Genomic DNA, 109,712 nt, shown 5'->3' with positions numbered 1-109,712 from the left:
GACTCGGTGACGACGGTGCGCAGCCGCTCCGGCAGCGCCTGGATCGCCTGATGCAGGTAGCCCAGGCGTTCCCGCTTGAGCAGCAGGTCCTCCGGGCCCTCGGAGGTCTCCGGCACCATCTCCTCGGCCGCGCCGGTCGGGAAACCCTGCAGGCTGAGCAGGGCGGCCTTCTGCACGTCGTCCTCGACCGTGGCCAGTTCGGCCACGCCGATCCCGAGCATCTCGGCGACCTCGGCGTCGGACGGGGTCCGGCCCAGCGCCGCGGTCAGTTCCTGCCGGGCGGCGGCGGTCCGCCGGGCCCGGGCACGTACGGAACGGCTGGCCCAGTCCTGGCCGCGCAGTTCGTCCAGCAGCGCGCCGCGGATGCGTACCGCGGCGAACCGGTGGAAGGGGATTCCCCTCGTCACGTCGAACGACCGGGCGGCGGACAGCAGCGCGGCGAATCCGGCCGAGGACAGGTCATCGGAATGAACATGGCCCGGTACCCGGTTGAGCAGTTCCCGGACCAGATGGCCAACCATCGGCATGTTCTCGCGGATCAGGTCCTCGATGTCGCGCGCACTCGGCGCGTCGTGTGTCGTGCCGATGGTGGCGGGGAACTCGGTCGCGGCGGTCACGTGGTCCTCCTCGCTCATACGACCGGTTGGTGAAAACCGGCTGACGAGGAGAACTTTTGCGGCCGTCGGGTGCAGCGTCCGCGGAACTCGGTTGCTTTTGTGGTGTTTTTTCCGAGAAAAGCTCAGGTACTAGTGGAGCGCGGCCGCGCGGCGAGGTGTGACCACCCCGGTGAGCTCCGAGTGCACCCAGTTCATCCGTCGCACGGCGATGTCGGGATGGTCGCCGAACTCGGCGGCCACGTCGGCCGCGCAGCCATCGCTGCCGTGCATCAGGATCATCGCCGTGACGGCCTGCTCGACCGCTTGGCGGGTCGGGCGCTCGGACGGCTGCAGGGTGGAGACGAACAGGGCCTCCGCAGCCAGGTCCCGGACGATGCTGATCATGTCGTACTCCCCGATGAGCGACTTTCTGCTTTTACGCCTTCCACGCCGGAGATCCTTACCCGGGTCGGAGCCGTTTCAGGCCAACCTCATCTTCCCCGCGAACACGAAGACCCCCGGCCGCCACGCCGTACGGTTTTCGGACCAGGAATCGAAGGCCAGGGGATGCCTCCCGGAAAGTGCCTCCTGCATTCTCTTGCACCCTAACGCGGGCATCGGCCGCCCGGCGCGTGCTTTTTCGCCGGACGGCCGATGCCGTGATCGTTACGTAACCTGGGGTCAGGCGCAGGGGTCTCCCATTTCCGGGTTGCAGTCGAGCGGGCGCGACGGTGGCGTCGTCGTCGGCTCGGCCGTCGGAGTGGTCGTCGTGGTGGTATCGGTCGGAGTCGTGCTCGTACGGTTCGACGGCACCGGATCGATCACCGGATCGCCGTCGCCCCCGGTGTCGCCGCCGCCCCCGTTGATGGGGTCCTGGGTCGGAGGCGTCGTCGGGGGCGTCGTCGGAGGCGTCGTGGGGCCGGACGTCTTGCCGCCGCCGTACACCGGCAGGGTCGGCTTGATGTGCACGATGCCCTTGGGGTCGACCGAGATGCCGGGCACCGGGGTGCCCGAGCTCGACAGCGGCGTCGGCGAGAGCCGGACCGTGCCGTTGGACAGGTGCTCGACCTGCTGCGACGGCGCTCCCGGCTTCGGCGACACGAACGTCTCGCAGGTGTCGCCGTTGAGCTTGAACGCCAGCGGCGCCGCGTTGTTGAGCACGTAGTTGCCGGTGATCGGCATCGTCAGCGTCTTCTGCGGGCTGAGCGTCGCCGCCGAGGTCAGTGTGACCGCGTGCTGGTCCTGAGCCAGGTGCACGTTGTTGAGCACCCGCCCGGAAACCGTCTGGTCACCTGGCATCAGGAACCAGAGACTCCAGTCCTTGACCGCGGTGTCGGCCCGGTTGGCCACCGTCACCTGGGCGCTGAACCGGCCCTGGGCGTCGGAGTAGACCGCGTAGCTCACCACGCACTTGCCGCTGACCGGCACCACCGACGGCAGCGCGTTCGGCGAGGCGTTGCCCGGGTTGTCGCCGGCGACCAGACTCCACGCGTAGGTCCCGACGGTCAGCATCGCGACCGCGGCGGCGACGAAGAGCACCCGCCGGGTCTGCTGGTTACGGTAGCGACCGTTGCGCGAGTTGCCGGTGTCGCCCGAGTCGCCGCCCCCGCTGCGCGGCGGGCCGGACGGCGCCGCCGCGACCGGCGGCTGGTTGTCGAACGCCGGCCGCAGCGCCGGGTTGCCCTCGTCCGGCGGCGTGTTGAGCTCAGGCCCGCTGCGCAGGGCGGCGAAGCGGCTGTTGCGCGCCGCCGCACCGGCGAGCGGCCCGGACTGGTCTTCACCGGACGCGGCCGGCGCCGGCGCCACCTCGGGAATGCCGGCCGGCGCGGCAGGGGCGGCCGGGCGGCCGAACTGGTCGGTCCACGAGCGCGCCGAGGGCAGGATCGTGGTGTCCTCCCCCGACTCCGACGACCAGTCGGTGGCGTAACCGCGTGCCGGCGCCGGGGCGCCCGCCGCGATGCCGGCCAGCACGTGGGCCAGCTCAGCGCTCGACGGCCGGTCGGCCGGCCGCTTCTCCAGGCATCGTCCGACCAGCGCGGAGACCGAGGCGGGAAGGCCCTCGACCGGCGGCAGCGGGTCGGGCTCGACGTATTGGTGAGCCCGCAGCAGCGCGGTGGTGGTGCCGACGTCCCACGGCAGCTGACCGATCAGCGTGCGGTAGACCAGCAGGCCGACCGCGTAGACGTCGGTGGCCGGGCTGACCTGGCCGCCCTCGAGCCGCTCGGGCGCGAGGTAGGCCGGCGTGCCGAGCAGGCTGCCGTCGGGGTCTATGTCGTTCTCGCCGATCAGAGCCGAGATGCCGAAGTCGACGACCTTGGCCCCGGTCGGGGTGAGCATGACGTTGGCCGGGGTGACGTCACGGTGCACGATGCCGCGCGCGTGCGCGGCGGCGAGCGCCGCGGCCACCTCGGAGGTAATCCGGACCGCGGCCTGCCAGGGCAGGCGCCGGACCCGGGCCAGGACGGCGGCCAGCGACTCGCCGTCGATCAGTTCCATGACCACGTACGGCACGGGCTCACCGTCGACGGTGGTCGCCTCGCCGTAGTCGTAGACGTTCGTGATGTGCGGATGGCTCAGACGGGCGGCCGCCTGTGCCTCGGCACGGAGGCGGCGACGGAATGAAGGATCCGTGCTGGTCGAGGGAGGGAGAACCTTCACCGCGACCTGACGACCCAACACCTCGTCGAATCCCCGCCACACCACTGACATCCCGCCGGCACCGAGCCGCTCGACCAGTCGGTAACGACCGGCCAGCAGACTCGAACCGGGCAGGTCCGTCGTGCTCATGTGCCCCCACATGGCGCTTTCGAAGAAACGCCGAGCCGCACCGCCATGCCACTCGACGTCGGGGCGAGTCCGGCCCGCCATTGGACCGGAGCATTCCCCATCGACGGCGAGGATGTTAGCGGATGATCGGGCACTATCACGAGGCGTGAATGCGGGATCTACCAGCGGCTCGTTACACACCGTTCGGGTGACGCAGCCACGTGTGCGCGAATCTGGCAAGTCCCCGAAAGTCGGATGAGGGACGCATTGACCGGAGTATTTGCCCAACTAGGTCGGACATGAGCGGTAGGTCGGAAGTTTCGCCGACGCTGCATTTCGGCGGACAGCACATCCTCTTGATACATGCAGTCGCCAATCCGTCACCGATAGGCAGTAATGCCAGCCCGGGGTCGTTGATCGCGTCAACTGTCCACCTACGGCAAATGTTGAAGTCTTGACCTGTGCAAACCCCTCTGAACGGCGGGTCCGGTCACCTGAACAGCCCATTCGGTGTGCCAAAATTCGCGTACGGCGAGTCACCATCGTTTCGACGTGGCTATTCCGGCGCGAACCGGCCTTGATCAGCGGATCACCGGCGAATCAGGGCGGATGACGCGCTACCCAGCAAATCGCGGCCGGGCGACGCCATGGCACCGGGCGCCGGCGTCGACGGCAAGGCAAGAACCGGCATCGTGTCGGCCGGAACCGCACCGAGTTCGGCCAGCAATGCCAGCAGAGGTGAGATCTTCTCATAAAGAATGAGCACCACATCGCCCGGCTCGGCCAGCCGCAACGCCTCGACGACCGCATTCCGGCAGCCCTGCGCCCGCACCGCGCGCAGTTTCGGCCGCCGGGCCCGCATCTCCCTCTCGACCAGCGCCGACACCTCGTCCGGCGCCCGCCCGCGGGGATCCTCGTCGTCGTAGAGCACGGCCCGGGCCACGCCGTCGGCCATCACCTGGGCACACGCCGCCAGCAAGTCGTCGCGCCGATCGCCGGGCAACGTCACCGCGGCAACGCAGCGGTCCGGGCCCCACAGCCGGTGCAGGGTCCGCAGCGTGGCGGCGAGCGCGGCCGGGTTGTGGGCGTAGTCGACGAACAGCGACACGTCGCCCAGCCGCAGCAGCGTGGCGCGGCCCGGGTTGGCCACCGGCGGGTCGAACTCGGCCAGCCGCCGCACCACCTCCTCCTGCCCGGCCCCGAGGGCGCGGGCCGCCGCCACCGCGGCCAGTGCGTTCGCGGCCGCGTGCGGCGCCGCACCCCCGTACGCCCCGGGCAACTCGGCCACCCGCAGCAGCGGCGTCCGCCGGGCCCCGGTCGCCTGCACCAGCCACCCGTCCTGCAGCACGTACGCCGTACGCCCCTGCGCGAGATGCTCGGTGATCACCGGATGCCGCGCCTCCAGGCCGAACCAGACGATCCGCTTGCGATCGGCGCGCACCCGCGGCCGCTCGACCAGGTTGCGTACCCACGGGTCGTCGACGTTGAGCACCAGCGTCCCGCCGTCCCGCACCCGCTCGGCGACCAGCGCCTTGACGTGCGCGATGTCGTCGATCGTGTCGAGCCCGTCCTGACCGAGATGATCGGCGGTGATGTTGGTGATCACGCCGACGTCCGACCAGTCGTAGCCGAGCCCGCGCCGGAGCAGCCCGCCCCGGGCGGTCTCGAGCACCGCCATCTGCACCGCCGGGTCGCCAAGCACCATCTGGGCGGAGACCGGCCCGGTCGCGTCGGCCCGGAAGATCGTGCGCCCGCCGATGCTGACCCCGTCGGTGGTGGTCAGCCCGACCCGCATGCCGGTGTCGCCGAGCAGGTGGGCGGTCAGCCGGGCGACCGTGGTCTTGCCGTTGGTGCCGGTCACCGCGACGGTCGGGATGCGACCGTCGGAGCCGCCGGGAAACATCGCCCGCACGATCGCGTCGCCGACGTCGTGCGAGCGGCCCTGCACCGGCGCGAGATGCATGCGCAGCCCGGGCACCGCGTTCACCTCGATCACCCCGGCGGTGGTGTCCACGTCGTCGGCGACCGGCGGCAGCGGCTCGGCGATGTCCGGCAGCCGCAGGTCGATGCCCGCGATGTCGAGCCCGACCAGCGCGGTCACCCGCAGGCAGAGGTCGGCGACGTCGGGGTGCACCCGCTCGGTGACGTCCCGGCTGGTGCCGCCCGTGGAGAGGTTGGCGTTGCGGCGCAGCCAGACCACCTGGCCGGCCGGCGGCACCCAGGTCAGGTCGCGGTCCTGTCGCGCCAGCTCCCGGCGTACGGCGTCGTCGACCTCGATGCGGGTCAGCACCCGGGAGTGGCCCGGACCGCGCCGCGGATCGGCGTTCACGCGCTCGACCAGCGAGGCGACGGTGCTGCGCCCGTCACCGGTGACGTGGGCGGCGATCCGCTCGGCGGCCGCCACCACCTCGCCCGCCACCACGAGCACCCGGTAGTCACGGCCGGGCAGCTGACGCTCGACGATCACGTCCCCGCCCGCCTCCCGGAACGCCCTTTCGACGTCGGACGGCGTACCCAGGTCAAGCGTGACGTGGCGGCCCTGCCGGCCCGACCGGGGTTTGATCACCACCGGGCCGCCGATCTCCTCGAGCAGTCGCACCGCCTCCTCGGCGGTGACTGCGGCGCCGCCGTCGGGGATCGGTACGCCCGCCTCCGCGAGCAGCCGCCGGGTCACCTGCTTGTCGCCTGCGATGTCGACCGCGACGCCGCTGGTCCGATCGGTCATCGCGGCCCAGGCCAGCCGCCGCCGGTTGCCCCAGCCCAGGCGGATCAGGCTGAGGTCGCCGCTGCGCTCGACCGGTATGCCCCGGCGGCGGGCCGCCGAGATGATCGCGCGGGTGCTGGGCCCGGCCGCCTCCCGCTCGGCGAGCGCCGCCAGAGATCCGAGACCCGTCAATTCAACGGTGCCGTCCACGGTGCCGGTGACCAGATCGACCGCCATCTGCAGCAGGCGGCGCGGGACCCGCGAGTCGGGCGCCTCGTCGATCGGGCACTCGACGATCACGTCGTAGTAACCCGGCTCGCCGGTCGCGAGCGTGCGCCCGAAGCTGACGTCGCGGCCGATCAGCTGGGACAGCTCGATGCTGACGTGCTCGGTCACGTGCCCGAAGTAGGTTCCGTTGCGCAGCCGGCTGACGAAACCGCCCGGCGCCCCGGCCGCGCAGTGGTGATCGGCCAGTCCGGGCAGCGCCCGCAACAGCCGCTCGGTGAACCCGGGCAGGTCGGACGTCTCCCGGCCGGTCAGCTCGCCGAGCCCCAGCCGGGCGACCACCGCAGGCCGGGAGAGGTAGACGTTGGGCCCGCGCAGGCGGCGCAGGGTTTCGATCTTCATGCGGCTGGTCCCCGTTCTGCGACGGGCGCGTCGACGACCGGCCGGCGACCCGTGAGATGAAAGGTGTGCCCGGCGGGCAGCACGTGGATCCGGGCCCCGACGAGGGCGATCGGCCCCTGTTCGGGCACCCGGATGTCCTGCGCGGTACCGGCGTCGACCACCGTGACCGCGCCGCTGCCCAGCACCTCGAAGCAGTCTCCGTCGGTGAGGATCGCGGTGTCCTCGTCGATGCCGAGGCCGAGCTCGTGCGGATAGAGCGCGACGGCGCTGAGCAGCCGGTTCACCCGGCCGCGCTCGGCGAAGTGCTGGTCGATCAGCACGCCGGGGAGGAACTCGAGACCGGGCCCGGTGCGTACGCTCGACCGGCTCACCCCGCGCGCGTCACCCTCGACGATCATCGTGCCGCTCATCATGGCCGCGCCCGCGCTGGTGCCGGCGAGCACCACGGTTCCGGCCGCGACCAGCGACTGGAGGATCGAGTCGGTGGCCGTCCCGCCGATCACCGTGGTGATCCGCTCCTGGTCCCCGCCGGTGAAGAACACGCCGGTGGCCTCGCGCAGCACCGGTTCGACGCCCGGGGAGTTGGCGTCGGCCCGGGCGGCGATGCGCAGCGCCCGCACCCGGCCGGCGCCCAGGTGCGAGAACGCCTCCCGGTGCTCGGCCTCGGTGGCGTCCGGGGTCGAACTGGCCGTCGCGATCACCACGATCCGTGCGGCTGCCCCGCCTGCCAGCTCGACGAATCGACCCAGTAGGCCCGGCCCGGCCGCACCTCCGATGATCAGCAAACGGCTCGACACCACACCTCCCCAGCTAGGACTGAGGTTAATCGGAACAAATACGAAACATCCGCCTAATCCGCATAGTCGGCGGGCAGCAGGTGGGACACTTCGGCCGGGCCCCGGGCCAGTTTCTGCGCCCGCTCCTCGGCCTCCTCGTCACTTCCGGTCAGCCGTCCCTCGTGCTGGCGCAGGTGCTCCTCCCAGGTCGGCACCTGATAGACCTCGACGAACCGGTCGGGCGCCTCGCCGTCGCGGAACAGGCCCCAGCGGGTCGCGCCCGTACGCAACCGGGAACCCCGCACCGCCCGCATCGCCTCGGTGAACGCCTCGTGGTTCTCCGCCGCCACCCGATAGACCGCGGTGACCAGCACCGGGCCCTCGTCGAGATGCGGCTGCAGCATCAGATGCGGCTCGGCCCAGTAGATCGCCGGGCTCCGGTCGGCGCCGTCCCCGTCGTGCATCGGCAGCCAGATCACGGTGACCGTGCCGGCGAGCATGACCACCGCCGCGATCAGATAGGTGGTGCGCAGGCTGCTCCACTCGGTCACCTGCCCCCAGAGGAACGCTCCCAGCGCCTGACCGCCCGCGAACACCACCTGATAGAGCCCGAAGCCGCGTGCCCGCACCCAGTTGGGCAGGAACAGCTGGAGCGACGCGTTCATCCGGGACACCTGCGTCATCCAGGCCAGCCCGGCGGCTGTCAGCGCGCCTCCCACCGCGACCTGGTCGGGCACGAGCGCGATCACGATCAGAGCGGCGCCGTAGACCAACCCGGCCGCCACGACGAGCTGGTCCGCGCTGACCCACGCACGGATCCGGGGCATCAGGAGCGCACCGGCGATGGCACCCACACCGAGCGCCGCCAGCAGGATGCCGTAGCCGCTCGCCCCCATGTGCAGCTCCTGCTGGGCGACGAGCGGGAGCAGGCCCCAGATCACGCTGCCCGGCAGGACGAACAGCGTGACCCTGATCAGCAGGCCGCGGACGACCGGAGAGAAGCGGACATATCGCTCGCCGGCCCGGAGTGCCGGGCCGAACCGCTCGGCGTGCGCCGCCCCGGACTGCGGTGGCCGGCGCCAGGCCAGCAACGCGCCGGCGAAGACCGTGAACGAGACCGCGTTGAGCCCGAACACCGCGGCCGACCCGATGTGCGCCACCAGCAGGCCGGCCACCGCCGGGCCGGCCGAGCGGGCCAGGTTGGTGTTGACCGCTCCGAGCGCCGACGCAGACGGCAGTTCGTCGCGCGGCACGATCTCGGGGATCACCGCCTGCCAGGTCGGCAGTGTCACTGCCTGGCCGACGCCGAGCAGAAACGTGAAGGCCAGTAGGAGGGCGGGCGGCATCCGGTCGAGCGCGGTCAGCACGGTCAGCGCGGTGCCCGCTCCCAGCAGCATGATCTGCACCGTGAGCAGCAGGCGCCGCCGGTCGAAGGTGTCGGCGAGGGTGCCCGACGGCAGCGCGAGCAGCAGCACCGGCAGCATCGACGCGGTCTGCACCAGGCTCACCCAGCGGGCCGCGTCGCCCTGGTGGACGACCAGCCACTGCGCGCCGACGGTCTGCATCCAGGTGCCGACGTTGCTCGCGAGCACCGCGATCCAGAGCATCCGGAAGATCGGCGCCCGCAGCGGAGCCCACGGGCTCAGTTGAGGCGGCGGCGCGCTCCCGGACCCGGCCGGGGCGCCAACTCCCGATAGCTGGTCACCTCTTGACCGTCCTGGCATCGCACCTCCAAGTGCACCGGCTCCTCGTCAGGCCTGTGCACGAACTGCAGCGGCGGCCCACCCGGGTCGGCCAGATAGCGGTTGCCCCACTCGGTGACCGCGATCAGCACGGGATAGAGATCGAGCCCCTTCCCGGTCAGCCGATATTCGTGCCGCACCCGGGATCCGGGCTCACGATAGGGCTCGCGCCGCAGCAAGCCGTGACCGACCAGCGTATTCAGGCGGTTGGCCAGCACCTGCCGCGGGATCTGCGTGCGCAACCGCATGTCGTCGAACCGCCGGATGCCGTTGAACACCTCCCGCAGGACGACCACGGTCCACTTCTCCCCCAGGATCTCCATCGCGCGGCCGAGCGTGCAGTGCTCGACCGACCAGTCCAGGGCGCCGAAGTCAGTGGCATGCATGACAGCGAGGCTAAGTCTGATTGACAGACTCAGCAACCGGTGAAAGCCTCCGTCCATGACGCAGACTCAGGACGACGTGCGTACCCGCACCTTCACCTGGACCGACCCCGCGACCCACGCCGGCCTGGTCGGCGTCCGCTCCGGCCTGGAGATGCTGCAGGCGTTGAGCGCGGGCGAGATCCCGCCGCCCCCGATCATGAAGCTGATCGACATGGCCGAGTTCATCGCCGAGGAGGGCAGCGTCACCGTCCGCCTCGACCCGCAGGAGTTCCACTACAACCCGCTCGGCTCCATGCACGGCGGCGTCATCTCCACCCTGCTCGACACCGCCGCCGGCTGCTCCGTGCACAGCCTTCTGCCGGCCGGCGTCGGATATACGAGCCTCGACCTGAGCGTCAAGTTCCTGCGCCCGATCACCCTCGCCTCGGGCCGCCTCACCTGCACCGGCACCGTCCTGCAGCGCGGCCGCCGCACCGCCCTCGCCGAGGCCCGCCTGACCGACGCCCAGGGCCGCCTGGCAGCACACGCCACCTCCACCTGCATGATCTTCGACATCCCCGAAACCCGGTAACGGGGTCAGAGGGAGTCGAGGAACTCCTCGATCGCGGTGCCGATCAGGCCCAGCACGTCGGTGTAGTTGGTCAGCCGCCCCGGCACCCTGAGGTTGTGGTCGCCGTCGGGCACCGCCAGCACCGGTTTGCCCGTCGCGGCCGCCACCTCGGGCACCCAGAACTTGTCGCCCGTGCCGCCGATCAGCAGGGTCGGCGCGCTGCTCGCGGCGATCGCCTCGGAGATCGTCACCTCGGTGAGCAGGGGCGTCATCCAGATGGCCGCCAGCTGCCTCTCGGCCGCCAGCACCGCCGCGAACGAGCCCAGCGACTTCCCGATGAGCACCGGCCGCTCGCTCGGCGAGCGTTCCATCGCCGACACCACGTGGGCGCGGACGAACGGCTCGGCCTGCCCGCTGCGGACCAGGCCGTAGGGCAGGGTCCAGCTCACCGCCTCGACCGGCGCCCGCCGGTCGCGCAGCGCATGGTCGGCGAGGTCGAGGAGGGGTCCCTGGACGGTGTACATGCCACCCGGCACCAGAATTCCGGCGAGCATCGGGCCACCCTAGCGAAGTACCGCAGAGCAAGAGGCTACGGTAGCGTAGGTTACGCAACCGTAGGGAGTTGATCGTCGTGCCTTTGGACCAGACCGCTCTGCTGATCGAGCTCGAGCCGGTGGTGGCCACCAACCTCGACCGCCACCTGTCCTTGGCGAAGGAGTGGTTCCCCCACGAATACGTGCCGTGGAGCGAAGGCCGCACCTACGACGGCCTGCTCGGCGGCGAGGCCTGGCAGGACAGCGACTCCAAGCTGCCCGACGTCGCGCGCACCGCGCTGATCGTCAACCTGCTCACCGAGGACAACCTGCCCTCCTACCACCACGAGATCGCGACCCTGTTCGGCCGCGACGGCGCGTGGGGCACCTGGGTGCACCGGTGGACCGCCGAGGAGGGCCGGCACGGCATCGCGATCCGCGACTACCTGACCGTCACCCGCGCGGTCGACCCGGTCGAGCTGGAGCGAGCCCGCATGGACCACATGTCGGCCGGCTTCAGCAACGGCCACCCCGACTCGGCCATGCACTCGATCGCGTACGTCGCCTTCCAGGAGCTCGCCACCCGCATCTCGCACCGCAACACCGGCAAGGCGACCGAGGACCCGATCGCCGAGCAGCTGCTGGCCCGGGTCGCGGCCGACGAGAACCTGCACATGGTCTTCTACCGCAACCTGCTCGGCGCGGCCTTCGAACTCGACCCCGACTCGGCCATGCAAGCGGTCACCGACGTGGTGGTCGGCTTCGAGATGCCGGGTGCCAACATCGACGGCTTCGGCCGCAAGGCGCTGTCGATCGCGCTGGCCGGCATCTACGACCTCCGCCAGCACCGCGACGAGGTGCTCCAGCCGGTGCTCCGCCAGTGGAACGTGTTCGGCCGCACCGACCTCAGCGGCGAGGGCGAGAAGGCCCGCGAGCAGCTCGCCACCCACATGGACGAGCTGGAGTCGCAGGCCGCCCGCTTCGAGCAGCGCCGCGAGGCCCGCCGCCAGCGCCAAGAGGCCAAGAGGGTCTAAGACGCGCTGATCACCGGGTGCAGGTCGGCGGCCGGCGGCTCCCAGGCCGCCGGGTCGGCGTCGGCCTGGTCGCCCGACCGGATGTCCTTGACCGAGTCGGGCTCGCCGTCGGTGCCCGGGAACCAGACGTACGGAATTCCGCGCTGATCGGCAAACTTGATCTGCTTGCCGAACTTGGCCGCGGTCGGCGCCACCTCGGTCGGGATGCCCCGCTTGCGCAGCTGCCCGGCGATCCGGTCGCACTCGGCCCGCCGCTCGTCGGCCGGCAGCGCCACCACCACGCAGGTCGGCACCGGCCGGGAGGCGGTCAGCGCGTTCTGCCCGAAGAGCAGGCCGAGCAGCCGGGAGACGCCGATCGAGATGCCGACGCCGGGGAACCGCTGGTTGCCCGCCGACGCCAGGTTTTCGTAGCGGCCGCCCGAGGTGATCGAGCCGAACCGCTCGTAGCCCTCGAGCTGGGTCTCGTAGACCGTGCCGGTGTAGTAGTCGAGCCCGCGGGCGATCTTCAGCTCGGCGGTGACCAGGCCGGGAGCGTGTTCGCGGGCCGCCTCGACCACTTGCACCAGCTCGTCCAGGCCCTCGTCGAGCAGCGGGTCGGTCACCCCGAGCTTGCGGACGGCGTCGACGAACGAGGCGTCCTCGGAGGAGATCGCCGCGAGTTCGAGGCACGCGTCGGCCTGCGCCTGGGAGGCGCCGGCGGTCTCGATCAGCAACTCGGCGACACGCGCCGGGCCGATCTTGTCGAGCTTGTCGACCGTACGGAGAACCTGATCGGTGTCGGCCAGGCCGAGCCCCCGGTAGAAGCCCTCGCAGACCTTGCGGTTGTTGACCTGGATGCGGGCCCGTGGAATGGGCAGCGAGGCAAACGCGTCGCCGATGATCAGCGGCATCTCGGTGTCGAAGTGGAACGGCAGGGTGTCGCGGTTGACCACGTCGATGTCGGCCTGGATGAACTCGCGGTAGCGGCCCTCCTGCGGCCGCTCGCCCCGCCACACCTTCTGGATCTGGTAACGGCGGAACGGAAACTGCAGCTTGCCCGAGTTTTCCAGTACGTAGCGGGCGAACGGCACGGTCAGATCGAAGTGCAGGCCAAGTTGATCATCGCCGGTGGAAGCCGCCGCGGGGTCCTCCTGCAGGCGCCGCAGCAGGTAGACCTCTTTGGACGTCTCGCCCTTGCTGAGCAGCGTGTCGAGCGGCTCGACGGCGCGGGTCTCGATCGAGGCGAAGCCGTAGAGCTCGAAAGTCTTACGGATGCGGTCGAGGAAGAACTGCTCGACCTGGCGCTGCGCGGGCAGCCATTCGGGAAAGCCGGAAATCGGCACTGCTACTCCTAGAAGAAAGAAAGATCAGAGCCCACGGCCGGGCGCGGCGACCAGTTCCCGCAGGTACGGGTTCGAGGCGCGCTCACGGCCGATGGTGGTGGCCGGTCCGTGGCCGGGCAGGACGACGGTGTCGTCGGCCAGCGGCAGGATCTTGTCCCGCAGGCTGGTCAGCATCGTCTCGGTGCTGCCGCCCGGCAGGTCGGTGCGACCGATGGAGCCGGCGAAGAGCACGTCACCGGAGAGGCAGATCTGATCCGCGTCCCACTCGGACTGCGCGCCGGGCAGCCGGAACAGCACCGACCCGCCGGTATGGCCCGGTGCGTGGTCGACCGTGATCTCCAGCCCGGCCAGGGTCATCGTGGCGCCGTCGGTCAGCTCGGCCACGTCGTCGGGCTCCGTGTAGGTGAACCGGCCGCCGAACAGCTCGTTGACGCCGACACCCAGGCCCATGGCCGGGTCGGCCAGCATCTCGCGGTCGGCGGGGTGCACATAGGCCGTTATCCCGCGGGCGCCGCAGACCGGCGCGACCGAGAAGGTGTGGTCGAAGTGCCCGTGGGTCAGCAGGACCGCGGCCGGGAACAGCCGGTGCTGCTCGAGCACCTCGTCGAGCTGGTCGAGCACGCCCACGCCGGGGTCGATGATCAGGCACTGCTCGCCCGGGCCCGCGGCCACCACATAGCAGTTGGTGTCGAAGGCTTCGGCCGGAAAGCCGGTCACGAGCACTTGCCGTCTCCTCCTCGCGAGCACCTGGGGAACTCCAGCCTACTGGAGCGGTTGGATCACTCCCCTATTGGCCAATCGACAATGACGGCAAGCGATCTCTGAGCTCCCAGCAGAAACTCAGCCTGCTCCTATCCGAGGCGGACCTGCCACCGATATCGTGCGCCGATGGGAGGTCGATCGACGCCACGCCAACCTCGCCATCCGCTTTTCCAGTGAGTAGCCGTACACTCTTGCGGGCGTGTGGCGTACCGCACCTCTTGACATGGGTTTGAGGAAGGAAAGCGTTCCGTGGCTTCCAGCAAGGACCGGCAGCGCAAGCTGGCGCGGGCGAAGCTCGATCGGCAGATGGCGCGTCGGGCTGCTAATGAGCGCCGGCGTCGACGCCTCCTGGCCGGAGCCGGTGCGGTGGTCGCGGTTCTCCTGATCGCGGTGGGTGGCGCCTGGATCGGCGGCGCCTTCGACAGCAAGAAGACCGACACCACGGCTCAGGACATGTGCGCGTGGACGCCGCAGAGCGCATCGAGCAACACCTCCCTCAAGGAGGTCGGCACGCCCCCGACCAAGGGCATCCCGACCAGCGGCACCGAAGCGATGACGATCAACACCAACCAGGGTGAGCCGATCGTCGTCAGCCTCGACGTGACCGACGCCCCGTGCAGTTCCGAGAGCTTGAAATACCTCGCGGGCAAGAAGTTCTTCGACAACACCGACTGCCACGAGATCACCACCGACGGCGCGGTCCGCTGTGGCGATCCGTCCGGCACCGGTCAGGGCGGCCCGACCTACAGCATCTACAGCGAAAACCTGCCGTCCGTGCCGGACGGCTCGGCCGGCCCCTCGCCGGCCCCGAGCAGCGCCGCCGGGCAGGCCCCGCTCTATCCGAAGGGCACGGTCGCGCTGATCGGCGATCCGCCGGGCACCAACGGCAGCCAGTTCCTGATCTTCTTCAAGGACTTCAGCCCGGCCACACCGGAATACCCGATCGTCGGCACGGTCACCAGTGGCCTCGACACGGTCACCAAGATGTCGAAGATCCCGACCGTGGCCAACACGGCCGGCGACAAGGTCAAGCCCTCGAAGAAGATCACCATCAGCACTCTGACCGTCGCCGACCCCGGCGCGGCCCCGGCGGCGAGCGCCGACTCCTAGTTCCACCCGATCCCCGAATGACTGTCAACGCCGGATAACAGCAGCAGGAGGAACACCGTGTCGTCGATCAAAGACCGGCAGCGCGCGGCGGCGCGGGCCCGTCTCGAGAAGGAGATGGCCGAGCGCGCCGCGGCCGCCCGGAAGCGGAAGCAGCGCAATGCGATCCTCGGGTCGGCGATCGCGGTGGTGGTGGTCGTCGTCGCCGGAGCGCTGGTCGTCACCAGGCTCAACCACGACGACAAGAAGAAGGCCACCGCGTCCGGCAGCAAGACCCCGGCCGGCACGGTCTCCTGCACCTGGACGCCGGCCAGCGCCGGCGGCGGCAAGGTCAAGGACGTCGGCATCCCGCCGACGACCGCGCCCAACGTCGGCACCGAGGTCATGACGCTCAACACCAACCTCGGCAAGATCGAGGCGACCATCGACCTCGCCAAGGCGCCCTGCACCGGATCGAGCTTCGCCTACCTGGCGTCCAAGAAGTTCCTCGACGGCAGCAAGTGCCACCGCATGGTCAACGAGGCCAATTTCCAGGTGCTGCAGTGCGGCGACCCGTTCGCCAAGGGCAAGGGTTACCGCGAGAGCGACGGCAGCGGCGGTCCGAGTTACTCGATGGGCGAGGAAAACCTGCCCACCGACACCCAGAATCCCTACCCGGCCGGCTCGATCGCGATGGCCAACAGCGGCCAGCCCAACAGCACCGGCAGCCAGTTCTTCATCTGCACCGCCGACACCAAGATCCCGGCCAGCTACACGCTGCTCGGCAAGATCACCTCGGGTCTCGACGTCGCCCAGAAGGTGATCAAGGCGGGCGACGACGAAGCCTTCAAGGCCCAGGCCGGCGGCGGTCACCCGAAGCTGGAACTCGACATCACCTCGATGACGGTCACCAAGGCCTGACCCGCCACAACCGACTAAAAGGGCGGGTCCTCCTCACGGAGGGCCCGCCCTTGGCGTTCACCAGGGTCACTGCCGGGTGTCCGGCTCGCGCTTTCCTTGCGTACGCGGGAAGCAGCGCAAGTGGCGCACCCGGGCCGACCCCTCTCAGGCCCCCGAAGTGACCCGGTAGGCGTCGAAGACGCCGTCGACCTTGCGGACCGCGGCCACCAGGTGACCCAGGTGCTTGGGGTCGGCCATCTCGAACGTGAAGCGGCTGACCGCCACCCGGTCACGTGTCGTGGTGACCGTCGCCGACAGGATGTTGACCCGTTCCTCGGACAGCACCCGTGTGACGTCGGCCAGCAGCTTGTGCCGGTCGAGTGCCTCGACCTGGATGGCGACCAGGAACGTCGACGCGGACGTCGGCTTCCACGTCACCTCGACCCGGCGTTCCGCCTGATCGCGCAGGTCGTCGGCGTTGGCGCAGTCTTCGCGGTGCACGCTCACGCCGCCCGACCGGGTCACGAAGCCGAACACCGCGTCGCCCGGCACCGGGGTGCAGCAGCGGGCCAGCTTGACCCAGACGTCGCTGACGCCCTTGACCACGACACCCGGGTCCTGGGCGGTGCTGCGGTTGCGCGGCGGACGGGTCGCGACCGCGGTCTCCGCGATGTCCTCGACCGCGCCCTCCTCGCCGCCGAAGCCGGCGACCAGCTTCTGCACGACCGAGGGGGCCGAGACCGTGCTTTCGCCGATCGCGGCGTAGAGCGAGGCCACGTCGGCCAGGTGCAGGTCGCGGGCGATGGTCGTCAGGTTTTCGTTCGTCAGCATGCGCTGCAGGGGCAGACCCTGCTTGCGCATCGCCTTGACGATCGCCTCCTTGCCGACCTCGATCGCTTCCTCGCGGCGCTCCTTGTTGAAGTACTGCCGGATCTTGGTGCGGGCGCGGGGGCTCTTGACGAAGCCGAGCCAGTCCTGCGTCGGGCCGGCCGTCTGCGACTTCGACGTGAAGATCTCGATCACGTCGCCGTTGGACAGCGTCGACTCCAGCGGCACCAGCTTGCCGTTGACCCGGGCGCCGATGCACTTGTGCCCGACCTCGGTGTGCACCGCGTACGCGAAGTCGACCGGGGTCGAGCCCGTCGGCAGCGGGATCACGTCGCCCTTGGGCGTGAAGACGTAGACCTCCTGGCTCGACAGGTCGAATCGCAGCGCGTCGAGGAACTCCGACGGGTCGCTCGCCTCGCGCTGCCAGTCGAGCAACTGCCGCAGCCAGGTCATCTCGTCGATGTGAGCCGGCGGGCCGACGATCGTCGCGCCCTTCTGCTCCTTGTACTTCCAGTGGGCGGCGATGCCGAACTCGGCCGTGCGATGCATCGCGAACGTGCGGATCTGCATCTCGACCGGCTTGCCGGTCGGGCCGATGACCGTCGTGTGCAACGACTGGTACATGTTGAACTTCGGCATCGCGATGTAGTCCTTGAACCGGCCGGGCACCGGCTGCCAGTTCGCGTGGATGACGCCCAGCGCGGCGTAGCAGTCGCGGACCGTGTCGACCAGGATGCGCACGCCGACCAGATCGTAGATGTCGTTGAAGTCGCGACCCCGCACGATCATCTTCTGGTAGATCGAGTAGAGGTGCTTCGGCCGTCCGGTCGTCTCTGCCTTGATCTTGGCCGACTTCAGGTCGAGCGAGACCCGGTTGGTCACCTGGCGCAGCAGCGCCTCCCGCTGCGGCTGGTGCTCGCCGATCAGGCGGTTGATCTCCTCGAACCGCTTCGGGAACAGCGTGCCGAAGGCCAGGTCCTCGAGTTCCCACTTGATCGTGTTCATGCCCAGGCGGTGAGCCAGCGGGGCCAGGATCTCGAGCGTCTCCTTGGCCTTCTGCTCCTGCTTGGGCCGCGGGAGGAAGGTCAGCGTGCGCATGTTGTGCAGCCGGTCGGCCAGCTTGATCACCAGTACGCGCGGGTCCTTGGCCATCGCGACGACCATCTTGCGGATCGTCTCGGCCTTGGCGGCGTCGCCCAGCTTGACCCGGTCGAGCTTGGTCACGCCGTCGACGAGCAGCGACACCTCGGGACCGAAGTCGTTGCGCATCTGGTCGAGCGAGTAGTCGGTGTCCTCGATCGTGTCGTGCAGGAGCGCCGCCACCAGGGTGGTCGTGTCCATGCCGAGGTTGGCGAGGATCGTCGCGACGGCCAGCGGATGCGTGATGTAAGGGTCGCCGGACTTGCGGTATTGACCGGAGTGCCAGCGGGCGGCCACGTCGAACGCCTTCTGCAGGGCGCGCACGTCGGCCTTGGGATGGCTGGCCCGGTGGGTCGCGATCAGCGGCTCGAGAACCTCACTGACCTGCGTGCTCTGCCAGGGCGCGTTGAACCGGGCGAGCCGCGCGCGCACCCGGCGGCCGGTCGGCGCGGCGGCCAGCCCGCCGAACGCGCCGCTCGGCTCGTCGCCGGACGGCATCGGCTGCGTCGCCTCGACGTCGGCCGGCGGCACGGCCGGCCGCGGCCCGACGGTGGTCACCTCGGCGCTCGTACGGTCGGAGTCTTGCGCAGCGGGCGCTTCCGCCGCTGAGTCATCGGTCGGCTGCACCAGGTTGCCGGCCGGCCGCGCCGTGCCATTGGCCGCCTGCGCAGCCCCATTGGCCGGCCGCACCGTGCCGCTGGCCCCCTGCGCAGCCCCATTGGCCGGCCGCACCGTGCCGCTGGCCGCCTGCGCAGCCCCATTGGCCGGCCGCACCGTGCCGCTGGCCGCCTGGGCTGACCCATTGGCCGACCGCACGGTGTCGTTGAGCGGCTGCACCGGGTCACTGAGAAGCTGCACAGGGTTATCAGTCGGTGACACCCCGCTATTGGCGGACTCCGTCGGGTTATCAGTCGGCGACAGCGTGTCAGAGGTCGGCTGCTCCACGTCATCGGTGGACTGCAGCGTGCTATCGGCTGGCTGAGCCGGGTTGTCAGTTGGCGGCAGCGTGCCATTGGCCGGCTGCACCGCGTTATCGGTCGGCTGCACCGTGCCCTCCGAGATCGGACCCTCCGGAACCGGGACCGTGCCCTCCGCAAAGGGGGCGACGTCGCTGGACACCGGCCTCCTCACACCTTCGCCAGAGACCTCACCGGTCGTCGACGGCCGGAGAAGTCCGCTTCTCCCAGGGTTGCTCACCTATCTGGAAACGCCATCGTACCCGCCCCAGCTTCCCGCATGGCCCGGCCGAACCTTCGAAAGTGTCGGCCGCTCCCCAGCTCACACCGTCAGGAGGGCGTGCACTTCGCGCGGGGCCAGCCGCTCGCGGCCCTTGAGGAACGCCAGCTCCATCAGCACCGTGAAACCCGCCAGCGTGCCACCCGCCTGCTCGACGAGGTCGATGGCCGCACCCGCGGTGCCGCCGGTGGCCAGCACGTCGTCGACCACCAGCACCCGCTGACCGGCCACGAACGCGTCGCGGTGCACCTCGAGGGTGGCTTCGCCGTACTCCAGGGCGTAGGAGGCCGAATAGGCCGCCCGCGGCAGCTTGCCGGCCTTGCGCACCGGCACCACGCCGGTGCCGGTCGCGTAGGCGACCGCGGCGGCGACCACGAACCCGCGCGCCTCGACGCCGGCGACCACGTCGAAGGTGCCCGCACCGTAGTGCTCGACGATGCCGTCGACCACCCTCCGGAACGCCTTGCCGTCGGCGAACAGCGGCATCAGATCTTTGAACACGATGCCGGGCTGCGGGAAGTCGGGCACGTCGACCGTGCCGGCGGCGACGACCGCGGCCAGTTCGGGCCCGCCGTCGCCGGTCGCCCGGTGAGTCTCATCCGTCACGCGAGCAGCCTAGCGGCAACGCAACAGCCCGCCACCCAAGTGGTGGCGGGCTGCCGGTGGCGCAGCGGAGATCTCAGCGGCGTTTGCCGGTGCCCCCGGAGCGGTTGGTGGGGCCACCGGGACGGCCGCCCCGGTTGGTGTTGCGCTTGGCGGTCGGCCGGGCACCCGGCCGCGGGGCTCCGGCGGCCGCCGAGCTGCCGGACGAGGCCAGCGCCGGTACGTCGGAGTCGGTCGCGTTGGCGTCGCGGGCACGCTCGCCGCGCGGGGCGACGTCACTCGAACGGGCCGCACGCCGGGCCAGCACCCGGGCGTTGTGCGCCTTGATCCTCGGGTCGCCGTCCTTGAGCGCGGTCAGCGTCGGCGCCGCGAACATGATCGACGAGATGACCCCGAAGCCCATGCCGACGAAGAGCACCAGACCGAGGTCCTTCAGCGTGCCCGCACCGAGCAGGCCGGCGCCGATGAACAGCAGGCCGCCGACCGGCAGCAGCGCCACCAGGCCGGTATTGAGCGACCGCATCAGGGTCTGGTTGACCGCCAGGTTGGCCGCTTCGCTGTAGGTGCGGGTGCTTCCCGCGGTGATCCCGCGGGTGTTTTCCTGCACCTTGTCGAAGACGACCACCACGTCGTAGAGCGAATAACCGAGGATCGTCAGGAAGCCGATCACGGTCGACGGCGAGACCTCGAAGCCGACAAGCGAATAGACACCGGCCGTGAGGATGAGGTCGAGCACCAGCGATGACAGCGCCGCCACCGCCATCCGCCACTCGAACCGAATGACCAGATAGGCCGTCACCAGCACCAGGAACACGATCAGACCGATGATCGCCTGCCGGGTCACCTGACCGCCCCACGCCGCCGACACCTGGTTGTCACTGACCTTGTCGGCCGGCACCCCGAGGTCGGCCACCAGTTTGGTCTTGGCCTGCTCGGACTCGGCCGCGGTCATCGCCTCGGCGTTGATCGTCCACTGCTCGTTGCCGCCCGACCCGATTTTCTGGGCCGCCTGGACGTCATTGCCCGGGTCGACCGAGTGGATCGCGTCGGTGACCGCCTTCTGCGCGGCGTTCTGGTCCAGCGTCTGCGTCGCGGTCTTGGCCGGGATGCTGAACGAGGTGCCGCCGGCGAACTCGATGCCGAGGCTGAAACCCCGGATCGCGATGCTGCCGATCGCGATCGCCACGAGCACCGCGGCGACGATGAACCACGTCTTTCGCCGGCCGACGACGTTGACGTTCGCCTCGCCCGCGTAGAGGCGGGCGGCGAGACCGGAGCTGGCCATGTCAGGCCTCCTTGACATCGGTCTGGGCGCGACGCAGGACGCGGCCGAGGCCGCTGACCCGCGGCGAAAGGAACGCCTTGGTGTTCGCGAACATGGTCATGATCGGGTGCCGGAAAAGGAACACCACGAGCAGGTCGAGGATCGTGGCCAGCCCCAGCGCGAAGGCGAAGCCCTGCACGGCGCCGATGGAGACGATGTAGAGGACGACAGCCGCCAGGATCGTGATCGTGTTGGCCGAGATGATCGTGCGCCGCGCCCGGGCCCACGCCCGGGGCACCGCACTGCGTGGTGTACGGCCCTCGTGGATCTCGTCTTTCAGTCGTTCGAAGTAGATGACGAACGAGTCGGCGGCGACACCGAGCGACACGATGAAACCGGCGATGCCGGCCAGGCTCAGCGTGAAGCCGATCGAGCGGCCGAGCACGATCAGCGCACCGAACGTGAGCAGACCCGACAGGATCAGGCTCAGGAAGATGACCGAGCCGAGCAGGCGGTAGTAGAAGAACGCGTAGATCGCGACCAGGGCCATGCCGATCGCGGCCGCGAGCAGGCCGGCCTGCAACTGCTGGATGCCGAGCGTCGCGGACACCGTCTCGGCCGGCCCGGCGTCGAAGGTGACCGGGATCGCGCCGAACTTCAGCTTGTCGGCGAGGTCCTTGGCCGACGTCGCATTGAACTGCCCGGTGATCTGCGAGGTGCCGGTGAGCACGCCCTGGATCTGCGGGGCCGACACGATCGCCTTGTCGAGCACCACCGCGACCGCACAGTGGTCGACCTGGCCGTACATCGCGGTGGCCGCGGTGAAGCAGGGGTCGGTGCTGGTCGCGTTGAACGCGGTCTTGGTCAGCGCGGCCCACTTGGTCGAGCCCTCGCTCTTGAAGTCGAGCGAGACGACCCACTGCCCGGACTGCTGGTCGAAGGCCGGGCTGGCCTTGTCGATGTCGTTACCGATCACCGGCGCCTTGTCGAGCAGGATCTTGCCGCCGTTGTAGCAGGTGACGACCTCGGACTTGGCGTCGTCGATCGCACCGTTGGGCCGGTTGTCGAGCTGAGCGCAGCCGATCGTCGGCACGGCGAACTGCATCTGGGCGGAGAGGGCGGCGACCTCGTTGCCCTTCAGCGTGGCGAAGTTTTTGTAGGCCAGGCCGGCCTTGGGGTCGGTGCTCAGGTCGACCGGGGCCGCCAGCTTGGACGCGGCCGCCCACTCGGTGGCGCCGACCTTCTGCGCGACCTGCTCGCGGGTCACCGGGGCGTTGCCCGGAGCCGGCGCGCCGGTGGTCACCGGCGTCGGCGTGGCGGCGGGAGCACTCGCGTCGGCCGACGGAGCGCCGGCCGATGGCGGCGTGCTCGGCGCGGGCGCCTTGACGACCTCGCCACCGCCCTGGCCGCCGCTCGACGGCGACGAGTTGACCTGCGGCGCGGTCGCACCGGCCGGGGCGCTCGCACCGGCCGACGGCACAGTGCTCGGCGCGGCGCCCGAGGCGGGGGCACTCGGGGTCGCGGTCGAGGGGTGCAGCGCTTGGGTGGCGACGTCGCCGGTCGCGCCGATCACCAGGCGGAAGCGCATCTGCGCGGCCTGCGCGAGGTCCTTGAGCTGGTCCTTGGCCTCGCCGGCCAGGGAGACCACGATGTTGCTGTTCCCCTGGATGACGACCGAGGCCTCGGAGACGCCGAGGGCGTCGACCCGGTTCTGAATGATGTCCCGGGCCTGCTCCATGCTGTCCTTCGACGGCGCCTTGCCGCCCTGCACCGAGGCGACGTACGTCGCCTGCGTGCCACCGACCAGGTCGAGGCCGAGCTTGGGGTGCAGGCGCTCGGTGAAGCTGCCCTTGGCGCCGCTGCCGAAGAAGACGAACAGATAGAGGACGACGAAAATCAGGCCGAGCACGCCGAGTTGCCGTCCGGGATGCGGTTGTCCCTGTGGTGGTCGTGCCACGGCTTTCGGTCTCCCTGTGTGTTGCGGCCGATGGGGACGGCCTGGGTGTTACGCCGCTGCGGGCGGCCTATTTGTTGCCTTGCAGCCGCTGCGGGCGGCTTGGTACTTTGCCGGCCGCTTGTCCGCGGGCCGGGTGCCTTGCAGCCGCTGCGGGCGGCCTGGTGCCTTACCGGCCGCTTGTCGGGCGGCTTGGAGCGCGGAACCGTGCCCGGGCTGCGGCCGGACGAACCGGCCCGTCGGCGATCACGCCGCGGGCCGGTCCGGGAATGCTGTTGTCAGTCCTTTTTACGCGCGTCGCCGACCGGGCTGTCGACCGGCTCCTCGACCGCGGGCTTGGTGACGGGGTCAGCAGTCGGGTCGGCCAGGACGGACGGCTCGGATGCCGGCCGGGCGACGGGCGCGGGCGCGGCCTCGGCGACGGGCTCCTGCACGACCGGGTCCTCGACGACCGGCTCCTCGGCGACGGGCTCCTCGACGGCCGGCTCGGTGTCGGCGGTCTCCGGAAGCTGGCGCGCGATGGCGGCGCGGGCGAACTGCACCACCACGCCCGGAGCGATCTCGACCGTGGCGACGTCGCCGTCGATCTCCACGATCGTCGCGTGCAGGCCACCGATGGTGACGATCCGGTCACCGGCACCCAGCGCGTTCTGCATCTGCGCGGCCTCGCGGCGGCGCTTGGTCTGCGGGCGGATCATCAGGAAATAGACGACGCCGAAGATCAGCAGGAGGAAGATGATGGTCGTGAGACCGTTTCCCCCACCGGATGCGGCAGCTGCCTGATACACGAAAAAGCCTTCCGTAGGCCGCCGGCGCGGCTGGTCCGCGCGCGTCGGGGCGAATAAACATCCCGGTTGGAACGGCGGCGAGTCTAATCGGTCAACCTGGGAAGTCCGAATGCGGCACACATCACGTTCGCATTACGAGCGGATTTCATACGTCCCGCGCAAACAGGTCACCCTGAAACACCCCGGAACGGCCGTCGACCGGCGGGGTCTTGCCGAGATGAGTCCAACCGGCCTCGGTCGCGACGCGGCCCCGCGGGGTGCGGGCGAGCAGACCGGCCCGCACCAGGAACGGCTCGCAGACTTCCTCGACGGTGTCGGACTGTTCACCGACCGCCACCGCCAAGGTCGACAGACCGACCGGACCGCCCCGGAACGACTCGATCAGCGCACGCAGCACGGCCCGGTCGAGCCGGTCGAGGCCGAGAGCGTCCACGTCGTACACCTTGAGGGCCTCGCGGGCAGTCTCCTCGTTGACCACGCCGTCGGCCCGCACCTCGGCGTAGTCACGCACCCGGCGCAACAGCCGGTTGGCGATGCGGGGCGTGCCCCGCGAGCGGCCGGCGATCTCGGCCGCACCCTCGTCGGTGATCGGCACCCCGAGAATGCGCGCCGACCGGTGCAGCAGCGAGTCGAGGTCGGCCGGGGAATAGAAGTCGAGATGGGCGACGAAACCGAACCGGTCGCGCATCGGGCCGGAGAGCAGGCCGGCCCGGGTGGTGGCACCGACCAGCGTGAACGGCTCGACGTCGAGCGGGATCGCGGTCGCGCCCGGGCCCTTGCCGACGATCACGTCGACCCGGAAGTCTTCCATCGCGCTGTAAAGCAGTTCCTCGGCCGGCTTGGCGATCCGGTGGATCTCGTCGATGAACAGCACGTCACCCGGGCCGAGGCTGGTCAGGATCGCGGCCAGATCGCCCGACCGCTCGATCACCGGACCGCTCGTCGTGCGGATGGCCGTGCCCAGCTCGGCCGCCACGATGTTGGCCAGGGTCGTCTTGCCGAGGCCGGGCGGCCCCGAGAGCAGGATGTGATCGGGCGGGGTGCCCCGGCCCATCGCGCCCTTGAGCAGCAGCTCGAGCTGATCGCGCACGCGGTGCTGGGCGATGAAGTCGGCGAGCCGGCGCGGCCGGACACTGGCCTCGGCGTCGAGGTCCTCGTCGTCGGCGTCGGGCGAGACCAGGTCGCTCATCGCGTCTTGCCCAGCAGCCGGATCGCCTGGCGCAGCAGCACCGGCACCGGCGGGACCTCACCGTCGATCGACTCGGCGACCGCCGCCACCGCCTGCTCGGCCTGGACGGGCGTCCAGCCGAGCGCCAGCACACCCTGCCGCACCTGCTCCTGCCAGGCCCCGTTGAGAACGCCGGCCGGTCCGCCGTCGCCGAGCGGCATCGGGCCGATGCGGTCCCGCAGCTCGATCACCAGCTTTTCGGCGCCCTTCTTGCCGATGCCCGGCACCCGGATCAGGGTGGCCAGGTCGCTGCCGGCGATCGCCCGCCGCACGGTGTCGGGCTGGTGCACCGCGAGAATCGCCTGGGCCAGCCGCGGGCCGACCCCACTGGCGGTCTGCAACAGCTCGAACAGGTGCTTCTCGTCGTCGTCGGCGAAGCCGTAGAGAGTCAGCGAGTCTTCGCGCACGACCATGCTGGTGGCCAGCCGGGCCTCGGCGCCGGTGCGTAGCCCGGCCAGCGTGGCCGGCGCGCACTGCACCTGCAGGCCGACGCCGCCGACCTCGATGACGGCGCTGTCGGGGGCGATGGCGGCGACCAAGCCGCGCACGCTGGCGATCATCTGAGGGTTCCTCCCCGGCTGTTGCGGGCGGCCGCCGCTTTGCGCTGCGCGGCCACCGTCGCCGCCTGGATGCGGGCGCGGGTGCCGCCGCGCCAGATGTGGCAGATGGCGAGCGCCAGCGCGTCGGCCGCGTCGGCCGGGCGGGGCGGCGCATCGAGCTGGAGCAGCCGGGTGACCATGCTGGTGACCTGAGCCTTGCCGGCCGTTCCGGAGCCGGTCACGGCGGCCTTGACCTCGCTCGGCGTGTAGGTCTGCACGGGCAGGCCGAGCCGCGCCCCGGACAGGATCGCGATGCCGCTGGCCTGCGCGGTGCCCATCACCGTCCGCACGTTGTGCTGGGAAAACACCCGCTCGACGGCCACGCTCTCGGGCTTGTGCTCGGCGACCAGCTCGCCCAGCGAACGGTCGAGGTGGAGCAGCCGCAGGGCGATGTCGTCGTCCGGTTCGGTGTAGACCACGTAGTAGCCGACGAGCTTGCACGGACGGCCGGGAACGCCCTCGACGACCCCGACACCGCACCGGGTGAGCCCGGGGTCGATGCCGAGCACGCGCACCACGGACCTCCCCTGTTTCACGTACGTGTGTTCGACACCCTAATACGGCCCGGCCTTGCGCCCCGCACCGACACGCCTCGACGATGGGTGTGGGAGGTAGCGATGTACCTCATTGCCCCGATGGACGAGGAACCGCCACCGGCGTACATCAGCTTCGTAAGCACCCACCTGGGTGAGTTGCGCCGGGAGACCAGCCGCCTGGTCGGCGGCGACGCCGACGGCGCCCACCTCTACATGGATGTGCTCGCCGACCTGGCCGGCCACTGGCGCCGGCTCTGCCTGCTGACCCGGTTGGGGCGGCGGGACGCGCTCGAGCTCTATCTGCACCGCCGCTTGACGACCCGCACACGGCACTGGCGCGACGACCAGATCTACGAGGTCGACACCCGGGTGCTGCGCGCCCCGGTCTTCGTGCCGGCCGGTCCCGCGGCCAGCATGGCGCTGCGCAAGGCGGCGGTGCTGCCGGGTACGGCCCGGGGCGGGCTGTTGGCGCTGGCCGATGCCGAGATCGCCTGGGTCCAGGCCTACCGCAGGCAGTATTGGCGCCGGATCGGCCGCACGGCGGCCACCATCGTCATCGTCTTCGGCACCCTGATCCAGGTCATGTCCTGGATCTCCACGCCGTCCTGAAAGCACATCGACGGCGGACATTACGGAATCGCTATCGCGCCCGATACTCCGCTTCCAGCTCGGACAGCCGCACCGATCGCAGCGGCTCATACTCCGGCTTTTCGTCGGAGAGCGTCAGGATATGGACGATGGCGTCGTCGTGCACACGATCGGGCGTGCGCTCGACGATCCAGTACTCCGGAATGCCGCGCGCCGCATACCAGAGCGCCTTGCCGACGTATTCGCCGTTGACCGAGTTCTCCGAGACGATCTCGATCACCAGCCGGAAGGCCGATCCCGGCAAGTTGGAATAATCGGCTAAGTCGGGCGGGAGGTCGTTGACTACGCCAAGGTCGGGCAGACGGCTGTCACGCGGCATATCGCCTCGGATCCCCGTGTCCTGCAGAGCCTCCAAGCCGGCTTCGTAGAGCATGAACAACAGACGCCGAGCCATCACTTTGTGCCAGTAGGTCGAAGGCGTCATGACTACGAGGTTTCCCCCGTGCAGTTCATAGCGATATCCCTTGGGCAAGTAAACAAGATCGTCGACGTCGAGCGTCTCGATCGGCGGCAGACGAAGACCGTCCATAACGGCTAGCACCCCCTCACTCTACTGTGCACAAGACCAGTTGTCACTGGTCAGCTAGCGCCATGCTCCCACACAAACGAAAGACGAGGCGCCGAAGCGCCTCGTCCAGCATGTCATCGCGCGACGGTCACGCGTCAATAGCGGCCATGACCTCGTCGGAGACGTCGAAGTTGGCGAAGATGTTCTGGACGTCGTCGCAGTCTTCCAGCGCGTCGATCAGCTTGAAAACCTTGCGGGCCGCGTCCTCGTCGACCGGGACCGTCATGGTCGGGACCAGGGACGACTCGGCCGAGTCGTACTCGATGCCGGCGTCCTGCAGGGCCGTGCGGACCGGCACCAGGTCGGTCGGCTCGCTGACCACCTCGAACGAGTCGCCCAGGTCGTTGATCTCCTCGGCGCCGGCGTCGAGGACCGCCATCATGAGGTCGTCCTCGTTCGAGTCGGCCTTGGGGACGATCACCACGCCCTTGCGGTTGAACAGGTAGGACACGCTGCCGGCGTCGGCGAACGTGCCGCCGTTGCGGGTCAGGGCGGTGCGTACCTCGGTGGCCGCGCGGTTGCGGTTGTCGGTCAGGCACTCGATCAGCAGCGCGACGCCGTTGGGGCCATAACCCTCGTACATGATGGTCTGCCAGTCGGCGCCGCCGGCCTCCAGGCCGGAGCCGCGCTTGACCGCGTTGTTGATGTTGTCGTTGGGGACCGAGCTCTTCTTCGCCTTCTGGATGGCATCGAAGAGCGTCGGGTTGCCGGTCGGATCGCCGCCCCCGGTGCGCGCCGCCACTTCGATGTTCTTGATGAGCTTGGCGAACATCTTGCCGCGCTTGGCGTCGACGACGGCCTTCTTGTGCTTGGTCGTCGCCCACTTGGAGTGGCCGGACATGCAGAACCTCCGAATTTTACCGAGCGCGGACCATCTCGACGAAGTACCGGTGGACCCGAAGGTCGCCGGTCAATTCCGGGTGGAAGGCAGTGGCGAGCAGGTTCCCCTGCCGAACGGCGACAATCCTACCGGCGGCGGGCCCGCTGCTGACACGGCCCAACACGCGTACGCTCTCGCCCACTTCTTCGACCCACGGCGCGCGGATGAAAACCGCGTGAAGGGTGCTGCCTGAAATCGCGCCGCCTTCGACCTCGTCGATGGTCACGTCGGCCTCGAACGAGTCGATCTGCCGGCCGAACGCGTTGCGCCGCACGGTCATGTCGATGCCCTGGAACGACTCCTGGTCGGGCCGTCCGTCGAGCACGGTCGAGGCCAGCATGATCATGCCGGCGCAGGAGCCGTAGACCGGCATGCCGTCGGCGATCCGCTTGCGGATCGGGTCGAGCAGCCCGAACGACACCGCCAGGTTGCTGATCGCGGTCGACTCGCCGCCGGGGATCACCAGCGCATCGACGTCGGCGAGCTCCTCGGGCCGCCGGATCGGCCGGGCCAGCACGTCGCTCTCGGCCAGCGCGGACAGGTGTTCCCGCACGTCGCCCTGCAGGGCCAGCACTCCGATGTTCACCGGTCAACTCTAAGCTTCGCGGGTGTTCGCTCTGCGCCGGGTGCGCGACCATATCGACCTCCGCTTCGCGGAGCCGATCACGCTGGGTGAGCTGGCCGCGCTGGCGGGCATGTCGCGCTTTCATCTCGTACGCCGTTTCCGGGCGGCCTACGGCGAGACCCCGATCCGCTACCTGTCCCGCCGCCGCATCGAGCGGGCCGAGGATCTGCTGCGGTACGCCAACCTGACCGTCACCGAGATCTGCATGACCGTCGGCTATTCGTCGCTCGGCTCGTTCTCGTCGCGCTTCTCGGAACTGGTCGGCGAGAGCCCGCAGGCCTATCAGCGCCGCTACGCGAACGGCACGCCGCACATCCCCGGCTGTTATCTGTTCATGCGCGGGGTGACGGAGCAATCCACGAGAAGCGCCGACGGCCCGCCCGGGCCTACCTTGCCCTCATGATTGAGAACATCTCGCTGGTCACCGTCTACTGCCTCGACCAGGACAAGGCCCGCGACTTCTACGTCGAGAAGCTCGGTTTCGAGCCCCGCGTCGATACCCGGATGGGCGAATTCCGCTGGGTCACGATCGTGCACCCCAACCAGCCCGAGCTCGAGGTCACGCTGATGGTGCCGGGTCCCCCGCTGAGCCCCGAGGCGGCGGATTTCTACCGGGCGCAGCTCGAGGCGGGCCAGATGGGTGGCCTGGGACTGAAAGTGCCCGACTGCCGCAAGGCCTACGAGGAGCTCAGTGCCGCCGGCGTGACGTTCCTGCAGGAGCCGTCGGACCGCCCGTACGGCGTGGAGGCGGTCATGCGGGACAACACCGGTAACTGGCTGGTGCTGGTCGAGCCGAAAAGCATGGAATGACCGTTTCGCACCGCCACTGATCAGGCCACTGAGGGGTTGATTGGCCATCGGCCGGGCGGGTCGGTCTGCGTACGATTTGCGTACCGAACTTCCTGCTTAAGGAGCCCATTCACGATGTCTGAGAACAGTCCGTCGACCGGCACCGCCCGGGTCAAGCGGGGTATGGCGGAGATGCTCAAGGGCGGCGTGATCATGGACGTGGTCACGGCCGAGCAGGCGAAGATCGCCGAGGACGCGGGTGCCGTGGCGGTCATGGCGCTGGAGCGCGTGCCGGCCGACATCCGGGCCCAGGGCGGCGTCTCCCGGATGTCCGACCCCGACATGATCGACCGGATCATCGACGCGGTGTCGATCCCGGTCATGGCCAAGGCCCGGATCGGCCACTTCGTCGAGGCGCAGGTGCTGCAGTCGCTCGGCGTCGACTACGTCGACGAGTCCGAGGTGCTGACCCCGGCCGACTACGCCAACCACATCGACAAGTGGCAGTTCACCGTGCCGTTCGTGTGCGGTGCGACAAACCTCGGCGAGGCCCTGCGCCGCATCACCGAGGGCGCCGCCATGATCCGGTCGAAGGGCGAGGCGGGCACCGGCGACGTCTCCAACGCGACCACGCACATGCGCCGGATCCGTCAGGAGATCCGCCGCCTGCAGACCCTGCCGGAGGACGAGCTGTTCGTCGCGGCCAAGGAGCTCCAGGCCCCCTACGACCTGGTCAAGGAGGTCGCCGAGGCGGGCAGCCTGCCGGTCGTGCTGTTCACCGCGGGCGGCATCGCGACCCCGGCCGACGCGGCGATGATGATGCAGCTGGGCGCCGAGGGCGTGTTCGTCGGCTCGGGCATCTTCAAGTCGGGCAACCCGGCTCAGCGTGCGTCGGCGATCGTGAAGGCGACCACCTTCCACGACGACCCCGACGTGATCGCGAAGGTGTCGCGGGGTCTGGGCGAGGCGATGGTCGGCATCAACGTCGAGGAGATCCCGCAGCCGCACCGGCTGGCCGAACGCGGCTGGTAGGCAGCAGTCCTCAGATGGCCTCGGCGGGCACTACCGCCGGGGCCATCAGTGGTTCCGGCATATTGAGTGGGTCCAGAATCGGCTCGACGATGTCGAAGTATTGCGGGCGCGGGTAGCGCCGGGCCATGCCCGAGACGCGTACGACGATGCGCCGGCGGGACGTCAAGGCGTCGCGTACGAGGTCGGTGTGCACCTGGCGTGCCAGCACCACCCGGCGTGAGGTCGCGATCAGCGTGCGCGCCGCCGTGTCGGCGGCGTCGAGCGTGACCGTCTGCAGCGCTCGGGTGAGATCGTTCTCGGCCGACTCCCGCTCGTCGGGTGCGGCGTCGAGCGCGGCCCGGGCGGCCGCGTAGAGCTCGTCGTCGTCCTGTTGCTCGGCGACCACGGCCGCGGTGGCGGCCCGGCGCATCAGATGGGCGTCTAGGGCCCGCTCGGCCGACTGGGCACGCAGATGCACCCGCTCGACCCGATGAGCGGTCCAGAACAGATATGCCGAGAGCAGCGCGACTGCCGCGACGACCCCGACCACCCACCACATGCCGGGCATCGTAGTTCCCCAGGGCAGCGTCAAGTCATGTCTCCGGACCGTGGTTCGGCCCACTCTTCGTCCATAACTCGGCCATCAGTCGCCTCGATCGCCGTTGCGTATACCTCCAGAACACGGAGGGCCACATTTGGCCAGTCGAAGGCGGCCACGGCCGAACGGGCGGCGGCGGCGAGCGCGGCCCGCCGGTCCGGGTCGTCGAGCAGTTCGCCGAGCAGGCCGGCCAGCGCGGCCGAGTCGCCGGTCGGAAACAGCGCGCCCGCCTTGCCGCCGTCGAGGACCCGGCGGAAGGCGTCCAGGTCGGAGGCGGCGATCGTGGCGCCGGCCGCCATCGCCTCGGTGAGAATCATGCCGAAGCTCTCGCCGCCGGTGTTGGGAGCGACGTAGATGTCGACGCTGCGCAGCATGCGGGTCTTATCGGCTTCGGAGACCAGGCCGAGGAAGGTAATGCGGTCGTGAAGGTCTTTCGGGAACTGGTCGTAGAGGTCGTCGCGATCCCCCGGGCCGGCGACGAGAAGCCGCAGGTCCGGCCTCTTTTCCGCCAGCGACACAAAAGCATCGCGGAGCACATCGAAGCCCTTGCGTGACTCGGTGAAACGCCCCAGGAACCCCAGAGCCGAACCGGGCCAGCCCGGCAGGGGCGACGCGTCCGCGAATTTCGCCACGGAAACCCCGTTCGGGATCTCCACCGCTCCCCCGCCGAGGTGCTCGACCTGCACCTTCCGGGCCAGCTCACTCACCGCGATGCGAGCGGTGATCTTCTCGATCACCAGCTGCAGGAGCCCCTGGGCCACGGACATCGCCCGCGACCGGATCATGGCCGTGTGGAACGTCGCCACCACCGGCCCGCGGGCCGACAGCACGGCCAGCATCGACAGGCTCAGCACCATCGGCTCGTGCACGTGCAGCACGTCGAACCGCCCGCGGCTGAGCCAGCGGCGCACCCGGGTGGTCGAGACCGGCCCGAAGGCGATCCGCGCGACCGACCCGTTGTAGGGGAACGGCACGGCCCGCCCGGCCGGCACGACATAGGGCGGCAGGTCGGCGGCCTCGTCGGCCGGCGCCAGCACGCTCACCGAGTGGCCGAGCCCGATCAGGGCCTCGGCCAGGTCCATGATGTGGTTCTGCACGCCGCCGGGTATGTCGAAGGAGTAGGGCGAGACGATCCCGATCCGCACGTCCCGGCCCCCTACAGCCACAACTTCTGGAGCATGTGCCAGTCCTGCGGGTGCTCGGCGATGCCGGCCGCGTACGCGTCGGCCAGCGCCTGCGTCGTCAGCTTGACCCGCTGGTCGAGCGGCCCCTCGGCGGGCGGGACGACGCGGCGCAGCACGGCCACCGTCTGTGTCTCGTTGAACGACAGATCGACCGCGAACAGCGGCGAGTTGTGCCGGATGGCGAGGATCGCCGGGCCGGCCGGCATGCGGGTGCGCCCGCCGAAGAACTCGACCTCGACGCCGCTGCGGGACAGGTCGCGGTCACCGAGCAGCGCCACCATGAAGCCCTGGCCGAGCCGCTCGCCGAGCACGTCGAGCGGGGGCCGCTGCCCGCCGGTGAGCGGCAGCACCTCCATGCCGAGCTTCTCGCGGTAGGCCACGAACTGCTCGAACACGCCCTCCGGCTTGAGCCGCTCGGCGACGGTGACCATCGGCCACTCGTTGGAGGCCACCCACGCCGCGGCGGCGTCCCAGTTGCCGACGTGCGGCAGCGACAGGACCACGCCGCGGCCGTCGGCGACCGCCGACTTGAGCCAGTCGTAGTGCTCCGCAGAGATCTTGAACCCGCCGAGGAACTGCTCCTTCGTCTGCGACGGCAGACGGAAGGCCTCCATCCAGTAGCGCGCGTAGGAGCGCAGACCGGCCCGCACGGTTGCCTCGAGCCGATCCGGGGGGACCACTTGCGCCAGGTTGCGGCGCAACCGCTGGGTGCCGGGACCCCCTTTCCGGTACGCGCGGTCGGCCCCGGCCCGGAACAGCGCCCGGGCGACCGGCAGCGGGAGCGCCCGGACCAGTCGCCAACCGGCCGCGTAGCCGGTCTCGATCACCCGGTCCTGGACGGCGCTCACGCAACCGGTTCCTTCGATTCGGCCTGATTGGCGCGATCGGAGCGGGCGGCCGCGATCAGGCGCTGGAAGACCGTGATCATCGAGAGCAGGGCGAGGACCCAGAGCGCGGCGGGCAGTCCCCAGTGCAGGCCGGCACTGCCGAGCAGACCGCCGATGCCGAGGATGACCAGGCGTTCCAGTCGCTCGGCGATGCCGACGTCGGCGTTCAGGCCGAGGCTCTGGGCGCGCGCCTTCACGTACGAGACGACCTGGCCGGCCGCCAGGCTGATCAGCGCCGCGATGGTGCCGCCGTAGGGATTGTGCTGGGTCGCCATGTAGTAGACGACCGCGCCGAAGACGGCGGCGTCGGCGATCCGGTCCATCGACGAGTCGAGCAGGGCGCCGAACTTGCCCGACTGACCTCGCATCCGGGCCATCGTGCCGTCGAGCACGTCGGTGAGGGCGCACGCGGTGACGATCCAGGTGCCCCAGAAGAGGTGGCCGAGCGCACCGAAGTAGGAGCCGATGAGCACGCCTACGGTGCCGCCGATGGTGACGGCGTTGGGTGTGATGCCGATTCGCAGGAGGAATCGGGCGGTCGGATTGACGCCGTATGCGACGACGGCGCGCGCAGGTACTTGGACGATCTTTGCCATGGCCGTCCCACCATAACGGCGTCCGCGCAAACCACGGCACCACGCCGCCCGTATCGTTCCCGACACGGTGTTTTCGACAACTACAAAGGGTTGCGGCCCGGACAGCGGCGGGTGTGGGATTCAGTAACAACGGCGTAACAGTCACCGACCTGACGGGAGCGGTCGCCATGGCGCAGAAGACCTCGGAGAAGGGGCTCAACGGCGCGACGGCGCCGGTGGTGACCGAGCCCGGCAGAGTACGCAACGTGGTGCTGGTGGGTCATTCGGGTTCGGGCAAGACGACTCTGGTCGAGGCCCTGCTCGCGGCCACCGGGACGATCTCCCGAGCCGGCACGGTGACCGACGGCACCACGGTGTCCGACCACGACCCGGCGGCCCAGCGCCAGCAGCGCTCGGTGTCGCTCGCCTGCGCCCCCCTGGTCCACGAGGGTGTGAAGATCAACCTGCTCGACACCCCCGGCTACGCCGACTTCGTCGGGGAGCTGCGCGCCGGCCTGCGGGCCGCGGACGCCGCGCTCTTCGTCGTCTCGGCGGCCGACGGCGTGGACGACGCCACCGCCGCGCTCTGGGAAGAGTGCGCCGCGGTCGGCATGCCCCGCGCCGTCGCGATCACCCGGCTCGACCACCCGCGCGCCGACTACGAGCAGACCCTCGAGGTCTGCCAGGAGACCTTCGGCGAGAACGTCATGCCGATCTACCAGCCGATGCTGGGCGACGACGGCGCGTCGGTGGTCGGCCTGCTCGGCCTGGTCACGCTGCGTGTGCTCGACTACTCCGAGGGCTACCCGCCCCGGTCCGGCGAAGCCGAGCCCGAACATCTCAACCCGATCGCCGACGACCGCAACGGGCTCATCGAGGGGATCATCGCCGAGAGCGAGGACGAGACCCTCATGGACCGCTACCTCGGCGGCGAGCTGATCGACACCGAGGCGCTGGTGCCCGACCTGGAAAAGGCGGTCGCCCGGGGCAACTTCTACCCGGTCATCCCGGTCTGCTCGGCGACCGGCGTCGGCCTCGACGCGCTGCTCGACGGGCTGGTCAACGGGGCGCCGTCGCCGCTCGAGCACGACCTGCCGGTGGTCACCGGGGTCGACGGCTCGCCGCGGCCCCCGCTGACCTGCGACCCCGACGGCCCGCTGGTCGCCGAGGTGGTCAAGACCACGATCGACCGGCACGTCGGCCGGGTCTCGCTGGTCCGCGTCTTCTCCGGCACCCTGCGCCCGGAGCAGATCCTGCACGTCTCCGGGCACGGCATGGCCGAACGCGGCCACCCCGACCACGACGCCGACGAGCGCGTCGCGCACGTCTACTCTCCGCTCGGCGCCCAGCTCCGCGAGGTCGGGCAGTGCGTCGCCGGCGACCTCTGCGCGATCACCAAGTCGGGCAGCGCCGAGACCGGCGACACCCTGTCCGGCAAGGACGAGCCGCTGCTGATGTCTCCCTGGACGATGCCCCAGCCGCTGCTGCCGATCGCGGTGGTGGCCAAGTCCCGCTCCGACGAGGACGCCCTGGCGAAGAACCTCTCCCGCCTGGTCGCCGGCGACCCGACGCTGCGGCTGGAACGCAACGCCGACACCCACCAACTGGTGCTCTGGACGATGGGTGAGGCGCACGCCGAGGTGGTGCTCGACCGGCTCCGCGCGGGCGGCGTCGAGCTCGACACCGAGCCGGTCAAGGTCTCGTTGCGGGAGACGTTCGGTTCGGGGGCCAAGGGCCACGGCCGGCACGTCAAGCAGTCCGGCGGCCACGGGCAGTACGCGGTCTGCGACATCGAGGTCGAGCCGCTGCCCCGCGGCTCGGGTTTCCAGTTCGTCGACAAGGTGGTGGGCGGCGCGGTGCCGCACAACTACATCCCGTCGGTCGAGAAGGGCGTACGCCACCAGCTCGAGCGCGGCATCGTCGCCGGCTATCCGATGGTCGACCTCAAGGTGACGCTCTTCGACGGCAAGGCGCACAGCGTCGACTCGTCGGACGCCGCGTTCCAGACCGCCGGGGCGCTGGCGCTGCGGGAGGCGGCGGCCGCGGCCGAGATGGCGCTGCTCGAGCCGGTCGACGAGATCGAGGTGCGGGTGCCGGATGCGTACGTCGGCCCGGTGATGAGCGACCTCTCCGGCCGCCGGGGCCGCCCGCTCGGCACCGACACCGGCGACGACGGCCACAGCACGATCCGGGCCGAGGTGCCGGCGATCGAGCTGGTGCGATACGCGGTGGAGCTTCGCGCGATCTCCTCCGGCGCCGGCACGTTCACCCGGGCGTACATCAGGCACGAGCCCATGCCCGGGCACCTGGCCGACGCCGTCCGCAAGGAGCATTCGGCGAAGGGGTAGCGGCTCACAGCCGGATCGCGTTCGCCGCGTCCAGCATCGGCGCCAGGAACTTCTCGATCACCTGCTCCTTGCGCGGGTGGTACTTCAGGGTGCGCATGCCGTAGGAGCGGAAGGCGATCGAGAGGCGCCCGCCGGGCACCATGTCTTTGGCCATCTTGCGCCCGAAGGCCATGTTCTTCTCGACGTACGGCCGCATCCGGCGCTCGTACTCGGCATATCCGCCACAACCCGAAGAGCTGGAAGAGGGCCCGGCCGGCTCGCCGAGGTGCTGCCCGAGCACGTACGCCCCGACCAGCGCCAGGCTGCTGCCCTGTCCGGACGCCGGGGCCGGGCAGTGCGCGGCGTCGCCGAGCAGGACGACCCGGCCCTTGGACCAGGACGGCAGCTCCACCTGGCTCATGGAGTCGAAATAGAAGTCGTCGGTGCGGTCCATCGCGGCCAGGAACTCGTCGATCTTCCAGCCGAGGCCGGCGAACGCCTCGTGCAGCATCGCCTTCTGGGCGGCCACGTCCCGCCGGTCGAAGTCACGCTCGGGTGAGGCGAAGGTGAGGCCGACCCGCGCCGGCGCCGACGGGTCCATCGCGTACGCGAAAGCCAGCCGCTCCGGGCGGAAGTACATGATCTCCTCCCGTTCGATCCCGAGCGTGTTCGGCACCGTGAAGATCGAGATGTACGCCCCGAGGTGGCGCAGCGGCACGTCGCCCATGCTGAGCTTCCGGGTCGCCGAGTGCAGCCCGTCCGCCCCGGCCACGTAGTCGAACTTCGTTGTCGCTCCGCGCTCGAACGTCACCTCGACCCCGTCCGAGCTCTCCCGCATCGAGGCGATCGCGTCGCCGAAGACGTATTCCACGTCGGCTGAGGTCGCGTCGTACATCAGGCGGCTCAGGTCCCACCGCATGATCTCGAGGTCGTCGCCGCGGCGGCCCATCAGCAGGTCGGCCGGCAGGGCCGCGAGCGGGCGGCCGTTCTTCTTCACGTACGTGATCCGGCGCATGCCGGTGTCGGCCGCCTGCGCCGCCTCGAGCAGCCCCATCCTGCGCAGCACCTCGGTGGCCGCGCCCCGTACGTCCACTTTGTAGCCGGCCGGGCGCAGCTCGTGCGCCCGCTCGACGACGGTGACGTCGAAGCCGCGGCGGACGAGCCAGTAAGCCAGTGCCGGGCCGGCCACGCCGGCGCCCGAGATCAGTACCCGTGAGTTCGTCATGGGCCTACTATACAAACGTCTTATACATTTGTATAGAGATTAGGATCGCCGCCATGGGCCACCGCGAAGAGCTGCTGAAAGGCGCCAAACGAGCGCTGTACGAGAAGGGCTACGCCCGCACCACGGCCCGCGACATCGTGGCCCTGTCCGGCACCAACCTGGGCTCCATCGGCTACCACTACGGCTCCACCGAGGCGCTGATGACCGCCGCGATGATGAGCGCCATGGAGGAGTGGGGCGACGAGGTCGCGATCGCACTCGCCGGAGAACCTCAGGACGGCGTAGACCCGATGGTCGCCTTCTGGCGCCGGGTCATCGCCTCGATCACCTCACATCGCGCGCTCTGGCTGGCCAGCGTCGAGGTGATGATCCAGGCCGAGCACCAGCCCGACCTGCGGGCGATGCTGGCGGAAGGCCTCGAACAGGGCCGCAGCGGCATGGCCGCCCTGCTCACCGGCCGGCCCGAGGATCAGCTCGACGACGAGACGGTCCGCAGCCTCGGCTCGGCCCAGATGGCCCTGATGTCCGGCGTGGTCACCCAGTGGCTCACCGACCCCGGCCACGCCCCGACCGCCGAACAGATCGTGGCCGGCCTCAGAGCACTGGCCACGCTTTCGCCAGCATGACCCGGGTGTCGGCCAGCAACTGGGGCAACACCTTGGTGCGCCCGATCACCGGCATGAAGTTGTTGTCGCCGCCCCACCGCGGCACCACGTGCTGGTGCAGATGTGCGGCGATGCCGGCGCCGGCCACCGCGCCCTGATTCATGCCCAGGTTGAAGCCGTGCGGGCTGCTCACCGCCCGGATCACCCGCATCGCGGCGCGGGTGAACGCCGCGACCTCCACCGTCTCGGCTTCCGTGAGATCGGTGTAGTCGGCCACGTGCCGATAGGGGCAGATCAACAGGTGGCCCGGGTTGTAGGGGTAGAGGTTGAGCACCGCGAACACCAGCTCACCCCGGGCCACCACCAGGCTCTCCGCCTCGGTGACGCCGGGCGCCAGGCAGAACGGGCACCCGGCCGGCTTCTCGGTGTGGCTGTCGGGCCGGTCGTCCCCCGCGATGTAGCTCATCCGATGCGGCGTCCAGAGCCGCTCCAGCCCGTCCGGCTCCCCGGCCTCCATCGGCCCCGCAGATTGCGCCACACCCCGAGCTTATGGCCTCGCTCGCAGGGGCCTCAGGCCGAGGCGCCGTGGAGTTGGTAGCGGCCGCCGCCCTGGCGCTTGGCCGAGGTCATCGCCGCCTCGGCCTCGCGCATGAGCTGGTCGGGGCCGTCGGTGTCGGGGTGGGACAGGGCGATGCCCACGCTGGCCGGCGCCCGCACGATGCGGCCGCCCACCGGTACGCTGCGGCCCAGCGACTCCACCAGGCGCTCCGCGATGATGACGATGTCCTGGGCGGTGCGGAGATCCTCGGCGACCACGGCGAACTGGTCACCGCCGAGGCGGCCGATGGTGTCCTCGGTGCGGACGCCGGCGCGCAGGCGATCGGCGACCACCCGCAGCAGTTCGTCGCCCGCGTCGTGGCCGTGCACCTCGTTGACCTGACGGAACCGCTGGAGGTCGAGCAGCAGGAAACCCACCGGTTTGCCGCTGCGGCGGGCCCGGGCGAGCGCCGCGGTGAGCCGGTCACGCATCGACTGGCGGTTGCCGAGGCCGGTCAGCGGGTCGCGGGTCGCGCGCAGGGTCAGCTCGGCGGCCAGGGCGTCGCCTTCGAGGGCCAGGGACACCTGCGTGCGTACGGCCTGAAGGGCGGCGGAAACGCCGACCGGAACCTCGTCGTCGGCCCCGGTGGCCAGCACGCCGAAGAAGCGTTCGCCGCGCACCAGCGGAAGCAGGCTGATCGGCCGTTCCGGGCCGAAATCGGTCAGGCCGACGGCGGACGGCGCGCCGGCGCTCACGATTTCGCCGCCGGCCAGGCGCACCAGCAGGTCGGTGGGCACCGCCTCGAGCGGCAGGTGGTCGTCGGCGGCGTCCGCACTGAGCACCGCGAAATCGTCGTCGGGGCCGATCGACAGGATCGACGCCCAGCCGCCGGGTACGTCGCGCAGCAGGTCGGTCGCGGCCTCGGCGGCGGCGCGCAGCATCCGGTCCGGGTCCCCCGCGGCCAGCAGCCGGGAACCGAGGTCGCCGAGCACCGTCTCGCGGGCGAGCGCGCCGGCCAGGTCGGCCACCGTCCGCTCACTTCGCCGGCGGTGCCGGGTAAAGGCGGCCGCCCAGGCCGTGGAGGCGCCGGCCAGCACGACCGCACCGGTCACGACGGCACCGACGGGGCGCAGACCGCCCACCGTCAGCCCGCCACCGAACGACACCAGCAGGCCCAGGCCCGCGATCTTCCTATCCCCTGTCCACACGATCCTGGGATCGGCACGGGTGCGAGCTGGTTGAGGATTTAGACCCAGGACGGCAGCGGTTCCCGGGCGGCGAGCCAGTCCGGCGGGATGCCGTCCGGCCCGGTGTACGCCGCGACCACCCCACCGGCGATCGCGCAGGTCGTGTCGACGTCACCACCGGCCGCGATGCAGGCGGCAAGGGCGCCCGGATAGTCGTCGAGGAAGTGGTCGGCGACCCAGAGAGCGAACGGCACCGTGTCCTGCGCCATCGCGCGTGTGCCGTTGCCCAGCACGTGGGCCGCCTGCCCGGCGTCGCGCAGCCCGGCCGCCTCGACCAGCCCGTCGTGCACCCGGCCGGCCGGGGTGTGCGCGGTGACCGCGGCCAGCAGCCGGGGTCGTTGCCCGTCGAGCCGTCCGGCCGCCGCGACCGCCGCGGCCACGCAGACCGCCACTCCCCCGGCGATGCCGTCGGGGTGGGCGTGGGTGACCTCGGCCGCGCGGGCACCCTGAGCGGCTGCGTGGGCGAGCGAATCGGCATGCCAGGCGCCGAGCGGGGCGGCCCGCATGGCGGCGCCGTTGCCGGCCGAGCCCTGCCCGTCGAACGCCGCGGCGGCCGCGATCGGCCACGGCAGTCCCTCGCGGATCTGGCGCAACATGACCACCGCGCCGGGACCGTAGCCGCGGTACGGATCGTGGTGCCGCCCGAGCAGTTCGGCGAACCCGTCCCGGTCGAAGTCGCCCTCACCGAGGGTCGCGACCAGGCAGCACGCCTGTTCGGTGTCGTCGGTCCACGGCCAAGGGCCGTCCGGCGGCTCGGCCACATCGACCGGCGCGACGAAGTGCTGTGCGCCCAAGGCGTCACCGACGCTCAGGCCGGCGAGGCTCTCGCATGCCAGCCCGCGTCGCGTACCGGGGAAAAGAGTGAATGACATCGGCACATCGGATGGTATTCCATCACTGTCTGTGATTGAGGAGTGTCCCTGGATCACCGGTTAGGCAGAGGTTGCCAGGGGCAGTACCTTCTTCGCATGGCCACGGTGTTGCTCGTCGAAGACGATCACGTCGTGCGTGGCGCCATGCTCCGCTCGCTCGCCGATCGGGGCCACGCCGTGCACGCCGTCGGCACGGCACTCGACGCGCTGCGCCGGGTCGCCGCCGAGACACCCGACCTGGTGGTGCTCGACCTCGGCCTGCCCGATCTGGACGGCTCCGACGCGCTGCGCATGCTGCGCGGCATCACCGACGTGCCGATCATCATCGCCACCGCGCGCGATGACGAGCAGACCGTCGTGCGCCTGCTGCGGGCGGGCGCCGACGACTACATGGTCAAGCCGTTCACCGGCGCCCACCTCGACGCGCGCATCGCGACCGTGCTGCGCCGGGTCGGCCGGGCCAGCCGGACCGCCGCGCCGGCCGTGCACGAGGTCGGCGAGCTGCGGGTGGACATCGGCGAGCGCAGCGCCACGCTGGGCGAGCAGTCCCTCGCACTCACGCGCAAGGAGTTCGACCTGCTGGCCTACCTCGCCGCCCGTCCGGGCCGAGTCGTTTCCCGACGTGAGCTGCTGGAGGAGGTATGGCGACAGCCATCGGTGGGCGAGGACCAGACGATCGACGTCCACCTCTACTGGCTGCGGAGGAAACTGGGCGAATCAGCCGCGAAGCCGCGCTACCTGCGCACCGTGCGGGGGGTCGGATTCCGGTTGGTGGCGCCGGACTGAGGTCCCGCCTCGCCATCACCACCGCGATCACCACCGCGGTCGCCGCACTCGTCTTCCTGCTCCCCCTCGGCTGGGAGCTCCGCAACGACCACCGCGACAAGGCGATGTCGGCCGCCGAGCGGGAGAGCGCCACAGTCGCGGGCGCCATCGCGGCCGGCGCGAGCAAGAAGGGCGTCGAAGCCGCCGTCGCGGCGGCCGGCGGCCACCCGGTGGTCCATCCGCCCGGCGGCCAGCCGGCCGGGCACGCCGACGCGAGCGACGTGCAACGTGCGGCTTCCGGAGGCGGCTCCATCACCGCGTCGGTTCCCGGAGGTCTCGTACGCCTCGAGCCGGTGACCGTGGCGGGCAAGACGTCGGTCGTGGAAGTCTTCGTGCCCGGCGACGAGCTGGGCGAGAACACGGGCCGCGACTGGTGGATGCTGGCCGGCCTCGCGCTGCTGCTGGTCGGCGCCGCGGTGTTCGCGGTCGACCGGCTCGCCCGCGGCGCGGTCAACTCGGCCCGCAACCTGGTGCAGGCCGCGCTCGCGGTCGGGGGCGGTGACCTGGGCGTACGCATCCAGCCGAGCGGGCCCCGCGAGCTGGCCGAAGCCGGTTATGCCTTCAACCGGATGGCCGACCGGCTGATCACCACGCGCCGCGACGAGCGGGAACTGGTCGCCGACTTGTCCCATCGGCTGCGCACCCCGTTGACCGCGCTGCGGCTCGACGCCGAGGCGCTCGACCCCGACGACACGCAGATCGGCATCCAGTTCGATCAGGCCGAGCTCGACCGGCGGCGCGGCATCCGGCGCATCCGGCAGGCCATCGTGACCCTCGAGGGCGAGGTCAACCAGCTCATCAACACCACCCGCAAGGCGGTCGCGGCCCAGGTCGCGGCCGCCCCCGAGCCCGGCGTCTGCGACGTCAGCGAGGTGGTACGCGAGCGCATGACGTTCTGGTCGGCGCTGGCCGGCGACCAGAACCGGCCCTACCAGGTGGTCGGCGCGCAGATGCGGATCCCGGTGCCGGTCGCGCGGGCCGAACTGGCGGCCGCCCTCGATGCCGTTCTGGGTAACGTGTTCCGCTACACCCCCCAGGGGACCGCGTTCGAGGTCGGTGTCTCCCGCCGTGACGGCTGGGTCGCTCTGCGCGTCGACGACGCCGGTCCCGGCATCCCCGACCCCGAAAAGGCCCTGCAACGTGGACAGAGCAACAAGGGATCGACCGGTCTCGGTCTCGACATCGCCCGGCGGGCCGCCCAGTCCGCCGGCGGATCGGTCAGCCTCGCCCGGGCCTCACTGGGCGGAGCGAGCATCGTGATGATGCTCGCCGACGCGGACGCGTCGCCGAAGCAGGCGAGTCGCTTCGGCCTCGTCGGACGCCTCGCCCGTGAACGCTCCAACCGACCGGTACGACCGGAGTGACGCGAATTACGCCGGACGGTACAACAGTTGCTTAGATCTGTATTAAGGACGTTCCGCTGGGGGCGGCAGGCTGGCAGTCTTCCGACCCGAGCGACGAGAAGTGGACGCCCATCCACCTCCCACCGTGCCCCCGCAAGTCGAGGAGATCTCGTGCCCGCCCATCGCCGGCCCACACCGAGTGGGGAACGGCGGCCACGCACCAATGCGCACCGTATTCTTCCGATCGCACTCGGCCTCGTGCTGATCGGTGTCGGCGGCGCAGTGGGCCCCAGCGTGGTCGAGAACGTCACGGGCGGTGATCCGCCGAAGCTGTCCCTCACCGCGCTCCCGGCCGACACCCCCGCCCAAGGCCTCGTCTACGCCGGCCTGCGCCCGGCCAAGTCCGACTCGCTGTGCGCGGGCGCCTACACACTCGACGACGAGACCTGCACGTACGGCCCCGACACCGCCCCGGCCGGCCTCAAGGTCGGCACCGACGTGGCCGCCGTCGCCCCGAAGTCGCCGCCCCTGATCGCGCCGACCCGCGAGACCGCCGGCACCCCGGCCGACGCCGAGATCGTGCGCGACGAGGGCGGCAGCGCGCTGACCGCCGACGCGCCCGCGATCATCCCCGACCCGGCGCCCGGCCAGGCCGACTTCGTGCTGGGCGCGCACGACGTGGCGTGCGAGAGCGACGGCCACGACGGCAAGCGGGTGCAGGTGCTTTACCTGCAGCAGTTCGGCACGATCAGCCGCTACACCGACTTCCTCGGCTCGATCCGCACCTGGGCCACCGGAGTCGACCAGATCTTCGACGCGAGCGCGGCCGAAACCGGCGGCTCGCGGCATATCCGGTTCGTGACCACGCCGCAGTGCCAGGTCGACGTCGACGAGGTGCAGCTGCCGGTCGGCGGGCTCGACTCGTTCACCAGCACGATCGCGGCCCTGCAGAGGCTCGGCTACAACCGGACCGACCGCAAATACCTGATGTTCACCGACGCGAACGTCTACTGCGGCATCGCCAGCTACGTCGACGACCAGCGCTCGGGGCTGGGCAACCGCAACAACGGCGGCCCGTCGTACGGGCGGGTCGACGCCGGCTGCTGGAGTTCGGCGATGGCGGCCCACGAGCTCGCGCACGAGCTGGGTGCGGTGCTGACCGGCACACCTCACGCCAGCGGCGCCGGCGGCTGCACCGACGGGTACGACCTGCTCTGCGTCCCCGACCGCTCGGGCCGGACGGTGCGTAACGTCTGCCCGCGCTCGCACGCCAACCGGCTCGACTGCGGACACGACGACTACTTCTCGACCAACCCCCGGCCGGGCAGCTACCTGGCGACCAGCTGGAACGTCGCAACCAGCGAGTTCCTGCTGCGCAGCGACGGCGGCGACGACATACCCGACACGGGCGCCGCCGACCCGGCGACCGGGGCGCCGGCACCGGCCGTCCGGCCCTCGGGCAACCCGACACCGTCCACTCAGGTCGCTCAGGCGCCGGCGAGCACCGCACCCACGCCGACCGGCTCCGACCTGCCCGGCGCCGGTTCCCCGCCCAGCACCGACTCGCAGCCGGTGAAGGCCAAGGCCTCCAAGGGCGTTCAGGTCGAGGAGGAGAGCAACGCCGCACCGGCCGGCGGACCCGTCCAGGCGGTGCTCGAGATCCGCAACACGACCAGCGGATCGGCCGAACTCAACTGGAGCGCCGCCTCCGACACCGCGACCTACCTGGTGTCGGTCGACGGCGACCCGGTCGGCACCACCAAGGCGACCCGGGCCCGGCTCATCGGCCTCAAACCCGACTCGAAATACCAGGTGACGATCAAGTCGGGCACGGCGTACACGGCGAAGGGTACGGCCGAGACCGCGCCGTACGCCCGGCCGGCCGAAAACAGCTGGTTCGACCTGAGCAACGCCCTCACCGGCGGCGGCGCCGACCTGTACGCGGCCCGGGTGGCCAACGGCACCCCGCTGACCCTGGCCGAGTCGGACGGCGACGCCCAGCAGCAGTGGGAACTCGTGCCGGCCGGCAAGAACAGCTACTCCCTGGTTTCCCGGGCGACCGGCAAATGCGCCATCCCGCTCGACGGCAACCTGATCGCGGGCGTCCCGATCGTGCAGCGCGACTGCACGACCGACGACAGCGGGCACTGGCAGCTGCAGGCGTCCGACTACGGCTTCACCCTGCGGACCACGGCCGCCGACCTGGTCATCGGGGTGGGCAGCCAGCGGTTCGGCCAGCACCGCGTCCTCGTCCTGCAGGACAGCAACGGCCAGCGGCACCAGAGCTGGACGGCGGTACCCGACTAACCCCCGAAGGTGGCAACGATGCCCGACACGATGTACAGGCCAGTGGCCGGCCCCGACGAGGGCCCGGCCCGCTTCAACCGGCGGCGGCTGATCCGCGTGATCGCCATCCTCACGATCGGCATCATCCTGGTGCTGGCGATCTGGCAGGACCCGCTCTACGCCCGCGCCTAGGCGTTGGCGGTCGTGTAGTCGTCGATCTCCTTCAGCAGGGCGGCTTTGCCGGTCGGCTCCAGGAAGCTGTGCTGCACGGCGGCCCGGGCCAGGTCGGCTACGCCCTTGGCGTCCAGGTCGAGTAGGCGGGCGGCTACCGCGTACTCCTCCTCGAGCGTGGTGCCGAACATCGGCGGGTCGTCCGAGTTGATGCTGACCGGCACGCCGGCCGCGACCAGGGCGGGCAGCGGGTGCTCGTCGAGCGACGCTACGGCGCGGGTGCGCACGTTGGAGGTCGGGCAGACCTCGAGCGGGATGCCGCGTTCGGCCAGGTGAGCCATGAGCGCCGGGTCCTGGGCGGCCGAGATGCCGTGGCCGATGCGCTCGGCGCCGAGCAGGGTGAGCGAGTCCCAGATCGTGTCCGGGCCCGTCGTCTCGCCGGCGTGCGGCACGCTGTGCAGGCCGGCCGCGCGGGCCCGGTCGAAGAAGGGCTGGAACTGGGGCCTCGGCACGCCGATCTCGGGGCCACCGAGACCGAAACTGATCAGGCCGTCGGGCTGTTCCTCGAGGGCGACGCGGAGCGTCTCCTCGGCCGCCGGCACGCCGGCCTCGCCCGGGATGTCGAAGCACCAGTGCAGCTCGATGCCGAATTCGGCGCGGGCGGCCCGCCGGGCGTCCTCGATCGCCGCGCAGAACGCCGGGGCCGGGATGCCCCGCCTCACGCTCGAGTACGGGGTGATGGTCAGCTCGGCGTACCGCACCTGCTGCCGGGCCAGCTCGCGCGCCACCTCGAAGGTCAGCGTCCGCACGTCCTCGTCGTCCCGGATCAGGTCGACCACGCTCAGGTAGACGTCGATGAAGTGGCGGAAGTCGCGGAACGCGAAGTAGTCGGCCAGCGCGGCCGGGTCGGCCGGCACCGCCGTGTCGCCCTCGTGCCGGGCCGCCAGCTCGGCCACGATCCGCGGCGACGCCGAGCCCACGTGGTGTACGTGCAGCTCGGCCTTGGGCAGCCCGGCGATGAACGTGGTCAACTCGGTCATGATGTCCCTTCCGCGGTCGCGGTCCTCGCCACCATGAAGATCCGGCGGAAGGGGAACGCGACGTATCCCCCGGCCGCCGGGTAGGCGGCCGCGATCTCCCGCGCCAGGTCGGCGCGGAATTCCCGCCACGCATTCTCGTTCAAGGCGGCCTTGACGGGACGCAATGCGGTGCCCTCCACCCAGCGAAGCACGGGATGCTCGTCGCCGGTGTCCGGCAGCAGGTGAAGGTACGTGGTTTCCCAGGCGTCCACGCTCGCGCCGACCGACAGCATCAGCGACGCGTAGCCGGCCGGGTCGTCGACCGGCGCCTCCCGGGTCAGGTGGGCGACGTCGTAGCGGGCGGCGACCGCGCGGATCGCGCGATGCGACGGTGCGTCGAAGTTGCCCGGCACCTGCATCGCCAGCCACGCGCCGGGCGGGAGCTCACGGGCCCAGCGGCTCAGCAATTCTCGATGCTCCGGCACCCACTGCAGAGTGGCGTTGGTAATCAGCACGTCGATGTCGTTGTCGGGCTCCCACCCGCGTACATCAAGCAGGCGGAAGCTTGCCGCCGAGCCCAGCCCCGACGCTTTTTCCACCATCTCCGGCGAGGAGTCGATGCCGGTCAGGCGGGCATCCGGCCATCGTGAGGCGAGCGAGAGGGTGAGCTCACCGGGGCCACAGCCGAGATCGACCACGGCCCGCGGGCGCTCCGCGCCGACGCGGGCCACCAGATCGAGGAACGGACGGGCACGCTCGGTGCCGTAGCGCCGGTAGACGGCGGGATCCCACATCAGATCAATCTCCAAACCGTACGTACGTTTTGCTACACGCTATCAGTGGAGCGGTAGGGTTTGACCCGTGGAGAATCGCAGTTTTCGCAGGATGGGACGGACCGTCGGGGTCATCGGACTCGGCGCGTGGCAGCTCGGCGCCGACTGGGGCGAGGTCAGCGAGGCCGACGCCCACGCGACCCTGCAGGCCGCCGTCGACGCGGGCGTCACGTTCATCGACACGGCCGACGTCTACGGCGACGGCCGCAGCGAGCAGATCGTCGGCTCGTTCGTCAAGGACAAGCCGTCCCTGACCGTCGCCACCAAGATGGGCCGGCGGATGGCGCAGGAGGTCGCCAACTACAACCTGGACAACTTCCGGGCGTGGAACGACCGGTCCCGGGCCAACCTCGGCGTCGACACGCTCGACCTGGTCCAGCTGCACTGCCCGCCCACGCCGGTGTTCTCGTCCGACGCGGTCTACGACGCTCTCGACCAGATGGTCTCCGAGAAGCGGATCGCCGCCTACGGCGTCAGCGTCGAGAAGGCCTCCGAGGCCCTCGCGGCGATCGCGCGCCCCAACATCGCGAGCGTGCAGATCATCCTGAACGCGTTCCGGCTCAAGCCGCTCGAGCAGGTGCTGCCGGCCGCCCTTTCGGCCGGCGTCGGCATCATCTCGCGGGTGCCGCTGGCCAGCGGGATGCTGTCCGGGCGCTACGACTCCAACACCACGTTCGCGGACAACGACCACCGCAACTTCAACCGGCACGGCGAGGCGTTCGACGTCGGCGAGACCTTCTCCGGAGTGGACTACGGGACCGGGCTCGAGGCGGTACGCCGGCTCAAGCCGCTGGTGCCCGCCGGCGCCACGATGGCCCAGTTCGCCCTGCGCTGGATCCTCGACCAGCCCGGCGTCACGGTCGTCATCCCGGGCGCGCGCAACCCGGAACAGGCCGCCGCGAACGCCGCCGCGGCTTCGTTGGCGCCGTTGCCCGCAGCGACCCTCGACGAGGTCAAGGCGGTCTATGACGAGCTGATCCGCCCGCAGGTGCACGACCGGTGGTAAACGACCCGAGGGGCAACCGGCACCCGGACGACGACCCGGAGGCCGGCCCGCGCACGGGCCGGCCCCTGGACAAGGCCGGCTGGACGTCCGACGACGGCGGCTGGACACCGGCCGCCGGGCGACCCGGCACGCCGGGAAGCCCCTCGGGCGAGCCGCTCGACAAGGGCCGGCCGCCTGTGCGGGGCGGCAACGACCCGCGTACGGGCGGCTGGCAGACCGGCGCGGCTGACGACCCGCGAACCGGCGGCTGGCAGACCGGCGGCGGCGCGGCGGGTGGCGGCGCGGCGGGTGGCGGCGGCTGGCAGGCCGGCGCGGCTGACGACCCGCGAACCGGCGGCTGGCAGACCGGTGGCGGCGCAGCCGGTGCTGGCGCAGCCGGTGGCGGCGCAGCCGGTGCTGGCGCAGCCGGTGCTGGCGCAGCCGGTGCTGGCGCAGCCGGTGCTGGCGCAGCCGGTGCTGGCGCAGCCGGTGCTGGCGCAGCCGGTGGCGGTCAGACGGGCGGCTGGCGGGCGGACGGCGCAGACGATCCGCGAACGGGCGGGCGGCAGGCGGGTGGCGGCACGGCTGATCCGCGAACCGGCGGCTGGCAGAGCGGTGCCCAAACGGGCGGCCGTGACGATCCCCGCACTGGCGGATGGCAGGCCGACCAGCCGCGGACCGGTGGGTGGCGGGCCGGCGGGACCGGTGACGTTGCCCGGGACGGCGGGCGGCCGGCCTCCTTGGAGCAGGCTGATGCTCAGCGGACCGGCGGGTGGGCGACCGAGGAGGCCGCCAGCGGGCAGTGGCCGGCCACCGACGAGACTGGGGCGTGGCCCAGCAGCAAACCGGCCGGGGAGGATCCGGAGGCGCCCAAGCCGAAACTGGTCGGGTGGCTGCCGATGGTGGTGGGCGTTCTCGCGATCGTGCTCGGTCTCGTGTGGACGATGCAGGGGCTCGATGTGCTCACCGACGCCCAGATGAGCGGGCAGCGGCTGTGGGCGGAGATCGGGCCCGGCGTCGCCGTTGTGGGGCTCGTCCTGATTGTGGTCGGGGTCAGGTTGCGTACGCGCGCAAAGCGTAAGGCGGCAGCGGCCGCAAGCCACTGACAATCCTCAGCAATGGAGAAAGGCCCCGCACCCTCCGAAGAGGACGCGGGGCCTTTTGCCGGTCGCCGGACCGGCTTCAGATCTGGCCGACCTCCGCCAGGCGGTCGGCAGCCGGTCTCGCGACCGGCGGTTGGTCTCAGAGCGGGCGAACCTGCTCCGCCTGCGGGCCCTTTTGTCCTTGGGCGATCTCGAACTCGACCCGCTGGTTCTCTTCCAGACTGCGGTAGCCGCTCGTCTGGATGGCCGAGAAGTGGACGAACACGTCAGCACCCCCGCCGTCGACGGTAATGAAGCCGAAGCCCTTGTCTGCGTTGAACCACTTCACGGTTCCTTGCGCCATGCTGAACTCTCCCTCTGAAAATGCCGGCCCCCTTGATGCCCAGGGCCGATGACCGTTTTCGAGCAGCGGCGCCGTGAGGCGGCCCTCAGAGGACGTCCCATCCGTTCGGCCTCGTGACACCCGCCGACCAAGCTGGCCGACATCGTCCGCGGTCGGACGGAAGCAGCGAACCACGTACGCAAAAACTGGGCACACTGTACCTGAAAATCGGCCTGTAAAGCCCCCCTCGGGCCAATCGAATAAACATCCGCAGATACGGAAAAGGGCCCCCACTTCGCTCTCGCGATGTGGACGCCCGCAACCGTTAGTTAGGTTTTTAACTAGGCCATTGGCCAGTAAGTTTGCGTACTCCGGTGGCGCCACCTCGATCGACGGCCGCCTTCACGAGCGCGAAGATGGCGCCTTGCAACGCGGCTGCCGCGAGAATTTCGCCCCATCCACGTTCCTCATCGGTTGCGTTCGGAGCGTCGTCGTCTCCCGAGGCCATCTTCCAGACCTCCCTGAAGACGAAGCCCGCGACCATGCCCGCGCCGACGCCGAGCAGAATGCCGACCGGCTTGTAAGCGATCTTGCCAAGCTTGCCGCTCACCGGCGACTCCCTCGCACCAGCAGGATGATGCCGACGATCGCGGCCGCACCGGCGACCAGCAGCGCGACCGGCATCCGACGGCCGGCGACATCGACCTCGGTGTCGGACGACGAGGCCGCCGAGTCGGCGGCGGACCGCACGCGGCCACCGGCCTGCAGGGCCGCCTCGCGTACGCGACCGGTGGCCTCAGCGGCCTGCGCGCGCACCCGATCCTTGGCGTGCTCGACCTGCTCCTTCGCCCGGGCCTTCACGTCGGCCTTGGCCGCCAGCGCCTGCACCGTCTCGCCCAGCTCGGTGCGGGTCTGCTTGATCTCGGCCCGCAGGGCCTCGACGTCCGGCTTCTCCGGCGCTGCGCCGTTCTTCTCGCTCATTATCGTCCTCGCTCCTTGACCGCCTGCTTGACCTCGTCGACATCCGCCTTGACGCTTTCGATCGCGGCCTTGGGCTCCGGCGGCACCGCCTTCTTCACCTGGCTCCGGCCGAGCAGGGCCAGGATGCCGGCGATCACGAAGCATGCGACGGTGACGATCAGGGCGGCCAGCCAGAGGTCCAGGAACAGGTTGAACACAATGATCAGCGTTGCCACGGCGGCACCCGTACCGTACAGCGCGAGAACGCCGCCCCCGCCGAACAAACCGATCCCGATGCCGGCGTGCTTTCCCTTCTCGGCGAGCTCGACCTTGGCCAGGGCTATCTCGTCACGAACCAGGCGGGAGATCTGCTCGCTCGCCCGCTGCACGAGCTCGGCGGTCGACTGCTCGGTAACCGGTCGACCGTTCACGACATCGGCCATCGTGTCCCCCTCTCTCTGTAGTGGTTGTATGCCCTGCGTACCCATGGATCAATCCTCACCCGGTGAACTGGCGATGTGGGGCGGAAATCCGACAGCCGGGGCCGGTTCCGGGCCCGCGAACGCCGCTCCCCGGGCCTCGCCGTCGTCGCCGCCGGAGAAGACCCGGTCGTCGCCCGACGCGTCCGGCTCGCGGCGGACGACCGGGCCCAGCGGGGCGTTCGTCTCGTGCGGCGGCCCCACGTCGGCGCGTACCCGGGGCAGGGCGTCGCGCTGGTGTTCCCAGACCCAGCCGACCAGTCGTTCCCGGACCAGGCAGCGCAGATCCCACAGCGAGGCCGCGTCGGGTGCGCTGACCAGCGCGCGCAGCCGGATCGACCCGCCGACGGCGTCGGTCACCTGCAGCACACAGACCCGTCCGTCCCAGAGCTCGGAGGCCTCGCAGACCGAGCGCAGCTCGGCCCGCATCGGCTCGATCGGCACGGACCAGTCGACGTCCAGCTCGGCGGTGCCGAGCACGGCCGATCCGGTACGCGTCCAGTTCTGGAACGGCTTGGTGGTGAAGTACGAGGTGGGCAGCAGGAGGCGGCGGTCGTCCCAGATCTGCACCGCCACGTAGGTCAGGGTCAGCTCCTCGATGCGGCCCCACTCCCCCTCGACCACCACCACGTCGTCGACCTTGATCGCGTCGCTGAAGGCCAGCTGCAGCCCGGCGAAGACGTTGCCGAGCGCGCTCTGGGCAGCCAGCGCGGCGATTACGCTGGCCAGGCCGGCCGAGGCGAGCAGGCTGGCGCCGAGCGCCCGGATGCCGGGGAAGGTCATCAGCACGACGCCCAGTGCGAGTACCACGATCGCCGCAACGGTGACCCGCCGCAGGATCACCACCTGGGTCTTCAACCGGCGCCGTTTGAGGTTGTCGGGCACGTCGGTGCGCCAGCGGTCCAGGGCGACGTCCTCGAGCACCAGCACCAGGGCGCCGACCAGCCATGCGAAGCAGGCGATGAACGCGATGATCAGGGTGTGCAGCGTGCCGTCGCGGCCGGGGAACTCACCGGCCCGGGCACGCAGCGCCTGCTGCACCGCGAACAGCAGCATGGTGGCCTGGAACGGCCGGTGGGCGGTGCGGGCCAGGTCAGCGGCGAGCGTCGACCGGCGGCCGAGACGACTCAGCACCAGGTGCGCGATCTCGACCAGGACGATGGCCGCGACCGCCGCCCCGGCCACGACCACGACAGTGGTCAGGATGCTGGACACTTTGCTTTTCTCTCTTCCGCACGAAATCGGGCCAGCGAACAGGGTTGCCCTGTTCACCGGCCCGCACAACATCGTGCCCGAAGGTCAGACCTTTCGGTATTTCGCTTGCGAGAAGCAGAACACTCCGAATGCGGCGAAGCCGAGTGCAATCAAAGCGAGCAGCCAGGGCCCGTACGAATGGCCGGCCAGCGTCTTCAGTGCCGCATCGAGTCCGCGCGCCTTGTTGGGGTCGTACTTGACCGCGGCGACCACGACGAGGACACCGGCAATGGCGTACGCGACGCCCTTGGCCGAATAGCCGGCCATGCCCAGGCGCCGGGTCGACTTACGAACGGACGGGCGCATCTCCTGCATCTTGAGATGCTTCTCGAACTTCTTCAGTACGCCGTACACGGCCAGTCCGATGCCGACGCCGAGAATGACCAGACCGACCAGCCCGATCAGCCACCGGCCCCCGCTGTGCGCCATCACGCTCGAGCTCTTGCTCTGCGACTTGGCGGCCGAGGACGAGTTGGCACCGGTGACGATCTTTATCGCGGTCCAGGCCAGCCAGAGGTAGACGATGGCCCGGATGCCGGAGATGACCCGTTCGGCGATCGCGGCCTTGTCGCGGGGTCCGCTCTCGCCGACCGCCGCCTCGAATCCCTGCCAGATCGCCAGGCCGACCATGCCGACCGCGATGACCACGAGCAGGACCTTGCCGAAGGCGTTGCCGGCCAGGGTTTGCAGCGCCCCGTTCTGGTCGCCCTCCCGGCCGGAGTGGCCGAACGCGACCTGCAGCGCCAGCCAGGCGAAGAGAAGGTGGATGACGCCGTAGGCGACGAACCCGCCCCGGGCGAGGTATTCCAGCGGCTTGCTGTCGGCAGCCCGGGATGCAGAGGCTTTAACGTGCGTGGACGCGGAGGACATGCGCCTCAATGTGACCCGTGGCCACTCTAGCCAAACCCGTCACCTGTGCCGCATAGGCTGGACGGGTGAGTGACATCGAGGTCCAGGACAACGCCGAGCGCCACCGGTTCGAGGTGCTCCTCGACGGCGAGATGGCCGGGAAGGCCGTCTATCAGTCGCGCCCGGGCGCGATCATCGTGACCCACAGCGAGGTGGACCCGCGCTTCCGCGGCCACGGGTTGGCCAATGAGCTGGCCAAACGCACCCTGGACCAGATCCGGGAGCGGAACCTCCACGTCGTACCGCTCTGCCCCTTCTTCGCCCACTACGTGTCGGAGCACCCGGAATACGGGGACATGGTGGAGGACTACTAGGCCGCCAGCGGCTGCCGCACGTTGGTCCCGGCCAGAAGTTCGGCCGCGGCCTGGCCGCACGCCCGGGTCGCACCGAAGGTCGCAATGTGCACGCCGCCCAGCATCCGGGCCGGCACGCCCATCTCGACCACGATCGCGTCCGGCCGTACCTCGAGCACCCGCTCGATCGCGTCGGCCAGCCACGGGTGGCGGTGCACGTCGCGGGCGACCAGCACCAGCGGGCGCCCGGTCGCCCCGGCCAGCACCGGCGCCGCCGGATCGGGCAGGCCGGCCAGGTCGTCGGCGGTGAGCCGCACCGAGGTGGTACCCGGCAGCAGGTCGTCGAGCGGCGCGCCGACCCCCCACGGGGTCTCGGCGCCGATCGCGATGTTGCGCGGCGGGGCGAACTCGACGACGTGGGCCGGGCCGGCGATCGGCAGGACCCCGTCGGCGTCGGTCGCGGTGACCCGGACCGCGCGCCGGGCGGCGTCGAAACCGACCGGGCTGCCTTCCGCGCCGGGGATCTTCGACGACCGGCCCGCCTGCTGCTGGTGGGTCCACGTGCTCAGCTCACGTACCCGGGCGGCCGCGTCGCGCAGGCGTTCCTCGGGCAGCTCGCCGGTGCGTACGGCCTGGACGATCGCGTCGCGCAGCCGGATCGCGGTCTGCTCGTCGGCGTGCTCACCGCCGACACAGATCGCGTCGGCGCCGGCCGCGATCGCTCGGACGGTCGCCCCGCCCAGCCCGTACTTGCGGCTGACGCCCTGCATCTCGATGGCGTCGGTGACGATGAGGCCGGTGTAGCCCATCTCGACCCGCAGCAGGTCGGTGAGGATGCGCCGGCTCAGGGTGGCCGGCAGGTCCGGGTCGAGCGCGGGCACGAGCAGGTGGCCGGTCATCACCGCGCGCACGCCGGCCTCGACGGCGGCCCGGAACGGTACGAGCTCGCACGCCTCCAGGGCCGCCCGGTCGCGGTTGATCAGCGGGAGGGCGTGGTGCGAGTCGACGGCGGTGTCGCCGTGACCCGGGAAGTGCTTGGCGCAGGCCGCGACCCCGGCCGCCTGCAGGCCCCGGATCCAGGCCACCGACTGGCGGGCGACCAGGTCGGGCTCGGCGCCGAACGCGCGTACGCCGATGACCGGGTTGTCGGGGTTGCTGTTGACGTCGGTGTCCGGCGCGTAGTCGAGCGTGATGCCGGCCGCGGCCAGGTCGGCGCCGAGATCACGCGCGACCGCCTCGGTCAGCGCGGGGTCGTCGATCGCGCCGAGGGCCAGGTTGCCGGGGCGGGAACTGCCGTACACCGACTCGAAGCGGGTGACGTCGCCGGCTTCCTCGTCGATCGCGATGATGACGTCCGGCCGCTCGCTGCGCAGCTGCGCGGTCAGCCGGGCGATCTGGGCCGGCGACTCGACGTTGCGGGCGAAGAGCGCGACGCCGCCGAGTCCTTCGCCGAGCCACCGGCACACCCAGTCGGGCGTCGTGGTTCCGACGAATCCCGGCTGTAGCACCGTCGCGGCCAGTTCCGGCAATTCGCCGTGGTTCGGCATGAGCCCCCGTCCTCTGTCGTCCCGCGCCCTCGCTGGGAGCGCGCCCGTTCGCGGACCTATGGTCACACCGCCATTCGATTTAGTCAACAAACCTTTCTATTACGTGGACTGGTGGCCCGTCGATACGATGCGTACGTGCCGACACCGCTAGCCGAGACCGCGACCGGCGTCGACTGGTCGCAGATTCACGCCGTACGCCTGCTGGGCGTGGCCCTCGCCGCGCTCTTCCTCCTATGGGCGATCCGCCGCATGTTCGGCGGCAAGAAGTGAGTTCTGTTTGCACTCCCGGGCCGCGGGGAACCCAGGCCGCTCGATGAAACTTCCCGTCTACGGCCCCCGCCTGCGCCGGGTCGCCCGGCAACAGTTCGGGTGGCCCAGCCTGCGTCCCGGCCAGTTCAAGCCCATGCGGGCGGTGCTGCGCCGCCGCGACGCCCTGGTCGTCCTGCCCACCGGCGCCGGCAAGTCGGCGATCTACCAGATCCCGGCCGTGCTGCTGCCCGGGCCGACCGTGGTCATCTCGCCGCTACTGGCCCTGCAACAGGATCAGATCGCCGCTCTCAACGAGCGGAACGATCCCAAGATCCGTGCGGTGCGGGTGTCCTCGGCCGAGACGCCCAACCAGCAGCGCGAGGCGATCGAGGAGATCCGTTCCGGCAAGGCGGAGTTCCTTTTCATCACCCCCGAGCAGCTGAGCGACCCCGAGCGGCTGGCCGAGATCAAGGCCTTGAAGCCCGGGCTGGTCGCGATCGACGAGGCGCACTGCATCTCGGCCTGGGGCCACGACTTCCGGCCCGACTTCCTCGCCCTCGGCGAGATGATCAAGGGCATGGGCCGGCCGCCGGTGCTGGCGCTGACCGCCACCGCGTCCCCGCCGGTCCGCGAAGACATCATCGAGCGGCTGCAACTGAAAGACCCCGAGATCCACGTCTCCGGCCTCGACCGGAGCAACCTCTTCCTCGAGGTGGCCTACTGCCCGGACGAGGACTACCGCTGGCGCCGCCTGACCGCGCTGCTCGACCAGGGCCGGATGCCCGGAATCATCTACGTCGCGACCCGGCGGGCGTCCGAGGAACTCACGGAGCGCCTGGTCGGCGCCGGTTACAACGCCGCGTTCTACCACGGTGGCATGGCGGGCGGCGCTCGCGAGCAACGCCACGAGGACTTCAGCGACGACAAGATCGACATCATGGTCGCCACGTCGGCATTCGGCATGGGCATCGACAAGCCCAACATCCGCTGGGTCGCCCACGTCGCCCTGCCCGACTCCCCGGACAGCTACTTCCAGGAAATCGGGCGTGCGGGCCGCGACGGCGCTCCGGCCAACGCCCTGCTCCTCTGGCGGGCCGAGGACGAGGGCATCCAGCGCTTCTTCAACGGCGGCGCCCCCGACCCGGACGAGTTGCGTGAGCTGGCGGCGGCGCTGCGCACCGGGCCGCAGACCAAGAAGGCCCTGGCCGAGAGGACCGGCCTCGGCCCCCGCAAGCTGGGCACCCATCTCGGGTTGCTGGAACAGGTCGGCGCGGCCCGTCCGGGCCGCGGCAACAAGATGACGGTGCCGCTTTTCGCGCCGCTTCCGGCCGCGGCGGCCGATCTTGCCGTACGCGAACACGAGCGCCAGCAGACCGTGACCCGCTCCCGCACCGACATGATGCGCGGCTTCGCCGAGACGCGAAGCTGCCGGTCGCAGATCCTGCTGTCGTACTTCGGCGAGCAGCGCAAGAACCCGTGCGGCCACTGCGACAACGACGTCAACGGCGTCGCCGCCGAGGTGCAGACGTCCGGCCAGCCGTTCGCGGTGCACAGCAAGGTCCGCCACGGCGAGTGGGGTCTCGGCACGGTGATGGGCTACGAGGGCGACCGGGTCACGGTGCTCTTCGACGAGGTCGGTTACAAGACGTTGTCGGTGCCGGTCGTGATCGGGAACGACCTGCTCACCGAGGGCTGATCAGCCGCCGGCCCGCAGCACCTCGAGCGCCACGGTCAGGGCGGCGGCGCGGCGGGCCTTCTCGTCGGCCTCGCCCGACGTGCCGCCCAGCGTGGCGGTCAGGTGCGCGCTCTGGATGGCGGCCAGCGCGGTGACGGCACGGGTCTGGTCGAGGATGCTCGGCTCGGGCCCGGCCAGGAACTCGATCATGCGCCGGTGCGACTCCCGGACCTCGGTGCCGACCGGCAGGATGCTGATCTCGGTGAAGTTCTGCCGGATCATCTTGGTGAGGTTGCCACCCCAGGACGCCTGCAGCTCGGCGAACCGGCGCACGGTCGCCTCGCGGTCGGCCAGCGTGGCCGGCCCGCCCGGGGTCTCGGCGAGCAGGGCGTCGATGTCGTCGATGTAGCCGCGCAGGATGCCGGTGACGATCTCTTCTTTGGTCTTGTAGTGGAAGTAGAGCGCGGCCTTGGTGACGCCGAGCTCCTCCGAGATCTCCCGCAACGACGTGTTGGCGTAGCCCTGTTCGGCGAAGAGCCGCAGGCCCACGGACAGAATCCGGTCGCGGGTGTCGGTGCGCCGGCTGTCCCCGGCATCGGTGCGGCGTGCCATCTGTGATACCTCCCACGGCCATCTTAATAACTTGACGACCGGCTAGCCAACGAGCCTAAAGTATTTACCTAGCCGGTCGATTAGTTAGTTCGCCTGCCACCCCCCGACGAGAGGTTCCCGGACATGTCGAAACCCGCAGCGCCGCCCGAGGCGACGCCCACCCGCGCGGGACTGGGCTTCAGTCACCGCGAGATCCTGGTGACGATGAGCGGCCTGGTGATCGCCATGCTGCTCGCCCAGCTCGACAACATGATCGTCGCCCCCGCGCTGCCGACGATCGTCGGCGACCTCGGCGGCCTGCAGCACCTCGCCTGGGTCACCACCGGTTACATCCTGGCGACCACGATCGCGACCCCGATCTGGGGCAAGCTCGGCGACCTCTACGGCCGCCGCATCACGTTCGTCTCCGCGATCGGCGTCTTCCTGGTCGGCTCCGCGCTCTGCGGCATGGCCCACAACATGGCCGAGCTGGTCGGCTTCCGGGCCGTGCAGGGCCTCGGCGCCGGCGGCCTCATCGTCGGCGTGCTCTCGATCATCGGCGAGATGATCCCGCCCCGCGACCGCAGCAAATACCAGGGCATCATGATGGCCGTCATGCCGGTCGCCCTGATCGGCGGGCCGCTGATCGGCGGCTTCATCACTGATCACCTCTCGTGGCGGTGGGCGTTCTACGTCAACCTGCCGCTCGGCGTGGTCGCCCTCGTCGTCGGCTGGCTCACCCTGGCCAAGCTGCCCCGCGGCACCGGCCACGCCCGCATCGACTGGCTCGGCACCGGCCTGCTGGCCGTCTGGATCACCTCGCTGGTGCTGATCACCAGCTGGGGCGGCACCGAGTACGCCTGGGCCTCCCCGCAGATCCTCGGCCTGGCCGTGCTCACCGTCGCCGGCCTGGTCGCCTTCATCGCCGTCGAGCGCCGCAAGGCCGAGCCGATCATGCCGCTGCGGGTCTTCAGGAACCGCAACTTCAGCCTGGCCGGCGGCATCGCCTTCATCTCCGGCTTCGCCCTGTTCGGCGCCATCGGCTACCTGCCGCAATATCAGCAGTTCGTGCAGGGCGCCTCGGCCACCAACAGCGGTCTCCTGCTGATGCCGATGATGATCGCCGTGATGGTGGTCAGCATCGTCTCCGGTCAGATCATCAGCCGCACCGGCAAGTACCGCATCTTCCCGATCGTCGGCGCCGCGGTGGTGGCCGCCGGAATGTTCCTGTTCACCACCGTCGGCGTCGGCACCTCGCAGGTCACGACCGCGATGTTCATGGTCGTCCTGGGCGGCGGCATGGGCGCGATCATGCAGACCAGCACGCTGATCGCCCAGAACAGCCTCGACCCCCGCGACATGGGCGCCGGCACCGGAGCCTCGACCTTCCTCCGCAACATGGGCAGCTCGCTCGGCGTCTCCATCCTCGGCGCGATCTACGCCCACCAGCTGACCGGCACGCTCGCCGACGCGGCGACCGGCAGCACGGGCAAGGTCACGGCCTCGTCGATGACGCCGGCGATGCTGCGGTCGCTGCCGGAAAGCGCCCGGCACCTGTTCCAGCAGGCGGTCACCAACGGCGTGACGTCGCTGTTCCTCTGGGGAGGCGCGGTGGCCGCGCTCGGCTTCGTGGTCGCGCTGTTCATCAAGCACGTGCCGCTGCGGGGCAGCAAGCCCGTCGGCGCGCAGGCCGAGGCCGCGGTCGCGCCGGTCGCCGAACTGGTCGCCTGATCACCGCTATGTCGGCAAGTGAAGGCGTCGCCGACCGGTCCTTGACCGGTCGGCGACACGGCGCACGCTGGGCGGCCGTCGCAGCGGTGGTCGCCCTCATTGCCGTAGAACTGGTCGCCGGCTGGCCTTCACTCGTCTCGGCCCTGTCGCACCTGCGCACCCCCGAACCCGGATGGCTGGCCGCCGCGATGGCCGCCGAGCTGGCCGCGATGTCGGCGTACGCCCGCATGCAGCGGCGCCTGCTGCGCTCGGCCGGCGTCCGGGTGCCGTTCCACCGCAGCGTCGCCCTCGCCTACGCCGCGCACTCGCTGAGCGCCACACTGCCCGGCGGCCCCGCCTTCTCGACCCGCTTCAACTTCCAGCAGATGCGCCGCTTCGGTGCCTCACCGGCCGTCGCCGCCTGGTGCATCGCGCTGTCCGCGCTGTTGTCGGCGGCCGGCCTCGCGGTCGTCACGACGGCGAGCGCGGTCGCCGCCCACGGCGTACCGGACTGGCGAACCCTCGCCGGCGTCGCGGCCGGCGTCCTGCTGCTGACGGCCGGCATCCGCTACCTCTGCCGTGACACCCGGCGCATCGAACCGGCCGTCCGGGCCGTGCTCGGACGGGTGAACCGGATGCGCCGCCGACCGGCCGACGACAGCCTCGACCGGATCCGCGGCTTCCTGGCCCAGCTCGGCGCCGCCCGCCTGACACCCGGCCACGGCACCGCGGCCGCCGCGCACGCCGTGCTCAACTGGCTCCTCGACGCCGGCTGCCTGTGGCTGTGCTTCCACGCCGTCGCGGGCGCCTCGACCAATCCGATCCAGCTGCTCCTGGCCTTCTGCGCCGGCATGGCGGCGTCCACCCTGACGATCGTGCCGGGCGGCCTCGGCATCATCGACAGCGCGCTCGTGCTCGGCCTGGTCGCCGGCGGCGCCGCGACGGCGACCGCGATCGCCACGGTCGTGCTCTACCGCGTGATCAGCTTCGGATTCGTGATCGGGGCCGGGTGGGTCGCCTGGCTGGTCCTGCGCCGTGGCTTGAATCCGTCCGAGGATGGGGTATAAGAGCGGGCGGAAGCTTGATGTCTAGGACAAGGACGAACCCGTGACCGACGAGCCGCTGTACGCGATGCTGGGCTTCACCGACGCCGAGTGGGGGCTGCTGGTCGGCCTGCCCCAGTCGGTGCTCACGGCGGCCAGCGCCGCGACTCCCGACAGTGCCCGCAAGACCCGGGCCGAGAGCGAGGCCGGGCTCGACGTCATCGCCGACGCACGCGCCTCGGCGAGCCCGCTCGTGTCGGCGATCGCCAAGGAGATCGTCACCGAGGTGGGCGACCCCGAGATGGGTGAGGAGGCGCCGGTGATCGAGCCGGGCGACCCCATCGCGTACGCCACCGACGTGCTCGGGCGCGCCGCCGAGGCCAACGCGCTGCTGGTCGCGAAGGCCGAGCAGGCCGACGCCGAGACGTACAAGCACTGGCTGGTCGAGATCGCCGACACCGTGGTCGGCGCCGCCTCGACCGGTGGCGTGCTCGGCATCGGCGGCGAGACGGTCACCGACAGCGAGCGCGCGTTCCGCGACGACCTCGGCAAGGCCCTCGCGGACTAGCCGATGCTCGACGAGCACGTCCAGGGGACGCCGAGCGCGCGCATAAGGCCCTACATGCCGTTCTACTCGGGCTACCGGCAGGACGGCCTCGCACCGGCCGTCCACCGCGGGCTGCCCTCGCCCTACCTGACGCTGATCTTCACGATGGACGATCCGCTCGTCGTCGAGAGACACCCCGATCCGAGGCAGACCGCCGGGAAGTACGACTCGCTCGCCGGCGGCCTGCACCTCACCCCGGCGCTGATCACCCATCCCGGCCGGCAGTCCGGCGTGCAGGCGACCGTGTCGCCGCTCGGCTGCCGGGCGCTGTTCGGGCGGCCCGCGGCCGAGCTGAGGGACCAGGACGTCGATGCCGCCGACCTGCTCGGCCCGCACGTCGTCGACGAGGTGCGGTACGGCCTGCTCACCGCGCCCGGCTGGGCCGCCCGCTTCGCCGTGCTCGACGCGGTGCTGACCCGCATCGTCACGGACTCCCAGGTCGCGCCGCAGATCGCGTACGCCCTCAAGCGCCTGCGAACGCCCGGCGTGAGCGTCGCGAAGCTCGCCGACGAAGTCGGCTGGAGCGGCCGTCATCTCACCGACCGGTTCTCCGCCGAGATCGGTCTGCGGCCCAAGGAGGCCGCCCGGGTGGCACGGTTCGACCGGGCCCGCCGGGCCTTGCGGCCGGCGGTCCGGCTGGCCGACATCGCGGCGGCACACGGTTTTGCCGATCAGTCGCATTTCGTACGCGAGTTCCATGCGTTCGCCGGATGCGCGCCCAGTCGGTGGATCGCCGACGAGTTCGGTTTTGTCCAAGCCGCCGCCCGCGCCGGCGCCGACGATGAAACGCATGACCTCTAGAGACAAGACAGTGTGGCCGTCGTTGCGGGCCCACGACGCCCACCAGCTGATCCGCTTCCTCGTCGACGTGCTCGGCTTCGAGCAGAAGGCCCTCTACGGCGAGGGCGACATCGTGCAGCACTGCCAGCTCGACTGGCCGGAGGGCGGCGGCGTCATGCTCGGCTCGATGCGCGACGAGCCGGCGAACCCGTGGAACCTCCAGCCGGGCTCGTCCGGCGCCTACGTGGCCACCGACCACGTCGACGAGATCTACCAACGGGTCGTCAAGGCCGGCGCGACCATCGTGCGCGAACTCAACGACACCGACTACGGCTCCCACGAGTTCGCCTGCCGCGACACCGAGGGCAACCTGTGGAGCTTCGGCACCTACCGCGGCGAGCCCTGACCGTTGACTCCCCGTACGAAGTCGAGGATCGCGGCCGGCCCGGTGTCGTCGTAGCGGTCGAGGAGCCTCCCCAGCACGTCGGCCGGCTCCGGCGCCCAGTTCCGGTCGAGCTGGCCCGGTGCCACCGATACGCGGTCTCATTCGGCGCCGAGTAACCCTCTTTCGAAGGCGGCGGCGACGGCCGCCGCGCGGTCGCGGACACCCAATTTGGCGTACGCGTGCAGCAGATGCGTCTTCACCGTGGCCTCGCTGATGAACAGCCGCCCGGCGGTCTCCCGGTTGGAGCAGCCGCGCGCGATCAGCGACAGCACCTCGAGCTCGCGCTGACTCAACGGCTCCTTGGCCGGCGACCGCAGCGAGCCCATCAGCCGGCCGGCCACCGCGGGCGAAAGCACCGACTCGCCGCGGGCGGCCGCCGTGACCGCCCGAAACAGCTCCTCACGAGGGGTGTCCTTGAGCAGGTAGCCGGTCGCGCCCGCCTTGATCGCCGGCAGCACGTCGCTGTCGGTGTCGTACGTCGTCAGCACCAGCACCCGGGCCCGCGAGCCACTCTCCTTGAGGGCCCGGATCGTGCTCACCCCGTCCATCGCCGGCATGCGCAGGTCCATCAGCACCACGTCGGGGTCGACCGAACCGGCCACCGCGAGCGCCTCATGGCCGTTGCCGGCCTCGCCGAGCACCGCGAACCGGTCGTCCCCCGCGAACATGCCCTTGAGCCCGTCACGCACCACCGGGTGGTCGTCCACGATCAAGATTTTGATCATGCGGCCACCCCCAGCGCGGGAACACAGGCCGAGATGGCGGTGCCGCCGCCCGGCTCCGACTCGACCTCGAGCGTGCCCGCGATCCGTACCACCCGCTCGCGCATCGCGCTCAACCCGAAACCTCCCTCCGGCCCGGGTTCGCGCGGCGCCGACGGGTCGAAGCCGGCCCCGTCGTCCCGGACGTCCAGGGTCACCATGTCCTCCATGTAGGAGAGTGTGAGCGCCACCCGTTGGGCCGCGGCGTGCCGGGCCACGTTGGCCAGGGCCTCCTGGGCGGTCCGGAGCAGGGTCGTCTCGATCTCGGGGAGCAGCGGCTTCGGGGTGCCGGTGGTGATCAGCTCGGCGTTCACCCCGTTCAGCGCCGACCAGCCCTCGACCACCTCGCCGATCGCCTCCGGCAGCGCGGCCTCGTCGAGGTTCTGCGGGCGCAGCGCCTGCACCGAGCGCCGGGCCTCGGTGAGGCTGTCGCGGGCCAGCCGCTTGGCCGCGTCGAGGTGCCGCCGCCAGTCGGCCGGCCGCGCCGCCGCCGCGTCGGCCGCTTCGAGCTGGGTGACGATGCCGGTCAGGCCCTGGGCCAGCACGTCGTGGATCTCGCCGGCCATCCGCTGCCGCTCGTCGAGCACGCCGGCCTCCCGGGCCTGGGTCAGCAGCTGGGCGTGCAGGCCGGCGTTCTCGGACACCGCGGCCGCGAGCTTGCTGTTCGCGGCCGCCAGCTCGTCGAGCATCCCGGCCCGCTCCAGGGACTGCTCGTGGGTGGTGATCGCCAGATGGGTCATGCCGGTCCCGATCACGACGTTGATCACCAGGACGACGAAGAACGCGGTCCGTCCCTTCCCGTCGTCGAGGACCGAGTAACCGCCGAGCTGGGAGATCGCCGCGGTCACGGCCACCCCGGCCGCACCGAGCAGCCGCCATCGGCCGCGCAGGGCGTAGGGGACGAGGACGTACGCGCTCCAGCCGAAGAAGCCGTACAGCGGGCTGGCCCAGATCAGCGCCAGGATGATCGCGAGGAGACCGGCGAAGAACACGGTCATCAGGCGCCGCCGGTTCTCCCACTGCGGGTGCAGGGTTACGAACGAGGCAACCCAGGCCGCCGCCAGCAGCGAGAGCCCGTAGCCCACGACGAGCGGCTGCTGTGGCAGCACCTCGAGGATCCCGCCGACGGTGACGAGGAGGACCGAGGCGCCCAGCGCCGCGTACGGCACGCCCCGCATCAGCCGGTCCACCCGCAGGCGGCGGCGCTCGAGATCAGCCACCGCCGCCGGCTCAGTACGCACAGGGGTCGTCACGTACACCATTGTCGGTGCCGATCATTCCCACCGGAACAGCTTGGCCGCCGCCGTCCCGAACAGCACCAGGTAGGCGAGCAGCACGACCACCGGCAGCAGGCTCGGCCAGTGCCCGGTCGCGGCCTCGTGCAGCGCCCGTTCCCCGGCGCCCAGCGGGGTGAAGTCGCCGATCCGCTGGATCAGTTTCGGCATCACCTCGCGCGGCGCCCACAGCCCGGCGAAGAACATCGAGGGGAAGAACAGCACGGTGCCGACGGCGTTGCCGGCCTTACCGGTCGGCACGACGGCGGCGATCAGCAGGCCGATCGCGAAGACGCCGGCCGCGCTGAGCAGGTACGCGAGGAGGTAGCCGACGAACTGGCCGGGCAGCCGGACGTCGAAGGCGAACCGGCCGACGGCCGTCACCAGGACGCCGGAGACGACCGCGATGAGGATCGCCGAGGCCAGTTGCGCGCCGAGCAGCGCGGCCGGGCGTACGGGGGTGGTGGCCAGCCGGCGCAGAATGCCCCGCTCCCGATAGAGCGAGAGCACCGCCGGCACGAACTGCAGGCCGAGCATTGCCAGGCTGAGCGCCAGCGCGATACCGACATAGATCTCGATGTACGTGCCGCCGCCGATCTCCGGGGCGTGCTTGCGGAACGACGGGATGCTCCCCAGGATCACGACCAGGACGGTGGGGAACAGCAACGAGAAGAAGACGACGAGCGGCTCGCGGAAGTAGAGGCGCAGCTCGTTGCGGGTGAGCTTGATGAAGACGTCCATGTCAGTTCTCCTCCGAGCGGCCGGTCAGGCGTACGAAAGCGTCGTCCAAAGTGGCCTGCTCGACCCGCAGGTCAGCGGCGATGATCTGGTTGGTGGCCAGCACCGAGGTGACCGCGTGCAGCAGGTTGCCGACGCCGACCACCTCGACCTGGCTGCCGTGATGCCGCACCCGCTGCACCTCGGGCAGCGACGTGAGCAGCACGTCGTCCAGTGGCTTCGACGGCCGGAACCGGATGCGCTGCTCGGTCTCCAGCCCGGCGATCAGGCCGGCCGGGGTGTCGAGCGCCGCCACCGCACCGGCGTCGATCACCGCCAGCCGGTCGCAGAGGCGCTCGGCCTCTTCCATGAAGTGGGTGACCAGCAGGACCGTCACGCCCCGGTCGCGGATCTGCTCGATCAGGTCCCAGGTGTCGCGGCGTGCCGACGGGTCGAGTCCGGTCGTCAGCTCGTCCAGAATCGCGACCTGCGGATCGCCGATCAGGGCCAGCGCAATCGACAGCCGCTGCTTCTGGCCGCCGGACAACTTCGCGTAGCGGGTGTTCAGCTTCTCGCCCAGGCCCAGCTCGCGGGCCAGCTCACGCCAGTCGACCGGGTGCGGATAGAACGAGCTGTACAGATCGAGCGCCTCGCGGACGCTCATCTTCTCGGGCAGCTGGCTCTCCTGCAACTGCACGCCGACCAGGCGGCGCAGCTCCCGGTCACCGGGCGGGCGACCGAGCACCGAGATCGAGCCCGAATCAGGGGTGCGAAGGCCGGCGATGCACTCCACAGTGGTGGTCTTGCCGGCCCCGTTCGGGCCGAGGATGCCGAAGATCTCGCCTCGCTCCACCGTGAACGAGACGTCCCGCACCGCGACGGTCGAACCGTAGCGTTTCTGCAGGTTCCTGACCTCGATGACTGTCATGCATCGAGCGTCCCGGAGGACCCGGGGGTGCCGAATCGACCGGCCGGCGAACCTTCCCATCCACCAGTTGGTGGATGGGGTCCTACGCCACGGCCTCCGAGTTGCTGCCCTTCCGCAGCCCGGCGACGGCCTGATAGACCGAGCCGACCTGGGCGGCGACGCGCTTCCACGAGTACGCCTGACGTGCGCGGTCGAGCGCGGCCGTCCCGTACGCGAAACGCCGCACCTTGTCGGTGACCAGGCGCCGAAGCGCCCCGCCGAGGGCCCGCGGGTCGCGGGCCGGCACGAGATCGCCGGTGAGACCGTCGACCACGGTCTCGGTCAGGCTGCCCACGGCCGGACCCACCACCGGTACGCCGCAGGCCATCGCCTCCAGGACGTCCTCCTCCTGGCCCTCGGAAGCCAGGAACAGGTCGGCCGAGCGGAACCACCGGGGCAGGTCCCGGAACGGCACCGAGCCGACGAGCCGCAGTCGGTCGCCGACCTGAAGCCGCTCGGCCAGCGCCCGCAACGACGACGCGCCCGCATCGGCCGGCAACTGGTCGGCCGGCGGACCACCGACCACGACGATCTCGGCGCCCGGCACGTACCGCATGGCCTGGATGACCTCGCCGAAACCCTTACGCTCGACGAGCTTGCCGACGCTCAGAATGCGGGGACGCTCGGCGTCACGCTCGGCGACCGGCCCGTCGGGCGAGAACCGCTCGCTGTCCACACCCGGCGGCACCACCGTGAGGCTGGCCCGCGGCACGCCGATGCGCACCAGGTCGCGTACCTCTTCCTGGCTCTGCGCGACCACCCGGTCGACGGCCCGGCCGAGAGCCCGCTCATAGTTGGACCGGGACGGCTTACCCTCGGCCGCTCCCATGGCACCCAGCTCGTGGAACGACTGCACCACGGGGATGCCGACCTGGCGGGCGGCGGTGACCGCGGCGAGACCGCTGGTCCAGAAATGGGCGTGGGCGACGTCCGGGGTCCACCGGGGATCCCGCCAGTGCTTCTCGAGCCAGCGGGCGAACTCCCCCATGTACGGCAGGAGCAGGTCGGGCGGCACGTCATGGGCCGGCCCGGCCGGCACGTGCACCACCCGGATCCCGCCCCGGGTGGTGGCGACCTCGGGGGTCGTCGGGTCGTCGCGCCGGGTATAGACGGAAACTTCATGGCCGAGCTCGGCCAGGGCAGCCGACAAGTCGGCCACGTGAGTCTGACGGCCGCCATCACCCAGGGGGCTGGCGTGCTCAGAGATCATCGCGATGCGCACGGGGTCCCTCCGGATCGGGCAGCGGTACGCGGTGCACCATGCCCGACGGCCAAATCCGTAAACATCACCGCTCACCGGGCTGCTCGCAGCCTAGCCCGCGTCCACGTCACTCCGGGTCAGCTCGGCGAGGTAGCGTTCCCGATACTTTCGGAGAATCGGCCGGATCTCGGTAACCGCCTGGGCCTTCATGGCAGCAAATACCCGGCCGTAAAAGCCGTCGTCGGACTCATCGTGCTTGCTGAGACCGGTGTCGTGGAGTCAGCGGTAGATCGCGCGGTTGGCGGCGCTGATGACGGCGCGGTAGGCGTCGCCGGTCAGGGAGCGGTCGCGGGCCAGCGCCGCTCGGGCGGCGTTGGCGCCCGGGGCGCCGTGGACGCCGCCGCCCGGGTGGGCCGAGGCGCTTGCCAGGAACAGGCGGTCGATCGGGGTGTCGGCACGGCCCAGGCCGGGGACCGGGCGCAGGAACAACTGCTGGAAAGGTGCGGCGGTGCCGGCCGCCAGGGCGCCGCCGACCAGGGACGGGTTCTCCCGCTCCATGTCGCCGGGGGCGAAGACGTGGCGGCCGACGACCAGGTCGCGGAAGCCGGGGGCCTGGCTCTCGACGACCGCCTCCATGCGTTCCACGTGTTCGGCGATCTGGTCGGCCTTCCAGGAGTCGCGGTGGGGCAGGTGGGTGTACGCCCAGACCGACTCGGTGCCGGCCGGGGAGCGCGACGGGTCGGCGGTCGTCATCTGGCCCAGCAGCAGAAACGGGTCGGACGGGATCTGGTCGGTGGCCAGCTCGGCCGCGTAGCGGGTCAGGCCGTTCAGGTCGGCGCCCAGGTGGACGGTGCCGGCGCCGACGGCCGACTCGTTCTGCCACGGGATCGGGGCGCGCAGGGCCCAGTCGATTTTCACGGTGGCGCCGTCCCAGCGGAAGTGGGCCAGGTCGTCGACCATGCGGGGTGGCAGGGCGCCCGCGCCGACCATGTCGAGGAACAGCGCCGGTGCGGTCACGTCGGCCAGGACGGCTCGGCGGGCGCGCAGGTCACGGCCGTCGGCGCAGCGCACGCCGACCGCGCGGCCGCGGGCGATCAGCACCCGGTCGACCGGCGCGGAGTATTCGATCTCGCCGCCGCGGGCGAGCAACCGGGAGACCAGGGCGTCGGTGATCTTCTGGGCGCCGCCGACCGGTACGGGCCAGCCGACCTGCTGGGCGAGCATCGCCAGCAGCCAGCCGTAGATGCCGCCGCCCGACTCGTCCGGGCCGAGGTCGGTGTGCAGCGCGCAGCCGGCCAGGGCCAGCGTCGCGCCCTCGCCGCGGAAGAGTTCCGAGCCCAGCTGGCGGACCGAGGTGACGGCCCGGCGGCCCAGGCGGAGCGCCCCGGCCGTCTTCAGCCGCCGCATCAGGGCCACGCCGGAGCGGATCGGGGGGAACGGCGTGAACAGGGCGTCGGTCAGCGGCTCGGAGACCGAGGCGAACTCGTCGAAGGCCGAACGCCACCGCTCGCCGTCGCCCGGCGCGAACGCCTCCATCGAGGCCATCGTGGAGGGCAGCGCGCGGTTGACCGCGGCCGCCCGGCCGTCCGGCAGGAGGTGGGCGAAGACCGCCGGGGAATGCGTCCACTCGAGGTCCAGATCGAGGTCGCGCAGGACCGGCGAGGCGTACCCGAGCGGGTAGAACGAGCTGAAAAGATCACTGAGGTAGCCGGGGGCGGTGACGTGCCCGGACCGGATCGCGCCGCCCGGTTGCCCGGCCGCCTCCAGCACCAGCACCGACCAGCCCGCGTCGGCGAGCAGATTTGCGGCGACCAGCCCGTTGTGGCCGGCGCCGATCACGATGGCGTCCACATGCACCTCCTGTTTCTACCCACGAACGGCCGGGTAGATGCACCTCAACAAAATAGGGGGCCGGCGATGACGGAGAAGCCCACGGTCGACCGGGACGCCGAGGCCGACGCCGACGACGTTACGCCTCGGCCGCTGCCCCGCAAGATCAGACAACTTCGCTGGCGTACCTGGCGCGGCATCCTCTGGCGCAGCGTGGTCGGCTACATCAACGACGACTGCTCCGACTTCGCGGCCGCCATGACCTACCAGAGCGTGACCGCGCTGATCCCGTCCATGGTCGTGATCGTCGCCCTGATCAACCTAGTCACGAACGGTACGTCGGCACTGGACGCGACGATCGATGTGCTGCGTGACCTGGGGGCCGGGCCGGTGATCGGCAACCCGGCGCTCCTCAGCATCGTCGAGTCGCTGCTGGTGCGGCAGGACTCGGCCAAGGTGCTGCTCGGTTTCGGTCTGGTGCTCGCCCTGTGGTCGGCCTCCGGTTATGTCGGCACGTTCACGCGGGCGTCCAACCGGATTTACGGCGTACGGGAAGGGCGCAGCTGGTGGAAGCTGGAACTTCTGCAGATAGCCCTCGCCGCGGTGGCCTTGATCCTGCTCGCCGCAGGCGGCATCGGTCTGGTGATCAGCGGGCCGCTGGTCGACGCGGTCGGTAACGTCCTGCACGCCAGCGCCACCGTGCGCCGGCTGTGGTCGATCGGCCGGTGGCCGGTGCTCGTCGCGATCGGCATCACCCTGCTGTCGCTGCTGTTCTGGATCGCGCCGAACGTGCGGCAGCCCCGGTTCCGCTGGATGACCGTCGGCGGCTCGGTTGCCCTGGTGGTCTGGACCGCCATCACGTTCCTGTTCGGGCTGTACGTCGCCAACTTCGGCTCCTACAACCGCACGTACGGCAGCCTCGGCGCGATCATGGCGTTCCTGGTCTGGGTCTACCTGTCCAACATCGCGCTGCTGCTCGGGGTGCAGGTGAACGCCGAGGTGCAGCGCGGACGGCTGCGTCAGGCGGGCGACGATGACACGGCCATGCCGCTGGCGCCGCGTCTGGACCCGGAAGATCCGGAGTAGGCAGAAGGGCCGGCTCCCTGTTCGGAGCCGACCCTTTGGTTCAGAGCTGCGAGGCGAGCGAGCACACCGCCAGCAGGCGGCGCATCACCCAGTCGTTCTCCGACCAGTCGAACGACCCGACCGGCGGCTGCCATCCGTGGGTGAAGGCGGCGTCGCGCACACCCTCGGCGTACGCGGCCAGCAGCACCGGCGTCATCGGCCGGACGTCGGATGACAGGCTGTCCCGCACACCGGCGGCGTGCTGGTCGACGATCGCCATGAGGCCCGGGTTGGCGGCGGCGGCCGCGAGGCCCTCAACGCCGACCGAGGCGTGCAGCTCGTCGAGGCAGGCGATGGCGGACTGAAGGGCGGCACGGGCGGCAGCGCCGCTAAACAGGCTGTTCATGCCGAGGAACGTTACGGAGCACCGGGTAGCCGACGGTTCTCCTGAACGGTGCAGGTCGGTTTCGCTTAATTCCGGCCGGGCCGGGAATGAGTAGGCCGTGATCGACGAAACGACGGTGCAGGCGCTGGGCAAGCTCAGCGAAGCTTTGGAGACCACCGAGCGGGCGCGGGGCCATCTCTACGAGATGCACCAGCTGACCGGTACGGCGGACTTCCAGCTCGACGAGGCCGTGTCACTGTTCATGCAGGCCGGGCACACCGAGATCGCCGAACGCATCCAGCGGGACCTGATCGGCCGCGACGTCGTACCGGATCACTGGACGTTCCAGTTGATCGAGGAGTACGACGACGGCTATTACGCCGAGTTCCGCGGGGTCGAGCGGGACGCCCGGGAGAAGCTGGCCGACGGCCGGCGCCACCTCCACGAGGCGAAGCTCAAGAAATCCCGTCAGGGCTAGCCGGGCGACGCCGCTGGGAGTCGTCGGCGATGATCACGGTGGCTACGCAGAGGGCGACCACGACGGCGAACAGCCATGAAGCGTCATCGATGAGCTTGGCGGCCAGCGGGGCCTGGAATGCCGCCACCAGGAAACCGACCCAGGCGAGCCGGCGCTGACGCTCAGAGAGGAAACCGAGGGAACCCATCGGGACATTCTGTCTCGATCAGCACGGATCGCCGTCACCCGTTCGGCCGATTCTCCGTTATCCGATCGTGCCCCTTGCCTTGCGCCTGCGCCGCTCAACCGTCGCGTTTTCGCTGGTAGGAGCTTTGTACGGATGTCAGAGCGTTCCCACCTTCTCGGCGAAACCCCAAGAGCACGTCGTCGTCGCTCCCCTGCTCGGCCGGAGTGGCGCATATCTCACGGTGAGTGACGCCGCCTCGCACGTCGAGATCTCCATGGCGACCCTTCCGGGCCTCCTCTACCGGATCACCACGCCCGCCGGCTCCGGGCTGGCGCCCGTCGCGGCGGTGCGCGACGGCAAGGCCGAGATCCGCTTCCGGGCCACCGGGGACGACGGCCCCGACGACGTACGCATCGTGCTGAACCGCGGCGTCCGATGGGACCTCGGTTTGCCGGCCGGCGCCGGGGAAACCGACCTGGACCTGACCGCCGGGCGCATCTCGCGGCTGGCCACCGGCGGCGCAGGCCTGATCGAGGCCGCACTGCCGGCCCCGGAAAGCACCGTGCCGGTGTCGTTCGGCGACGTGGGCAGCGCGATCGTGACCGTGCCGCCCCGCCCGTACCGCGTGCGGCTCGCCCTGGCCGCCGGGGCCGGAACCGTCGAGACACCCTGGGGTCCGGCGCTGACCGAACCGGGCTGGGCGGCGGCGACCCGGCGCTATGCGATCAGCTTCCGGGGCAGCCTCGGCCGGCTGACCGTACGCCGATCACTCCCCTGACCTCTTCGGCCGCGGCTCCTCGATCACCTGGGTCTCGTCGATCTCCCCCTCGGTGCCGCTGCCGATCACCACGGTCTCGTCGTGTCCGGGGTTGACGACCGTGGTGTCGGCCACGTCGTTCCTGATCACCGTGGTGGTGTCGTCGTCGTCCCGGTCGAACCCCGGGATCAGGTGCGGGCGCGTCTGCTGAACCGGGATGACCTGCGTCTCCTCGGTCTCCGCCGCCGGCGCTTCGCCCGGCATGACCGCCGGCTGCGTCGCGGTGGTCGCGTTCTCTGCGCGCGCCTCGTCCAGCGTCACCGCCGCGGCTGCGTTCTCTTCCCGCGTCACCGCCGCGGCCGCGTTCCCTTCCCGCGTCACCGCCGCGGCCGCGTTCCCTTCCGGCGTCACCGCCGCGGTCGCCTCTTCCCCGCGCACCTGTTCCGGCGTGACCGCCGGCTGGGTCGCGGTGGTCGCGTTCGCCGCCGGTTCCGGCGTGACCGCCGGCTGGGTCGCGGTGGTCGCGTTCGCCGCCGGTTCCGGCGTGACCGCCGGCTGGGTCGCGGTGGTCGCGTTCGCCGTGCGGGCCTCCTCCGAACGGCGGGCCGCCTCCCGCAGTCGCTCCTCGGAGCGGCGGGTCTCCTCGGCCCGGCGGGCCTCCTCCGCGGCCCTCCGCTCCTCTTCCTCGGCCGCCCGCCGGGCCTCTTCGGCCGCCTTGCGGTCGTCCTCCGCCTTCCGTGCCTCCTCGGCGCGGCGTGCTTCCTCCTCGGCGGCCCGGCGGGCCTCCTCGGCCTTGCGGGCTTCCTCGGCCGCCGTCTGCCGCGCGCGCTCCTCCGCGTACGCCCGGGCGTGCTCCCGCATCACCGCCGACTCGGTCTCGGCCTTGTCGAGCCAGCCTTCCCAGCGCGCCTGCATGGGCCGGATCAGCCCGCCGCCGACCCCGACGATCACCACGCCGGCCACGGTCGCCAGCACCGCGATCAGCAGCGGCCGGGTCACCCCGGTGGCGATCTCGACCTGGTCGAGCGCCGCGATCACGCCGAGCGTCACGATCACGATAGCGACGGCCCTGGCCAGCACCTTCCCGTACGCCAGGCCGCCGAGCGTGCTCGCGATCAGGTCATGCACCGCCCCCGCGATCGCCGCCGCCACCACGATGATCACGATCGCCACGAACGCCCGCGGCAGCCAGGCGATCAGCTCGGTGAGCAGGTCGGCGACCGGGTTGGGTCCCCACACCCCGAAGGCCAGCTGCAGCGCGAACAGGAGAATGCCGTAGAAGACCAGCCGGGCGCAGACGTCACTGGCGCCGACCTTGCCGGCCAGCATCCGGCCCACCGCACCCCGCTCGACCGCCCGGTCGAAGCCGGCCTTCTTCAGCAGCCGGCCGACCGCCGCCCGCAGCAGCCGCGCCACCAGGTAGCCGACGACCAGGATCACCAGGAAGATGAGCGCCTTCGGGAGGAACAACAGCACCGAACGCCACATGTCGCTGAGCCCCTGACCCAGCCCGTTCCCGCTCATGCCTGCTCCCTGGTCGCGGTTCCCGGCACGCGGCCGGCCTGATAGCGACCTTAGGGCTCAGAGGCCACTCGCGCCCGCGGAGTAACAAACCGTCAGTTACAAGCCTTGCCGTTGATCGAACATCCGGTGGCGCCCCCGCTGACCGATCCGGAGGCGGCGAAGGTGAACGAGACGGAGTCGCCGGCGCCGATCGAGGATCCGGAGAACGTCAGCACGTCACCGGAGATGCGGCCCGTGACACCGGCGCCGCTGAGCACGGCGACCTGGGTGGCGCCGGGAACCGTAACCTGAACCGTCCAGCTGCCGGACGCGGCGGTGCCCGGGTTGCTGACGGTGACCGACCCGGCGAAGCCGTCGGAATTACTGAGCTGACCGAACCGGGCGGTCAGCGCCGCCGAGTCGTTTCCCGAGGCCGGCGGGGTCGGCAGGACCACATGCGGGCTGTTCGTCTTGCCGGGGGTGGGTGCCGGAATCGCGATGACGCTCGTGCTGGCCGGCGCACCCGGTGTCGTGGCGTGAGTCGCCGGGGCGGTCGAGGCCGACGCGGAGGCGGAAGGCGACGGGGAGGCGGTCCTGGAGACCGGGGCCGACGCGGACTCCGGGATGCCGATCGACGGCGAGTCGTCGGGCAGTGCCGGATCGGTGGTCGGGGCGATCGTCACCAGCGGCACCTCGGCGTTCTTGTGCGTGCTGCCGCCGTCCAGCCCGAGGCCACGCAGCCCGGCATAGCCGGCACCCCCGGCCAGCACCGCTCCGAGCGCCGCCGCGACGACGATCCCGCGGCGGCGCCGATTCCGCCCGCGGTGGGTCACCGGCACGCCCCGGGGCATCGACAGGTCGATCACGGCCCCGCCGGCCACCGCGGTCTCATCGGCCGTCACCCATTCGACCCGCGGCGGCCCGTCATACATTCCACCCGCGGCCGCCCCGCCGACAGGCGCCCATGCCCGCTGGTTCGGCTGCGCGTAGCCCGACTCGGCGTCGTCGAGGCCACCTTCCGGCCCGCTGTGGCTCGGTCCTCGTTCGCCGTGCCTGCTCACGGCATCGGCGTAGTCCTCGCGGGGGTAGTCCTCGCGGGGGTAACCCTCGCGCGCGTAGTCCTCGCGGGGGTAGTCCTCGCGGTGGGGGTGGTCCTCGTCGGCGCGGTCGCGGTGAGCGGCGGCCGGGGCGCCGTTGCCCGCGATCCCGCCGGCCCGGGCGGCCCACGCGCGGTCGAACGTCTCGGTCGGGTCGCTGCCGTGGGCAGGCGGACGGCCGTACATCTCGGCGGGGGTGCCCCCGGCCGGCGGGCGACCATAGATCTCGGTCGGGTCGCCGTCCGGGCGGCCGAACTGCTCGGTCGGGTCGCCGCCCGAGCCGGACGGCGGAGGACCGTAGTCAGCACCCGGAGGGCCGAACTGCTCGGCGGGAGGGACCGGCGGACCGTACATCGCTTGCGGGTCGCCGCCGGGCCGGCCGTAAAGATCGGGCGCGGCTTCCAAGCGGCCGTAAGGATAGGGCGTGGCCTCCGGGCGGCCGTAAGAATCGGGTGCAGCCTCCGGGCGGCCGTAAGAATCGGGTGCAGCCACCGGGCGGCCGTAAGAATCGGGCGCAACATCAGGGCGGCCATACGGATCGGGCGCGGCTTCCGGACGGCCGTAAAGATCCGGACGGCCGTAAAGATCGGACGCAGCATCGGGGCGGCCGTACAGCTCGGGCGCGGCTTCCGGGCGGCCGTACAGCTCGGGCGCGGCTTCCGGACGGCCGTACGGGTCGGCGGGTTCGCGGCCGTCGGCGTGGAGGTCGGCCGGGTCGGCCGGGTGCGGGGCCGGTGTGAGGCGTACGCGGGAGCCGCCGATGTCGGAGGCCGTGGTCCACGGGCTCTGCGGTGGGGCGAAGTCGCGCGGGACCGGCTCGACGTGTGCGGGCTCCGGGGGTGCGGCGTCGTAGGGAGCTAGGTCACTCAGCGCCGCATAGACGTTTGTCGGTGTGGCATCGTCGGACGCTGGGTCACCGGAGGGCGGCCACTCAGGGTAACCGGACCGCTGCGCAGGCGCGTCGGCATCGTCCGCCCAGCCGCGGCTCGGACGGTCGGCCCGGTCCTCTGTCACGGCGGCGACTATAGGTGAGGGGCGCACATGCGCGCCAAGCTCAGATATGCCGCATTGGGTCACGGACCGTGATGTCTCTCGGGAACCGACCGGGGCCATCGCGCAGTCGTGACCTCCCGTACCGTCAAGAATCGGACGGTCGGTCAGTGCGGCATCGTCCAAACGGTCGAGTCGGGCTACTCTTTGGTCATGGCCGGGACGGGTGGGGTGAGCCCTTCAGCAGTGCCCACCCTGCCTGCCCAGCCCGGGTCCGGCCCGCGCCCGGCCGAGCTGTGCGCCGATCTCGTGGCTGCCTTCGACTGGGGTCGCACCGCGCTCGGCCCGCAGGCGGGGTGGGATCCGGCGATCCGGACCGTGCTCGATCTGCTTCTCGACGCGCCCCTGCCGATGGCTCTCGCGCTGGGCGACGGCTTCCTGCTGATCTACAACGACGCGTACGCGGAGCTGCTCGGACCGCTGCACCCGGCGGCCCTCGGCCGCCCGGCCGAGGAACCGGGGCCGGCGATCGCCGAGGTCTACCGCACCGGCCGGGCCGTGCTCGAGCCGGAGGCTCAGCTGACGCTGACCCGCGGCGAGGCCGAGCAGGCGTTCCTTACCCGCGGCCACTCCCCCGTGCACGATTCGACGGGAAAGACCGTCGGCGTGCTCACCGTGGCCGCCGAGACCACCCAGGTGACCCGTCGGCTGCAGAGCCTGGGCGAGCTGACCTCGAGGCTGGCCGGCGCGCTGACCATCGACGACGTGGCCCGGGTCGTGCTCGGCTACGCGACCGCCTCGTTCGACGTCGATCACTGCGTTTTCGCGGTCGACGACGGCGCGGCGTACCGCTATGTGCGCCGCGTTCGCGGCGAGATGCTCGACGAGGCCGACGAGCGGTTGCCGCCGGTCTGGAAGCGGGTCTCGGCCCAGGCACCGGGCGCGCCGATGGTGACCGCCGCGCTGACCGGGCGTCCGAGTTTCGTCGCCGACGGCGAGCCGCTGCGCCAGGTGGCCAACGACCGGCACGAGCGCCGCATCCGCGCGCTCGCCGCGCTGCCGCTGCGGGCACCCTCGCTGACCGGGGCCATCACCCTGGGCTATCGGGTTGCCCACGCCTGGCTGCCGGCCGAGCGGGCGCTGCTGACCGCGGCGGCCGAGTTGATCGCGCAGGCGGCCGAGCGGGCCCGCCGGTTCGAGGCCCAGCACGGCACCGCCCAGCTGCTGCAGCGCAGCATGCTCCCCGAGCATCTGCCCGAGCTCGACACGTTCCGGCTGGCCGCCCGCTACGACGTCGGCGTCGACGGCAACGCGGCCGGCGGCGACTTCTACGACGCGTTCGAGCTGTCGGACGGGCGGCTCGCCATGGTGCTCGGCGACGTGGCCGGGCACGACGTGCGGGCGGCCGCGGTGATGGGCCAGGTGCGGGCCGCCCTGCGCGCGCTCGCGCTGACCGATCCGGCGCCGCCGAGCGTGCTGGCCGGGCTCGACCGGCTGGTCGGCTCGCTGGGCGCCGAGTCGCGCAACGAGGAGATCTTCGTGACCGTGGTCTACGGGGTCCTCGACATCTCGGACGGGACGATCACGCTGGCCAGTGCCGGTCATCCGCCGCCCGTGCTGCGCCGGGCCGGGGTGGCCGGCGAGCCGGCCACCGCCGAGCTGGTCAAGGTGCCGCCGGGGGCGCCGCTCGGGCTGGGCGGCCGCTGGCAGACCGGCCAGGTACGCCTGGAGCCCGGCGACACGATCCTGATGTTCAGCGACGGCGTGGTCGAGCGCCGCGGCCGCTCGCTCAACGAGGGCCTCGACGCGCTGGTCGCGGTGACCGCCGCGGCCGGGGGCGGCGATCCCCGCGTGCTCTGCTCGCTGGCCACCTCGGCGGTCGAGGGACCGACCGACGACGACGTGGCGGTGCTCGCGGTGGAGCGGGCGATCGCGCTGAGCCGCTCGGCGACGATGCTGGTGCCGGCCGAGCCGACCGGCCCGAGCCGCGTACGCCAGTGGATGACCACCCGCCTGCGCGAGTGGTCGGTGCCCGAGCCGGTGATCGGCGCGGCGATCCTGTGCACGAGCGAGCTGACCACCAACGCGCTGCTGCACGCCGGCACGCCGGCTCAGGTGCGCGTCGACCTGAACGCCGAGCGCCTGCTGGTCTCGGTGGCCGACACCGGCACCCGGGGCACGGTGATCCGCGCCCACGCCGACACGATGAGCAGCCGCGGCCGCGGTCTCGGCCTGATCGAGGACCTGAGCGACTCGTGGGGCACCGACCCGACGGTCCGGGGCACCACGGTGTGGTTCGAGATGCTTCTGACGGGTACGCAGAGCTGATGCGTTCAGGAGTTCTCTTCGACGTCGACGGCACCCTGGTCGACACCACATATCTGCACACCGTCGCCTGGTGGGAGGCGCTGCGGCAGCACGACGCGGACGTGCCGATGGCCGAGATCCATCGCGCCATCGGCATGGGCTCCGACAAGCTGCTCGACCATCTGCTCGGCGATGATCGGGACCGGTCCGACGACGACATGATGTCGAGCGCGCACGATATCCTCTACGGCGCCTGGTGGGAGCGGCTGCGCCCGCTGCCCGGGGCGGCCGAGCTGCTGCGCGCGGTGGCGAAGCGCGGGCCGGCCGTGGTGCTGGCCTCGTCGGCCAAGGAGGCCGAGCTCAAGAAGCTGCGCCAGGTGATCGACGCGGACGACGTGATCACCGCTGCCACCTCGTCGAGCGACGCCGAGCAGAGCAAGCCCGCCCCGGACATTCTGCAGGCCGCGCTCCAGCAGTCCGACGTGGATCCGCACCGGGCCGTTTTCGTCGGCGACTCGGTGTGGGACGTCAAGGCCGCGGCCCGTCTCGAGATTCCGTGCATCGGGCTGACGTGCGGCGGCAGCAGCGCGGCCGAGTTGAGCGAGGCCGGCACGATCGCCAACTATGACAATCCGGCCGCTTTGCTGGCCGCGCTCGACGACTCGGCGATCGCCGCGCTCAAGGCCTGAGCGGCCGTCCTTTACGGACTGTCGACCGCCTGCTCCTGCAGAGTCACCGGGCTTGCAGCCCGATTAACGGTCATGTCACGTGTATTGGTCGGATGATTGCAGAGCGTAACGGCAAATTGGTCTAAAACGGATGCTGCACCGTTGGGTAGTGACGAAGCGTATAGGGGTGCCGTAGGATGGACATCAAATCGGGGCGTCCTTGTTGGAGCGTTTTATGCGGATCAGAGGGTTTGCACCATCCACCCCCTGCTGGGCGGAGCTGACCTCCGCGGACTCGGCCGGAGCGGCCGGGTTCTATGCGGAGCTCTTCGGGTGGGAGCTGGACGGCGATCGATTCCTCCTTCAGGGACGAGCGGTTGCCGGACTCGGCCGGGCCGGCACCGGCCGGCCGGAGGGCTGGGTCACCTACCTGGCCGACACCCACCTCGAGAGCACGGCGGAACGGATCAATGCGGCGTACGGCCGAAGCCTGACCTGGCCGCAGGAGCGAGCCGGGGCACGCAGCGCGATCGTCGCCGACGCCTCCGGTGCGATCTTCGGCCTGTGGCAGTCGGCCGGTTTCGCCGGCACCCAGCTGCGCGGCGAACCGGGCACGATGGCCTGGTCCGACCTGCTGACCGACGACGTCCCGGCGGCGACGGCGTTCTACGGCGCGGTCTTCGGCTGGTCGCTGACCACCGAGTTCGGCAGCGGGGAGTGGCTGACCGAGGCACACGACTCGGTGGCCGGGGTGATCCCGGGCCGCCCGGGTGCGCGCTGGCAGCCGTCGTTCCAGGTCACCGACACCGCGGCGGTGATCGACAAATGCGGCAGCCTGGGCGGCCGCGTGATCGCCGGGCCGATGGAGATGGGCCTCGGCAGCTACGTCGAGATCCTCGACCCGTTCGGCGCCGCGTTCGCGGTGACCGCGCCGGTCGAGCGGCCGGTCGAGCTGAGCGTGGCCTACAACGACATCATCGGCATGGAACTGACGTACGGCGGGTAGAGAACAGGCGTTCGAAGGAGGACGCCGATGACTGACGCCATCAAAGACCCGGACGACTGGTCGACCGGGGACGAACCGGCCACCGGAGCGCAGGAGTCGTACCTGCACACGCTGGCGCAGGAGGCACACGAAGAGGTGCCGGACGATCTGACCAAAGCCGACGCGTCCCGCAAGATCGACGAGTTGCAGGAGAAAACCGGCCGCGGCCAGTAGTACGAGATTTCCTTCGAGAGAGGCCGGCCTTCGGGCCGGCCTCTCTCGTGCTTTGCGTGTCAACCCGGGTTGACATTCGCCGGTTGTCAACCTATGTTGACAGCATGACCGAGGCAACCGATCTGGCCGCCGCCGCCGGCAGCGCCGATCCACGGATCGGCCTGCGCGCGGTGGTGGCACTACGCCGCCTGCTCGAAGGGCTCGAGCATCTGCAGGTGTCCAACGCACGCCGCAAAGGCTGGTCCTGGCAGGAGATCGCCGAAGCACTCGAGGTGACCCGCCAGGGCGTTCACAAGAAGCACGCCGGCCACATGCCGGCGATGGATCCACGGGAGGACTGAGATGTTCGAGCGATTCACTGCCGAGGCACGCGCGGTCGTGGTGGCAGCCCAGGAAGAGGCCCGCCAGCTCGGGCACGACTTCATCGGCACCGAGCACGTGCTGCTCGCGCTGCTCGCCGACACGGACGGCGCGGTCGCCCGCGCAGTCGCGGACAATGGCGTCGATGCCGAGTTCGTGCGCGGCGACATCATTCGCCGGGTCGGGCCGCACCCGCCCGACCTCTCCGCCGCGGCCGCCGAGCAGGAGGACGCCGAGGCGCTCAAGGCCATCGGCATCGACCTCGACGAGGTGCGCAAGGCGATCGAGGCCAACTTCGGGGCCGGCGCGCTGCGGCTGCCCCGCGACACCGAACAGCAGAAGAAGCGGGGGCTCTTCGGCCGGTTCTACGTCGCCGGCGGCCACATCCCGTTCACCCGCCGCAACAAGAAGGTGCTCGAGCTGTCGCTGCGCGAGGCCCTGCAGCTCGATCAGAAGTTCATCGCGCCCGAGCACATCATGCTCGGCATGCTTCGCGAAGGTGAGGGCCTGGCCGTCCAGATCCTCCACGAGAAGGGCGTCGACTTCACCCGGCTCCGGGCCGACATGACCACCGCGCTCCGCGCCCGCGCCGCGTGAGCGGGGTAAGTTGCGGGCATGTCCGCTCGTGTCCTCGTCACCGGCGCGGCCGGTCTGGTCGGCTCGGCCGTGGTCCGCCACCTCGCCGAGCGGGGCGTCGAAGTGACCGCGCTCGTTCTCGAACCCGCCACCGGCCTGGCCGCCGACCGCGTCGTGGTGGGCGATGCCCGCGATCCGGCCGTGGTCGACGACGCGTTACGCGACGCCGAGGCGGTGATCCACCTCGCCGCGATCCCGCACCCCAACGCGGATCCGGCCGAGGTCGTCTTCGGCTTGAACACGCAGGCCACCTTCACCGTCCTCGATCACGCCGGCCGGGCCGGCATCGGCAAGATGGTGTACGCGAGCAGCTATGCGATCTGCGGGCTGCCGTTCGCCCGCATCCCGCTGCGGCTGCCCTACCTCCCGATGGACACCGACTTCCCGCTGCAGATCACCGACGCGTACGCGCTGTCCAAGCGGGTCGACGAGACGACCGCCGAGATGATCGCGCTGCGCTATGGCGCAACCGTGGTCGGCCTGCGGATGCCGTTCATCGGCACACCCGACGACCGGCTGCCCAAAATGGCGGCCCAGCACCGCGATGACCCGATCCGGGGCGCGGCCGACGTGTGGAGCTACCTCGACGCCCGCGACGCCGCCCGCGCCCTGGTCGCCGGGCTGACCCCGAGCCGGCCCGGCAACCACGTGCTCTACGTGGCCGCCCCGCGCACCCTGGCGCCCCAGCCGACCGAGTGGCTGCTCGACCACTTCCACCCCGGCGTACCGCGGCCGCACTTCGCCGGCCGGTCGGTGCCGATCGACCTCGAGCCGGCCCGCGACCTGCTGGGCTTCACCGCCGCCTACCCCTACGAGGTTCGATGACCGTCATCGCCGAGACGCAGGCGCCCTGGCCGGCCCGGGACCACCTGCGGATCACCGGAGTACGCACCGTGGTCACCGCCCCCGAAGGGGTCAACCTGGTCGTGGTCCGCGTCGACACCAACGACCCGGGGCTGTACGGCCTCGGCTGCGCGACCTTCCACCAGAGGTTCGCGGCCGTGGTCGCGACGGTCGAGGAACATCTGGCGCCGCTGCTGATCGGGCGGCACCCGGCCGACATCTCGGACATCGGGCGGATGCTGCACTACTCCGGCTACTGGCGGGGCGGGCCGACCGAGAGCAGCGCGCTGTCCGGTGTGGACATGGCGCTCTGGGACATCGCCGGCAAACGGGCCGGGATGCCGGTCTACGAACTGCTGGGCGGCCGGCTGCGCGGGGCCGTCCCGGTCTATATCCACGCTTCCGGAGCGACGGTCGAGGAGACGCTTTCGCAGGCCCTTCAGTTCCGCCGGCAGGGCTATCGGCACATCCGGCTGCAGACCGGGCAGCCCGGGGTGGGCTCCTACGGCGCACCCGGCACGACCGACGCGTACCCGAACGCGCCCTACCCCGACGGCTGGAGCGTCGACCACTATCTCGCCTCGACGCCCGAGTTGTTCGCCGCCGCCCGGGAACGGCTGGGCGACGACGTGGAACTGCTGCACGACGTGCACTCCCGGCTCACCCCGAAGCAGGCCGTGGTGCTGGCCCGGGCGCTCGAGCCGTACCGGCTGTTCTTCCTCGAGGACGTGGTCGCGCCCGAACACTACGATCGGCTGCCCGAGGTGCGGGCGGCCTCGCCGGTGCCGATCGCGGTCGGTGAACTCACCGCCACGATGGCCGACGCCGCCCGGCTGGTCACCTCGGGCGGGGTCGACCTGCTGCGCTGCCACATCTCGGCGATCGGTGGGCTCACCCCCGGCCGCAAGCTGGCCGACCTGTGCGAGCTGAGCGGCGTGCAGACCGCGTGGCACGCGCCGGCCGACGTCTCGCCGATCGGCGCGGCGGCCAACCTCGCGCTCGACCTGACCAGCCCGGCCTTCGGCATCCAGGAGGGCCACGTCTACCCCGAGCAGGTGCACGAGATCTTCGGAGGTACTCCGGTGATCGCGGCCGGCTATGCGACGGCGTCCGAATCACCGGGCTGGGGCGTCGACCTCGACGAGAAAGCGGCGGCATCCTTCCCGCCCGTTTTCCACGGGCACGAGCGATGGACCGCCCGGGTCCGCCGCCCGGACGGCGCCGTGGAAGCGCCGTGACGGCGGCCCCGCGCCGGAAGCTCTCGTTCGCCGTTCTCGGCGACTCCATCGCCTTCGGGCAGGGCGCCTCGGCGCCCGCGCACACCGCGGCCGCCCGGCTCGCCGCCGACCTGGACGGGCAGGGCATCCTCACCGAGATGCGCGTCTTCGCGGTGCCCGGCGCCCGCAGCGCGGACCTCGCGGCGCAGGTACGACGAGCCCAGGAGTGGCCGCCCCACCTCGCCTTGATCATCATCGGGGCGAACGACCTCACCCGCCTGATCCCGCCGGAGCAGGCCGCGGCGCAACTCGGTGACGCGGTCCGCCGGCTGCGCGCGGCCGGCGCCGAGGTGGTCGTCGCACCCGCACCCGACCTCAGCGTGGTGCCGTGGGTGCCGCCGCACATGCGGGCGATGGTGCGGGCCGGCAGTGCCGCGCTGCACGACGCGCAGACCCGGGCGGCGCTGGCCGCCGGAGGCCGCGTCGCCGACATCGGGATGACCTCGGCCGGCGGCTTCGCCGCCGATCCGGACCTGTTCAGCGCCGACCGCTTCCATCCGTCCAGCGCGGGCTACGCGGTGATCACCGACGCGTTGGCACCCACCGTGCGGGCGGCCGCCACCGCCGCGTACGACCGGCTTGAGACACATCCCGGAACGCCTCGGCCGTCCGATCGCGGGCATCGACGGATGTCGAGCGGCGAAGCCTGAACGGCCGCTGCCCGCTCGGGCCCCGCGAGGGGGATCTGCCGTGCCGACCAGTGCCTCATCTCCGCGGCGTAGCTTCGGCCGCCTGCTCGGCTTCGCGCCCGGGTGGCTGCCGATCGTCATGCTGATCGGACTCGCGTACCTGCTGGTGACGCTGCCCGAACTCGTCAAGGCCACCGCCGGCATGCAGGTGCACTCGTCGGCCGGCCACGCTGTTCTGGCCGGCCGCGGCCGTGGTGGTCGCCCTGCTCGCCGGGATCGGTGCCGCGGTGCACCATGGTTCGGCTCCTGACGCTCTGGGCCAAGACCCACGACGACAGCTGAGCGGCGTGCGACCGCCTCAACTCAGGGTCTCGACCGGGGTGCCGGAGGCGGGCCGGCCGAACAACTCGGCGGCGTCACGGCCACGCGCGAAGATCTCGTAGCTGGTCCGCCGGTCTCCGTCGCCTCCGTGCGGCCAGCCCGAACTGCCCGGCGCGAACGCGATGGCGCCGGTCGGCACCGCGAAGACACCGTCGCTGACCATCACCTCGTTCACCGCGTCGCCGATGCGCACCCGGACGGTGGTTCCCGCCGGGGCGGGCGCGGAGAACCAGCTTGTCTTGAGGTTGCCGTAGCCGTCGGTGTACGCGACCGATCGGACCGGCGCGGGGCCGACGGTGACGGGCTCGCCGAGCAGGTTGGTCTCTCCGCGGACCAGCGCGGCCAGCGCATCGGGAAACACGTCCCGGGACCGGAACTGGGATCCGGCGGCGGGGACGTCGACCGCGCGCAACCGCACTCCCTCGTCGGCCAGGAACGACATGCTCGCTCCGGCGGCCACACCGACCACCAGTACGCCCGTCGGGAGGCGGGCCGCCACCAGCCTTTCCCCGGCGTTGTCGGCTCGCGGCTGATCCTCGTCCTGCCGCGGCGCCACGTTCGCGTAGAGCACCCGGTCGTCGGGTCCGTCGCCGAAAGCGAGCTGCGCGAGGCAGAAACCGGCGCTCACGGTGTCGAACGGTGGCACCGGGATCGCGGTGACGGCGGCCTCCGGCAGCAACCGGGCGAGACGCTGGCGCACCTCGGCGAACGCGAGATCACCCACGCCGTAGTCGGCGACGACGGTCAGCAACATCGGTTCAGACTAAGGCGTGCGGCTCTCAGTCGCGGACGGCGGCGAACATCAGGCGGTCGCGCCACTCGCCGCGGATCAGGTAGTAGGCGTGCAGGCGTCCCTCCGGGACCATGCCGATCTTCTGCAGGACGCGGGCCGATCCGGTGTTGTCGGGGTCGCAGGTGGCCCCGACGCGGTGCAGGTCCAGCTTGTCCATGGCGTAGCCGAGTAGGGCACCGGCCGCCTCGGTCGCGTAACCCTGGCCCCAGGCCTCGCGCGCGAACACGTAGCCCATTTCGGCCCGGCGATGGTCGAGGCTGGTCATGCTGAGCTCGGTCGCGCCGATGACGCGACGATCGGCGAGACGCTCCACCGCGTACGGGAAAACCAGCCGGGGGGAAACCCGGGCCATGGCCACCGACCGGTTGACGTGGTGGCGCGTGGCCTCGATCGAGTTCGGTCCCCAGTCCATGAATCGCACGACCTCGCGGTCGGAGGCGTAGGCGTGCACCTCCGGCCAGTCGCCGGGCCGGAAGGCCCGCAGCAGCAGGCGGTCGGTGAGAAGCTCATCCATGGGTGATCCGCATCCGCATCGCCGGGTCGGCCGTGCGCACGAAGCCGAGGTCGGTGTAGAGAGGCTCGCCGTCGGCCGACGCGCGCAGGTCGGCCGCTCCGACGCCGCGGGACCGGAACCATTCCAGGAGGGCTTCCATGCACGCGCGGCTGTAGCCACGACGCCGGTGAGCCGGGTCGGTGGAGACGTTGAAGACGTAGCCGAACAGCCCGGACGGGTTGCCCGGGCTGCCGAGCCGCTGCTCGACGATGCCGACCGCGCAAGACGCGAGACCGCCCCCGCCGGGCTGGTCGACGACGAACGCGGCCATGGAGGAGCCGGTGAGACGCTCTCGCAGGGTGTCCCGGGCGGGCAGTCGCCAGTCGTCGTTGAAGGTGCGGGGGTCGCCGAAGGTGCGGAGCATTTCCGCGCGGAGGCGGACCAACTCGTCGGCGTCGTCGGGGGTGGCCGGGCGGGCGCTCATGCCTGGCAGGCTAGCCAAGGCGGGGTAGCCCGGTCGCGCCAATATCGGGTGAGCGATCCCACCTGGTATTTCAGATTTTAAAGAGTTAGGGTTTCTCCATGGCCGAACCGTTGACGGACACCGAGCAGACCGCCTGGCGTACGTTCATCGAGAGCTCCTGGGCACTGCACACGCGCCTGGAGGACGAGTTGCGCGCGGCGACCGGCCTGAGCATGAACGACTACCACGTCATGGTCGTGCTCTCCGAGGCACCGGAGCGCCGGCTGCGGATGGGCGAACTGGCCAGCCGTCTGGTCTTCTCGCCCAGCCGGGTCACCTATCAGATCAACTCGATGGTCAAGCGCGGCCTGGTCCGCAAGCAGAGCTGCACCGAGGACGGCCGCGGCCAGGAGGCCGTGCTGACCGACGAGGGACTGGCCGCACTGCGCGCCGCCGCGCCGCTGCACCTCGACACGGTCCGCAAGGCGTTCATCGATCACGTGGACGCCGACGAACTCGATGTGATCAAACGCGTCTTCAAGAAGGTCCGGGAGGCCTGACATGCCCGCAATCACCGTCGACGACGTTCTCGTCCTGCCGCGGTTGCCGCGGCTCGACCCGGCCGCCACCACGTTCCGCCCGGTCCGCCGTCTCACGACGGCCCCGCAAGGTTATGAGGGCGAGGGCTTTCCGGTACGCCGCGCCTTTGCCGGAGTGCCGCTCAACGAGCTGGACCCGTTCATCCACCTCGACCAGATGGGCGAGGTCGACTACGCGCCGGGCGAACCCAAGGGCACGCCGTGGCACCCGCACCGCGGCTTCGAGACCGTGACCTACATGATCGACGGGATCATGGACCACCAGGACTCCAACGGTGGCGGCGGCACGATCACCAACGGCGACACCCAGTGGATGACCGCCGGCCAGGGCATCCTGCACATCGAGGCCCCGCCGGAGCAGCTGGTCATGAGCGGCGGGCTGTTCCACGGCCTGCAGCTGTGGGTCAACCTGCCGCGGGTCGCGAAGATGATCGCCCCGAAGTACCAGGACATCCGCGGCCGCGAGGCGGCGCTGCTCACCACCGGCGACGGCGGCGCGCTGATCCGGGTCATCGCGGGCGAGATCGACGGGCACGCCGGCCCCGGCTCGACCCACACGCCGATCAACCTGGCCCACATCACCCTGCAGCCGGGTGCCCAGCTCGACCTGCCGTGGCAGCCCGACTACAACGCGCTGGTCTACGTGCTCTCCGGCCGGGGCACGGTCGGCACCGAGGGCCGCCCGATCGAGGCCGGTCAGCTCGCCGCGCACGGCAAGGGCGACGCCGTCCGGTTCACCGCGACCAGCGCGACCGACCTGTTCGTGATGGGTGGCCGGCCGATCCGCGAGCCGGTGGCCCACTACGGCCCGTTCGTCATGAACACCAAGGAAGAACTGCAGCAGGCGTTCGAGGACTTCCAGAAGGGGCGGCTCGGCGTGATCCCGGCCGGGAAGGTCCCGCACACCGACTGACTACGCTGTCGCCATGGGGATGATCGAACAGTTCGCTGACCTCGTCGTCCGGGCCGGCGCCAACGTGCAGTCCGGCCAGGGCCTCGTTCTTCGCTCCGACACGGCCCATCTGGAGATCGCCCGGGCGGTGGCCGAGGCCGCGTACGCGGCCGGCGCCTCCTGGGTCGAGCCGGTCTTCAGCGACGGCCCGCTGCGGCGGTCCGCCGTGTCGCATGCAAGTCTCGAGACGCTGAGCACCAGCCGCGGCTGGGCGCTGGCCCGCATCGAGGAGTGGCGCGAGCAGGGCTTCGCGTCGATCCTGCTGGCCGGCGATCCCGACCCGCACCTCTTCGACGGGCTCGACCCGGCCCGGGTCGCGGCCCAGCCGGTCGAGGAGGCGCAGGCCATGCGCCGGGCGATGTTCGGCGGCATGCGCTGGAGCATCGCCGCGGCGCCCAACGCCGGCTGGGCCAAACAGGTCTTCGGCGAGCCCGACCTCGACCGGCTGTGGCAGGCGGTCGGCACCGCCATGCGGCTCGACAGCGCCGACCCGGTCGCCGAGTGGCAGCAGCGCTCGGCCACCCTCGGCGCCCGCGGCCGCGTGCTCGACGCGCTCGAGCTCACCGAGATCCGTTACGTCGGCGAGGGCACCGACCTGACCGTCGGCCTGCTCCCGGGCACCCGCTGGACCGGCGGCGGCCTGGTCGACGAGGCCGGCCTGCCCTACCTTCCCAACATCCCGACCGAAGAGGTCTTCACCAGCCCCGACCGCTCCCAGGCGGACGGTGTGATCCGTCTCACCAAGCCGGTCGTGATCGCCGGTCAGCTGGTCACCGGCCTGGTCGTGACGTTCTCCGGCGGCACGATCGTCGACGTGAAGGCGACCGAGGGCGTCGACGTGGTGCGGGCCCAGCTCGAGACCGACCCGGGCTCGCGGCGGCTGGGCGAGGTGTCACTGGTCGACAAGCAGAGCCGCATCGCCAAGGCCGGCATCGTCTTCCACAACACGCTCTTCGACGAGAACGCGGGCTGCCACGTGGCCTGGGGGCAGAGCTTCCCGTTCGCGGTCGAGGGCGGCATGGCGATGAGCCCGGCCGAGCGGTTCGCGCTCGGTCTCAACGAGTCGAGCGTGCACACCGACGTGGTCATCGGCGGCGAGGGCCTGACCGTCACCGGCCGCGGCACCGGTGGCACGGTCGACATCATCAAGGACGACGAGTGGGTGCTCTAGGGGCCCCCTACGACGAGATCGCGGACTGGTACGAGCACGAGTTCCTCCCGGCCACCGACGTCGACGATCGGCTCGGCATCCGCCGATCTCTCTCGGCATTGCTGGGCCCCGGGTCCGGCGCCTGCCTCGAGGTCGGTTGCGGCACCGGGGCGTACGCCGCCCAGGTGCGCGAACTCGGCTGGACGCCGCTGGGAGTCGACGTTTCGGCGAGGATGCTGGCGTACGCCCGCAAGCGCTTGCCGACCGCCCAGGGTGACGCGACCGCTCTGCCGGTCCGCGACGGCTCGCTGGAGGCGGCCGTCGCGGTGATGGTGCACACCGACATGCCGGACTACCCGGCGGTGGTGAAGGAGATCGCCCGGGCCCTGCGCCCGGGCGGCGTGTTCGTTCACGTCGGCGTGCATCCGGCGTTCTGCGGGGGTTTCGCCGACCGGAGTGATCCGGCGGCGGTGGTCATCCGTCCGGGCTATGTGGACGGTCGCTGGACGCGGTCGTCGTGGACGACCGCGGGGGTGCGTCACCGGGTCGGCGCGGCGCATTTTCCGCTGGCCGCGCTGCTCGCGATGTTCGTCGAAGCCGGCCTGGTGCTCACGGGGTTCGCCGAGGGCGGCGGGCCGGTCCCGGTGACGCTGTCGGTCCGGGCGGTCAGTTCATGAACAGCATGGCGGTCGCACCCAGCAGCACCATCAGCAGGACCGCGATGAGCAGGCCCTTCTCCGCGGATGCGGTGGCGGCCGGGATGTCGGTTGTGGTTGCGGCGGCGGTCGGGGTGAGCGGCTCGCTGCTCATAGCGGGATCCCTCCGGGGGTTCGGCGGCCGGTCGCTGGGTCAGCGTGCGTCCGGACGTCAAGGGGCTTAACGTGAGGGCGTCGTCGACCTCGGGAGCGTTGCGCGTGCCACTGCCGGACTGGTTTCTCAGCGCGGAGGAGCGCGGCAACCCGGACTCCTCCATACCCACCTGGTCGACCGCGAACACGGTTGAAGCCCTTATTCACGGAAAAGGGTATTTCGCCCGATTGGCCCAGGCGGTAGAAACGCTGAGTGACGGTGATCACCTCTTCTTCACCGACTGGCGCGGCGACCCCGACGAGCTGACCAGCGACGATGGCCCGACCGTGGCCCGGCTCTTCGCCGACGCGGCGCGCCGGGGCGTAATCGTGAAGGGGCTGCTCTGGCGCTCCCACTGGGACAAGCTCGCCTACAGCGAGGAAGAAAACCGCAGCCTCGGCGACGAGATCCGGGCGGCCGGCGGTGAGATCCTCCTCGATCAGCGGGTACGCCGCGGCGGTTCCCACCACCAGAAGCTGGTCGTGCTCCGCCACCCGGGTTCTCCCGAGAAGGACGTCGCGTTCGCGGGCGGGATCGACCTCTGCCACAGCCGGCGCGACGACGAAAACCATCTGGGCGACCGGCAGGCGCTCGCGATGGCTTCGGCGTACGGCAAGACGCCGCCCTGGCACGACGTCCAGCTGGCCCTGCGCGGCCCGGTCGTCGGCGCGCTCGATCTGACCTTCCGCGAACGCTGGAACGACCGCACGCCGCTCGACCAGCACGGCCCGATCTCGACCGCGATGGACAAGCTCAAGCACGCCGACCTGCACGCTTCCGAGCTGCCCCGGCAGCCGCCGGACCCGCCGCCGGCCGGCACCCTGAACGTGCAGACGCTGCGCACCTACCCCTCCATGCGGCCGCCTTACAGCTTCGCCAAGGAGGGCGAGCAGTCGATCGCCCGCGGTTACACCAAGGCGATCAAGCGGGCCCGCCGGCTGATCTATCTGGAAGACCAGTACCTGTGGTCGGCCGAGGTCGCCGACCTGTTCGCCCGGGCCCTGCGCGCCAACCCCGAGCTGCACCTGATCGCGGTGGTCCCCCGGCACCCGGACGTGGACGGGAAGTTCGCCCTGCCGCCCAACGAGGTCGGCCGGGAGATCGCGGTGTCGGTGTGCACCTCGGCCGCCCCGGACCGGGTGCACATCTTCGACCTGGAGAACACCGAGGGCACCCCGATCTACGTGCACGCCAAGGTGTGCGTGATCGACGACGTGTGGTGCAGCGTGGGCAGCGACAACTTCAACCGCCGCTCGTGGACCCACGACAGCGAACTGTCCAACGCGATCCTCGACGAGACCCGCGACGAGCGCGCGCCTCAGGACCCGGCCGGGCTGGGCGACGGGGCGCGGCAGTTCGCCCGCGAGCTGCGGCTGACGCTGATGGCCGAACACGTCGGTGCGGACGCGGACCTCATCGATCCGCTTGACGCCGTACGCGCGATGACCGCCGCCGCCGGACGACTCCGGGCCTGGCACGACGGTGGCCGAACGGGTGAACGTCCGCCCGGTCACCTGATGCCGCACCGCACCGAGCACATGCCGTGGCGCCGGCGCCTGTGGGCGGTGCCGGCCTACCGCGTGGTCTACGACCCGGACGGCCGTTCCTGGCGCGACCGCATCCGCGGCCGTTGGTGAGTCTCCGCCGGCCGGACGCGGGACCGGTAGGTGTCGAAGGCCGGCTTGCGGGCGTAGTCGCCGGTGCAGAGCCCGAAGGTGCCGAGCGGCGAGTCGGCGTCGGAGTCGGCGTCGGAGAGGGCGAAGAGCTCGAACTGCGCCGCGCCCGCGGCCTCGGACGCGTCGATCAGCGCGGTCAGTGAACAGACCTGGCCGTCGGGGGTGCGGTGGGCGCCGCTCGGGCTGCCTGCCTCGGCGATATGGATCGGGACGTCCGGCGAGAAGTGTGCTTCGGTGAGGCGCCGGCGGAGGTGATCCACCGCGTGCAGGGTGGCGCCGTGGACGTCGTCGTGGGGTGAGAAGCCGTCGGGGTAGAGGCCGAGCCCCACGTAGTCCGTGTGTATCGGGGACGCGCCGAGTTCCTTCCAGAATGGATCGTCGCCGCCGAGCCACTCCGCGGGTTCGGCGAGCGAGAAGCCGACCTGTACGCCGTCGCGCACCCGGGTGCGCGCGTAGGGCAGACCATGGGTGAGGGCGGCGATCACTCCGGGCGAGCTGCCGTCGATGCGCGGGATGGGAAAGTTTGCCTCGAGGGTGACCTGCAGATATTTGACCAGGTGGCCGTACCGGTCGAGGGCCCGGTCGATGAAGGCGAGCCAGCCGTCGAGGTCGGCGACCGGCGGCAGGTAGCTCAGCACGAGGTCGAGTTCGCGTCCGCCGGTGACGTACCAGTCGTCGGGCATGGTCAGGTGGTCGAGGTCGCCGGCGGCGTCGATCTCCTGTTCCAGCTCGGTATTGCCACCACACCAGTGGACGTATTCGCGGATCACGAAGGGGCGGCCGCCGGACAGGTCGTCGACCAGCGGGCCGATCCGTCGGGGGTCGGCGGGGCCGGCGCAGGTGGCACCGGCACGGCTGCCGACGTAGATGCCCAATCTCATACGAGTACCTCCAGGTCGCCGCCGGCGAGACGGTCGGCGGTCTCGGTCAGCCAGGTGATCTCGGTGGCGAGCACGCGCAGCCAGTAGTGGACCTCGATCATCTGGATCTCGGGCAGGCCGGGTGGGATCACCGGTGTTTCGCGGTGCAGCCGCTCGGCCCGTGCGCGGAGCACGGCGATCGCCTCGGCCGCGGGCAGGATCCCGAGATATGCCACGGCGGTCAGGAAATCGGCCGAGGCGGGCGCGGTGTTGTCCAGTGCCTCGCGGACGCGCGCGCGGAACAGCGCGATCCCGGCCGGGGTGGGCTGGTAGGCGGTTCGTGCGGGTCGGTTGGCGACGCTCTCCGGTGTACCGGCACGGAGCAGACCGCCGTCGGTCAGCGATTTGAGGAGGGTGACCACGCTGCTGCGCCGGATTTTGAGGTGCGCGTAGCGGGCTTCGAGGCGGGCGGTGACCTCGTAGGCGTGGGCGGGTTGCTCGACGAGCAGACCGAGGATCGGGAGCACGAGGCTGTTGCGGGTGGCGTCGAGTGGCACGCCCGCATCATATAGTCGTATACGTCTACTGGCTACCCACGGAAAGGCGGTTCCCACGAGCTCGGCACCCAGATCGGGGCGGCGGGGTCGCCGGTCAGGGTGAAACCGACCCGCCAGGCGCTCATGCCGGGCCGGCCGGCCGCGATCCAGCGGTCGAGGACGGCCGCGGCCTCGGCACCGAGCAGCGTCGGGCCGGCGGTGCGCACCGAGCCGTCGGGCATGATCACCGCGGCGCCGGTGCGGTCGGCGTCGATCAGGGCCAGGCAACTCTGCTGGATGCCCGGCACCGCCGCGTGACTGGTGCGCCGGTCCCAGACGCCGCAGGCATACCAGAGGTCGCGGTAGGGAATCGCGTCCAGCGGCGGATCGAACCGGGCCGGGGCAACCTCGGTGAGTTCGGCCAGCTCGCGGGCGCCCGCCGGGGACGGGAACGAGCCGGGATGCCCCGCCGCGAGCGGCCCGGCCGCGGTCATGAAACCGGCGTCGCAGACCAGCGTCGCGGACAGCGGCCCGGCCGGGTCGGCGAGGGTTTCCGGGCGGCGGGCGGCCAGCACCGGATGCATGCCGGCGTGGTCGACCGGGGCGATGACCACGCCGTCCGGTTCGAGCTGGTCGAGCCAGCGCGGCGAGAGGCCGGCCACCCCGACCGTCACGATCACCCGGTCGAACCGGCCGCCGGGGTGCCCCGCGTAGCCGTCGCCCCGCTCGACCGTCACACCCTCGACGCCGGCCCGGGCGAGCGCCGCGCGGGCCCGCTCGGCGACGTCCTCCTGTACGTCGACACTGGTCACGGTCGCGCCGATCGAGGCGAGCACGGCCGCGTTGTATCCGGTGCCGGCCCCGATCTCGAGCACCCGCATGCCGGGCCGCACATCGAGGGCCTCGATCATCAGGGCCATCAGCGACGGCTGGCTCGACGAGCTGACCGGCATCTTGCCGCGGACCTTGGTGACCAGCGCATCGTCCTGATAGACCAGGGCCAGGAAGTCGTCGTCGCCCGGCCGCGCCCAGCCGCCGTCGTTGCGCCGGAAACCGTCCGGCACGAACACCTCGCGCGGCACCGCGGCGAACGCCGCCGCCAGCTCGGGCGTCAGCGTCACCGCGCCGCGGCGGATCTGCTCGAGGAACTCATTCATCACGCTATATTTGCGCTGCCTTCACGGCCGCCGCCAGTCGCTCCGGCACGTCGGCAGCGTGATAGGGGTGCTCGGCCGGTTCGATCGCGGCCAGGAACCGGGCATAGGTCTCGGCCGCCCAGAGCGCGGCGATCGGCCGCATCAGCTCGGCCGCTCGCCTCGGCTCGCTGCCGGGCACGCTGAGTTCCCAGCGGTACGCCCATGGGCCGAGCACCGCCTCCGTATCGCCCTCCTCATCGCCCTCCTCATCGACGAGGTGCCCGATGAGACGCAGAATGTCGAGCGCCGGGTGGCCGCGGTAGCAGTCACCCCAGTCCATGATGGTCAGCCGCCCGCCCGGCCCGATGCGCACGTTGCCCGGGTGCAGATCGCCATGGACCAGCGTGTCGGGCAAGCCGCACGCGGCGACCTCGGCCAGTCGCCGGGGCAGGTCGTCGAGCAGCTTGCCCAGCCCCGGGATCTGCTCCTCGAACGCCCGCGCGAACCCCACGTCGATGCCCCGCCGGTCGGGGATGCCCGCGATCGGCCGCCCGGCGAAATGCTCCTGCACCGGGTGGAACGCCGCGCCGATCCGCGCGCAGACGTCGGCCCCGGCGCCGTAGCCGTCCTCCCCCGGCCGGTGCGCCAGCAGCATGCGCCCGTCCGCCCCGGCCGCGAGCAGCGGCGGGACGAGCCCCGGAACCACCGCGTCGACCGCCCGGATCGCGTCGGGCTCGTGCTCGAAGAACGCCGGCACCTGCTTGATCCAGCCGACCGGCTCGTCGTTGCGGTCGTCGAGCCGCCAGATCGCCGACAGGTTCCACGTGCGCTGCTGATGAGCGGTCGCATAGTCGACGTGGCCGGCGGCCCACGAGAGGGTGGCGGCCGGGCCGCCCACTTCGGCATAGGCCGCGCGGTGCGGATGAGGCGCCAGGTCGGCCGGTGCCGGCGCCACCACCCCGTCGGGGATCCGGCCGGATGTCTGCGCCAGGTAGGTGACATGGCCGCCGGGTGGGTGCGGGCGGTCGCCGTGGAGCAGGCGCAGCACCTGCACGCCGGCCCGCGCGGCGATCTCGCCGACCTCCTGCCACCAGGGTGTCGCCACCTCGAAGGGCGGCAACTGCCCCAGCACCTCACCGGACGCGTCGACCAGAACGAGAGTCACCATGCGCACGGGCGGGACCGTAGCCTAAGCCAGCGGCGTACCGCGCGTGGTTTTCACGTGCGCCGGGATCTCGCCCTCGTGCCGGTCGCCGGTGGTGGCGGTGCCGCTCGGCTCGAACATCAGGATCGATCCGCCCGGCGACGACGGCTTGTGCTCGACACCCTTCGGCACCACGAAGACGTCGCCCGGGCCGAGGGAGACCGTGCGGTCGCGCAGTTCGATGTCGAACCGGCCGTCGAGCACCAGGAAGAACTCGTCGGTGTCGGCGTGGGTGTGCCAGACGTGCTCCCCCGCGGTGTGCGCGATCCGCACGTCGTAGTCGTTCATCCGCGCCACGATGCGCGGGTCGTAGACGTCGTCGAACGAGGCCAGCGCCTCGTGCAGGTTCACCGGTCGCTCCATGACCGCCATCGTGCGCCTGGCCCCGCCGACCTGTCTTGCACGTTTCTGACCGGCGCGACGGCCGTTCCGGCGGTTCCTGTGGTCCGGGCGGACAGGTCGTCGGCCCGGGACGCCGATGCTTTCCGGCGCCACTGATGCCAGCATGAGCTGGGAAAACACCTCTGCATCACGAGGGCGGGGCGGGCCGATGATCGGGGAATCGAAGCTCGGTGGTCCGGAATATCCGGAGCCGCCCACGGCGACGGCGGCGGAGCGCGAGCACGCCGACCGCGTCGCGGCACATCAGGCGGAGACGGGGTGGAGTCCGGAGTTCGAGGTCAGGCTGGCCTCGATGACCTCCCGCATCGGCAAACTTCAACGGCAGCCGCCGATCGGGCCGGTGCAGGCGACGCTGGCGGTGCTGGCCGTGGTCGCCGACCTGGGGTTCGCGATCTTCGCCATCATGTCCGCGATCGGCGGCGACGGCGACCTGGCCGACGAGGCCGTGCTGATCCTGCTGGCGATGTTCGTGCCGACGGTCTGGGCGGCGTGGACCCTGGCCGGGCTGGTCCAGCACCGCCGCGTACACGTCTATCGAGCCGAGCGCGAACGCCTGCGTCTGGCCCGCAGCTGTGGCGATCCGGACTGCGAGCGCTGCGCCTGACCGGCTAACGGATCACCTCGTACATCAGATGAGTGACCGACTTCCCCTCGGTGACCGTCGGGTCGCCGAGCCGGATCGGCGTCCTGGCGAGGTGGTCGAAGAAGCGGATGCCCCGGCCCAACAGGACCGGGACGAGCGACACCGAGATCGCGTCGAGCACGCCCGCGTCGAGGAACTGCTGGGTGATCGTCGGGGTGGCGACCGCGATGTCCCGGTCGCCGGCCTCGGCCCGCGCGGCCTCGAGCGCGGCCATCGGGTCGGTGTGGAACGTGGTGCGCGAGTCGGCGCGCGGCCAGCCGTCGGGCACCGAGTGGCTGACCACGAAGACCGGGCAGCCGGCCGGGTGCGTGCCGCCCCAGCCGCCGGTGAGGTCGAAGATGCGCCGGCCGCAGATCAGCGCGCCGACCCCGCCCGAGAGGAACGGTTCCAGGTGCCGGGCGCTGGCCTCGGTGACCCGGAAGGTGAACTGCGGGACCGCGGTCGGCATCTCGACGTCGCCGTTGCCGTACCAGCCGAACAACTCCTCGACACCGTCGTTCTCGTCGGCGATGAACCCGTCCAGGGACATCGACATGTCTGCGATAACTCGCTGCTTCGTCGTCATGCCCGTTGGTCGGAGCGGGTCAGCGCGGCTCGACATGGCGGCGGAAGTTTTCGGCGAGAACTTCGCGGTCGGGGCGGCCGAGCAGGCGCAGCCGGGCCATGCCGCCGTCCGGGTAGATGTCGAGGCGTACGTGGCGGGCCGGCCGGTCGGCCGCCAGCGGGAAGCGGTGCCGGGTGTCGGGGTGCAGGGGCGTACGCGGGAGCAGCTCGAACCAGTCGCGCCGGTCGGCCGAGCCGAGCAGCCGGGCCGCGCCGGGGGCGTTGCCCTTGAAGTGGCTGGTGTCGAGGTCGGCGAAGGTGAGCACGGTCGGGGCGGCCAGCCGCACGATCACCCAGTCGTTCCCGTCGTCGCGGCGGCGGGAGGTCTCCCAGCCGTCGCCCATGTGCTGAGCCAGGCCGGGCATCAGCATGCTCTCGGGGTGGCCGTAGAACATGTTGCTGCAGTCCTCGACCCGGCCGCCGTGCTCGAGCGCGGCCACGTCGAACTCGCCCGGCAGCAGCGCCGGGTCGGGAACGACCTCGCCGTGCACCCGCAGGCGGGCCACCCCACCGTCGGGGTGGATCGTGAGGCGTACGTGGGTGAAGCGGCGCTCGTCGGACACCTCGAACAGGTTCCGGGTGTCCCCGTCGAGGGGGCTCTTCGGCACCAGGGGTGTCCAGAGGTCCCCGGCGGCCGCGTCCAGCGAGGCGAACGGCGGGAAGTTGCCGGTGAAGAAGGCGGTGTCGACGACCACCCCACGGATCACCCCGGGCGCACCGAGCCGGATGACCACCGAGTCGGATCCGGGCGACCGGCGCCGCCGCGTCTCCCACCCGTCGTACACCTGGCCCTTGTGGTCGAAGGTGCGCGGCGTGAAGGTCGGCGCCGACGGCAGCACCAGATGATCGGCCGCCGCGAAGAATTCGTCGTCGGCGTGCACGGCCCCGCCACCGAACAGCCGGGATGCCAGGTCGGGCAGCACCGTGAAGTCGGTCATCAGGCGTCCTTCCGCAGCAGGAAACGGCCGCGCGGCACGGCACCGGTCACCGGCCGGCCGCGCAGCCAGGTCGTCCGGACCACGCCGGTCAGCGTCCGGCCCGCGTACGGCGTCACGGGGTTCTTGTGGTGGAGCTTCTCCGGGTCGACCACGAACGTCGCCTCCGGATCGAACGCCACCAGATCGGCGTCCGCGCCGACCGTGATCCGGCCCTTGTCGTAGAGCCCGACCAGGTCGGCCGGCCGCCGCGCCATCCAGTCGGCCACCTCGGCCAGCGTGTGCCCGCGCTCCCGGGCCGCCGTCCACATCACCGGCAGACCCAGCTGGACCGACGCGATGCCTCCCCAGGCGGCCGCGAAGTCGGGCTTCTTCAGTTCCGCGGTGCACGGCGAATGGTCGCTCACCACGCACGTGATCAGGCCCTCGGCGAGGGCCGCCCACAACCGGTCGGCGTTGGCGGCGTCGCGGATCGGCGGGCAGCACTTGAATTCGGTCGCTCCGGAAGGGATGACGGCCGAGTCCAGGGTCAGGTAATGCGGGCAGGTCTCGGCGGTCACGCGTACGCCCGTGAGCCGTGCCGCGGCAATCAGCGCAAGCGAATCGGCGGCCGAGAGATGCAGGATGTGGACCCGGGCACCTGTCTCGCGGGCCGCTTCGATCGCCGTGGCGATCGCCGACGTCTCGGCGTCGGGCGGACGCGAGGCGAGGAAGTCGGCGTAGGCCGTCGACGGGGCGTGGGCGTGCAGGTGATCGGGGTCCTCGGCGTGCACCACGAACTGGGCGTCGACGGCTCGCATCGCCTCGGCCAGCTGTTGCGCGGTGACCGGCGGGAACTCGGGCACTCCGGAGTCGGCGAGGAACGCTTTGAAGCCGAAGACGCCGGCTTCTTCCAGGTCGGGCAGTTCGTCGCAGTTACCGGGGACAGCGCCACCCCAGAAGCCCACGTCGACATGGATCTGCCCGCAGGCCGCCCGCTGCTTGGTCCGGAGCGCGGCAAGATCCACGGTCGGCGGCCGGGAGTTGAGCGGCATATCGATGATCGCCGTTACGCCACCGGCCGCGGCCGCCCGGGTCGCCGACGCGAAACCCTCCCACTCGGTGCGCCCCGGCTCGTTGACGTGCACGTGGGTGTCGACCAGGCCGGGCAGCAGCGCGAGGTTCCCCAGGTCGACGTCTTCCCCGGCGTCGACCTCGGCGTCATAGGGTGCGACCGCGACGATCTTTTCCCCGGCGACGACGACGGCGGCCGGGGATTCCCCGGCCGCCGTGATCGCCCTTCGCGAGCGCACGACGAGGTCGTCCATGCGCTCGACACTAGTTACTAGCAGGCCCCGTTGTCGGTCCAGACGTCCCACTGGCCGCTGTGCGTGGCCGGCGACTCGTTCTGCGTCCACCACTTCGCGGTGTACTTGTGACCGTTCTGGCTCGCCGTCTGACCGCCGGTGTAGACCGCCGTCGCGCTCCACGCCGCCGGGCAGTTGCCGCCGGTGCCACCGGTCGGCGGGGTCGTGGTCGGGCCGCCGGTCGGGATTGTGGTGGGAGGCGTGGCACCCGCGAACCGCGCCGAGTACTTCGTGAACTCCCACGCCGTCTGCGGGACGCTGCTGCAGGTGCCCGAGGTGGTGCTCTGGTTGGGGTCCGGGCACTGCCGGTCGCGGTTGACCGACCAGTTGGTGTAGCGGGCCAGGTGGTGGCTCGTCGCGTAGTCGAGCGTCGCCTGGAAGTCGGCCTGCCGGAAATACTCGCCGGAGTCGCTGCGGCCGTTCATCTGCGAGATGCCCTCGTGGGCGTACGCGGTCGCGCTGTCCCAGCCGAACGTGCTCATCAGCAGCGAGTGGAACGCCTCGAGCGCCGAGATCTGCGCCGACGAGCCGTTGAAGCCACCGTCGAACGGCATGATCGAGTAGTTGGCCGGGGTGAAGCCGTCGGCCTTGGCCTGGTTGAGCATCTGGGTGCCGAACCAGCCGGTCCCGGCGCTCGTTCCGGCGGTCGTGATCGAGATGTACAGGCCGGGGTTGTTGCGCTGCAGGATCTGGGCGGCGCCGACCTCGTTGGCCACGGCGGCGGTGTTCTCGTACTCCGGCTCCTCGAGGTCGAAGTCCATCGCCTTGAGGCCGTACTTGGTGACCACCTGCTGGTAGGCGGCCGCGGTCGCCTGCGGCGTGCCACAGGTCTGGCCGAGCTTGGTGCCGCCGTACCCGCCGATCGACACGGAGACGTCGCCGCCGTTGTTCCGGATGTTGTTGATCATGTTTTGCGCGGTGGTGTCCGACGAGACCGCCTGGGTGCCGTCCCAGGTCGGCGTACAGCCGCCGCCGTTGGGCGCCAGGATGAAGGCAAGCTGGAAGGCCTTCTGACCGGTCGCGTTCATGACCTGGACCGGGTCGGGCGGGCTGTTGTCGAACGGCATCAGGTAGGGCGCACTGGCGTACCAGTTGCTGCTGAGCGTGGCGGCGCTGGCCTGGTTGGCGGCGAAGATCCCGACGCCGGCCAGGGTCGCGGCCGCCGCCGCCACGGTGAGGATTTTCTTCACGGTCTCTCCTTGGGGGTGGGTCCGAGCCCGTATAAGAAACTTTCTTAACGGTTATTAAGACAACCGACCCATGACATTTGTCATGGGTGCGTGAACGGCCATCGATATCTGCCCGCTTTTTCCCGTACGCCACCCCGCCGAGCCCAACCGCACGGCGGCCGAACCCCGCCTCCGGCGGCTGCCGCGGCGACCTCACTGCCGGGTCCGGGCCCCTAGGGCCCCTTAATCCGGGGATCACCCCGGGCCTTCCCGGATGTCGCTTCTATTCGGCTCGGCGAAGGGTCGGATTCATGAGACCACTTCTAGGAGCACTGCTATCCGTGCCACTCGTCATCGCGCACCCGGCGCCGTCCTCCGGCCTCTCGGCCGGCCTCGATCGCATCGTGGCCGCCGGGGCCGTCGGGGCGGTCGCCGAGGTGCGCACCGATCGCGGCGTCTGGCGAGGCAGCAGCGGCACCGCGATCCTGAACACGACCATGCCCGTACGGGCGGACAGCCGGTTCCGGGCCGGCAGCATCACCAAGACCTTCGTGGCCACCGTCGTGCTGCAGCTGGTCGCCGAGGGCCGCCTGGGCCTCGACCAGCCCGTCCACGGGGCCATCACCGTGCGGCAGCTGCTCGACCACACCAGTGGGCTCTCCGACTACCTGCACACGCTGGACCTGCCGCCGTCGCCCGAGTTCTTCGCCAACCGCTGGCGCACGTGGACCCCGGACGAGCTGATCCAGCGGGCGGTCGCCGGTCCCTCGACCTACTCCTACTCCAACACCAACTACATCGTGCTCGGCAAAGTCATCGCGGCGGTGACCGGCCACTCGTACGGCGACGAGATCCGCCGCCGCCTGATCCGTCCCCTCGGCCTGACCGGAACCTCGGTGCCCGGCACGTCACCGCGGATACCCGGGCCGCATCCGCACGGCTACGTGCGAGGCCCGTCCGGCCTGGTCGACCTCACCGAGATGAACCCGTCCGTGATGGGCGCCGGCGGCGAGATGATCTCCACGACCTCGGATCTCGACCGCTTCTTCGCCGCCCTGTTCGCCGGCCGCCTCCTGCCGCAGGCACTGCTCGCCGAGATGGAGCGCCCCGGCGTACCCGGCGCGCCCTACGGCCTGGGACTGTTCTTCCGGACCACCCCGTGCGGCATCCCCGTCTACGGCAACGACGGCGACGCGCTCGCCTACCAGGCCTGGTCGTACTCCACGCTCGACGGAAGCCGCCAGGTCACGATCGCCGTGACCCCGGACTTCCGGTCCGACCTCGACGACCTGGTCGACAGCTACGTCGACCAGGTCGTCTGCCGGTCATGAACCCGATCGGAACTGATAGATCTGCGTGCCCGCGGTCTCCTCGCCGTTGTCGGGCGCCGCCCACATCGTGAGGGCCGAGCCGTCGGCCTCGAACTTCAGCGGGTTCCTCGTCATCACGTGCCCGGCCGCCGACCACCGCTGGAACGGGAACTCGTTGATGATCGTGCGCCGGTGCAGGTCGATCAGGGCGACACCGCCCAGCTCGTAGGTCGCGGCCGCCCCGCCCGCGGCCGGCGTCTGCGGGAAGCCGGTGATGCCGCCGCACGCCATCTTCCCCGACTCCACGTACTGGCAGTCCTGGAAGTCCAGCAGGTTCTCCGGGTTACGCCAGGTCGCCAGCGGCCGCCCGTTCAGCGACCACTCGTAAAACGTCCGCGACCCCCAGTTGTTGCCGACCAGCCGCTCCCGCGTCGGGTCGTACACGATCCCACCGATGTGGTCGTTGACCGTGAACATCCGGGTCACCGTGAACGTCCGAAGGTCGACCCGGTCGATCTCGGCGGTGCTGCCCGGCCGGTACTGCGCCACCGGCACCCACAGAAAGTCGCCGGTCCGGTCGATGCCGCCCGGGTGATAGACGATGTCGTGGCCGAGGATCACGTCCTTGAGCAGCTTCCCGGACCGGTCGATGACGAAGAGGTGCCCGATGCCCTTGCCGGGCGTCCGGTCGTAGCCGTCGACCGGCACCGGATATTTCACCGTCGGCTCGATGATCTGCGTCGAGCTGAGGTAGAACCGGTCCCTGGTGACGACCAGCCCCTCCGGGTGATAGGTGGGAAAGTTCAGCTTCAGCGCCGACAGCTGCGTCCACGTGGTGTTCCGGTCCACCACGGCGAGGGCCTTGACCGTCGCCGAGTCCCTGGTCTTCGGCGCGGCTGCTGCGCTGCCGCCCACCGACAACAGTGCCGCCGCGAGGGCCACCGCCCCGGCAATCATGCGATTCATCGTCCGAGCCTCACCCATCCACGTGAACTCTGGGAAGCCTCTCGACGCCGCCCATGAGACACTTCCGCCGTGCGTCGCAGTGAACTCGCCCGGGTGCGGGCCATGGAGGCCGCGCTAGGCGAGCAGGAAGAGCGGCTCGGGCCCGACGATCCGCGCACGGTCGAGAGCCGGGTCCGGCTGGTCGAGGCGTACGAGCAGTTGCCCGACTACGACGACGAGCAGCGGTCGTGGGAGGAGCGGTCGGCGGCCGAGATGACCCGGGCCGTCGACAGCCGCACCCGCACGCTCGGGGCGGGCCACCCCGACACCCTCACCCTGCGCTACAAGCTGGCATTCCTGCGCCTGCATCTGAACGACGACCGCGGCGCGCTGCTGGCCGAACTGCGGGAGATCACCGACGGCCGGCTCCGCGCGCTCGGCCCCGCCCACCCGGACACCCTTCAATCGTGGGACATGCTCGCCCGGCACTGCCCGGACCCGGAACGGCCCGGACTGCGGGAACGCGTCGAGAACGGCTGGGTGCAGGTGCTGGCCGACCGGGAGCAACGGCTCGGCCCCGATCACCCGGAGACGCTCGGTGCGGTGCTCGAGCTGGCCAAGGTCAGCGACGGGCGCCGGCAGCAGGAACTGCGGCAACGGATGATCGTGGGCTGGGAACGGATCGCCGCGGAGCGGGCCGGCCGCCTCGGCCTACTGCACCCGGCGACCGTGGAGGCGCGCGAGGAACACCTCACCCGCGTCGAGGTCTTCGCCGGAGCCGCCGAGGGCCGGCGGCTCCGCGAGAAGGTCGTGGCCGATCACGAGCGGGCACTCGGCCCGGACCACCCCGCCACGGTGCGCGCCCAGATCCAGCTGCTGGCCCACAGCGGCATGCCCGGCGGCCCGAGCCCGGAGGTCACCGCCGCGGCGGAGGCCCTCATCGAGCGCGCCCTCGGCATCCTCGGGCCCGTCGACAGCAGCTTCCTGCGCCTCCGCTACCTGCTGATGGCCACCCACCTGGTCGCCGGCCACGAGGAGGCGGCCCGCGCCGTCGGTCACCGCTACCCGTCCCCTGACGACGACTTCTTCATCTGGGAAGGCCCCGCCCCGACCGCCTGACCGGGCGGCCTCGCCGCGGCCGGTCACCGCAACGCGTCGGGCGCCTCGACCTGCAGGCAGTGGCCGGTGGCGGCCAGGGCGCCCGCGTCCGTCACCGCGTCGGTCACCCCGTCCGTCACGGCCGTCACCGCAGCCGTCACCGCGGCCGTCACCGCGGCCGTCACCGCGGCCGTCACCGCGGCCGTCACCGCGGCCGTCACCGCGGCCGTCACCGCCGATGACGTTTTCGGGCCGGAGCGCGGAGGCGTCGCTGACCGTCGTCGGTCGGCGGCCAGGGGTCAGGCGCCGCGGCGCAGTGTGTCGAGGTTGCTGGGGTGCTCGTCGTCGCCGCGGACGCGGGCGGCGATGTCGTGGCGGACCTCGTCCGACAGTCCGCGGAGCTGCGGTGAGGCGGGGGTGCGGGCGATGTAGCCCTGCACGTGGCGGATCTTCTGGTCGAAGATCTCCTTGAGCGTCAGCGGGGACTCGTCGTCGACGCCCTCGACGATGACGACGCGGCCGATGTGGGTGGCGCCGCGCTCGACCGGGTCGCGGGCCACCTGCATGACCAGGGCCAGCTCGGCTGCGGCCTGCGGGTGGTGGAGCATCGTGCGGTCGACCTTGATCTGGGTCAGCGGGAGCTCGGCCATGCGGGACACCGTCGCGTAGCCGGCGCCGAAGTCGTCGACCGCGAAGCTGACGCCGATGTCGCGGGCGACCTCGACCAGCTTCTGGTGGAAGTAGGCGTGGGGCTCGCCGGGCCAGCGCTCGCCGGGCCGGGCCTCGATCGGGTCCTGCTCGGAGATCTCCAGCGTGACGTTGGCCGGGTCGAGGCCGGCCGCCGCGATCGTCTCGCGGACCGTGTCGAGGTATTCGTCGCTGAGTAGGGAGCGGACCGACACGTTGACCGAGACGGGCTTCGGGAAGTCGCCCGACCAGGGGCCGTCGATGTGGGCCCGCGCGTACGACAGGAGGGCCTTGCGCACGATGACCTGGTCCCGCACGATCACGAAGCGGTCGCCCCACGCGTGCGCGATCTTCAGCATGGCGACCGGGGCGCGGGTGTCGTCGGGCGCGCGGCGGGCCAGCGCCTCGTAGCTGTGGACGCCGACCTTCTGCCAGTCCGGGTTGATTTTGATTACCGGCTGGAAGACGACCACGAACGACTCGAGCACCTCGCGGTAGAGCGCCAGGCAGCGCTCGTAGAGCGCGCCGGGGAGCCGGCCGAACGTCTGCCGCAGCGCGCTGAGCACGTGGATCTCGGCCTCTTGCGGCGAGGCCGGGACGTCGGTGTGCCACACCGTCTCGAGGACCTTGGCCAGCGGCTCGCCGATCGCGATGAGGTCGGCCGGCGGGTTGACGAAGGCCAGCAGCAGCGTCTTGCCCTCGGCGCGGCTGATCGGCATGCAGAACAGCTCGTGGCCGATGGAGTGGGTGACGTGCCCGAACCAGAGCGGATCGGTCGGGAAGCGTTGCTCGCTGCGGCTGCCCAGCAGGTGTTGCACGTCGGCGAGGTCGAACCGCGGCGTGGCGTCGACCTGAGCGAACCAGCCCGCGGTGTATTCGAGCAGGGCCACCGACTCGGCGCCGGTGGCCAGCTTGAGCAGGTAGACCTTCGAGTTGTTGGCGACCGTCGGCACCTGTTGGGAGAGCCGGTCGATCAGCCCGGTCAACGCCTCGGTGTGCCGGTCGAGCGGCCCCTCAAGTGGGACTATTCGGACACTCGGCGAGATAATCGGGGCGTCGTCGGCGTCGTCCACGCCGATGATCACCTCGAGCCTCTTATCGGTCACCGAACGTCCTCGAGTTCGAGCGATCCGGGCGGGGAGCGCTGTCGAATGCGGCGTTGAGTGATCGTAGCGACTTCGGGCCGCCATTCAAATCGATCACCGTCAAGTTCGGGTCCAATGCCGACTATGTGCGATATCACCGTATGCACTGCTCACGTGCCGGATTGGCCGCCGATTTCGGATCCGGAATACTACTGATGAGTACGTCGCCCAAATCACCCGGAACGGTCACCCGAGCCAGTCGCTCAGGCGGATCCAGTCCTCGTCGTCGGCCGGGCGGACGCGTACCGAATCGCCGGCGTCGAGATCGTCGACGACCGCGAAGAGCCGCCCGAGCACCTCGTCGCCGGGAAGATCGCGGGTCAGTTCCAGGTCGAGCCCGGCGTCCTCGTCGTCCAGGCCGGACGGGACCAGGTCGCCCAGCCCGGCGAACGCCTCGGCGATCGCCTCCTCGAGATCGTCGCGGTCGACCGAGCCGTCGATGACGATTTGCACCAGTTCCATAGCCGGCGCCTCCTTCCGGACCATGGTCCAACTCGGCGGCCGCCCCGGGGCGCCGAGATCACCGTTTTGGCATCAAGTGCGACGGTGTGGATCAGGGCTTGCGTTGCCGGTCTCCGGGAGTTTGATATCCGGCATCATGCCTGGCCGGGGAAGTACCGCGCTGGTCGCCCTCCGGGGTGGGGTGATCGGGATGATCGCGTGCGGCCTCGGCACGATGGTCTACATGGCGGTGGCGGGCAAGGCTCCCGGCGTACACGCCACCCACTCCGGGCTGGTCGCCCAGGCGGTGCTGCCGGTCGGGCTGGGCAGCGGGGTGCTCCTGGCCTGGCTGCTGCGGCTGCGCCGGCCGCTGGCGGTCGGCATCGCCGGCCTGATCCTGAGCATCGCCGGCGCCATCATCGCCTTCGTCGTCATCTACAACATGCTCGACATGTCCGGCTCGATGGGTGAACACCCGGCCTGGCCCCTCGGCGTCCTCCTGCTGGTCGTCGGGGTCGCCTACGCCACCGCCGCGGTCCTGGCCGACGACTAGCGACCCTGACCCGCGGCCAGGGCGAGCAGCGACTCCCGCGGGAAGCCGGCGTCCGAAAGTGCCCCGCAGTCGAGGCCGCGCAGCAGATAACCGGCCAGGGCACGTGCGGTGGCCGGCTCGTCGGCGATGCCGCTCTCCTGGCGGGACAGGTAGCGCTGCAACCGCTCGACCGCCGTGTCGCGCCCCGAGATGAAGAACTCGTACGTCGCCGAGTAGCGGGTCGGCAACTGGGCCGGGTGGAGGTCCCAGCCCTGATAGAACCCGCGGGCGAGCGACCGCGACACCAACCGGTGGTGCAGTTGCCAGGCGGCGGCGACCTCGTCCGGCGAACCCACCGGCAGCACGTTGGTCGAGCCGTCCGAGACTCGCACCCCGGTCCCGGCGGCCGCCGCCTGCATCACCGACTTCGCATAGTCAGCCGCGGGATGGTCCAGCGCCTGGTGGGCCGCCGCGATGCCCAGGGCGGCACTGTAGTCGTAGGTGCCGAAGTGGAGTCCGACGCAGCGCCCGGCCGCGGCGGTGATCAACCGTGCGACGACGGCCCGCCCGTTGGCGCCCACGATCGCGGCCGGCAACTCGACCTGGATCTCGAAGCGCAGCGACCGCTCGTACGCCTTCTCCAGCCGCGAGCAGAGCACGCCCATCGCCGATACCTGATCCGGGCCGCTCACCTTGGGCAGCGTGATCACGAACGGGTGCGGGTAGTGGGCCAGGAACAGGTCGAGTGTGCGCAGGGCCCGTCGCCGCGTCGCCGCCTCCAGCGATTTGATGCGGATGCCCACGAACGGCGGCCGGTCGCCGTCCCGCAGGATCGCGGCCGCTTCCCGTACGGCCGTGTCCTCCGCCGCGTCGTCGCGTACCCCGTAGCCGTCCTCGAAGTCGACCCGCAGATCTTCGATCGGCTCCCGGGCGAGTTTGTCCCGCACCCGGGAGGCGTGCGGGAAGTCGAACTCGTATTCGGTGACCGCCGCCAGCGCCTCCGAGCCCCAGCCCCGGAACCCGCCGATCTTGTCGGCCGGGATGTAGGCCGTGTGCACCGGCTGCCGGCCGCCCAGGTCGCCCGGGTAGCGGGATTTCAGGAACGCGTCGTGTTTGGCCAGCCGGTAGTCGAGCGCCGCATAGTCGGCCTCCGTGAGCCGCATCAGTCGATCGACCCGTACGCGACGGTGGTCAGGAAGTCGGGGAAGTCGTCGGACAGCGCGACCCGCTCGAACAGCTTGCGCGCCTCTACGAAGCGCGCCGAAGCCCAGGCCGGCTCGCCGATCCGCGACCGGATGGCCGCCAGTTCGGAGTCTTCGAGCTGGGTCACCAGCGACGCGGTGATCGGGGCTCCCGACGGCAACCGGACCCCGTTGTGGATCCACTGCCAGATCTGCGACCGGGAGATCTCGGCGGTGGCCGCGTCCTCCATCAGGTTGTTGATCGCTACCGCGCCGTTCCCGCCCAGCCACGACTCGAGGTATTGCAGGCCGACCGAGATGTTGTTGCGCAGCCCCTCCTCGGTCACCGCTCCGGGGGTGGCCGCGACGTCGAGCAGACCGTCGGCGGACACCGAGACGTCGGGCCGCTGCCGGTCCAGCTGGTTGGGCTTGTCGCCCAGCACCCGGTCGAAGACCTCACGGCACACCGGTACGAGGTCGGGGTGGGCCACCCACGACCCGTCGAACCCGTCCCCGGCCTCACGTTCCTTGTCCTCGCGCACCTTGGCCAGCGCCACCTCGTTGACCGCCGGGTCACGCCTCGAGGGGATGAACGCCGCCATCCCGCCGATGGCGAACGCGCCCCGCCGGTGACAGGTGGAGACGAGCAGTTCCGTGTAGGCCCGCATGAACGGCGCCGTCATCGTCACCGACGCCCGGTCGGGCAGGATCATCGACGGGTTGTCGCGGAAGTATTTGATGATGCTGAACAGGTAGTCCCATCGGCCGGCGTTCAGGCCGGACAGATGCGGCCGCAACGAGTAGAGGATCTCCTCCATCTCGAAGGCCGCCGGAATCGTCTCGATGAGGACCGTGGCGCGAATCGTCCCGACCGGAATCCCGAGCTGCTCCTGAGCGAACGTGAAAACGTCGTTCCACAGTGCCGCTTCGAGGTAGGACTCCATCTTGGGCAGATAGAAGTAGGGCCCGCTCCCCCGCGCGAGAAGCTCCCGGGCGTTGTGGAAGAAGTAGAGCCCGAAATCAACGAGTGCCCCGACGGCCGGCGCGCCGTCAAAGGAAAGATGCCGTTCGTCGAGATGCCACCCGCGCGGCCGCACGACGATCGTGGGATAGGGACCGTCGCCCAGCGAGTAGACCTTCTGCGGCGTCTGGAGAACGATGGTCCGCCGCACCGCGTCGAACAGGTTCCGCTGACCGTCGACCACGTTCGACCAGTGCGGGGTGTTCGCGTCCTCGAGGTCGGCCAGCCAGACCTTCGCCCCCGAGTTCATCGCGTTGATCGTCATCTTGCGCTCAGTCGGCCCGGTGATCTCGACCCGGCGATCGCGCAGGTCGGCCGGCGCCTCGGGCGCCGACCACTCGGCAGCACGGATGTCGGCGGTCTCGGCGCGGAACCCCAGCGAACCACCCGCCGCGATCTCGGCCCGCCGGGCCGCCCGCGCCTCCAGCAACTCGTTGCGGCGGGGACGGAATCGCCGGTTAAGCTCGGCGACGAACGCCACGGCCTCATCGGACAGGATCTCGGTCATCGTCGACTCCCTGAAGTGCGGCTCCCTCTGAAGTACCGTATCGGTCGGTTCAGGTCTGTGCCGAGAGGTCGGGCCGAAGGCCGGCGAGCAGGGCGCTCAGCGCGTACCGGAAACGCTCTTGATCGTCCGAGCCGGCGCCCTCGGCAACCGCGGTGACCAGCAGCGGATGCCTTTCCGGTACGAGCCCGGCCGGCGGCCCGGGCGAACCGATCGCCGCTTCCGCGCTCGCGTGCCCGATCACGAAAACCGTCAGGGCGTTCAGCGTGTCGAGGGCCCGGGCCAGCGAGAACCCGGCCGAGGTGAGCACGCGCAGCATCTCCTCGACGGCGTCGAGCGTCGCCGGCGTGACCGCCGGACGCGCGATCACGGGAAGCAGACCGGGATGCTTCAGCACCGTCGTGCGCAGGCTTTCGGCGTACGCCCGCAAGCGCGACCGCCAGTCGCCGGAGTGACCCACCGGTCCGGCCGCCGTGACGAAGATCTGCTCGATGAGGCCGTCGATGAGCGCGTCCTTGGTCGGGACGTAGTAATAGAGCGTCATCGCTTCGACCCCGAGTGCCGCCCCGAGCCCCCGCATCGTGAGCGCCTTGAGGCCGTCCCGATCGACGATCGCCAGCGCGGCGTCGAGGATCTGAGCCCGGCTGAGCCCGGCCCGGACCCCGGGCGTGCGTTTGCCGCTCATGCTGCTCCCTTGCGCCTTCTTACGGCGTAAGGCTACCGTCAATCTTACGATGTAAGATTAAGGGAGTGATGACATGTCGAACACCGCCGTCGTCGAAGGATTCTTCGAAGCCCTGAATGCCCGCCGCTTCGAGGATTGGCCGCGCTATATGGCGGCAGACGTCATCGACCACAACAAGGTGATCCACGGCGAGCCCGACGAACCGGGCGCCGCCTTCGAGGCCTTCCGCCGGCAGTTGGACGCGTTCGGCGAGGGGGCGATGGAGCCGGTCGAACTGATCGCCGAGGGGCCGAAAGTCGTCGCCCGCCTGCGTGTGCACGGGCGGCACACCGGTTATCACCCGCGAATGCCGTCACCGACCGGCCGCACGTTCGAAGTCGAGCAGATCTGGATCTTCACCGTACGCTCCGGCAAGATCGCTGAGATCCGTGCGGTCTCGGACCGTCTCGGCATGTTCCTCCAGCTCGGCTGGGATTGGCCCGAATAGGGCCGCAGTGAAGGCCCCGCCGGGGAATGCGGGGCCAGCACTCGGGGACGGTTCTTTCGGGGACGACTGAAGTATGCCCAGGTAAACAGCTTGTTTCAACGCGCGAAGGAAGATTTGCGGATCGCATTTCGAGCGCCGCAGGTGGCCGCCATTTCGTTTCCGGATAACAGCTTTACCTTTAATTCTCTCTTAACCCGCAGCGGTCATTATCCGCCGGTGCGCCCGTCCGGCCTCGCGGGCCAGGTGCTCCGCGTCGGCGTTGACCAGCTCGCCCTGGGACACCACCGGCCGGCCGCCGACCAGGGCCAGCTCGACCGGCGCGGCCGGGCCGAAGACCAGCGCGGCCAGCCGGTCGTCGATGCCCTCGTGGCCGAGCCCGTCCAGTCG

Annotated in this window: 117 protein-coding genes and 2 pseudogenes (2 of these 119 cut by a window edge); 48 read left to right on the top strand and 71 right to left on the bottom strand. The window is 70.8% G+C overall.

Annotated features, from left to right (window positions below; all coding sequences use genetic code 11):
- From ACIA5C_RS24785 to ACIA5C_RS24755, 7 genes are all read right to left on the bottom strand, one after another.
- Positions 1–617: the 5' portion of a sigma-70 family RNA polymerase sigma factor gene (locus ACIA5C_RS24785; RefSeq protein ID WP_396058457.1), read on the bottom strand. The gene continues 286 nt to the left of window position 1, outside the view; the window shows 617 of its 903 coding nt (coding positions 1–617); the start codon lies at positions 615–617; the stop codon falls past the left edge of the window.
- A gap of 129 nt (positions 618–746) precedes the next feature.
- The gene (locus ACIA5C_RS24780) at positions 747–1,001 is read right to left on the bottom strand and encodes a hypothetical protein (RefSeq protein WP_396058455.1); all 255 of its coding nucleotides are present in this window, start codon (positions 999–1,001) and stop codon (positions 747–749) included.
- A gap of 276 nt (positions 1,002–1,277) precedes the next feature.
- Positions 1,278–3,383 carry a protein kinase gene (locus tag ACIA5C_RS24775; protein WP_396058453.1) on the bottom strand — a complete coding sequence of 702 codons (2,106 nt, stop codon included), beginning with the start codon at positions 3,381–3,383 and terminating at the stop codon, positions 1,278–1,280.
- Positions 3,384–3,951: 568 nt separating this feature from the next.
- Complete coding sequence (gene cphA / locus ACIA5C_RS24770) at positions 3,952–6,693, bottom strand: cyanophycin synthetase (RefSeq protein WP_396058451.1); 2,742 nt, start codon at positions 6,691–6,693, stop codon at positions 3,952–3,954.
- Positions 6,690–7,490 carry a cyanophycinase gene (locus ACIA5C_RS24765; RefSeq protein ID WP_396058449.1) on the bottom strand — a complete coding sequence of 267 codons (801 nt, stop codon included), beginning with the start codon at positions 7,488–7,490 and terminating at the stop codon, positions 6,690–6,692. Before ACIA5C_RS24765 ends, cphA begins: the two co-directional genes overlap by 4 nt.
- 53 nt (positions 7,491–7,543) lie before the next feature.
- Positions 7,544–9,193 carry an MFS transporter gene (locus tag ACIA5C_RS24760; RefSeq protein WP_396058447.1) on the bottom strand — a complete coding sequence of 550 codons (1,650 nt, stop codon included), beginning with the start codon at positions 9,191–9,193 and terminating at the stop codon, positions 7,544–7,546.
- Positions 9,112–9,597, bottom strand: coding sequence for a winged helix-turn-helix transcriptional regulator (locus ACIA5C_RS24755; RefSeq protein ID WP_396058445.1), 486 nt, complete (start codon positions 9,595–9,597; stop codon positions 9,112–9,114). Before ACIA5C_RS24755 ends, ACIA5C_RS24760 begins: the two co-directional genes overlap by 82 nt.
- A gap of 55 nt (positions 9,598–9,652) precedes the next feature.
- On the opposite strand from ACIA5C_RS24755, the gene ACIA5C_RS24750 reads away from it, so the two are divergent.
- Entirely contained in the window at positions 9,653–10,168 is a 516-nt protein-coding gene (locus ACIA5C_RS24750) for a PaaI family thioesterase (protein WP_396058443.1), read from the top strand.
- A gap of 5 nt (positions 10,169–10,173) precedes the next feature.
- Here ACIA5C_RS24750 and ACIA5C_RS24745 read toward each other — a convergent pair whose 3' ends face one another.
- Positions 10,174–10,701, bottom strand: a complete 528-nt coding sequence (locus ACIA5C_RS24745) for an alpha/beta hydrolase (protein WP_396058441.1) — start codon at positions 10,699–10,701, stop codon at positions 10,174–10,176.
- A 77-nt stretch (positions 10,702–10,778) separates the two neighbouring features.
- Between ACIA5C_RS24745 and ACIA5C_RS24740 the strand changes: the two genes are divergently transcribed.
- Positions 10,779–11,714: an acyl-ACP desaturase gene (locus ACIA5C_RS24740; protein ID WP_396058439.1), complete on the top strand. Its 936-nt coding sequence runs from the start codon at positions 10,779–10,781 to the stop codon at positions 11,712–11,714.
- On the opposite strand, the gene hisS is transcribed toward ACIA5C_RS24740, so the two are convergent.
- Together hisS and ACIA5C_RS24730 are read right to left on the bottom strand one after the other, a co-directional pair.
- A complete protein-coding gene (gene hisS, locus ACIA5C_RS24735) occupies positions 11,711–13,036 on the bottom strand; it encodes a histidine--tRNA ligase (protein WP_396058437.1) in 1,326 nt (441 codons plus the stop codon). The two genes, ACIA5C_RS24740 and hisS, sit on opposite strands and share 4 nt — an antisense overlap.
- Before the next feature lie 24 nt (positions 13,037–13,060).
- Positions 13,061–13,759, bottom strand: a complete 699-nt coding sequence (locus ACIA5C_RS24730; RefSeq protein ID WP_396058435.1) for an MBL fold metallo-hydrolase — start codon at positions 13,757–13,759, stop codon at positions 13,061–13,063.
- 288 nt (positions 13,760–14,047) lie between these two features.
- On the opposite strand from ACIA5C_RS24730, the gene ACIA5C_RS24725 reads away from it, so the two are divergent.
- Entirely contained in the window at positions 14,048–14,908 is an 861-nt protein-coding gene (locus tag ACIA5C_RS24725) for a peptidylprolyl isomerase (protein ID WP_396058433.1), read from the top strand.
- Positions 14,909–14,965: 57 nt separating this feature from the next.
- Positions 14,966–15,805 carry a peptidylprolyl isomerase gene (locus tag ACIA5C_RS24720; RefSeq protein WP_396058431.1) on the top strand — a complete coding sequence of 280 codons (840 nt, stop codon included), beginning with the start codon at positions 14,966–14,968 and terminating at the stop codon, positions 15,803–15,805.
- Between the two features lie 144 nt (positions 15,806–15,949).
- Here the strand turns inward: ACIA5C_RS24720 and ACIA5C_RS24715 are convergent, their stop codons facing one another.
- The 8 genes from ACIA5C_RS24715 to ruvC form a co-directional block, all read right to left on the bottom strand.
- Entirely contained in the window at positions 15,950–18,442 is a 2,493-nt protein-coding gene (locus ACIA5C_RS24715) for a RelA/SpoT family protein (RefSeq protein WP_396058792.1), read from the bottom strand.
- Positions 18,443–19,030: 588 nt separating this feature from the next.
- Positions 19,031–19,594, bottom strand: a complete 564-nt coding sequence (locus tag ACIA5C_RS24710; protein WP_396058429.1) for an adenine phosphoribosyltransferase — start codon at positions 19,592–19,594, stop codon at positions 19,031–19,033.
- 73 nt (positions 19,595–19,667) lie between these two features.
- Entirely contained in the window at positions 19,668–20,876 is a 1,209-nt protein-coding gene (gene secF, locus ACIA5C_RS24705; protein ID WP_396058427.1) for a protein translocase subunit SecF, read from the bottom strand.
- Between the two features lies 1 nt (position 20,877).
- Positions 20,878–22,812 (bottom strand): protein translocase subunit SecD, encoded by a 1,935-nt coding sequence (gene secD, locus ACIA5C_RS24700; protein WP_396058425.1) that lies wholly within the window; start codon positions 22,810–22,812, stop codon positions 20,878–20,880.
- A 275-nt stretch (positions 22,813–23,087) separates the two neighbouring features.
- The gene (gene yajC / locus ACIA5C_RS24695) at positions 23,088–23,597 is read right to left on the bottom strand and encodes a preprotein translocase subunit YajC (RefSeq protein ID WP_396058423.1); all 510 of its coding nucleotides are present in this window, start codon (positions 23,595–23,597) and stop codon (positions 23,088–23,090) included.
- Between the two features lie 145 nt (positions 23,598–23,742).
- Positions 23,743–24,786, bottom strand: coding sequence for a Holliday junction branch migration DNA helicase RuvB (ruvB, locus tag ACIA5C_RS24690; protein ID WP_396058421.1), 1,044 nt, complete (start codon positions 24,784–24,786; stop codon positions 23,743–23,745).
- Entirely contained in the window at positions 24,783–25,385 is a 603-nt protein-coding gene (ruvA, locus tag ACIA5C_RS24685) for a Holliday junction branch migration protein RuvA (protein ID WP_396058419.1), read from the bottom strand. The genes ruvB and ruvA overlap by 4 nt, the downstream gene beginning before the upstream one ends.
- The gene (gene ruvC / locus ACIA5C_RS24680) at positions 25,382–25,939 is read right to left on the bottom strand and encodes a crossover junction endodeoxyribonuclease RuvC (protein WP_396058790.1); all 558 of its coding nucleotides are present in this window, start codon (positions 25,937–25,939) and stop codon (positions 25,382–25,384) included. The genes ruvA and ruvC overlap by 4 nt, the downstream gene beginning before the upstream one ends.
- 102 nt (positions 25,940–26,041) lie before the next feature.
- On the opposite strand from ruvC, the gene ACIA5C_RS24675 reads away from it, so the two are divergent.
- Complete coding sequence (locus ACIA5C_RS24675; RefSeq protein WP_396058417.1) at positions 26,042–26,569, top strand: hypothetical protein; 528 nt, start codon at positions 26,042–26,044, stop codon at positions 26,567–26,569.
- Positions 26,570–26,600: 31 nt separating this feature from the next.
- Here the strand turns inward: ACIA5C_RS24675 and ACIA5C_RS24670 are convergent, their stop codons facing one another.
- The 3 genes from ACIA5C_RS24670 to pdxT all read right to left on the bottom strand — a co-directional run bounded on the left by ACIA5C_RS24670 (position 26,601) and on the right by pdxT (position 28,642).
- A complete protein-coding gene (locus ACIA5C_RS24670) occupies positions 26,601–27,137 on the bottom strand; it encodes a Uma2 family endonuclease (protein WP_396058415.1) in 537 nt (178 codons plus the stop codon).
- Positions 27,138–27,264: 127 nt separating this feature from the next.
- Entirely contained in the window at positions 27,265–28,017 is a 753-nt protein-coding gene (locus ACIA5C_RS24665; protein ID WP_396058413.1) for a YebC/PmpR family DNA-binding transcriptional regulator, read from the bottom strand.
- A 16-nt stretch (positions 28,018–28,033) separates the two neighbouring features.
- Positions 28,034–28,642 (bottom strand): pyridoxal 5'-phosphate synthase glutaminase subunit PdxT, encoded by a 609-nt coding sequence (gene pdxT / locus ACIA5C_RS24660; RefSeq protein WP_396058411.1) that lies wholly within the window; start codon positions 28,640–28,642, stop codon positions 28,034–28,036.
- 22 nt (positions 28,643–28,664) lie between these two features.
- Between pdxT and ACIA5C_RS24655 the strand changes: the two genes are divergently transcribed.
- The 3 genes from ACIA5C_RS24655 to pdxS all read left to right on the top strand — a co-directional run bounded on the left by ACIA5C_RS24655 (position 28,665) and on the right by pdxS (position 30,502).
- Positions 28,665–29,084, top strand: coding sequence for a helix-turn-helix domain-containing protein (locus ACIA5C_RS24655; protein WP_396058409.1), 420 nt, complete (start codon positions 28,665–28,667; stop codon positions 29,082–29,084).
- Positions 29,081–29,491, top strand: coding sequence for a VOC family protein (locus ACIA5C_RS24650; RefSeq protein WP_396058407.1), 411 nt, complete (start codon positions 29,081–29,083; stop codon positions 29,489–29,491). Before ACIA5C_RS24655 ends, ACIA5C_RS24650 begins: the two co-directional genes overlap by 4 nt.
- A 114-nt stretch (positions 29,492–29,605) precedes the next feature.
- A complete protein-coding gene (pdxS, locus tag ACIA5C_RS24645; RefSeq protein ID WP_396058405.1) occupies positions 29,606–30,502 on the top strand; it encodes a pyridoxal 5'-phosphate synthase lyase subunit PdxS in 897 nt (298 codons plus the stop codon).
- 10 nt (positions 30,503–30,512) lie between these two features.
- On the opposite strand, the gene ACIA5C_RS24640 is transcribed toward pdxS, so the two are convergent.
- Genes ACIA5C_RS24640 through pgsA form a run of 4 tightly spaced genes read right to left on the bottom strand, consistent with a single transcriptional unit; the run spans position 30,513 to position 33,746 of the window.
- Positions 30,513–31,049 carry a hypothetical protein gene (locus ACIA5C_RS24640; RefSeq protein ID WP_396058403.1) on the bottom strand — a complete coding sequence of 179 codons (537 nt, stop codon included), beginning with the start codon at positions 31,047–31,049 and terminating at the stop codon, positions 30,513–30,515.
- Positions 31,050–31,069: 20 nt separating this feature from the next.
- Positions 31,070–32,224, bottom strand: coding sequence for a glycosyltransferase family 4 protein (locus ACIA5C_RS24635; RefSeq protein WP_396058401.1), 1,155 nt, complete (start codon positions 32,222–32,224; stop codon positions 31,070–31,072).
- A gap of 11 nt (positions 32,225–32,235) precedes the next feature.
- On the bottom strand, positions 32,236–33,111 hold the full coding sequence (locus ACIA5C_RS24630) for a phosphatidylinositol mannoside acyltransferase (protein ID WP_396058399.1): 876 nt from the start codon (positions 33,109–33,111) through the stop codon (positions 32,236–32,238).
- Positions 33,108–33,746 carry a phosphatidylinositol phosphate synthase gene (pgsA, locus tag ACIA5C_RS24625; protein WP_396058397.1) on the bottom strand — a complete coding sequence of 213 codons (639 nt, stop codon included), beginning with the start codon at positions 33,744–33,746 and terminating at the stop codon, positions 33,108–33,110. The genes ACIA5C_RS24630 and pgsA overlap by 4 nt, the downstream gene beginning before the upstream one ends.
- A 167-nt stretch (positions 33,747–33,913) precedes the next feature.
- Here pgsA and ACIA5C_RS24620 point away from each other — a divergent pair, with 167 nt between their 5' ends.
- On the top strand, positions 33,914–36,073 hold the full coding sequence (locus tag ACIA5C_RS24620) for an elongation factor G-like protein EF-G2 (RefSeq protein WP_396058788.1): 2,160 nt from the start codon (positions 33,914–33,916) through the stop codon (positions 36,071–36,073).
- 4 nt (positions 36,074–36,077) lie between these two features.
- Here ACIA5C_RS24620 and ACIA5C_RS24615 read toward each other — a convergent pair whose 3' ends face one another.
- A complete protein-coding gene (locus ACIA5C_RS24615; RefSeq protein WP_396058395.1) occupies positions 36,078–37,277 on the bottom strand; it encodes an FAD-dependent monooxygenase in 1,200 nt (399 codons plus the stop codon).
- Between the two features lie 53 nt (positions 37,278–37,330).
- Between ACIA5C_RS24615 and ACIA5C_RS24610 the strand changes: the two genes are divergently transcribed.
- Entirely contained in the window at positions 37,331–37,903 is a 573-nt protein-coding gene (locus ACIA5C_RS24610) for a TetR/AcrR family transcriptional regulator (RefSeq protein WP_396058393.1), read from the top strand.
- On the opposite strand, the gene ACIA5C_RS24605 is transcribed toward ACIA5C_RS24610, so the two are convergent.
- Genes ACIA5C_RS24605 through ACIA5C_RS24595 form a run of 3 tightly spaced genes read right to left on the bottom strand, consistent with a single transcriptional unit; the run spans position 37,872 to position 40,539 of the window.
- Positions 37,872–38,399 (bottom strand): HIT family protein, encoded by a 528-nt coding sequence (locus ACIA5C_RS24605; protein ID WP_396058786.1) that lies wholly within the window; start codon positions 38,397–38,399, stop codon positions 37,872–37,874. The genes ACIA5C_RS24610 and ACIA5C_RS24605 overlap by 32 nt on opposite strands.
- Positions 38,400–38,452: 53 nt before the next feature.
- Complete coding sequence (locus tag ACIA5C_RS24600; RefSeq protein WP_396058391.1) at positions 38,453–39,628, bottom strand: diguanylate cyclase domain-containing protein; 1,176 nt, start codon at positions 39,626–39,628, stop codon at positions 38,453–38,455.
- 38 nt (positions 39,629–39,666) lie between these two features.
- The gene (locus tag ACIA5C_RS24595) at positions 39,667–40,539 is read right to left on the bottom strand and encodes an ADP-ribosylglycohydrolase family protein (protein ID WP_396058389.1); all 873 of its coding nucleotides are present in this window, start codon (positions 40,537–40,539) and stop codon (positions 39,667–39,669) included.
- Between the two features lie 96 nt (positions 40,540–40,635).
- Between ACIA5C_RS24595 and ACIA5C_RS24590 the strand changes: the two genes are divergently transcribed.
- From ACIA5C_RS24590 to ACIA5C_RS24575, 4 genes are all read left to right on the top strand, one after another.
- A complete protein-coding gene (locus ACIA5C_RS24590; RefSeq protein ID WP_396058387.1) occupies positions 40,636–41,325 on the top strand; it encodes a response regulator transcription factor in 690 nt (229 codons plus the stop codon).
- A 104-nt stretch (positions 41,326–41,429) separates the two neighbouring features.
- Positions 41,430–42,728 carry an ATP-binding protein gene (locus ACIA5C_RS24585; RefSeq protein ID WP_396058385.1) on the top strand — a complete coding sequence of 433 codons (1,299 nt, stop codon included), beginning with the start codon at positions 41,430–41,432 and terminating at the stop codon, positions 42,726–42,728.
- A gap of 237 nt (positions 42,729–42,965) precedes the next feature.
- Positions 42,966–45,014, top strand: a complete 2,049-nt coding sequence (locus tag ACIA5C_RS24580; RefSeq protein WP_396058383.1) for an RICIN domain-containing protein — start codon at positions 42,966–42,968, stop codon at positions 45,012–45,014.
- 18 nt (positions 45,015–45,032) lie between these two features.
- A complete protein-coding gene (locus ACIA5C_RS24575; protein WP_396058381.1) occupies positions 45,033–45,185 on the top strand; it encodes a hypothetical protein in 153 nt (50 codons plus the stop codon).
- On the opposite strand, the gene ACIA5C_RS24570 is transcribed toward ACIA5C_RS24575, so the two are convergent.
- Positions 45,182–46,204 (bottom strand): adenosine deaminase, encoded by a 1,023-nt coding sequence (locus ACIA5C_RS24570; RefSeq protein ID WP_396058379.1) that lies wholly within the window; start codon positions 46,202–46,204, stop codon positions 45,182–45,184. The two genes, ACIA5C_RS24575 and ACIA5C_RS24570, sit on opposite strands and share 4 nt — an antisense overlap.
- Positions 46,201–46,977: a trans-aconitate 2-methyltransferase gene (locus tag ACIA5C_RS24565; protein ID WP_396058377.1), complete on the bottom strand. Its 777-nt coding sequence runs from the start codon at positions 46,975–46,977 to the stop codon at positions 46,201–46,203. The genes ACIA5C_RS24570 and ACIA5C_RS24565 overlap by 4 nt, the downstream gene beginning before the upstream one ends.
- A gap of 67 nt (positions 46,978–47,044) precedes the next feature.
- On the opposite strand from ACIA5C_RS24565, the gene ACIA5C_RS24560 reads away from it, so the two are divergent.
- Positions 47,045–48,022 carry an aldo/keto reductase gene (locus tag ACIA5C_RS24560; RefSeq protein WP_396058375.1) on the top strand — a complete coding sequence of 326 codons (978 nt, stop codon included), beginning with the start codon at positions 47,045–47,047 and terminating at the stop codon, positions 48,020–48,022.
- Positions 48,016–49,107 carry a hypothetical protein gene (locus tag ACIA5C_RS24555; RefSeq protein WP_396058373.1) on the top strand — a complete coding sequence of 364 codons (1,092 nt, stop codon included), beginning with the start codon at positions 48,016–48,018 and terminating at the stop codon, positions 49,105–49,107. The genes ACIA5C_RS24560 and ACIA5C_RS24555 overlap by 7 nt, the downstream gene beginning before the upstream one ends.
- A gap of 136 nt (positions 49,108–49,243) precedes the next feature.
- On the opposite strand, the gene ACIA5C_RS24550 is transcribed toward ACIA5C_RS24555, so the two are convergent.
- The 6 genes from ACIA5C_RS24550 to ACIA5C_RS24525 form a co-directional block, all read right to left on the bottom strand.
- Positions 49,244–49,447: a cold-shock protein gene (locus ACIA5C_RS24550; RefSeq protein WP_007458127.1), complete on the bottom strand. Its 204-nt coding sequence runs from the start codon at positions 49,445–49,447 to the stop codon at positions 49,244–49,246.
- Between the two features lie 316 nt (positions 49,448–49,763).
- The gene (locus tag ACIA5C_RS24545; RefSeq protein ID WP_396058370.1) at positions 49,764–50,036 is read right to left on the bottom strand and encodes a DUF4235 domain-containing protein; all 273 of its coding nucleotides are present in this window, start codon (positions 50,034–50,036) and stop codon (positions 49,764–49,766) included.
- Complete coding sequence (locus tag ACIA5C_RS24540) at positions 50,033–50,407, bottom strand: DUF3618 domain-containing protein (RefSeq protein ID WP_396058368.1); 375 nt, start codon at positions 50,405–50,407, stop codon at positions 50,033–50,035. Before ACIA5C_RS24540 ends, ACIA5C_RS24545 begins: the two co-directional genes overlap by 4 nt.
- Positions 50,407–50,829 carry a phage holin family protein gene (locus tag ACIA5C_RS24535; protein ID WP_396058784.1) on the bottom strand — a complete coding sequence of 141 codons (423 nt, stop codon included), beginning with the start codon at positions 50,827–50,829 and terminating at the stop codon, positions 50,407–50,409. The genes ACIA5C_RS24540 and ACIA5C_RS24535 overlap by 1 nt, the downstream gene beginning before the upstream one ends.
- 48 nt (positions 50,830–50,877) lie before the next feature.
- The gene (locus ACIA5C_RS24530) at positions 50,878–52,080 is read right to left on the bottom strand and encodes a mechanosensitive ion channel family protein (protein WP_396058366.1); all 1,203 of its coding nucleotides are present in this window, start codon (positions 52,078–52,080) and stop codon (positions 50,878–50,880) included.
- A gap of 84 nt (positions 52,081–52,164) precedes the next feature.
- A complete protein-coding gene (locus ACIA5C_RS24525; protein WP_396058364.1) occupies positions 52,165–52,989 on the bottom strand; it encodes a DUF1206 domain-containing protein in 825 nt (274 codons plus the stop codon).
- 65 nt (positions 52,990–53,054) lie between these two features.
- Here ACIA5C_RS24525 and ACIA5C_RS24520 point away from each other — a divergent pair, with 65 nt between their 5' ends.
- Positions 53,055–53,342 carry a GNAT family N-acetyltransferase gene (locus ACIA5C_RS24520; protein WP_396058362.1) on the top strand — a complete coding sequence of 96 codons (288 nt, stop codon included), beginning with the start codon at positions 53,055–53,057 and terminating at the stop codon, positions 53,340–53,342.
- Here ACIA5C_RS24520 and ACIA5C_RS24515 read toward each other — a convergent pair.
- Positions 53,339–54,868 (bottom strand): glycoside hydrolase family 3 protein, encoded by a 1,530-nt coding sequence (locus ACIA5C_RS24515; protein WP_396058360.1) that lies wholly within the window; start codon positions 54,866–54,868, stop codon positions 53,339–53,341. The genes ACIA5C_RS24520 and ACIA5C_RS24515 overlap by 4 nt on opposite strands.
- A gap of 135 nt (positions 54,869–55,003) precedes the next feature.
- Here ACIA5C_RS24515 and ACIA5C_RS24510 point away from each other — a divergent pair, with 135 nt between their 5' ends.
- Positions 55,004–55,138, top strand: coding sequence for a hypothetical protein (locus ACIA5C_RS24510; protein WP_396058358.1), 135 nt, complete (start codon positions 55,004–55,006; stop codon positions 55,136–55,138).
- A gap of 43 nt (positions 55,139–55,181) precedes the next feature.
- On the top strand, positions 55,182–56,813 hold the full coding sequence (locus tag ACIA5C_RS24505) for a RecQ family ATP-dependent DNA helicase (RefSeq protein ID WP_396058356.1): 1,632 nt from the start codon (positions 55,182–55,184) through the stop codon (positions 56,811–56,813).
- On the opposite strand, the gene ACIA5C_RS24500 is transcribed toward ACIA5C_RS24505, so the two are convergent.
- Complete coding sequence (locus ACIA5C_RS24500; RefSeq protein WP_396058354.1) at positions 56,814–57,404, bottom strand: TetR/AcrR family transcriptional regulator; 591 nt, start codon at positions 57,402–57,404, stop codon at positions 56,814–56,816. It abuts the gene before it with no gap.
- 204 nt (positions 57,405–57,608) lie between these two features.
- Between ACIA5C_RS24500 and ACIA5C_RS24495 the strand changes: the two genes are divergently transcribed.
- Genes ACIA5C_RS24495 through ACIA5C_RS24475 form a run of 5 tightly spaced genes read left to right on the top strand, consistent with a single transcriptional unit; the run spans position 57,609 to position 61,929 of the window.
- Positions 57,609–59,114 carry an MDR family MFS transporter gene (locus tag ACIA5C_RS24495; RefSeq protein ID WP_396058782.1) on the top strand — a complete coding sequence of 502 codons (1,506 nt, stop codon included), beginning with the start codon at positions 57,609–57,611 and terminating at the stop codon, positions 59,112–59,114.
- Between the two features lie 8 nt (positions 59,115–59,122).
- Positions 59,123–60,160: a YbhN family protein gene (locus ACIA5C_RS24490; RefSeq protein ID WP_396058352.1), complete on the top strand. Its 1,038-nt coding sequence runs from the start codon at positions 59,123–59,125 to the stop codon at positions 60,158–60,160.
- Between the two features lie 40 nt (positions 60,161–60,200).
- Complete coding sequence (locus ACIA5C_RS24485; RefSeq protein ID WP_396058350.1) at positions 60,201–60,704, top strand: hypothetical protein; 504 nt, start codon at positions 60,201–60,203, stop codon at positions 60,702–60,704.
- Positions 60,705–60,707: 3 nt separating this feature from the next.
- Positions 60,708–61,544 carry a helix-turn-helix domain-containing protein gene (locus ACIA5C_RS24480; RefSeq protein ID WP_396058348.1) on the top strand — a complete coding sequence of 279 codons (837 nt, stop codon included), beginning with the start codon at positions 60,708–60,710 and terminating at the stop codon, positions 61,542–61,544.
- Complete coding sequence (locus ACIA5C_RS24475; protein ID WP_396058346.1) at positions 61,534–61,929, top strand: VOC family protein; 396 nt, start codon at positions 61,534–61,536, stop codon at positions 61,927–61,929. The genes ACIA5C_RS24480 and ACIA5C_RS24475 overlap by 11 nt, the downstream gene beginning before the upstream one ends.
- Here the strand turns inward: ACIA5C_RS24475 and ACIA5C_RS24470 are convergent.
- From ACIA5C_RS24470 to ACIA5C_RS24440, 7 genes are all read right to left on the bottom strand, one after another.
- Complete coding sequence (locus ACIA5C_RS24470) at positions 61,911–62,054, bottom strand: hypothetical protein (protein ID WP_396058344.1); 144 nt, start codon at positions 62,052–62,054, stop codon at positions 61,911–61,913. The two genes, ACIA5C_RS24475 and ACIA5C_RS24470, sit on opposite strands and share 19 nt — an antisense overlap.
- 12 nt (positions 62,055–62,066) lie before the next feature.
- Entirely contained in the window at positions 62,067–62,693 is a 627-nt protein-coding gene (locus ACIA5C_RS24465; protein WP_396058342.1) for a response regulator, read from the bottom strand.
- Positions 62,690–63,982: a sensor histidine kinase gene (locus ACIA5C_RS24460; RefSeq protein WP_396058340.1), complete on the bottom strand. Its 1,293-nt coding sequence runs from the start codon at positions 63,980–63,982 to the stop codon at positions 62,690–62,692. Before ACIA5C_RS24460 ends, ACIA5C_RS24465 begins: the two co-directional genes overlap by 4 nt.
- A gap of 21 nt (positions 63,983–64,003) precedes the next feature.
- Entirely contained in the window at positions 64,004–64,744 is a 741-nt protein-coding gene (locus ACIA5C_RS24455; RefSeq protein WP_396058338.1) for an ABC transporter permease, read from the bottom strand.
- Position 64,745: 1 nt separating this feature from the next.
- Entirely contained in the window at positions 64,746–65,648 is a 903-nt protein-coding gene (locus ACIA5C_RS24450) for an ABC transporter ATP-binding protein (RefSeq protein WP_396058337.1), read from the bottom strand.
- An 82-nt stretch (positions 65,649–65,730) separates the two neighbouring features.
- Positions 65,731–66,909: a glycosyltransferase gene (locus ACIA5C_RS24445; RefSeq protein WP_396058336.1), complete on the bottom strand. Its 1,179-nt coding sequence runs from the start codon at positions 66,907–66,909 to the stop codon at positions 65,731–65,733.
- 258 nt (positions 66,910–67,167) lie between these two features.
- The gene (locus ACIA5C_RS24440; protein ID WP_396058335.1) at positions 67,168–68,739 is read right to left on the bottom strand and encodes a phytoene desaturase family protein; all 1,572 of its coding nucleotides are present in this window, start codon (positions 68,737–68,739) and stop codon (positions 67,168–67,170) included.
- Positions 68,740–68,805: 66 nt separating this feature from the next.
- Between ACIA5C_RS24440 and ACIA5C_RS24435 the strand changes: the two genes are divergently transcribed.
- Complete coding sequence (locus tag ACIA5C_RS24435; protein ID WP_396058334.1) at positions 68,806–69,804, top strand: YihY/virulence factor BrkB family protein; 999 nt, start codon at positions 68,806–68,808, stop codon at positions 69,802–69,804.
- Between the two features lie 40 nt (positions 69,805–69,844).
- Here ACIA5C_RS24435 and ACIA5C_RS24430 read toward each other — a convergent pair whose 3' ends face one another.
- A complete protein-coding gene (locus tag ACIA5C_RS24430) occupies positions 69,845–70,189 on the bottom strand; it encodes a DUF6401 family natural product biosynthesis protein (protein WP_396058332.1) in 345 nt (114 codons plus the stop codon).
- A 97-nt stretch (positions 70,190–70,286) separates the two neighbouring features.
- On the opposite strand from ACIA5C_RS24430, the gene ACIA5C_RS24425 reads away from it, so the two are divergent.
- Positions 70,287–70,646 (top strand): hypothetical protein, encoded by a 360-nt coding sequence (locus tag ACIA5C_RS24425; protein ID WP_396058330.1) that lies wholly within the window; start codon positions 70,287–70,289, stop codon positions 70,644–70,646.
- Here ACIA5C_RS24425 and ACIA5C_RS24420 read toward each other — a convergent pair.
- The gene (locus tag ACIA5C_RS24420) at positions 70,624–70,833 is read right to left on the bottom strand and encodes a hypothetical protein (RefSeq protein ID WP_396058328.1); all 210 of its coding nucleotides are present in this window, start codon (positions 70,831–70,833) and stop codon (positions 70,624–70,626) included. The two genes, ACIA5C_RS24425 and ACIA5C_RS24420, sit on opposite strands and share 23 nt — an antisense overlap.
- Before the next feature lie 220 nt (positions 70,834–71,053).
- Here ACIA5C_RS24420 and ACIA5C_RS24415 point away from each other — a divergent pair, with 220 nt between their 5' ends.
- Positions 71,054–71,590: a hypothetical protein gene (locus tag ACIA5C_RS24415; protein ID WP_396058326.1), complete on the top strand. Its 537-nt coding sequence runs from the start codon at positions 71,054–71,056 to the stop codon at positions 71,588–71,590.
- Here the strand turns inward: ACIA5C_RS24415 and ACIA5C_RS24410 are convergent.
- Both ACIA5C_RS24410 and ACIA5C_RS24405 read right to left on the bottom strand, forming a co-directional pair.
- Positions 71,579–73,093: a hypothetical protein gene (locus ACIA5C_RS24410; RefSeq protein ID WP_396058324.1), complete on the bottom strand. Its 1,515-nt coding sequence runs from the start codon at positions 73,091–73,093 to the stop codon at positions 71,579–71,581. The genes ACIA5C_RS24415 and ACIA5C_RS24410 overlap by 12 nt on opposite strands.
- Before the next feature lie 92 nt (positions 73,094–73,185).
- Positions 73,186–75,183, bottom strand: a complete 1,998-nt coding sequence (locus tag ACIA5C_RS24405) for a cellulose binding domain-containing protein (protein WP_396058322.1) — start codon at positions 75,181–75,183, stop codon at positions 73,186–73,188.
- Between the two features lie 189 nt (positions 75,184–75,372).
- On the opposite strand from ACIA5C_RS24405, the gene ACIA5C_RS24400 reads away from it, so the two are divergent.
- The 11 genes and pseudogenes from ACIA5C_RS24400 (at position 75,373) to ACIA5C_RS24350 (ending at position 83,408) form a co-directional block, all read left to right on the top strand.
- Positions 75,373–77,487 carry a SpoIIE family protein phosphatase gene (locus ACIA5C_RS24400; protein WP_396058320.1) on the top strand — a complete coding sequence of 705 codons (2,115 nt, stop codon included), beginning with the start codon at positions 75,373–75,375 and terminating at the stop codon, positions 77,485–77,487.
- Positions 77,487–78,155, top strand: a complete 669-nt coding sequence (locus tag ACIA5C_RS24395) for an HAD family hydrolase (protein WP_396058318.1) — start codon at positions 77,487–77,489, stop codon at positions 78,153–78,155. The genes ACIA5C_RS24400 and ACIA5C_RS24395 overlap by 1 nt, the downstream gene beginning before the upstream one ends.
- Before the next feature lie 214 nt (positions 78,156–78,369).
- Positions 78,370–79,140, top strand: coding sequence for a VOC family protein (locus ACIA5C_RS24390; protein WP_396058316.1), 771 nt, complete (start codon positions 78,370–78,372; stop codon positions 79,138–79,140).
- Positions 79,141–79,167: 27 nt separating this feature from the next.
- Entirely contained in the window at positions 79,168–79,353 is a 186-nt protein-coding gene (locus ACIA5C_RS24385; RefSeq protein ID WP_396058314.1) for a DUF3072 domain-containing protein, read from the top strand.
- A gap of 104 nt (positions 79,354–79,457) precedes the next feature.
- Positions 79,458–79,694 carry a helix-turn-helix domain-containing protein gene (locus tag ACIA5C_RS24380; RefSeq protein ID WP_396058312.1) on the top strand — a complete coding sequence of 79 codons (237 nt, stop codon included), beginning with the start codon at positions 79,458–79,460 and terminating at the stop codon, positions 79,692–79,694.
- 1 nt (position 79,695) lies between these two features.
- A pseudogene (locus tag ACIA5C_RS24375) lies at positions 79,696–79,878 on the top strand (Clp protease N-terminal domain-containing protein); the annotation flags it as partial.
- Positions 79,870–80,310 (top strand): Clp protease N-terminal domain-containing protein, encoded by a 441-nt coding sequence (locus tag ACIA5C_RS24370; RefSeq protein WP_396058780.1) that lies wholly within the window; start codon positions 79,870–79,872, stop codon positions 80,308–80,310. The pseudogene ACIA5C_RS24375 and the gene ACIA5C_RS24370, both read left to right, overlap by 9 nt.
- Before the next feature lie 18 nt (positions 80,311–80,328).
- Positions 80,329–81,174: an NAD-dependent epimerase/dehydratase family protein gene (locus tag ACIA5C_RS24365; protein ID WP_396058310.1), complete on the top strand. Its 846-nt coding sequence runs from the start codon at positions 80,329–80,331 to the stop codon at positions 81,172–81,174.
- Positions 81,171–82,430 (top strand): enolase C-terminal domain-like protein, encoded by a 1,260-nt coding sequence (locus ACIA5C_RS24360; protein ID WP_396058308.1) that lies wholly within the window; start codon positions 81,171–81,173, stop codon positions 82,428–82,430. Before ACIA5C_RS24365 ends, ACIA5C_RS24360 begins: the two co-directional genes overlap by 4 nt.
- A complete protein-coding gene (locus ACIA5C_RS24355; RefSeq protein WP_396058306.1) occupies positions 82,427–83,119 on the top strand; it encodes a GDSL-type esterase/lipase family protein in 693 nt (230 codons plus the stop codon). The genes ACIA5C_RS24360 and ACIA5C_RS24355 overlap by 4 nt, the downstream gene beginning before the upstream one ends.
- 40 nt (positions 83,120–83,159) lie before the next feature.
- Positions 83,160–83,408 carry a hypothetical protein gene (locus ACIA5C_RS24350; protein ID WP_396058304.1) on the top strand — a complete coding sequence of 83 codons (249 nt, stop codon included), beginning with the start codon at positions 83,160–83,162 and terminating at the stop codon, positions 83,406–83,408.
- 48 nt (positions 83,409–83,456) lie between these two features.
- On the opposite strand, the gene ACIA5C_RS24345 is transcribed toward ACIA5C_RS24350, so the two are convergent.
- The 3 genes from ACIA5C_RS24345 to ACIA5C_RS24335 are packed head-to-tail and all read right to left on the bottom strand — an operon-like array spanning position 83,457 to position 85,249.
- The gene (locus tag ACIA5C_RS24345; protein WP_396058302.1) at positions 83,457–84,233 is read right to left on the bottom strand and encodes a hypothetical protein; all 777 of its coding nucleotides are present in this window, start codon (positions 84,231–84,233) and stop codon (positions 83,457–83,459) included.
- A 25-nt stretch (positions 84,234–84,258) separates the two neighbouring features.
- Positions 84,259–84,786 (bottom strand): GNAT family N-acetyltransferase, encoded by a 528-nt coding sequence (locus ACIA5C_RS24340; RefSeq protein ID WP_396058300.1) that lies wholly within the window; start codon positions 84,784–84,786, stop codon positions 84,259–84,261.
- The gene (locus ACIA5C_RS24335) at positions 84,779–85,249 is read right to left on the bottom strand and encodes a GNAT family N-acetyltransferase (RefSeq protein ID WP_396058298.1); all 471 of its coding nucleotides are present in this window, start codon (positions 85,247–85,249) and stop codon (positions 84,779–84,781) included. Before ACIA5C_RS24335 ends, ACIA5C_RS24340 begins: the two co-directional genes overlap by 8 nt.
- A 98-nt stretch (positions 85,250–85,347) precedes the next feature.
- On the opposite strand from ACIA5C_RS24335, the gene ACIA5C_RS24330 reads away from it, so the two are divergent.
- The 4 genes from ACIA5C_RS24330 to ACIA5C_RS24315 are packed head-to-tail and all read left to right on the top strand — an operon-like array spanning position 85,348 to position 88,606.
- Positions 85,348–85,788 (top strand): MarR family winged helix-turn-helix transcriptional regulator, encoded by a 441-nt coding sequence (locus tag ACIA5C_RS24330; RefSeq protein ID WP_396058296.1) that lies wholly within the window; start codon positions 85,348–85,350, stop codon positions 85,786–85,788.
- Position 85,789: 1 nt separating this feature from the next.
- Positions 85,790–86,740: a pirin family protein gene (locus ACIA5C_RS24325; protein ID WP_396058294.1), complete on the top strand. Its 951-nt coding sequence runs from the start codon at positions 85,790–85,792 to the stop codon at positions 86,738–86,740.
- 13 nt (positions 86,741–86,753) lie between these two features.
- The gene (locus ACIA5C_RS24320; protein ID WP_396058292.1) at positions 86,754–87,950 is read left to right on the top strand and encodes an aminopeptidase; all 1,197 of its coding nucleotides are present in this window, start codon (positions 86,754–86,756) and stop codon (positions 87,948–87,950) included.
- Positions 87,938–88,606: a class I SAM-dependent methyltransferase gene (locus ACIA5C_RS24315; protein WP_396058290.1), complete on the top strand. Its 669-nt coding sequence runs from the start codon at positions 87,938–87,940 to the stop codon at positions 88,604–88,606. Before ACIA5C_RS24320 ends, ACIA5C_RS24315 begins: the two co-directional genes overlap by 13 nt.
- On the opposite strand, the gene ACIA5C_RS24310 is transcribed toward ACIA5C_RS24315, so the two are convergent.
- Positions 88,596–88,739 carry a hypothetical protein gene (locus tag ACIA5C_RS24310; RefSeq protein ID WP_396058288.1) on the bottom strand — a complete coding sequence of 48 codons (144 nt, stop codon included), beginning with the start codon at positions 88,737–88,739 and terminating at the stop codon, positions 88,596–88,598. The two genes, ACIA5C_RS24315 and ACIA5C_RS24310, sit on opposite strands and share 11 nt — an antisense overlap.
- Before the next feature lie 104 nt (positions 88,740–88,843).
- Between ACIA5C_RS24310 and ACIA5C_RS24305 the strand changes: the two genes are divergently transcribed.
- Positions 88,844–90,415 (top strand): phospholipase D family protein, encoded by a 1,572-nt coding sequence (locus ACIA5C_RS24305; protein WP_396058778.1) that lies wholly within the window; start codon positions 88,844–88,846, stop codon positions 90,413–90,415.
- Here the strand turns inward: ACIA5C_RS24305 and ACIA5C_RS24300 are convergent.
- From ACIA5C_RS24300 to ACIA5C_RS24280, 5 genes are read right to left on the bottom strand one after another with little or no spacing between them, the layout of a single operon-like run.
- Positions 90,364–91,335, bottom strand: coding sequence for a hypothetical protein (locus tag ACIA5C_RS24300; protein WP_396058286.1), 972 nt, complete (start codon positions 91,333–91,335; stop codon positions 90,364–90,366). The two genes, ACIA5C_RS24305 and ACIA5C_RS24300, sit on opposite strands and share 52 nt — an antisense overlap.
- Complete coding sequence (locus ACIA5C_RS24295) at positions 91,332–91,871, bottom strand: PadR family transcriptional regulator (RefSeq protein WP_396058284.1); 540 nt, start codon at positions 91,869–91,871, stop codon at positions 91,332–91,334. Before ACIA5C_RS24295 ends, ACIA5C_RS24300 begins: the two co-directional genes overlap by 4 nt.
- A 32-nt stretch (positions 91,872–91,903) precedes the next feature.
- Positions 91,904–93,007, bottom strand: a complete 1,104-nt coding sequence (locus ACIA5C_RS24290; RefSeq protein ID WP_396058282.1) for a protein-L-isoaspartate O-methyltransferase — start codon at positions 93,005–93,007, stop codon at positions 91,904–91,906.
- A gap of 4 nt (positions 93,008–93,011) precedes the next feature.
- Positions 93,012–94,154, bottom strand: coding sequence for a phosphotransferase (locus tag ACIA5C_RS24285; RefSeq protein ID WP_396058776.1), 1,143 nt, complete (start codon positions 94,152–94,154; stop codon positions 93,012–93,014).
- Positions 94,155–94,175: 21 nt separating this feature from the next.
- Positions 94,176–94,553, bottom strand: a complete 378-nt coding sequence (locus ACIA5C_RS24280) for a cupin domain-containing protein (RefSeq protein WP_396058280.1) — start codon at positions 94,551–94,553, stop codon at positions 94,176–94,178.
- A 187-nt stretch (positions 94,554–94,740) separates the two neighbouring features.
- Here ACIA5C_RS24280 and ACIA5C_RS24275 point away from each other — a divergent pair, with 187 nt between their 5' ends.
- The gene (locus tag ACIA5C_RS24275; protein WP_396058278.1) at positions 94,741–95,196 is read left to right on the top strand and encodes a hypothetical protein; all 456 of its coding nucleotides are present in this window, start codon (positions 94,741–94,743) and stop codon (positions 95,194–95,196) included.
- Between the two features lie 4 nt (positions 95,197–95,200).
- Here the strand turns inward: ACIA5C_RS24275 and ACIA5C_RS24270 are convergent, their stop codons facing one another.
- The 4 genes and pseudogenes from ACIA5C_RS24270 to ACIA5C_RS24255 all read right to left on the bottom strand — a co-directional run.
- A complete protein-coding gene (locus tag ACIA5C_RS24270) occupies positions 95,201–95,770 on the bottom strand; it encodes a dihydrofolate reductase family protein (RefSeq protein ID WP_396058276.1) in 570 nt (189 codons plus the stop codon).
- Between the two features lie 49 nt (positions 95,771–95,819).
- Positions 95,820–96,776: an allantoicase gene (gene alc / locus ACIA5C_RS24265; RefSeq protein WP_396058275.1), complete on the bottom strand. Its 957-nt coding sequence runs from the start codon at positions 96,774–96,776 to the stop codon at positions 95,820–95,822.
- Entirely contained in the window at positions 96,776–98,080 is a 1,305-nt protein-coding gene (gene allB / locus ACIA5C_RS24260; protein WP_396058273.1) for an allantoinase AllB, read from the bottom strand. Before allB ends, alc begins: the two co-directional genes overlap by 1 nt.
- A 20-nt stretch (positions 98,081–98,100) precedes the next feature.
- A pseudogene (locus ACIA5C_RS24255) lies at positions 98,101–98,253 on the bottom strand (carbohydrate-binding protein); the annotation flags it as partial.
- A gap of 1,376 nt (positions 98,254–99,629) precedes the next feature.
- Between ACIA5C_RS24255 and ACIA5C_RS24250 the strand changes: the two are divergent.
- Positions 99,630–100,619, top strand: a complete 990-nt coding sequence (locus ACIA5C_RS24250; protein WP_396058271.1) for a serine hydrolase domain-containing protein — start codon at positions 99,630–99,632, stop codon at positions 100,617–100,619.
- Here the strand turns inward: ACIA5C_RS24250 and ACIA5C_RS24245 are convergent.
- Complete coding sequence (locus ACIA5C_RS24245) at positions 100,614–101,564, bottom strand: DUF6454 family protein (RefSeq protein WP_396058269.1); 951 nt, start codon at positions 101,562–101,564, stop codon at positions 100,614–100,616. The two genes, ACIA5C_RS24250 and ACIA5C_RS24245, sit on opposite strands and share 6 nt — an antisense overlap.
- Before the next feature lie 69 nt (positions 101,565–101,633).
- On the opposite strand from ACIA5C_RS24245, the gene ACIA5C_RS24240 reads away from it, so the two are divergent.
- Positions 101,634–102,662, top strand: coding sequence for a tetratricopeptide repeat protein (locus ACIA5C_RS24240; RefSeq protein ID WP_396058267.1), 1,029 nt, complete (start codon positions 101,634–101,636; stop codon positions 102,660–102,662).
- A gap of 23 nt (positions 102,663–102,685) precedes the next feature.
- Here ACIA5C_RS24240 and ACIA5C_RS24235 read toward each other — a convergent pair whose 3' ends face one another.
- The 3 genes from ACIA5C_RS24235 to ACIA5C_RS24225 form a co-directional block, all read right to left on the bottom strand.
- A complete protein-coding gene (locus tag ACIA5C_RS24235; RefSeq protein WP_396058265.1) occupies positions 102,686–102,874 on the bottom strand; it encodes a hypothetical protein in 189 nt (62 codons plus the stop codon).
- 66 nt (positions 102,875–102,940) lie between these two features.
- Positions 102,941–104,434: an EAL domain-containing protein gene (locus ACIA5C_RS24230; protein WP_396058263.1), complete on the bottom strand. Its 1,494-nt coding sequence runs from the start codon at positions 104,432–104,434 to the stop codon at positions 102,941–102,943.
- Between the two features lie 225 nt (positions 104,435–104,659).
- Positions 104,660–104,935 carry a hypothetical protein gene (locus tag ACIA5C_RS24225; RefSeq protein ID WP_396058261.1) on the bottom strand — a complete coding sequence of 92 codons (276 nt, stop codon included), beginning with the start codon at positions 104,933–104,935 and terminating at the stop codon, positions 104,660–104,662.
- Between the two features lie 136 nt (positions 104,936–105,071).
- Here ACIA5C_RS24225 and ACIA5C_RS24220 point away from each other — a divergent pair, with 136 nt between their 5' ends.
- Positions 105,072–105,467, top strand: a complete 396-nt coding sequence (locus tag ACIA5C_RS24220) for a hypothetical protein (protein WP_396058259.1) — start codon at positions 105,072–105,074, stop codon at positions 105,465–105,467.
- Here ACIA5C_RS24220 and ACIA5C_RS24215 read toward each other — a convergent pair.
- Genes ACIA5C_RS24215 through ACIA5C_RS24205 form a run of 3 tightly spaced genes read right to left on the bottom strand, consistent with a single transcriptional unit; the run spans position 105,464 to position 108,838 of the window.
- A complete protein-coding gene (locus tag ACIA5C_RS24215) occupies positions 105,464–106,609 on the bottom strand; it encodes a DUF6986 family protein (protein WP_396058257.1) in 1,146 nt (381 codons plus the stop codon). The genes ACIA5C_RS24220 and ACIA5C_RS24215 overlap by 4 nt on opposite strands.
- A complete protein-coding gene (aceB, locus tag ACIA5C_RS24210) occupies positions 106,609–108,156 on the bottom strand; it encodes a malate synthase A (RefSeq protein ID WP_396058255.1) in 1,548 nt (515 codons plus the stop codon). The genes ACIA5C_RS24215 and aceB overlap by 1 nt, the downstream gene beginning before the upstream one ends.
- 49 nt (positions 108,157–108,205) lie before the next feature.
- Positions 108,206–108,838: a TetR/AcrR family transcriptional regulator C-terminal domain-containing protein gene (locus ACIA5C_RS24205; protein WP_396058253.1), complete on the bottom strand. Its 633-nt coding sequence runs from the start codon at positions 108,836–108,838 to the stop codon at positions 108,206–108,208.
- Positions 108,839–108,911: 73 nt separating this feature from the next.
- On the opposite strand from ACIA5C_RS24205, the gene ACIA5C_RS24200 reads away from it, so the two are divergent.
- Positions 108,912–109,325 (top strand): ester cyclase, encoded by a 414-nt coding sequence (locus ACIA5C_RS24200; RefSeq protein ID WP_396058251.1) that lies wholly within the window; start codon positions 108,912–108,914, stop codon positions 109,323–109,325.
- 189 nt (positions 109,326–109,514) lie between these two features.
- On the opposite strand, the gene ACIA5C_RS24195 is transcribed toward ACIA5C_RS24200, so the two are convergent.
- A protein-coding gene (locus tag ACIA5C_RS24195) for an 8-oxoguanine deaminase (protein WP_396058249.1) crosses the window boundary here: on the bottom strand, positions 109,515–109,712 show its end. It continues 1,149 nt past the right edge of the window; 198 of the gene's 1,347 nt are visible here — the last part of the coding sequence; its start codon lies beyond the right edge, outside the window; it ends in the stop codon at positions 109,515–109,517.

This window comes from Actinoplanes sp. NPDC051343 (assembly GCF_044455125.1).
Taxonomy (GTDB): Bacteria; Actinomycetota; Actinomycetes; order Mycobacteriales; family Micromonosporaceae; genus Actinoplanes.
The sequence above is the reverse complement of the archived record's forward strand: the minus strand, read 5'-3'. Positions and strand labels throughout refer to the sequence as shown.

Excerpts from the sequence above, each read along its gene's own strand:
- ACIA5C_RS24335 (WP_396058298.1), bottom strand. The coding sequence starts at position 85,249 with ATGAGCGCCCGCCCGGCCACCCCCGACGACGCCGACGAGTTGGTCCGC.
- ACIA5C_RS24605 (WP_396058786.1), bottom strand. The coding sequence starts at position 38,399 with ATGGAGGCCGGGGAGCCGGACGGGCTGGAGCGGCTCTGGACGCCGCAT.
- pdxS (WP_396058405.1), top strand. The coding sequence starts at position 29,606 with ATGTCTGAGAACAGTCCGTCGACCGGCACCGCCCGGGTCAAGCGGGGT.
- ACIA5C_RS24490 (WP_396058352.1), top strand. The coding sequence starts at position 59,123 with ATGTCGGCAAGTGAAGGCGTCGCCGACCGGTCCTTGACCGGTCGGCGA.
- ACIA5C_RS24420 (WP_396058328.1), bottom strand. The coding sequence starts at position 70,833 with ATGGGTTCCCTCGGTTTCCTCTCTGAGCGTCAGCGCCGGCTCGCCTGG.
- ACIA5C_RS24390 (WP_396058316.1), top strand. The coding sequence starts at position 78,370 with ATGCGGATCAGAGGGTTTGCACCATCCACCCCCTGCTGGGCGGAGCTG.
- ACIA5C_RS24345 (WP_396058302.1), bottom strand. The coding sequence starts at position 84,233 with ATGTTGCTGACCGTCGTCGCCGACTACGGCGTGGGTGATCTCGCGTTC.
- ACIA5C_RS24500 (WP_396058354.1), bottom strand. The coding sequence starts at position 57,404 with ATGGCACGCCGCACCGATGCCGGGGACAGCCGGCGCACCGACACCCGC.
- ACIA5C_RS24430 (WP_396058332.1), bottom strand. The coding sequence starts at position 70,189 with ATGAACAGCCTGTTTAGCGGCGCTGCCGCCCGTGCCGCCCTTCAGTCC.
- ruvB (WP_396058421.1), bottom strand. The coding sequence starts at position 24,786 with ATGAGCGACCTGGTCTCGCCCGACGCCGACGACGAGGACCTCGACGCC.
- ACIA5C_RS24385 (WP_396058314.1), top strand. The coding sequence starts at position 79,168 with ATGACTGACGCCATCAAAGACCCGGACGACTGGTCGACCGGGGACGAA.
- ACIA5C_RS24745 (WP_396058441.1), bottom strand. The coding sequence starts at position 10,701 with ATGCTCGCCGGAATTCTGGTGCCGGGTGGCATGTACACCGTCCAGGGA.
- ACIA5C_RS24515 (WP_396058360.1), bottom strand. The coding sequence starts at position 54,868 with ATGCCGAACCACGGCGAATTGCCGGAACTGGCCGCGACGGTGCTACAG.
- ACIA5C_RS24750 (WP_396058443.1), top strand. The coding sequence starts at position 9,653 with ATGACGCAGACTCAGGACGACGTGCGTACCCGCACCTTCACCTGGACC.
- ACIA5C_RS24505 (WP_396058356.1), top strand. The coding sequence starts at position 55,182 with ATGAAACTTCCCGTCTACGGCCCCCGCCTGCGCCGGGTCGCCCGGCAA.
- ACIA5C_RS24675 (WP_396058417.1), top strand. The coding sequence starts at position 26,042 with ATGTACCTCATTGCCCCGATGGACGAGGAACCGCCACCGGCGTACATC.
- ACIA5C_RS24285 (WP_396058776.1), bottom strand. The coding sequence starts at position 94,154 with ATGGTGACTCTCGTTCTGGTCGACGCGTCCGGTGAGGTGCTGGGGCAG.
- ACIA5C_RS24665 (WP_396058413.1), bottom strand. The coding sequence starts at position 28,017 with ATGTCCGGCCACTCCAAGTGGGCGACGACCAAGCACAAGAAGGCCGTC.
- pgsA (WP_396058397.1), bottom strand. The coding sequence starts at position 33,746 with ATGGCAAAGATCGTCCAAGTACCTGCGCGCGCCGTCGTCGCATACGGC.
- ACIA5C_RS24760 (WP_396058447.1), bottom strand. The coding sequence starts at position 9,193 with ATGCCAGGACGGTCAAGAGGTGACCAGCTATCGGGAGTTGGCGCCCCG.
- ACIA5C_RS24615 (WP_396058395.1), bottom strand. The coding sequence starts at position 37,277 with ATGACGAACTCACGGGTACTGATCTCGGGCGCCGGCGTGGCCGGCCCG.
- ACIA5C_RS24565 (WP_396058377.1), bottom strand. The coding sequence starts at position 46,977 with ATGTGGGATCCCGCCGTCTACCGGCGCTACGGCACCGAGCGTGCCCGT.
- secF (WP_396058427.1), bottom strand. The coding sequence starts at position 20,876 with ATGGCCAGCTCCGGTCTCGCCGCCCGCCTCTACGCGGGCGAGGCGAAC.
- ACIA5C_RS24435 (WP_396058334.1), top strand. The coding sequence starts at position 68,806 with ATGACGGAGAAGCCCACGGTCGACCGGGACGCCGAGGCCGACGCCGAC.
- ACIA5C_RS24480 (WP_396058348.1), top strand. The coding sequence starts at position 60,708 with ATGCTCGACGAGCACGTCCAGGGGACGCCGAGCGCGCGCATAAGGCCC.
- ACIA5C_RS24475 (WP_396058346.1), top strand. The coding sequence starts at position 61,534 with ATGACCTCTAGAGACAAGACAGTGTGGCCGTCGTTGCGGGCCCACGAC.
- ACIA5C_RS24360 (WP_396058308.1), top strand. The coding sequence starts at position 81,171 with ATGACCGTCATCGCCGAGACGCAGGCGCCCTGGCCGGCCCGGGACCAC.
- ACIA5C_RS24400 (WP_396058320.1), top strand. The coding sequence starts at position 75,373 with ATGGCCGGGACGGGTGGGGTGAGCCCTTCAGCAGTGCCCACCCTGCCT.
- ACIA5C_RS24200 (WP_396058251.1), top strand. The coding sequence starts at position 108,912 with ATGTCGAACACCGCCGTCGTCGAAGGATTCTTCGAAGCCCTGAATGCC.
- ACIA5C_RS24780 (WP_396058455.1), bottom strand. The coding sequence starts at position 1,001 with ATGATCAGCATCGTCCGGGACCTGGCTGCGGAGGCCCTGTTCGTCTCC.
- aceB (WP_396058255.1), bottom strand. The coding sequence starts at position 108,156 with ATGACCGAGATCCTGTCCGATGAGGCCGTGGCGTTCGTCGCCGAGCTT.
- ACIA5C_RS24280 (WP_396058280.1), bottom strand. The coding sequence starts at position 94,553 with ATGGAGCGACCGGTGAACCTGCACGAGGCGCTGGCCTCGTTCGACGAC.
- ACIA5C_RS24550 (WP_007458127.1), bottom strand. The coding sequence starts at position 49,447 with ATGGCGCAAGGAACCGTGAAGTGGTTCAACGCAGACAAGGGCTTCGGC.
- ACIA5C_RS24495 (WP_396058782.1), top strand. The coding sequence starts at position 57,609 with ATGAGCGGCCTGGTGATCGCCATGCTGCTCGCCCAGCTCGACAACATG.
- ACIA5C_RS24410 (WP_396058324.1), bottom strand. The coding sequence starts at position 73,093 with ATGAGCGGGAACGGGCTGGGTCAGGGGCTCAGCGACATGTGGCGTTCG.
- alc (WP_396058275.1), bottom strand. The coding sequence starts at position 96,776 with ATGACCGACTTCACGGTGCTGCCCGACCTGGCATCCCGGCTGTTCGGT.
- ACIA5C_RS24595 (WP_396058389.1), bottom strand. The coding sequence starts at position 40,539 with ATGTCATTCACTCTTTTCCCCGGTACGCGACGCGGGCTGGCATGCGAG.
- ACIA5C_RS24330 (WP_396058296.1), top strand. The coding sequence starts at position 85,348 with ATGGCCGAACCGTTGACGGACACCGAGCAGACCGCCTGGCGTACGTTC.
- ACIA5C_RS24570 (WP_396058379.1), bottom strand. The coding sequence starts at position 46,204 with ATGACCGAGTTGACCACGTTCATCGCCGGGCTGCCCAAGGCCGAGCTG.
- ACIA5C_RS24670 (WP_396058415.1), bottom strand. The coding sequence starts at position 27,137 with ATGGACGGTCTTCGTCTGCCGCCGATCGAGACGCTCGACGTCGACGAT.
- ACIA5C_RS24245 (WP_396058269.1), bottom strand. The coding sequence starts at position 101,564 with ATGAATCGCATGATTGCCGGGGCGGTGGCCCTCGCGGCGGCACTGTTG.
- ACIA5C_RS24650 (WP_396058407.1), top strand. The coding sequence starts at position 29,081 with ATGATTGAGAACATCTCGCTGGTCACCGTCTACTGCCTCGACCAGGAC.
- ACIA5C_RS24525 (WP_396058364.1), bottom strand. The coding sequence starts at position 52,989 with ATGTCCTCCGCGTCCACGCACGTTAAAGCCTCTGCATCCCGGGCTGCC.
- ACIA5C_RS24540 (WP_396058368.1), bottom strand. The coding sequence starts at position 50,407 with ATGAGCGAGAAGAACGGCGCAGCGCCGGAGAAGCCGGACGTCGAGGCC.
- ACIA5C_RS24365 (WP_396058310.1), top strand. The coding sequence starts at position 80,329 with ATGTCCGCTCGTGTCCTCGTCACCGGCGCGGCCGGTCTGGTCGGCTCG.
- ACIA5C_RS24535 (WP_396058784.1), bottom strand. The coding sequence starts at position 50,829 with ATGGCCGATGTCGTGAACGGTCGACCGGTTACCGAGCAGTCGACCGCC.
- ACIA5C_RS24620 (WP_396058788.1), top strand. The coding sequence starts at position 33,914 with ATGGCGCAGAAGACCTCGGAGAAGGGGCTCAACGGCGCGACGGCGCCG.
- cphA (WP_396058451.1), bottom strand. The coding sequence starts at position 6,693 with ATGAAGATCGAAACCCTGCGCCGCCTGCGCGGGCCCAACGTCTACCTC.
- ACIA5C_RS24640 (WP_396058403.1), bottom strand. The coding sequence starts at position 31,049 with ATGCCCGGCATGTGGTGGGTGGTCGGGGTCGTCGCGGCAGTCGCGCTG.
- ACIA5C_RS24270 (WP_396058276.1), bottom strand. The coding sequence starts at position 95,770 with ATGTCGATGTCCCTGGACGGGTTCATCGCCGACGAGAACGACGGTGTC.
- ACIA5C_RS24585 (WP_396058385.1), top strand. The coding sequence starts at position 41,430 with ATGTCGGCCGCCGAGCGGGAGAGCGCCACAGTCGCGGGCGCCATCGCG.
- ruvA (WP_396058419.1), bottom strand. The coding sequence starts at position 25,385 with ATGATCGCCAGCGTGCGCGGCTTGGTCGCCGCCATCGCCCCCGACAGC.
- ACIA5C_RS24455 (WP_396058338.1), bottom strand. The coding sequence starts at position 64,744 with ATGGACGTCTTCATCAAGCTCACCCGCAACGAGCTGCGCCTCTACTTC.
- ACIA5C_RS24225 (WP_396058261.1), bottom strand. The coding sequence starts at position 104,935 with ATGGAACTGGTGCAAATCGTCATCGACGGCTCGGTCGACCGCGACGAT.
- ACIA5C_RS24755 (WP_396058445.1), bottom strand. The coding sequence starts at position 9,597 with ATGCATGCCACTGACTTCGGCGCCCTGGACTGGTCGGTCGAGCACTGC.
- ACIA5C_RS24325 (WP_396058294.1), top strand. The coding sequence starts at position 85,790 with ATGCCCGCAATCACCGTCGACGACGTTCTCGTCCTGCCGCGGTTGCCG.
- ACIA5C_RS24575 (WP_396058381.1), top strand. The coding sequence starts at position 45,033 with ATGCCCGACACGATGTACAGGCCAGTGGCCGGCCCCGACGAGGGCCCG.
- ACIA5C_RS24395 (WP_396058318.1), top strand. The coding sequence starts at position 77,487 with ATGCGTTCAGGAGTTCTCTTCGACGTCGACGGCACCCTGGTCGACACC.
- ACIA5C_RS24205 (WP_396058253.1), bottom strand. The coding sequence starts at position 108,838 with ATGAGCGGCAAACGCACGCCCGGGGTCCGGGCCGGGCTCAGCCGGGCT.
- ACIA5C_RS24300 (WP_396058286.1), bottom strand. The coding sequence starts at position 91,335 with ATGAGATTGGGCATCTACGTCGGCAGCCGTGCCGGTGCCACCTGCGCC.
- allB (WP_396058273.1), bottom strand. The coding sequence starts at position 98,080 with ATGGACGACCTCGTCGTGCGCTCGCGAAGGGCGATCACGGCGGCCGGG.
- ACIA5C_RS24610 (WP_396058393.1), top strand. The coding sequence starts at position 37,331 with ATGGGCCACCGCGAAGAGCTGCTGAAAGGCGCCAAACGAGCGCTGTAC.
- ACIA5C_RS24380 (WP_396058312.1), top strand. The coding sequence starts at position 79,458 with ATGACCGAGGCAACCGATCTGGCCGCCGCCGCCGGCAGCGCCGATCCA.
- ACIA5C_RS24775 (WP_396058453.1), bottom strand. The coding sequence starts at position 3,383 with ATGAGCACGACGGACCTGCCCGGTTCGAGTCTGCTGGCCGGTCGTTAC.
- ACIA5C_RS24215 (WP_396058257.1), bottom strand. The coding sequence starts at position 106,609 with ATGCGGCTCACGGAGGCCGACTATGCGGCGCTCGACTACCGGCTGGCC.
- ACIA5C_RS24465 (WP_396058342.1), bottom strand. The coding sequence starts at position 62,693 with ATGATCAAAATCTTGATCGTGGACGACCACCCGGTGGTGCGTGACGGG.
- ACIA5C_RS24590 (WP_396058387.1), top strand. The coding sequence starts at position 40,636 with ATGGCCACGGTGTTGCTCGTCGAAGACGATCACGTCGTGCGTGGCGCC.
- ACIA5C_RS24450 (WP_396058337.1), bottom strand. The coding sequence starts at position 65,648 with ATGACAGTCATCGAGGTCAGGAACCTGCAGAAACGCTACGGTTCGACC.
- ACIA5C_RS24340 (WP_396058300.1), bottom strand. The coding sequence starts at position 84,786 with ATGGATGAGCTTCTCACCGACCGCCTGCTGCTGCGGGCCTTCCGGCCC.
- ACIA5C_RS24220 (WP_396058259.1), top strand. The coding sequence starts at position 105,072 with ATGCCTGGCCGGGGAAGTACCGCGCTGGTCGCCCTCCGGGGTGGGGTG.
- ACIA5C_RS24320 (WP_396058292.1), top strand. The coding sequence starts at position 86,754 with ATGGGGATGATCGAACAGTTCGCTGACCTCGTCGTCCGGGCCGGCGCC.
- ACIA5C_RS24290 (WP_396058282.1), bottom strand. The coding sequence starts at position 93,007 with ATGAATGAGTTCCTCGAGCAGATCCGCCGCGGCGCGGTGACGCTGACG.
- ACIA5C_RS24275 (WP_396058278.1), top strand. The coding sequence starts at position 94,741 with ATGATCGGGGAATCGAAGCTCGGTGGTCCGGAATATCCGGAGCCGCCC.
- ACIA5C_RS24310 (WP_396058288.1), bottom strand. The coding sequence starts at position 88,739 with ATGAGCAGCGAGCCGCTCACCCCGACCGCCGCCGCAACCACAACCGAC.